This window comes from Candidatus Microthrix subdominans, from assembly GCA_016719385.1.
GTDB classification, from domain to species: Bacteria; Actinomycetota; Acidimicrobiia; order Acidimicrobiales; family Microtrichaceae; genus Microthrix; species Microthrix subdominans.
The window spans coordinates 1-112,161 of record JADJZA010000002.1 but is presented as its reverse complement, the minus strand read 5'-3'; the positions used below and the strand labels follow the sequence as shown (position 1 = coordinate 112,161).

Below are 112,161 nucleotides of genomic sequence, written 5' to 3'. Positions count from 1 at the left end.
GCCACAACAGCACCGCTCTCCGAGAGCAGCAAGCGTGACCGCTGCGGGTTACCCGGTGGTGAGCGCTCCGTCGGAGGACACGATCGCCCCGTGGAACGCCGAGGCATCCTCGGACGCAAGGAACAAAATGGCCGCTGCCTGCTCCTCGGGTCGGGCAGCCTTCCGATAACCCATGTAGGGCCGCATCAGGTCGATGTCGGCGTCCTCGGGAATGCGGATCGTGCCGGTCATCGGTGTGGAGGTCTGGCCGGGCGCCAGGCAGTTGATGCGGATGCCGTTGTCCTTGGCAAACTCCATGGCCAGGGCCCGGGTGAGGTTGACGACAGCGCCCTTCGATGCGCAGTAGCCGGAGAAATACGCCTGACCCATCAGGCCGGCGTTGGACGCAACGTTGACGATGGCGCCGCCCGACTCACCGAACGCCCCCAGCGCGGCCTGACACAGCCAGAACATGCCGGACACGTTGACCGAGAACATCAGGTTCCAGTCGTCCTCGGTCACGTCGGCCACCCGATCCGAGCGCAGCACGCCCGCCACGTTGGCCAAAACATCGAGCCCGCCAAAGCGCTCGACCGCGGCGTCGACCGCACCGTGGCCGGCCTCGCGTGAGCCGATCGTGGTCTGGTGGGTCATCAACTCGCCGGGGAGCCCCTCGGCCTCGGCGACCAGCGACGCCAGGCCGTCGGCATCGAGATCGACGGCGCACACGTTGGCACCCTCGCGAGCGAAGGCCAGCGCAGCCGCTCGACCCATCCCCGATGCGGCACCGGTGACCAGAGCGGTTTTGTGATCAAAGCGGCCCATCGGCCCTCCCCGAGTTGTGTGTTGTTGACGAGCGGCTCGTGGCCGAGCCGCTGGGCGGACCATTCCGCCGGTCGCCCCGGCACTGCGTTGTGACGCACTGCGTTTCTGATGGGGCGTCAGGTACCGTAACCCAGCGACCAACGCCGCAGCCCAGCGACGTACACCGCTTCCCAGCACCAACTGATCCGGGGGGACGACGTGGCCGACACCACCATCGATGGCACCAGCAGAGGGACCGAGGCGGCCGCACACGACCCGGACGCCGGCCCGGTCAGGGTCGGGGCGATGCTGTTCACGCTGGTCGATCCCCACCCCGGTTACGAGGCGGCCTACAACCGTTGGTACGAGCGGGACCACTTCTACGGCGGGGTCATGGTTGGACCCGGGACGCTGGCCGGGAAGCGCTGGGTGGCCACCCGCATCCTGAAGGACTTGCGCTTCCCCGTAACGCCCGCCGGCCCCTCGCCGGTGGCCGAGCCGCTCGACGCCGGCAGCTACCTGGCCACCTACTTCATCGATGCGGCCTCGGTCGCCGAGCACTTCGCCTGGGCCTCCGAGGAGGTGCACAAGCTGTACGCCGCCGACCGCGGGTTCGATGAGCGCCGCCACGCGCACACCGTCCTCTACACGATGCGGCGGGCACACCACCGCGATGCCGACCCGATCCCCGCCCACCTGGCGCTCGACCATCCCTACGCCGGGCTGGCGTCGATTCACCTCGACCGCGCGAAGGGAGTGAGCACCAAGGACCTTGACGCCTGGCTGGCCGGCGACGGCCGTTCCGCCCTGCTCGGCGAGGGTTCGCCGGTGGATCAGGTGCTGAGCTGGCGGCCGATCATCCCCGACCGGGAGGGTCCGATGGACCTGGGTTCGGGGCCCGGCGGACAGGAGCGCAGCCTGCTGACGTGCTTCCTCGACCGGCCGGCCGACGCCGCCTGGAGCCACCTGATCAACTTCAGCGACGCCCTCGAGTCGGCGGGCATCGGCCGCGTGGTCCTGGCCGCACCGTTCACGCCGGCGATCACCGGAACCGACACCTACGCCGACCAACTCTGGTAGGCCACGGCCCGCTCGGCCCTCACTCCGCCCCTTTTCACCGCCCCATCCGATGCGACTCCGCTACTCCACCTCGTCGGCTGTTGCGCCGACGTGGGCCCGCAGAAACTCCACCGTGCGCTCCCAGGCCAACTCGGCTGCCTCAGCGGCAACCTCCGAGGGCTCATCGTCTTCAGCGAAGAAGTGCCAGGTGCCGGGGTACTCGTGCACGTCGACCGCCTTCTCCAACAACAGCAGGTGGGCCTGCATCTCCACCCGATCATCGACGGTGCACAGGTCGTCGAACTCGGCGAAGTGCCCCAGCACCGGCGCCGCCAGCGATGAAAAGTCGATCTTCTGCTCGCCGTAATAGGTGACCACCGCCCCCACCGAGTCCGGGTTGCGGGTGGCCACCCACAATCCCCATGACCCGCCGGAGGAGAAGCCAACGACGCCAACCGGCGCGTCCGGGTTGGAGCTGTGAGCCCTCAGCGCCACCACACTGGACAACACGATGGCGGCCGCGGCGTTGGGGTCCTGTTCGGCCAGCAGCAGTTGACCCGCCGCGTCGTCAGCGGGCACGGCCCCGAACAGATCGGGGGCCAAGGCGGTGAACCCGGCGTCGGCGAGGGCGTCCGCCGTCGCCTTGGTCGAGGCGTTCAGGCCCCGCCATGACGACAGGACCAGGACGCCGGGGCCGGGGCCGGCGTCGGGATGAACCAGGTAGGCAGTGCCGGCAGCGGTGCCGACGACCGGTCTCCCCTCACCACCCGCACCAACAGCGTCGCTCCCGCCGGGGGCCAGGGGTCGGTCGTCGGGCGTCGAAGATGCGTCGTCGGCCATCGCTCCACCATGGCACCGGGAGGCACCCGTGCCGAGTCGAGACGCCCCGCAAACCCGATCTAACATCGCCTCGTGGCTTCCAAACGCGAGCAGACAACCCCCTCCGGACGCCCCGTCAACTCGTTGGCGGTCGTGAACCAGAAGGGCGGCGTGGGTAAGACCTCGGTGGTGCTCGGCCTGGCAATGGCCGCCCGCCGCGCCGGCAAAAAAGCGTTGGTCATCGACCTCGACCCACAGGGTTCGGCCACCTGGTGCCTGGGGGTCGACGCCGACGACGACTACTGGACGTCGGCCGATGTCCTCGAACACCCGTCGGTCGCCACCGCCCGCAACGCATTGGTCACCTCGGGCTGGGGCGAAGGCGTCGACGTCGTCGCCGCCAGCGCCGCACTGGTGCGCGAGGACGGCGGCGACCCGCTCGGTCGGGTGAAGTCCCTCGCACCGATCATCGCCGAGCTGGCCACCGAGTACGACTTCACCGTCGTCGACTGTGCACCGTCCTTGGGCGCCATCACCAACGCCGCTCTGGCCGCGGTGCACGGCGCGCTGGCCATCGCCGAACCCTCAGCGCTCAGCCGACGCGGCCTCAACCAGCTGCGCACGACGATCACCGCCGTCAACGAAGCCGCCAACCCGGACCTGGAGCTGATCGGGGTGCTGTTGAACCGGGTGCCAGCGCGGTCGGCCGAGGCCGCCCGCCAGCGCGAAGCGATCACCGAGGACGCCGGCAAGCGGGCGATGCTCACCCCCGAGCTGCCCCAGCGCGTGATCATGAACGAAGCGATGTCAAGCCGTCGACCTCTCGATGATGTCGGCGCGCGAGGCCGCGACCTGGTCGACCGCTTCGACCGGTTGTACGCCACGGTGGTGCGCCGCCTCGGCTGAGCCATCCGCTCGCCGGGAAGCCGACGCACGAGCTCACCCGGTAACTGGGCCCTTCGACACCGAACATGCGCCCGACGCTCCCGGTCGGCGAGCATGTCCCCATGCCCGCCGCCGACGTCCACCCGACCAGCCGACAACAACCCGGGGTACTCGGGTTGCTGCTGGCCGTGCAGGAGCGCTTTCGCGACATCCGCGGTCAGAACGCCGCAAGCGCACTGACGCTGTCGCTGTTCCTCTCGATCTTCCCGCTCATCCTGGTGGCGGTGTCGGTGCTGGGCTTTGTGTCGGCCGGTGATCCCAACTTCGTCAAGGACACGATCGACAGCCTCAACCTCACCGGCGAGGCCCAGAAGATCTTCACCAACGCGATGAACTCGGCCCAAGAGAACCGCGGCGCAGTGGGGATCGTCGGCCTGATCACCGGCGTCTGGGCGGGGCTTGGGGTGGCCACCGCCCTGCAGGTGGCCGCCAACGTGCCGTGGCAGGTGGCCGGGCGCGGCATCATGGATAAGGCGATCGGCTTGCTGTTCCTGCTGGGTGCCGTCGTGTTGTTCATCGGGACCGGCGTGGCCTCGTGGGCGATCGGCCTGCTGCCCAGTTGGCTCGCCATCGTCGGCGAGGTGGTTCCGTTCGCCGTGTCGGTGCTGTTGTTCGTGTGGATGTACTGGTTGTTGTGCCGATACAAGCTGACCGTGCGTCAGGTACTGCCGGGGGCGATCGTCGCCGCAGTAGGTGTCGAGGTGCTGAAGCTGCTGGCCATCTACTGGCTGCCCGGCGTGATCGCCAAGAGCCAAGGCATCTACGGCTCGATCGGCGTCGTGTTCGGCATCTTCGCCTGGCTACTGATCTTCGGGAAGGTGGTGCTGTACGCATCGGTGCTCAACGTCGTGCTCGAGGAGCGACGCAGCGGCACGATCGACATGCTGATCTGCGTGCCTCGAGTAGCCGACCATGCAGGGGAGCCGCGGACCAACCGCGGCGGCCTGGTCGACGAGGACCGCAAGGCACTCAAGCTGCCGTGGCAGAAGCCCCTGCCCGATCCCGGTGAGGGCATCACCGCCCGCGTCACCAAAGGTGACACCGCCGACGTGTGAGTTGGGCGCAGGAAGCGGCACTGCCAGACTCGGCCCATGACCGTTATCAAGATCAACGCCATCACCGTCCCCGCCGATTCCGGCGACACACTGGCCCAGCGATTCGCCGCGCGCGCCGGTGCCGTCGACGGACAGGCCGGCTTCGAGGGCTTCGAGCTGCTGAAGCCCACCGACGACCGCACCACCTGGCTGGTCATCACCCGCTGGACCGACGAAGCCAGCTTCGAGGCCTGGGTGAACAGCCCGGCATTCGGCAGCGGCCATCAGGGCGGCGCCAAGCCCGACGGCGGGGGCGCCAAGCCGGAGGGCGGCGGTCACCCCGGCGGCGCTCCCGGCGGGCATACGGGGGGTCACCCGGGTGGCGGCCCGACCGGCGAGGGCGACACCCCGGCCCCGGTGGCGATGAGCGCCGAGCTGTGGAGCTACGAGCCCGCCGGCGGTTCCTCGGGCTCCTGAGCCCCGGACGACCTCGCTCGCCATCGGCCATTCGGGCCGGTGGCAGCATCGTCATCGGTTTCGGACGCAGAGCCGACAGCGTCCTTCTACTTGGGCACGAGGTCTACTTGGGCACGAGGGCAAACACCCTGATGTCGCGATCCTGGGCTGTGTCCTTGTAAGTGTCGAAGGACGGCCACAGCTCGCTCATCTTGCCCCAGGCGTCCGCCCGCTCCTCGCCCTCCAAGCGATGCGCAACCGCCGGGAAGCGGCGGCCCTTCACCTCCACCTCGACGTTGGGATCGTCGGAGACGTTCAACGCCCAAGCGGGATGGCTCACACCACCCCAGTTGCTGCCGATGACGAGGTAGCGCCCGTCGTCGTACCTGTACGCCAACGGCGTTGCCCGGGCCTCACCGCTCTTTCGTCCGGTGTGGTGCAGCACCACGGTGGGCAGCACCGCATCGGTCAGACGAATCCGCCCTTTGGTGACCTTGTTGACGAACCGGTCGGCCGGCGGCATCGTCCGCTGCAGTATCGGCTGAAATCGCCTGCTGGTCGTTAGCTTGGCAACTGATGACTTCACTTTGCTGGCGAGGCTCACCAGCGCAGTTTGTCGCATCGAGGCCAAAGCGACACGTTCACTGACGAGCCCGAGGTCTGCTCGTAGGCTGAGGCTCCGCCAGCGAGCCCGACCAGTCGACGGAGGCCCCATGACCGAACGCCATGCTGCAAGCATGTGGTCGCCGGCCGATCCCGCCGAGGTTCGCGAAGCGCTGGCGGATGTCGGATACCTGGCCGACGACACGCTGGCCACCGCCATTCTGTTGGCCCTGCGGATGCAGCGGCCCCTCTTTCTCGAGGGCGAGCCCGGTACCGGCAAGACCGAGGTGGCCAAGGCGCTGATCGCGATCCGGGGTGGGGAGCTGATCCGGCTGCAGTGTTACGAGGGCATCGACGCCAGCCAGGCGCTGGCCGAGTGGGATCACCCCCGCCAGCTGCTGGCGTTGCGGGCGGCTGAAGCGGCCGGCGCAATCGCCGGCGACCACCGCGATGCGGCCGCTCTCGAGGCCGGCTTGTACGACGAGCGCTACCTCATCCGGCGCCCGCTGCTGGCCGCGTTGACACCGGCCCCGGTGCCGCCGGTGTTGCTGATCGACGAGATCGACAGGGCCGACGACGAGTTCGAGGCCTTTCTGTTGGAGGTGCTGTCCGAGTGGGCGGTGACCATTCCCGAGCTGGGCACGATCCGCGCCGAGGTTCCCCCGATCGTCATCGTGACCTCCAACCGCACGCGCGACGTCCACGACGCGCTCAAGCGGCGGTGCCTCTACCACTGGTTGGACCACCCCGACGTCGAGCGTGAGGTGGCAATCCTTCTGGTCCGGGTCCCGGGGGTGGGCGAGCACCTGGCCCGTCAGGTGGCCGAGGGCACCGCCGCACTGCGCAGCCTGCGCCTGACCAAGCCGCCCGGCGTCGCCGAGGCGATCGACTGGGCCACCGCCCTCGTCGCCCTCGGCGCGACACGCCTCGACACCTCCACGGTCGGATCAACGTTGGGGGCAGTGCTGAAGTATCACGAGGACCACCAACGGGTGCAGGGGCTGCCCCCCGATGCCCTGCTCACCTCACCACGAGACGACTGAGCCCGGCATGCCGGCGCAGCCCACCAGTTTCGAGGCTTGGGCGAGCGAGTTGGCCACCCTGCTGCGCGACCGGGAGGTTGCGGTGCCGGTCGACGCGCTGATCACGTTCGTCGCTGCGCTGGGCGAGGTGGGCGCGCTCGGGCGAGCGACCGTCCACGATGCCGGACTCGCCACCCTCCTGCGAAGCCCTGACGACAGGCCCGCCTTCGACCAGGCCTTCGCTCAGTGGTGGGACGGAACCCCAGGGGCACCACCCGCCGGGGACGACGCAACCCCCGAAGTCGAGCTGGCGTTCGACCAGGACGAGGGAAATGGGACGGCCGACGATGAGGCGGGTGACGATCCCTCCGAGGCACTGCGCTTCTCCGCCGCCGAGCGGTTGCGCCACGTCGACCTGGCCCAATGCAGCCCGGCCGAGCTGGACGAACTGCACCGGCTGATCTCCCTGATCGCGCTGCGACCCGTCGAGCGGCGCACGCGTCGGCGTCGACCGGCACAACGCTCCGGCGACAGAATCGACCTACGGCGCACCCTTCGAGCGACGGTGGCCAGCGACGGCGATGTGCTCGCCTGGCACCGCTCCCGGCCCCGCCAACGCCCGCGCAAGGTGGTGTTGCTCATCGACGTCTCGGGGTCGATGGAGCCCTATTCGCGAGGCCTGCTGCGCTTCGCCCATGCGGCGGTCTCCGGCAGCGGGCGCACCGGGGTGAAGGTGGAGGCCTTCGCCGTCGGCACCCGGCTGACCCGACTCACCCGGGAGCTGTCCGAACCCAACCCGGACGCTGCGCTCGGATTGGCCACCGACGCCACACGGGACTTCTCTGGCGGCACCCGCCTGGGCGACACCCTGGCCCAGTTCGTCTCCGACTGGGGCGCCCCCGGCATCGCCCGGGGCGCCGAGGTGGTGGTCCTCTCCGACGGGTGGGACCGGGGCGATGCGGCGCTGCTCGATGACACCATGGCCCGGCTCGCCCTGCTGGCACGGCGCGTCATCTGGGTCAACCCGCTGCGCGCCTCACCCGGGTACGCACCGCTCGCCCGGGGTATGGCAACAGCCCTGCCCCACGTCGACGAATTCGTCGACGGACACTCGTTTGGCTCGTTGGAGAACCTGGCCGAGCTGTTGGGACAACGCCGGTTCGGCGTCTACTAGGTTCCTGTGCGCACATCTCCACCGTGTCACCCTTCGGGACACACCCAGCGAGAGGGACCTTCATGAGCATGTCAGGCGGCTACCAGCCCCCACCTCCCGGCGGCGGGTTCCAACCTCCCCCACAGGGCATGGTGTCCACCACCTCGAACAACGACGCGACCATCGCCCTGGTCGCCGGCATCCTCAGCCTGGTGTGCTGTGGCTTCGTCGCCGCCATCCCGGCGATCATCTACGGCAACCGGGTGCGTCACGATCCCAGCAACCCTCAGCAGGGTTTCGGCACCGCCGGGTTCATCATGGGTTGGATCTCGGTCGCGCTGTCCCTCGTGGGCATCGTCGTCTGGGTCATCGTGCTCGTTTCCGGTGGATTCTCCGTAAGCACCTACTGACCGACACCCGCCGCAAAACCGGCCGGTCCACCCACCAACCATCGAAAGCGATCGCATGAGCATGCCCGGAGGCCCCGGAGGGTTTGCCCCTCCTCCCAACACAGGTGGCTTCGCCGCCTCCACCGAACAGGATGCGATCATCGCGCTGGCCACCGGCATCTTCGGGCTGCTGTGCTGCGACCCCGCCGGAATCGCAGCGATCATCTACGGCAACAAGGTACGCAACGACCCGATGAACCCGAAGCAGAACTTCGGGACCATCGGCTTTTTCCTCGGCATCGCAGCGCTCGTGCTGTGGGCTGCCGCGCTGCTGTACCGGGCCGTGGGCTAAGCGACGCCCTCACCCGGATGGGGCGACTTGTCGCCAGCACCGGGGCCGACGCCTGAGGTTTCATAACGGATCTGGTGAAATCTCACCCGCCCGCGTGTACGGTCGACTGAGCGTCGTCCGTTTGGGGGGACCCGATCACCGATCGGGACCGGACGGGGTGCTCCCGTCTCGACGGGTGCACCGGTTGCGACGCCACCGGGGGTTGCCGTGCAGATCTCAGTCACCGTCAACGGGGCGTCGTCCAGCCACGATGTTGAACCCCGGCAGCTACTCGTCTACTTCCTTCGGGATCAGCTGGGGCTGACCGGAACCAACGTCGGATGCGATACGTCCTCGTGCGGGGCGTGCACGATCCACGTCGACGGCGAGTCGGTGAAGAGCTGCACGATGCTCGCCGTTCAGGCCGACGGCGCCGAACTGACGACGATCGAGGGGATGGCCTCGGCCGATGGCACCCTGCACCCGATGCAGCAGGCCTTTCACGAGAACCACGGCCTGCAGTGCGGCTACTGCACGCCGGGCATGGTGATGGCCGCCACCTCGCTGATCGAGGAGCAACCCGGACTCGACGAGGCGGCGGTTCGCGAGGGGCTCGAGGGCAACCTCTGTCGCTGCACCGGCTACCACAACATCGTGGCCGCCGTGCTCGCCGCCGCCGGGTCGACCGACACGCAGGTGTCGCTCGCCGGGACCGACGCGGGGGCGGGCCGATGAGCACCGACACCCCCACCGATGTGGATACCTCGGCCACCGAGACCGACCAGCTGACCGTCGAGGAGGCCGCCGACACCGTCGACCAGGCCGACCTGGGCGAGGACGGCGGCGCCGGCACCAAGGAGCGCATGTTCGGCCAGCGTCGGCTGCGCAGCGAGGACCCGCCGCTGCTCACCGGCGAATCGAAGTTCACCGACGACCTCGACCTGCCCGGCGCCCTGTGGGCCGTGCTGGTGCGATCGCCGTTCGCCAACGCCACCATCACCTCGATCGACACCGCCGAGGCCGAGGCAGCCGATGGCGTCGTCGCCGTGCACACCGGCGCCGAGCTGGCCGACACGTGGGCCAACCCGATGCCGTGCGCCTGGCCGGTGACCGACGACATGGTGAACCCGCCGCACTACCCACTGGCCGCCGAATCGGTCCGCTACGTGGGCGACGCCGTCGCCGTCGTGTTGGCCACCACCCGCCAGGCGGCCGTCGACGCCGCCGAGCAGGTGATCGTCGACTACGACCCATTGCCGGCGGTGGTCGACCCCGAGGCGGCCGCCACCAACGAGGTGCTGGTGCACCCCGACCTGGGAAGCAACGTCTGTTACGACTACGACGTCACGCCCGACCCGGTCGCGCTCGAGGCCGAATTCGCCAACGCCGCCCACACCGTGTCCGAGCGCTACATCCAACAGCGCCTGTTGCCCTCGGCGATGGAACCGCGGGGCACCGCCGTCGTCCCCGAACCGTTCGGCGGCGGCATCGTGGTGTACTCCTCCACCCAGATCCCCCACATCCTCAAGCTGATGCTGGCGATCACCTGCGGCGTGCCCGAACACAAGGTGCGCGTGGTCACCCCTGCGGTTGGTGGCGGGTTTGGCGCCAAGCTGAACGTCTACGCCGAAGAGGTGCTGTGCGTGACGCTGGCGATCAAGCATGGCAAGCCCGTGCGCTGGACCGAGACCCGCAGCGAGGCCGCCCAGGCCACCACCCACGGCCGTGGGCAGGTGCAGTACATCGAGCTGGCCGCCGACGAGCGCGGCAAGGTGTCGGCGATGAAGGTACGCCTGGTCGGCGACATGGGCGCCTACCTCCAGCTGCTCACCCCCGGCATTCCGCTGCTGGGCGGGTTCATCTACCACGGCGTCTACGACATCGGTAACTACTCGTTCAAGTGTCAGTCGGTGTTCACCAACGCCGTGCCCACCGACGCCTACCGCGGCGCAGGCCGGCCCGAGGCCACCTACGCCATCGAACGGGCGATGGACGCACTCGCCCGCAAGATGGGGGTAACGCCGGAGGAGATCCGCCGACGCAACTACATCCAGCCCGAGCAGTTCCCCTACACCAACCCCACCGGCGCCATCATCATGGACTCGGGCAACTACGAGCCGACGATGGCGCGGGCGTTGGAAATGGCCGGCATCGACGAACTTCGGGCCGAACAGCAGCGTCGGCGGGACGCCGGCGACACCAAGGTGCTCGGCATCGGTATCTGCACCTACATGGAGATGTGTGGGCTGGCGCCCAGCCGCACGCTGGCCGCCCTCAACTATTCGGCCGGCGGCTGGGAAGCCGCCACCGTACGGATGCTGCCGACCGGGGGCGTGCAGGTGGTCACCGGCACCTCGCCGCACGGCCAGGGCCACGAGACCTCGTGGGCCATGCTGGTCGCCGACCAGATGGGCATCGATCCCGACCTGATCGAGGTGTTGCACTCGGACACTGCGATCAGCCCGCTGGGCCTCGACACCTACGGCAGCCGCTCGCTGTCGGTCGGAGGCACAGCCGTGCACCTGGCCACCGAAAAGGTGATCGAGAAGGCCAAGCGCATCGCCGCACACCTGATGGAGGCCAGTCCCGACGACCTTGAGGTCTCGGCGGGCACCCTGCAGGTAAAAGGCACGCCCACCAAGTCGATGACGCTGCAGGAGGTGGCCTTTGCCGCCTTTGCCGCCCACGACCTGCCCGAGGGAGAGGAGCCCAACCTGGAGGCCCAGGTCAGCTGGGACCCACCCAACTTCACCTTCCCGTTCGGCACCCACATCGCCATCGTCGAGATCGACACCGAGACCGGCGAGGTGCGTTTGCAGCGCTACATCGCGGTCGACGACTGCGGACCGCAGGTCAACCCGCTGATCGTCGAGGGCCAGCTGCACGGCGGCATCCTTCAAGGCGTCGCCCAGGCGCTGTGGGAGGAGGCGGTCTACGACGCCGACGGCCAGCTGCGCACGGTCACGCTTGGCGACTACCTGGTGCCATCGGCGATGGAGACGCCCAACTTCGAGCTGGACCACACCGTCACGCCCAGCCCATCCAACCCGCTGGGCGTCAAGGGCGTTGGCGAGGCCGGCACGATCGGCTCCGCCCCGACGGTGATGAACGCAGTCGTCGACGGCCTGTCGCACCTGGGGGTCACCGCCATGGACATGCCGGCCAGCCCACACAGGGTGTGGTCGGCCATCCAATCCACGGGTCAATCCGCCGACGCCGAGAAACCCACCGCCCAACCGGAGGGGAGCGCCAGATGATTCCCGCAGCGTTCGACTACGTCCAAGCCGACAGCGTCGAGGCCGCCCTCGCAGCGCTCACCGAACACGGTGATGAGGCCAAGCTGATGGCGGGCGGTCACAGCCTGCTGCCGATGATGAAGCTGCGCTTGGCGGTGCCCGAGGTGATCGTCGACATCGGCCGCATCGACGACCTGTCCTACATCCGAGAAGACGGTGACGAGCTGGCGATCGGTGCGCTCACCCGCCACCGGGTGCTGGAGACCAGCGACGTACTGGCACAGCAGTGCCCGATCCTCAAACACGTCGCCCACCTGGTCGGTGACCCGCAGGTACGCCATCGGGGCACGATCGGCGGCTCGCTGTCGCACTCCGACCCGGCGTCGGACCTACCCGCCGCATGCCTGGCGCTGGGCGCCACCCTGGTCGCCGCCAGGGCGGACGGCTCCAGCCGGCGGATCCCCATCGGCGACTTCTACACCGGCTTTCTCGAGACCACCCTCGACCCCACCGAGATGATCACCGAGGTGCGGGTACCGAAGCGTCCCGGCACGTCGTGGAACTACCAGAAGTTCAACCGTCGGGCGATCGACTGGGCAGTGGTCGGAGTGGCCGCTGTCATGGGAAACGGAAGCGGTGGCCAACCCGGTGTGGCGCTGGTCAACATGGGATCGACCAGCATTCGGGCCGGCGCCACCGAGGAGGCGCTCGCCCAGGGCGCAACGGCCGCCGACGCCGCTCAGCTGGCCGATGCCGACACCGAACCACCCGACGACCTCAACGGCTCCCCCGAGTACCGACGTCACCTGGTCAAGGTGCTCACCCGTCGGGCGCTCCTGGGTGCCGGGGTGGCGTAGGGAGGCTCAGCCGATGTGCCCCAACGTGAACGCCACACCCAATGCGGTCAACGAAAACCCGTCGGTGACGTGACCGTCCGCGATCAGTCCCCGCAGGTCGGCGACCGGCACCCACTCCACCCGGTCGGCCTCGTTGGTGTCGGTCGGTTCCCCGATGTACTCGGCCTCGGTGGCCATAAAGACATAAAACGTTTGGTCGCTCGACCCGTTCGACGGGTGGTAACTCGTCAGCGGGCTCAGAGGACCAGGCCGCCAGCCGGCCTCCTCCTCGGTTTCACGGGCCGCGGTCTCGATGGGCTGCTCCCCGGGGTCGATCCGCCCGGCGGGCAGCTCCCAACCCCAGCTGTCGGTGATGAACCGATGCCGCCACAGCATCAGCACCCCCCGTTCGGGGACGGCGACGAGGGCGGCCGCTGCCTTGTTGGGGTAATGGGCGACGTGATGCCAGAGGCGCTGCCCGTCGGGCAGCTCGACGTCCGCCTGGCGCACCGACACCCACTCGCTCTCGTAGATCGATCGCCATCCATGAACGGTCCATTCCATGACTCGCAGCGTAGGTTGAACTGATGCGAGAGCTCCTGGGGGACCTGGCGCAGTGGCGCGATCACGGCGTTCCCGCCGCCCTGGCCCGCGTCGTCGATGTTGAGGGTTCGGGCCCCCGCCAGCCGGGCGCGGCCATGGCGGTGGCCGCCGATGGCCGGGTGATCGGCTCCGTGTCGGGCGGCTGTGTCGAGAGCGCTGTCGTCGCCGAAGCGCTCGACATCATCGACACCGGCGAGCGGCGCATCGTCACCTTCGGGTACTCCGACAACGATGCGTTTGCGGTCGGCCTCACCTGCGGCGGCACGATCCACCTGTTCATCGAACCGCTCGACTGGTGAATCTTTTCGAGCGACTGACCGAGTGCGTCGAGTCGGGGCTGCCAGTGGCGCTGGCGACGATCATCGAGGGCGACGGCGTTGGGGCCAAGCTGCTCGTCACACCTGACGGACCGGCGCTCGGCACGCTTGGCAACGACGACCTCGACCGGGTGGTCACCCGTGACGCTCTCGGCGAGTTGGCCGCCGGCTCGACCGGCATGCGCCACTACGGGCCCGCCGGCGAGGCCCGGGAAGAGGACCTGTCGATCTTCATCGAGAGCTTCGCCCCACCGCCCCGGATGTACATCTTCGGGGCGGTCGACTTCACGGCGTCGCTGGTGCGGGTGGCCAAGCTGCTCGGCTACCACGTCACCGTCGGCGACGCCCGCGCCGTGTTCGCCACCAAGGCCCGCTTTCCGCAGGCCGACGAGATCATCGTCGACTGGCCCCAGCGGGTGCTCGCCGCCATCGAGGAGCCGCTCGGGCAGCGCGATGCGGTGTGCGTGCTCACCCACGATGCCCGCTTTGATGTGCCCGCCATCATTGCTGCGGCAGCGACCAATGTCGGCTACCTCGGGGCGATGGGCAGCCGCCGCACCAATGCCGAACGTGAGGCGCTGCTGGTCGAGGCCGGCATGTCCCCCGACCAGCTTGCCCGGCTGCACTCCCCCATCGGTCTGGACCTGGGCGCACGCACGCCGGAGGAGACCGCCGTGTCGATCTGTGCCGAGATCATCCAGATGCAGACCGGCCGTTCCGGCGGGCCGTTGCGCCACGGCAGCGGAGCGATTCACTGAATCCCGGCCACCCGAACGCGGACACGGCAACGACCGACACAGCGAGGGGCAACCCAGGAACTGGCGACCCTGCAACTCGCGACCCGGCAACTGGCTGCCCACCCGAGGACGGCGCAGCATGTGGTGATGCCTCACCAGCTGGCCGGGCAACAGTGGGCATCGTGCTGGCCGCCGGGGAGGGCTCGCGCTGGGACGGCCCGGGCCACAAGCTGCTCGCCCCGCTGAGCGACGGTCGACCGGTCATCGTCCATGCGGTCGAGGCGGCCGTCGAATCCGGGATCGGCCCCGTGGCGGTCGTCTGGGGCGCTGTCTCCGTCGCCGACGCGCTGGCGGGCCTCAACATCACCCTGGTCGAGCATCCCGGCTGGGCGGCCGGCCAGGCGACGACGTTGGCGGCGGCCATCAGCTGGGCGAGTGGTCGAGGTGCCGGATCGGTCGTCGTCGGTCTGGGCGATCAACCCGGGGCGACGGCCGCTGCGTGGCGCGCCGTCGCTCATGCAGAAGCCAGCCCGCCGATCGCTGCGGCCTCCTACGATGGGGTGCTCCGAACGCCGGTTCGGCTTCCCGAAAGCGTTTGGGCGGACCTGTCGGCGGTTGGGGACCAAGGGGCACGGGTACTGATGAGGTCGCAACCCGATCTCGTTCAAGGGGTGGCCGTTACCGGCGTTCCCGATGACATCGACACCATGGAGGAACTGCGGCGATGGAACTGAGCAACACGTTTGAGGTGAAGGCCCCGATCGAGGAGGCATGGACGAAGCTGACCGACCTCGAGCTGATTGCGCCGGCCATGCCGGGAGCCCAGCTGGAAGAGGTCGAGGGCGACGAGTATCGAGGCACGGTCAAGGTGAAGGTTGGCCCGATCACCGCTAAATATAAGGGCACGGCCAAGATCGTCGATAAGGACGACGACGCCAAGATGGTGATCATCGACGCCAAGGGGCGCGACACCCGGGGCCAGGGCAACGCCAACGCAACCATCACGGCCCAGCTCACCGAGGCCGGCGCCGACGTCACCAAGGTGGAGCTGGTGACCGACCTGACCCTGACCGGCAAGGTGGCGCAGTTCGCCCGCGGGGTGTTGTCCGACGTGTCCACCAAGCTGATCGGCCAGTTCGTCGACAACCTGGAGTCCGACGTGTTCGCCGGCGGCGACAAGGCTTCGACTGCCGCGGCGCAGCCACAGGACGAGGCCGACGAGGCCGGGCCGGCTGCGACCGACAAGACCGCTGAGGCGAAGGACACGACCGGCAAGGCGGCGTCGACTGCGGCCGACAAAACCACTGACACGAAGGACACGACCGGCAAGGCCGAGCCGCCCGCCACCGCCAAATCCACTGACACGAAGGACACGACAGGCAAGGCGGGATCGGCTGCGACCACCGGGCCCGGCGAGTCGGCAGCTGACGCTGGAGAAATGTTGTCCTCCGCATCCGGCGCCGAAGAGCCCGATTCAACGGTCGCCGCTTCCAACGACGACGCCTCGAGCGAGGCATCGCCCGGCAAGACCGCCGACACCGATGCGGTCGACTCCAGCAAACCCCTCGACGCTGACAGCGCTACCGGCGCCGGAGCGGCAAGCGGAACGCCGTCCGCTCGAGCGACCGACGCAACCGCTGCGGCTCCGGCAGGGGTCCGCAAGATCAACTCTCCCGAGGCCGAGGCGGTCGACCTGCTCGATTCGGCTGGCGCGCCGCTGGCCAAGCGGGTTCTGCCGGCGCTGGGCCTCCTCGCCTTGGTGCTGCTGATCATTCGAATCCTGCGGAACCGCTCCTCGCGCTGACCGGGGGCAGCCTCCCCTATCCTCTCCGGATGCCCCAGCACGCAGCTCCGAGCGCCGACACGATCCGAGCAAAGGTCACTGCTCATCCGACTTGGCGCCACCCCATCGACGTCGGCGCTGGCGTCGTCACCCCTGGGGGCGAAGACGTCAACACCGAGCTGGCGCGGATGGCACTGCCGGCACATCTCGACGGCCAGCGGGTGCTCGACGTCGGGTGTTCGGACGGCTTTTACAGCTTCACCGCCGAGGACCGAGGAGCCTCCGAGGTGATCGGCATCGACGACCTATCGTCGCTCATGGTTGCGGGCAGCAATGGGTTCGCCATCGCCAAGGAGCTCCGAGGGTCAGCCGCCCAGTTTCGTGACCGCTCCATCTACGACCTCGACCCCGACGTTGACGGCATGTTCGATTCGGTGTGGTTCCTCAACGTGCTCTATCACCTCGAGCACCCAATGCTCGGCTTCCGCAACCTGGCCAAGGTAATCAGGCCGGGCGGGCTTCTGGTCTTGAAGACCTACGTCCACCAGGACGTACGAGTGTGGCTGCCCGGCACACTGTCTCGACGGCTGAAGCGCGATGCCGTCGGCTTCGACCTCGGCCATCGACCCCGTCTGTGGTTCTACCCCCACAGCGAGCTGGCCGGTGACCCCACCAACTGGGTGGGTCCCAACGTCGCCTGCGTCGACGCCATGTTGGACGCTGCCGGGTTTGACGTCATCCGCAACCTGGGCGTGCACGGTGACCGGTATTACCTGCACGCTGTTCGTCGGGCCGACTGACCGGGCCGACCACGGTCCTGGGGCACATGGAGGTCACCGTTGAGGCACTGCGTCGGTAGGGGCGGCTCCCGCTACCGCTCACCGCCTGGCGGAACCGTCAAGCGTCGTCATTGGTGTCCAACGGCCAGCCGTGCATCGCCCGAAGTGCCTTGATGAGGTTGTTGAAACGATCCTCGGCCAACACGGCGCCCTCTCGGCGGACGTCGGCTGGCTTCACCCGGAGGATGCGGTCGATCTTGGCAAAGCTGGGTCGATGCTCGCGGTCCCAGTCGCCGGTGCCGATCGGCACGCAGTCGTTGCGGCGGTGGTCCTTGCTGGTCAGCTGCACCACACCCAGCACCGGCCCGTCCCAGCCGATGACTGCCACCGGCCGGTCCTTGCCCTGGCTGGGGTCGTCCTCGTAGCTGACGTAGGTCCACACAACTTCGCCCGGGTCGGGCTCGCCGTCCGCCTCCGGCGCATAGCTCACCTCGAGCGGCCCCGACGTGTCCTTCGGCCTCGTGGCAGGGGTCGCTGCTGGTCCCGTGGCCTTGGTGCTGGACGGGGCCGCGACGGCGCTGGGCTTGGCCGGGTTGCGCGTATCGGCGTTGATCCGACCGGATGGCTGAGCAGCCTTGGTCGTGCCGGATGACGTGCGGGTCTCGGCCGTGCCGACTGGACTGGAGGCGGACGGCTTCTTCGAACGCCGAGTGGCTCGACCCGGCCCGGCCGCCGACTTGGCGGACGGCTTGGCCATGAACTCCACGAACTCGGTGGCCAGCTTGGTGAACCGCTTGAGCCTGCTCATGGCTCCATGCTTTCAGCCCAGGGTTCCAGAACAGCCATCTCCCCTCCCCGATTTTCGCCGTCGATCCACGGCTCAGACCGAAGTCTGCCGCTTCCGCGTCGTAGAGCGCGCGATAGCGACAGATTTCGCAACGTGCCCCACCCACTGACGTTGTGACCGCGCCTTTGCGACGAGCGGCTGGCTAGATTCGGCACCCATGGCGACCATCGGCGATCCTGCTCCCGATTTCTCACTGATCGACCAGCACGGCGACACGGTTGCCCTGGCCGACCTGCGGGGCCATCGCACACTGGTCTTCTTCTACCCCAAGGCCAACACTCCCGGCTGCACTACCCAGGCCTGCGGCCTGCGTGACATCGCCGGCGAGATCGGCGACGTCACCATCCTGGGCATCAGCCCCGACACACCGAAGAAGCAACACAACTGGGACACCAAGCACTCGCTGGGGTTTCCGTTGCTCTCCGACCCTGATCACACAGTGGCCAAGGCCTTCGGTGCATGGGGCGAGAAGAAGCTGTACGGCAAGGTGTACGACGGCATCATCCGCTCGGCGTACCTCATCGATGCCGACGGCGTGATCGAGCAGGCATGGCCCAAGATCAGCCCCAAGGACACGCCGACCAAGCTGCTGGCCGCGCTCAAGGGCTGAGCCGCCGCCAACCTGCCGGCCGCGCTCAAGGGCTGAGCCGCCGCCAACCTGCCGGTCGCGCTCAAGGCCTGACCCGCCACCAAATCGCTGGCTGCGCAAGGCCTGAACTGCCACCAAGCTGCTGGCTTTGTCGAGGCGTAGCCCGCCCGGACAACCGTCCAGCCGCTCGACGAACCCTCCTCCAACGCCCACATACCCACCTCCGACTTGGGTGGACTTTGGGTCACCTGTAGTCCCAAATGCCACCCAAGTTCGTCACCGCACGGCCGATGATCAGCGCTGTAGTCGAGCGACCAACGATCAGGCGAACGGCAGGGGCGCCTGATCCGACTCGTGAGCGAGCAGCCAGCGCTTGGTTTCGAGGCCTGCGGCAAATCCGGTGAGGTCGCCGCTGGCGCCCACCACCCGGTGGCAGGGCAACACGATCGACAGCGGATTGCGGCCGTTGGCCGCGCCCACCGCCCGCACGGCCTTGGGCCGACCCAGACGCTCGGCCTGTTCGCCGTAGCTGATCGTCTGCCCGTAGGGGATGTCGGCCAGACCCCGCCAGGCCTCCTGTTGAAAGTCGGTACCGACCAGGTGCATCGGCAGGTCGAAGTCCTGTCGCTCACCGGCGAAGTACTCCCGCAGCTGGGCCTCGCTCGCCTCGAGGGTGGCGATCGCTGCGCTGGAGTGGACCGTCGTCGGCGATGGCGCAGACGAATCGGAGGCGCCGAGTTGCCCGCTCAGCCCCACTCGGGCCCCGTCCTCGTCGGGCCAGGTCACCGCGCGCAACCCGACGTCGTCGGCTACCAGGGTGAGCGGGCCGATCGGGGTGTCGATCACCCGGCTGACCGTCGGGTGGGTGCCCCGATCATTGCGGTCGCTGTCGGTCGTCGGATTCATCATCGTTGGCTCCTCGTGCCGGAGGTGGAAGGAATGGTGGGCATCACGCTCACGGTTGCACCCCGTTTCCCGCGTTGGCCCACAGATGCGCCGTCGCTATCGCTCGCCAGGGTCGCCATGCTTCGGCCCGGGTGAGCAGGGCCAATGGTGCCCGGTCGATACCCAGGTTGGCCGCCCCGCGCTGAAGCGCCACGTCGCCGATCGGGAAGGCATCCGGGTCGGCCAGCCCGCGAAGTGCGACGTAGTCGACGGTCCACGGGCCGATTCCGGGCACGGCCAGCAGCGCTTGCCTCACCGCTTGCCGGCTGGCGTGGGCATCGAAGCTGACCACGCCGGAGGCGACCGCTTCGGCGGCGGCGGTCAGCGCACGCCGACGGGCGCCCGGCATACCCAGCATCGACAGGTCGGCGGCGGCGACGTCGGCTGCGGAAAGGGGAAGATGGGTCAGGCCTGACGGCGCCCAGTCGGGGGCGGGCCGGGCGACGGCCGAGACCAACTGCCCGGCCAACCTCAACCCCCTGCCCAGGGTCACCTGTTGGCCGAGCACTGCCCGAACCAACGCTTCAAACCCGTCGGCACAGGCCGGCATGCGACGTCCCGGATGGGCGTGCACTGACGGCCCCAGGTGAGGGTCGGCCCCGAGTAGTTCGACCACCCCCGCCGGATCGCAGGTGGCATCGCAGAGCCGCTCGGCCACGCTTACCGCGGCGGAGAGATCGGTCAGGTCGGTGACCCGCAGCTCCACGTTCATCCCATCATCGACCGAAGCCGACTCGCCGCCTCGGCGATCGTCGAACTCCGGGCGCAGCGTGATGGTCGCCGGGCCGCCGGACAGGCTCAACAGCCTGGTAAAGGTCGAGCCGTCGCCGTGTTCCACGCCGGGCAGCGCGCGGGAGGTCAGAAACCGAATCACTTCGGCGGCATCGAACGGAGGACGGATCGCCAGGCGCAGCGTGGTCGGTACCGGGGCGGAGGCGTGCACGGCTGGCCCGTCGCTGCGATGTGGGAGGTCGCCGACCTTCGCCAGCGATCGGCGGCGCTTCCCCGGCGACAACGCTCCGCTTGCGACGCCCTTGGCCATCCGGGCCTGGCGCAGGTTTGACGGCGTTCGGTCGTACACCTCTCGGACGGTGTCGTTGAACTGCCGGACGCTGCCAAACCCCGCGGCAAAGGCCACCTCGGTCATCGACAGGTTGGAGTGTTCCAGCAGTTGCCTGGCCGCATGGGCCCGGCGCGCCCGTGCCAGCGACAACGGGGTCGCCCCCACCCGCGCGTGCAGCATCCGGGTGAGGTGCCTCGGGCTGACCGACAGCCCGTCGGCGAGCCCGTCCACGCCCAGGCGATCGATCTCGCCGGCGGAAATTGCCCGCATGGCCCGGTTGACCAGATCGTCGCCCATCGCCCACTCCGGTGATCCGGGGGCAGCGTCTGGACGGCAGCGTTTGCAGGCCCGAAACCCTGCGCCCTGAGCCGCCGCTGCGGTGGCATAGAACCGGGCATTGGCGCGCTTGGGGCGGATCCCCGTCGGGCAGCTGGGCCGGCAGTAGATCCCGGTGGAGGAGACTGCCAAGACAATGCGGCCGTCGAATCGCCGGTCACGGCTGATCACCGCCCGATAGCAGCGCTCCGGGTCGGCGAGCAGCGAGGCGACCGACCATTGGTCGGCGGGTGCGACCGGCGACTTGGGCGGCTTCGGGGAGGACATGGCCCCATTCTCCCAGAGGATTCGGACCGTGTCTGGCGGAAATCGGACATCTCGACGGCGAGCCTCGATCACTTCGCCAATAGGCTGCACTCGGTGCGAAAGAGCGGGTCCACTATGATCCAGGGGCCGTCGCGGGTGTAGTTCAATGGTAGAACATCAGCTTCCCAAGCTGAGAATGCGAGTTCGATTCTCGTCACCCGCTCTGCAGCGAAACCCCTGCTCCAGCAGGGGTTTCGCTCGTTACCGGGTGACCACCGGGTTCGCCGGTTGCTCAGGCGAGGTCTCGCCGGCGGAACCCGGCGAGACCGACCAGCAGAAGGGCCGCAGCGAGCCCCAGAAGAACCACGAGCGGGGCAACGGTGAGTGTCGTTCCGGGAAGTTTTGGGACGTGGGCGAACGGGGAGAGTTCGATGATCCACTCCGGCAGCTCGAGGAGGGGCCCGATCTCGCCGAGCAACAGAAACGCAACCAGTGCACCCCACCCGATGAGGGCAGCACGAGATCCGATGCCGTAGGCGGCCGCTACCACGGCGATGACGAGCCACACGGCCGGGAGTTGGACCAGCGCGCCCGCCAGGAGGTCAAAGAGGTCCGAGACCTGGCCCGTCTGGACGGCTCGGGCGGCTCCCGAGCTGAGTCCAACGGCGAGGGCCAGACAGACCGTGCCTGCGGCGGCCACGAGGATGAAGCTGCCGACCCACTGGACGCGGGTGACCCCGGTGGCGAGGACCTCCTCGGCACGTCGGGAATCCTCCTCGGTCCGGAGGCGCAGGGCGGCGTGGACACCGTACGCTGCGATGACGACGCCGAGGATGCCCAGTTCGGCGGCGAGGTACGCGTCGACGAGGCTTTTCTCGCCCCCAAGACGTCGCAGAACGTCCTGGCCGCTGGACGTGTTGAGGAAGGAGCCGACGTCACCGGCTACCCCGCCCACCACGAGGCCGAGAATCGCGAAGGCGATGACCCAGGCGATCAGAGCTCCCCGCTCCAGACGCCACGCGAGCCCAACGGTACTGCCGAGCCAGCCCTGGGCACGCGCCGGTCCCGGCCGATCTGCGAGCACGCCGGCTCCGAAATCGCGCCGCGCCGCGATGGCGTAGGCGACCAGCGCCATGACTCCAGCGAACCCGACGAGTAGCGCCAGCACCGGCCAACGGTTCCCTGCGAAGGCCCGGACCGAGTGGACCCAGCCGAGCGGAGACAGCCAGCTGAGCCACGACAGCTGAGCGCTGGTGTCGCCGATGCCCCGCATCACGTAAGCAAGTCCCAGCACGCCCACGGTAAGCCCCGTCGCGCCCCGCGACGTTCGGGCCAATTGGGCGGCGACGGCACCCACCCCGGCGAAGGCCAGACCGGCGCCCGCCCAGGCCGCGCCAAAGGCGAGTGAACCACTGGCGGGAAGACCCGAGGCCACCAGTCCGAGCGCGGTCACCGCCCCGATGAGCACGGACGTGATGGCGGCGATGCCAAGCGCGGCGACCGACGACCGCGCCACCGAGCAGCTCGAGGCGGCCGGTCTCCTCTTCGGTGCGGCTGTGACGCACCGTGATCATCCCGGCGATCATCGCGACCCCGGCTCCGCCGAACGCTGTCATCTTCACCATCGCGATGGCGCCGAGCGACGTCGGGTCATAGATCCGTCCGAACATGGCGACGAGTGCAGCCGACGCGTTGACCGCGTCGGCTGCCTCGACCCTCGAGTCGAGCGTCGAGTACAGACCATTCACGGCCTGTGCGGATGCCACGGCGGCAAGCGCGAGCACCGAGGTCCACGCCGGAACGAGGATCCGGTCGCGTCGGAGGGCGAGCCGGAGGAGGCTGCACGTCCCTTCCGTCCCACGCGGTGCAAGCCTCATGGTGCGGGCGAGTCGGCCGGCTGAGCGGCCGTGGTCGCATAGTGACGCAGAAAGAGGTCCTCGAGGGTCGGGGGCTGGCTGCTGAGGGCCGTGACCCCCGCGGCGGTGAGTCGTTCGAGGACTGCCCCGAGCGCAGGGTTGTCCACCTGGCATCCGACTCGGAACCCCGCGCCGTCGAGGTGGTTCAGCACGAGATCGTGAACGCCGGGCAACCCGCTGAGGTCAGGTCGTCGTGCGACATCGGACTTCACCGCCACCCGGGTCAGATGCCGTAGATCCGCCAGGGTCCCGGTCTCCACGGTGACGCCCTGGCGGATGATCGAGACCCGATCGCACAGCGCCTCGGCCTCCGACAGGATGTGGCTCGACAACAACACGGTGCGGCCGTCCGTGCGCTCGGCCTGGATGAGCGCGCGGAACTGCTCTTCCATCAACGGGTCGAGCCCGGCCGTTGGCTCGTCGAGCAGCAACAGCTCGACGTCGGAGGCGAGCGCGGCGATGAGCGCCACCTTCTGCCGGTTGCCTTTGGAGTAGGCGCGGCCCTTCTTGGTCGGGTCGAGCTCGAACCGTTCGAGCAGGTCATCTCGACGTCGGTGATCAAGCCCACCCCGCAGCCGGCCGAGGAGGTCGATGACCTGACCGCCGGTCAGCTCGGGCCACAACGTGACATCGCCCGGGACGTAGGCGAGACGACGGTGCAGCTCGGCGCCGTCTCGCCACGGATTCCCACCGAGCACCGACACCGAGCCGCCGTCGGCCCTCAACATGCCGAGAAGTACCCGGATGGTGGTCGACTTCCCAGATCCGTTCGGGCCCAGGAAGCCGTGCACCTCCCCGCCGCGGACCTCGAGGTCGAGCCCATCGAGCGCCACGGTTCGTCCGAAGTACTTCTTCAGGCCTCGAACTTCGATCGGAGATGTCATGGGGCCCTCTTCGCGGTGGACACGGACCACTCATCAACCGGGCTGGTCGAACCGAATTGGCCGGACATGTCGCCTGGTCAGGCTAGACAGCCTCGTCCCGCCATACCGGCTCACGAGGATCGGCCCAGCTGAGAACCGCACGATGTTGCGCATTTCTTACACAGGACGCAGCGGATCAGGACGGGCCGCCGCGGAACGTCTCCCGTCCCGCCATCTCCCGGCACCGACGAGTCGCTCGACTCAGCCCCCGCCCGGCCCGTTCCTCGCAGTGCGCCCCGGCAGGAGGTTGACGGCGATAGTTTCACGGCATGAGTTCACCTGCGTTGATCTGTCTCGATGGTTCCGAACTGGCGTTGCAAGCGGCCGTCGCTGGCCTTGAGGTGCTGCGTCCCGACGCTGCGCTGAAACTGGTGGCGGTCATCGCCGAACCCGACCCCACCCTGGTGACCGGCGGCGGGTTCACCGGCTCCACCATGTCGGCGGAGGCCTTCGATGCGCAGAACGCTGCCGCCAAGGCCGACGCCGAAGAGATGCTGGCCACCGCCCAGCAGGCCCTGGGACTCGAGTCGGTCGAACATCAGGTGCTGATCGGCTCGCCCGGGCCGACCGTGTGCGCGTATGCGGAAGAGATCGACGCCACCGTCATCGTCATCGGGTCGCGAGGCCACGGTGGGCTGCGCCGGGCATTCCTCGGGTCGGTCTCCGACCACATCATCCGCCACGCCCACTGCCCCGTGCTGGTCAGCGGCCACGACGCCGTCGAGGAGGACGACTAACGCGAGCGCCGTCCGCATCGAGCCTGCGTGTTTCGGGCATCATGGGGACATGAACGACGTCATACTCGGCATCCTGGCCATCGCCATCGGCGCCCTCTTTGCGCTGCGCGGCTACCTCACCATGCGGGTGGTCATCCCGATCTGGGGATCCCTCATCGGCTTCATGCTGGGGGCGGGGGCCGTCGGTGCCGCCACCGACGCCAACTTCTTGTCCACCGCTGCTGCGTGGATCGTCGGCATCGCGCTGGCGGTTGTGTTCGCCTTCCTCGCCTACCTGTATTACGAGGTGTCGGTCATCTTGGCGATGGGCGGCATCGGCTTCATGCTGGGTTCCAGCCTCATGGTGGCGCTCAACGTCACGTGGGGGTGGGTGATCGTGCTCGCCGGCGTGGTCGCTGCCATGGCGCTCGGCCTGCTGGCGATCGTCGGTGAACTCCCCATGCTGCTGTTGACCCTGCTGACAGCCGCCGCCGGATCGGCCGCCGTCGTCGGCGGCATCATGTTGCTGGTCGGCTCGATCGACACCACCGACGTTGCGCAGCTGGGCGTGGTCGGCGCAATCGACGACTCCCCGCTGTGGTGGGTGCTCTACGTCGTGATCCTGCTCATCGGCGTCTTCACCCAGTTCCAGGCCCTGGACGGCGTCCGAGGCACCCTGCGCGAGCAGTGGGACAGCGACGGCGGCAAGTACCTGCGACCAAGCTGAGCCCCGGTCCGGTGACGCTGCGCGACAGTGCCGCGGCCCGAGCGGCACGACCCGATGGCCCGTGCAAGGCTGGGGTCATGCGACGACTGCGACATCGGCGGGCGACGGCGCCGTCCTCAACCGAACGGGATGGAGCGGCCACCTCGCCGATCCATCCGCCCGCCGGCGGAACCCCGGCTGCCATCGACCCCAAGCAGGCGGCGATCATCCTGCCCGCCTTCGTCCTGTCGATGGCCGCCGAGGCCATCGTGTTGAAGGATCGACCCAAGCGCACCTTCGGGGACTTGAACGATGCGTCCTGCGAGGAGCTGTCCGACCCAGAGCTGCCGGCCGATCCGCTCGTTCCCGTCGGCTACGAGCGACGGGACACCGCAGCCAGCCTGGGGATGCTGGCGGGCAACCTGGTGGCCAATGCGGCGACCTTCGGCATCACCCATCGCATCGACCGGTGGGCCTATCGCCACCGCATCGCCAACCTGGGTTCGACCAGGTACGGCTTCGCCGCTGCGATGCTCACCTGGGACTTCCTGTACTACTGGGATCACCGTTGGATGCACGAGGTGCGGCTGTTGTGGGCCAACCACGTCAGCCACCACAGCTCCGAGCGCTACAACCTGTCGACGGCGCTGCGCCAGCCGTGGTCTGGCATCCTCACCCATTGGATCTTTCTGCCCATGCCGCTGCTGGGCTTCACCCCGGCGATGACCTCCCAGGCAGGGCTCTACAACCTCCTGTACCAGTACTGGGTGCACACCGAAGCGATCGACCGGCTGCCAGCACCGGTCGAGGCGGTGATGAACACTGCGTCCCACCACCGGGTACACCACGGGGCCAACCCTCAGTACCTCGACAAGAACTATGCCGGCATCTTCATCGTGTGGGACAAGCTGTTCGGTACGTTCGAGCCCGAGGTGCGACGGGTCAAGTACGGGCTGACCAAAAACATCGACACCTTCAACCCGGTGCGGATCGCCTACCACGAGTTCGCCGACATCGCCCGCGACGTGCGCTCGGCCAAGGGGCTCCGTAACAAGCTCGGCCACGTCTTCGGTCGCCCCGGCTGGACGCCGGGTCGGCCCGACGAGCGCCGCATGCCCGAGGCCGTCACCACCGCTGCGTGATCGGACGGCCACTTCCGACGGCGGCGAACGCTCTAAGTTGAGGGCTGCGTCACCCGGGTAGGGATCGGGTGACCGAGCGAAGGAGGGGAACGCGCTGTGGCTTTAACCGACGCCGAGTCCGAACGCCACGGGCCGGGACCCGCCGGCCCCCTCGACGGGCCGGCTCACCGTCACGACGAGAGCAGCAAATCTGCCCGGGCGAAGGCGCTGTGGGGCAGGCTCACCGATGCGCTGCCAGTGCTCGATCAGCTGACCGGCGGAGGCGGCGACCCGCTCGGCGAGGGAGCGTTCAGCACCCGCACCCGCGAGCTGTCGTCCCGAACCGCCGATGCCGACCAGGTGACCACGTCGGTGTGTCCGTACTGCGCAGTCGGGTGCAGCCAACGGGTGTACGTGCGCGAGGGCCGCATCACCAACATCGAGGGCAACCCGGACAGCCCGATCAACCGGGGACGGTTGTGCCCCAAAGGGTCGGCCACCTTTCAGCTGGTGACCGGCACCCACCGCCTCGACACCGTGCTGCACCGGCGACCGGGCGCCACCGAGTGGGAGCCGATCGCGCTCGACGATGCCATGGACCGGGTGGCTGCGCTGATCGCCGAGACCCGCGACCGCACCTGGGAGGAGTCCGACGCCGACGGGCGGCCGCTGCGCCGCAGCCAGGGCATCGCCTTCATGGGCGGCTCCACCCTCGACAACGAGGAGTGCTACCTGCTGGCCAAGTTCTGGGCCCAGCTCGGCGTGTTGCAGGTGGAGAACCAGGCCCGCATATGACACTCGGCCACCGTCCCCGGTCTGGGGACCACGTTTGGCCGGGGTGGTTGCACCACCTACCTCCAGGATCTGCCCAACGCCGATGCGGTGTTGATCATCGGCTCCAACTTCGCCGAGGCGCATCCGGTGGGCTTCCAGTGGGCGATGGAGGCCCGCACCGCCGGCACCAAGATCATCCACGTCGATCCGCGCTTCAGCCGCACATCGGCCTCGGCGGATCAGTTCGTGCCGATCCGGCCCGGCACCGACATCGCCTTCATCGGCGGGCTGATCAACTACGTCCTCACCGGTGAGCGGTACTTCGCCGAGTTTGTCGATGCGTACACCAACGCTGACCACATCGTCGCCGAGGGCATCGAGTTGCCCGACGAACTCGACGGGCTGTTCAGCGGCTGGATGAGCGACGAGGGCCGGTACGACACCGCCACCTGGCAGTTCGAACGGGATGAGTCCGGGGCGATCGCCTCCGACCCGACGCTCACTCACCCCCGCTGCGTCATGTCGCTGCTCCGGCGCCACTACGCCCGCTACACGCCCCAGATGGTGTCCGACATCTGCGGCATCTCACCGGAGGCGTTCGCCCGGGCGGCCGGGACGTTCACCTCCGCGTCGGGCCGGGACCGCACCGGCATGATCTGTTACGCCGTCGGGCTGACCATGCACACCAAGGGCGTGCAGAACATCCGCTCGCTCGGGGTGCTCCAACTGCTGCTGGGCAACATCGGCCGGCCGGGCGGGGGCATCCTGGCCTTGCGGGGCCACGCCAACGTGCAGGGGGCCACCGACCTGCCCGTGCTCTACGACCTGTTGCCCGGCTACCTGCCCAAGCCCAACGCCGACGACACCGACCTGGCCACCTACCTCGAGCGGGTGACCAAGGCGTCCGGCTGGTGGGCCAACACGCCCGCCTACATGGTCTCGCTGCTCAAAGCCTGGTTTGGCGATGCCGCCACCGCCGACAACGACTTCGGCTTCGACCGCCTGCCCCGGCTGACCGGCGACCACAGCTACATGGTGACCCAGGCGGCCATGGCTGACGGCGCGGTCGAGGGGATGATGGTCGCCGGCGAGAACGTCGGCGTGTCGTCGGTGCACGGTTCACTGCAGCGGTCGGGCTTCCGCAAGCTGCGCTGGATGGTGGTGCGCGACCTGACGATGATCGAAACCGCCGAGTTCTGGAAGCGCGGCGAGGAGTACGACTCGGGCAAGATCGATCCCGCCGATATCGACACCGAGGTGTTCCTGTTCCCGGCGGCCGCTCACGTGGAGAAGGAAGGGTCCTTCACCAACACTCAGCGCATCCTGCAATGGAAGGACCAGGCGGTGCAGCCCCCTGGGGACGCCCGCAGCGAGCTGTGGTTCGTCCATCACCTGATGGCCCGGCTGAAGAAGATCTACGCCGGCAGCGACGATCCCAAGGACGCCCCGATTCTCGACGGCACCTGGGACTACACCACCGAGGGGCCGATCGACGAGCCGGCGGCCGACGAGGTGCTCGCCGAGATCGGCGGTTTCGGACCGCACGGGCCGCTCGCCTCATTTGGCGAGCTGCGCGACGACGGCACGACGGCGGCCGGCGCGTGGACCCATGTCGGGGTCACGGCAGGCGGCGACAACCACGCCCGCAACCGCGACGGCACGCCGGGTGAGCGGGGCGCCGCCCTCGACTGGGGCTGGGCCTGGCCGGCCAACCGCCGCAACCTGTACAACCGGGCCTCGGCCGACCCCGAGGGCCGCCCCTGGTCGGAAGAAAAAGCCTTCATCTGGTGGGACGAGACGGCCGGGCCCAAGGGGGCCGGGGCATGGGTGGGCCACGACACGCCGGACTTTCCCATCGACCGGGCGCCGTCGTATCGACCCGGTCCCGACGCCACCGGCACCGACCTGATCGCCGGCGACCAGCCGTTCATCATGCAGACCGACGGGCTCGGAGCACTGTGGGTGGCCGAGGGGCTGCGCGACGGGCCGCTGCCCACCCACTACGAGCCGCTCGAAGGCGTGGCCCCCAACCGCCTGTACCGCCAGCAACACACACCGGAGCGCACCCAATGGGACCGCCCGGACAACCCGTACCACTGGGCCTACGACGACCCCCGCTTTCCGTTCGTGCTGACCACCTACCGGCTGACCGAGACGTTCGGGTCGGGCACGATGGCCAACCGCAACCTGTCGTGGCTGGGCGAGCTTCAGCCCGAGCTGTTCTGTGAGATCTCGCCCCAGTTGGCCGAGCTGCGCGGCATCGAGCACGGCGGGTGGGTGACGATGAAGTCGCTGCGGGCCGAGGTGGAGATGCGGGTGCTGGTCACACGACGCCTGGTGCCGTTGCAGGTGGCGGACCGCACCGTGCACACGGTTGGCCTGCCCTATCAGTGGGGCCGAACCGGGCAGATCGGTGGGGCGTCCCCCAACGAGCTGCAGAAGATCTGCGGCGAGCCCAACGTGACGATCGAGGAGTGCAAAGCGATCACGATCGACCTTGTTCCCGGTCGGGTGGCTCGCAACCTTCGCGCCGGCACCGACGGACCGTTGCAACCCGAACCCGACGGCGAGGCCCCGGCTCGGGACCTGCCCAGCGTCACCCGGCCCGCCGGGCCGCACGGCGTCACCATGGCCGCCGACAAGCTGGGCGGCGCACCCGGCGCCTCCACACCCGGCCCCTCTGCCCCCAACCAACCCTCGGAGGATCGCCGATGAGCTCCGCCCCGGCCAACACCAGCGAGCGCTCGCCGACGCCGACGCTGCGCACGACCACCGCCAACGATCCGGTCACCGGCGAGGCGCGCCGGGTGGGCTTCTTCACCGACACGTCGGTGTGCATCGGCTGCAAGGCGTGCGAGGTGGCGTGCAAGCAGTGGAACCAGCTGCCAGACGACGGCTTCAGCCTCACAGCCAAGAGCTTCGACAACACGATCGAGCTGGGGGCGACGACGTGGCGGCACGTCGGGTTCATCGAGCGGGACGAGCCGGTGTCGGGCCAGGAGACCAACCTGGGGGATCCGTTCTCGTGGCTGTTCATCGCCGACTCGTGCAAGCACTGCGAGGACGCCGGCTGCCTGGACAACTGCCCGACCGGCGCTCTGGTGCGCACCGAGTACGACACGGTGTACGTGCAGAGCGATATCTGCAACGGCTGCGGCACGTGCGTGGTCGCCTGCCCGTTTGGGGTGATCGACCGGCACCCCACCGATGGGCGGGCCTGGAAGTGCACCATGTGTTACGACCGGCTGAAAGACGACGAGACGCCCGCCTGCGCCCAGGCGTGCCCCACCGAGGCGATCGCGTTCGGCGAGTTGGACGAGCTGCGCCAGCGGGCCGACGTCCGCCTCGCCGAGCTGCACGATCGCGGGGTGACAGAGGCCCAGCTGTACGGCGCTGACGACGACAACCTGCCCGGCACCCGGGGGTTGCACGCCTTCTACCTGCTGTTGGATTCGCCGGACGTGTACTCGCTGCCCACCAACCCGGTGGCGCCCCAGAACACGGTCAACGAGAGCTGGAAGTCGATGGCCGGGGCCCTCGGTGCGATGGCCGCCGGCGTCGCCGTGGCGATGCTGTCCGGGGGGCGGACCCGATGAGTGAGGACGGGAGCGACAGTTCAGGTCGGAACAAGTCGACCAACTCGCCGGGCACGGGGACGCGTTCGAGTGTTGCCGGGACGGGTGGCGCCGCGACGCCGCCCGACATCGTGATGAAACACGCACCCGGCAGCTGGCAGGCCCTTGCTGCGGGTGAGTTCGTCAGCGACGGCCGCAACGTCGATACCCGGCGGGCCGAGCTGTCCGGCGAGGGCGCCGACCTGGACGCCGGCGACCGGGTTGGCGACCGGGGTCACCTCGGCGACCCGTCACAGACCACGGTGGCCGAGGAGGCCAGCAAGCGGGTGGTCAAAGCGTCGCGCTGGACCTGGGAGGTGCCCGCCTACTTCGCCATCGGGGGCATGGCCGGCGCGGCCGCCGCCCTGTCGGCCGGGGCGCAGCTGGCCAAGCTGGGTGGCACCGACCGTCGGATGGTGCAGTCCGGACGGGTGATCGCGCTGGGCGGCACTGCGGTCGGGTCGGTGCTGCTGGTCGCCGACCTTGGCCGCCCAGAACGGTTCTGGCACATGCTGCGGGTGTTTCGTCCCAGCTCGCCGATGAACGTCGGCTCGTGGGTGCTCGCCGGGTTTGGCACCGCGTCGGCGGGCGCCGCCGTGCTAGGACGCTCCCGCAGTCGTCAGCTTCGATTCCTCGGCGACACCGCCGGGATCGCCGCCGGGCTTCTCGGCCTGCCGATGGCCGGCTACACCGGCGTACTGCTGGGTGCCACCGCCCAGCCGGCCTGGTGGCACGCCCGAAGATGGCTGCCCAGGCTGTTCGTCGCCTCCGCCGCCTCGGCCGGAGCGGGCGCGCTGGAGTTGATCCCGATGTCGCCTGCCGAGGAGCGGGCGGTGCGCACGTTCGCCATCGGGGCCCGTGCCGCCGACCTAGTCGTGGTCAAGGCGATGACCCGGGATCTGGCCGACCACCCCGAGGTGGCCGATGCCTACGAGGCCGGCCGAGCGGGTCGGCGCATGAAGGCGGCCGAGGCGCTCACCGCCTGTGCGCTGGCCGCTTCGGTGGCCTCAATCAAGGTGCGTGCCCTGCGTCCCCTTGCTGGAACACTTGGCCTGGCTGGGTCGCTCGCCACCCGCCTGGCGGTGACCGACGCTGGAGCATCCTCAACCCAACCCGTCTGAGGCCGCTCACTACCTCGGTTCAGGCCCGGTTTGGCCCGCTCAAAGGCCGCTGCCCGCTACTCTCGCTACAGGCCAACCGGAAGGGATCAAGCATGAATGCGCGCCCACTCATCGCCGCAGGAGTGCTCATCGGTTCAACAGCCGGATGCAGCTTTTCTTTCTCAATCGGTAGCGACACCTGCGCCGACTTTGCCAACTACACGGCCGAGGAGAAGCAGAAGGCGGTGGAGGAGATCTACGAGCGAGGCGATCCGTCGGCTGACAATCCGACAGCTTCCGACCTTAACCTGCGCCTACCTTCGCTCGAGACCTACTGCGACAAGAATCCCGACGACAAGCTGTCTGACCTGACGCCTGACTGATCGGTCACCGGGTCGCTGGAAGCCGGATACCGTTGGACCGATGACCGATGCCTCCACGCCGTCCGCCAACCGCAGTCAGGTGAAAGTGGTGCTGTGCGACGACCACCCGATCTGGCGCTCAGGCGTGCGAGCTGACCTTGGGGCCAACTTCTGGGTGGTCGGCGAGGCCGGCGACGCCGACGAGGCGATCGCCGTCATCGGCGAGACCCAGCCCGACCTGGTGGTGTGCGACCTGCACATGCCCAAGGGCGGCGGCATCAAGGTGGCTCGTGAGTGCGGCGAGGACACCAAGGTGGTGATGCTCACCGTTTCGGAGCAGGAACGCGACCTGCTCGACGCAGTCGCCGCCGGCGCCGCCGGCTACCTGGTGAAGTCCACCCCGCCCGACGAGCTGCGCGACGGCCTGTGGCGCGCCGCCCAGGGCGAACCGGTGTTTAGCCCGGCCTTGGCCGCCTTGGTGCTGGGCGAGTTCCGCCGTCTGGCCAAAGGCACCGAGAGCCACTCGGCGCTGTCGGACCGCGAGCGCGAGGTACTCACCTACGTCGCCCGTGGCCACACCTATAAGGAGATCGGCGCCGAGCTGTTCATCGCCGACAAGACCGTCGAGAACCACGTGCGCAACATCCTGTCCAAGCTGCACCTCAACCGGCGCCAGGAGCTGATCCGCTATGCGGTCGAGCACGGTCTGGACTGAGCCGGCCGAGGCTCAACCCAGCGGCTCGAGCAGCTCCAAGCGGTTGCCGAACGGATCGTTCGCGTACACCCGGTCGTAGCCCTCCAGCGGCTCGTCGACGACAACGTCGACCCCGGCGCCGTGCAGCCGCTCCACGAGCGCCCCCAGCCCGTCGACAAGCAGCGCCGGGTGGGCCTTGCGGGCCGGGCGAAAGTCGGCCTCGACCCCGAGGTGAACCTTGAGCGGTCCATCCTCAAACCAGCATCCGCCCCGCTTGGCCAGGTGCATCGGTTTGGCCACCTGCGAGATGCCGAGCACCCCGGAGTAGAAGGCGACGGCCTTGTCCTCCCCGCCGGCGGGCATGGCGAGCTGCACGTGATCGATACCGACGATGCCCATCGTGAGATGATGGCCGACGGCCCAGAACATCGCACGCACTGTGCGGTGAACACCACGTGAGGATTCGATGCGACCGACCACCCCCGACTTCCAACCAAGCCGTCGACGATGAGCGGATCGAACCGGCTCGCCGTGCGGGTGGGCGGCTACGCGCTCGCCACCCGTGACCATGAGGGCTCACTGGAGATCCTGCTCACCCGCTGCGGGCCCGATGCGCGGTTCCCGGGCCAGTGGGCGCTTCCCGGTGGCGGCATCGAGTGGGGCGAACACCCGCGCGACACCGTCGTGCGGGAGGTTGCCGAGGAGACGTCGCTCGACAGCGTCCCCGGGCCGCTGCTGACGTCCTACGCCCGGCGCGTCGCCGCTAAAGGCAGCTTTCCCGAAGGCATGGCCATCGGGATGATCTTCGCCGCCCGCGTTGCGGACGGCACGCCCGTGCTGGTCGAGAACGACGGCACCAGCGATCTGGTTGCTTGGCACCCGATGGACGCTCTGCCCGAGCTGGCATGGAACGCCGAGGCGGCGGTCGACCTGGTTCGAGCCGGCGCTCGCTCCCAGCAACCCGCCGACGATCAGCCTGGCCCGGGCCTTGGCATCCCCCACCGGCCTCGCAGCTCACGGCGGCGCCTCGGCGCCTACGCCATCGCCACCAACCATGACGCCGACGTCCCCCGCATCCTGTTGGTCAAGCTGGCGATCGACGACCCCGAAGCCGGCTGTTGGAACCTGCCCGGTGGCGGCGTCGAACCGGGTGAGTCCCCGCTGGAGGCGCTGCACCGAGAGTGCTACGAGGAGACCGGTCTGGCGCTCACCAACGTCACGATCCACGACGTTGACTCACGGGTGTACGAGTCCTGGGGCACAATGCAGATCAAACACAACGTGGGGGTGATCTATCGGGGCACCGCTCGAGGCGCACCCGAGATCATGGAGACCGACGGAAGCAGCGCCGAGGTCGCTTGGTGGCCCTTCGACGAGGCCGCCGACCTCCCGCTGACCATGCTGACCCGCGGGGTGCTGGCCGGGGAGCTGCTCCGCTCGGCCGAGGGGTAGCCGACCGGACACCGGCACCTCACTGCGTCGGCGGGGCCAGGGCCAGGCGGCCTGCTCGGCGCAGCGACCCGGCGCTGCGCAGCGCACGGATCAGCTGCGGGAATCCCCCCAGCGCCACGCGGCGCACCCGCTGATCCTCGAGCGGCGTGGTCAGGCCGTAGCTGGGCACCTCCACCTCGGGCTCGTAGGTGCCGAACAGCCGGTCCCAGATCATGGTGTGCCCACCGAAGTTCTTGTCCAGGTACTGCGGGTTGGAGGCGTGGTGGACCCGGTGGTTGGACGGGGTGGTGAACCAGCGATCGAACCAGCCCAGCCGGGTGATCATCTCGGTGTGTTGAAGCTGGCCCACCATCAGGCTGAAGGCACCCATCACCGGGTACATGATCGGCGGAAACCCCAGCAGCGGGGCCCACAACCCGGTAAACGGCTTGTAGAACACCTCGGTCCAGGGCATGCGCACGGCGGTCACAAACGTCAGCGACTCGGCCGAATGGTGCACCTGATGTGAGGCCCACAGCACCGACACCCGATGCTCGGCCCGGTGAATCCAGTAGTAGGCGAAGTCGCCGATGATCCAGTACGCCAGCCAGGTGAGCGGGCTACGCCACGACCAGTCGAAGATGCCGACGTGACGGTACAGCCAGATGTAGCCGGCGACGGCGGCCGACCCTGCGGCGGCCACCTTGACCGCCAGGTAGCCGATCCCCACGCCGACCGACGTGGCGCTGTCCCGCCGATTCCACCGGCCGGCCCGGATGCTGACCACCAGCTCGATGACCACCAGCGTGAGCACCGACCCGAACAGCACGGCGTTGGCGTTGACCGGCAACAGGTTGCCGGTGGCCGGGTCGAGAGCGAGGGTTAAGGCGGGAATCGCTGGCATGACCCCATCGTGCGGTCACGACAGCCCCCAGACCATCGGGGCAATCCCCCAAACCCGCCTGGGGTCACCCACCGGCCAGCCGAAACCGAGGAGTCAGCCCGCTGATCACGTACGAACTAGATTGAATCTCACTTCATTGCTCCAACGGGAGGCCCCAAACGATGACCAACGAACCGCCAAACCCAGCAAGTGACGAACCCCAGCAGGAGGGCTCACCCCCCGGTCCAGGACAGGAGCCGCCTGCTCCCGGCCCGCAGCAGCCACCTCCGCCCGAGTATCCGGGGCAACAACCGCCACCCGGTGGCTACCCGCAGCAACCGCCTCAGCCCGGCTATCCGGGGCAACAACCTCCACCCGGTGGCTACCCGCAGCAACCGCCCCAGCCCGGGTACCCGATGCAGCAACCGCCACCCGGTGGCTACCCACCGCAACAGCCTCCCGCCAAGAACAACTCGGGATGCATCAAGATCGGCCTCATCGTTCTTGCGGTGCTCGCCATCCTGGGGTTGATCGGCGGCGGTTGTCTGGTGTTTGGCCTCAACCGGGCGGTCGACGAGATTGAAACCCAGACCGGCAAGGCCGACCCCTCGGACTACGAGCTGACGGGGCCCGAATGCAGCAATGATGAATTCGCCGGCCCGACGGCCAATGGCACGCTTAAGAACACCTCGGGCGAGTCCCAGGCGTTCGAGGTGTCGGTGCGGTTCACCGACGCCGACGGCAACCTCATCTCCGAGGACACGACGTTCACCGACTCAATCGACGCCGACCAGACCGCCAACTGGGAGGTGACCACCTTCGAAACGGCGGAGGGCGACATCAGCTGCGAAGTATCCGAGGTGAACTACTCCCTCTTCGACGGATAGCCGCCCACCAGCCGCCCTTAACAGCCATCCGCAAGCCCAAAACTTGGGCACCACCCCATACTGGGGAGCTGAAACGACCGTCAGGCGGTCATTTCAGCTCCCGAGTACCAGACCCACCCCGAACTGGGGAGTGGGCTCGACCGTCTGGCGGTCGTTTCCACTCCCGACTTCCGGAAGGTGGGCGTGGGGGGTGGGGCGTGGGCTCGCGGTGGGGTGAGCTGTGAGGGTGTCGCGCCGGATGGGCGCTACTCGGGGGGTGCCGGCGCCTCGGGGGTGTCGCGGCGGATGGTGAGGTCGATCGAGGGTTCCGGACGCAGGGTCGGAAACAGCACCACGTCGCGGATCGACAACGAGTTGGTCAGCAGCATGATCAGCCGATCGATGCCGATGCCGAGCCCCACCGTGGGCGGCAACCCGTACTGGAGCGCCCGCACGTAGTCCTCGTCCACCGTCATCGCCTCGGGGTCACCCGCAGCTCGGGCCTCGGCCTGCTCGGTGAAACGGGCCAGCTGCTCGTCCGGGTCGGTCAGCTCAGCGAAGCCGTTGCACAGCTCCCGCCCGGCGACGATGCACTCGAAGCGCTCGACGTAGCCCGGTCGGTCGCGGTGCGCCCGGCTGAGCGGCGACACCTCCACCGGGTAGTCGGTGACAAACGTCGGCTGGATCAGCGTGTGCTCGATCAGTTTCTCGTACAGCTCCAACAACAGCTTGCCCGGCCCATCGCCGTCGTCGTAGTGGACGTCGTGGGTGTCGCACAGCTGGCGCAGGCGTTCGATCGGTGTGTCGACGCCGATCGTCTCGCCGACCGCCTCCGACGTCAGCTCGTCCATCGGCGCCCGGCGCCACGGTGGGGCCAGGTTGAGCTCGTGCTCACCGCTCTGCACCGTCGTCGTGCCCAGCAGTTCGGCGGCCAGGTGGGCGACCAGCTGCTCGGTCAGCTCCATGTAGGTGTCGGAGTCGCCGTAGGCCTCGTAGCTCTCCAGCATGGTGAACTCGGGGTTGTGACGGGTGGAGATGCCCTCGTTGCGGAACACCCGGCCGATCTCGAACACCCGCTCCATGCCGCCGACGACCAGCCGCTTCAGGTACAGCTCGGGGGCGATGCGCAGGTACAGCGGCAGGTCGAGCGCCTCGTGGTGGGTCTCGAACGGGGTGGCCAGCGCGCCGCCGGGCTGGCTGTGCAGCATGGGGGTCTCGACCTCGAGGTAGTTGCGATCCTCGAAGAAGCGGCGGATCAGCGACACCGCCCGGCTGCGCAACACCAGCGCATCACGGGCCTCCTCGGTGGTCCACAGGTCGACGTAGCGCTGCCGGTAGCGGGTGTCGGTGTCAGCTAGGCCGTGCCACTTGTCGGGAAAGGGGCGGCGGGCCTCGGCCAGGCGCACCCAGTCGTCCACCTTCACCGACAGCTCGCCGCGGCGGGTGGTCATCACCTCGCCGGTCACGCCGATCCAGTCGCCCAGCGACAGGCCGGCGAACGCATCGAAGTCCGGCGTCGACGCCTTGGGGGCAAACAGCTGGACGCGACCCGTGCCGTCGGCCAGCGTGCCGAAGCCCAGCTTTCCCTGGATGCGGCGCAGCATCAGCCGGCCGGCCACGGTGATCGTCTCGCCGGTTTCGGTGCCGGGCTCCAAGTCGCCCCAGCGGGCCCGAACGTCCTCGGACGGGGTGACCCCCTCGAAGGAGTACGGCTGAGCCAGCCGCCCGCTCGCCTCGGCGTTCTCGGTCGCCTCGGTGACAGACGCCTCGGTGGCAGCTGGGTCGGACCCAGCTGCCTCGGCCGTGGGCGAGTCGGGCGTTGGAGGGTCGGAGTTTGGGTCGGTCACTGGTTCTTCTCCCAGATGAGGCGCAGCCCGTGGAGTGTGATCCACGGGTCGAGGTGGTCGAGGGTGTTGGCGTGCGGGGCGATGACGTCGGCCAGCCCGCCGGTGGCAACGATGGTGGCCGTTCCGCCCAGCTCCTGGACAATTCTTTGCGTCATGCCGTCGACCATGGCGGCGGTGCCGTACAAAACGCCGGACTGGATCGACTCGACCGTGGTGCGCCCCACCACCGATCGGGGCGGCACCAGCTCGACCCGTCGCAGCCCTGCCGCTCGGCCGAACAGGGCGTTCAGGCTGATCTCGACGCCGGGGATGATCGCCCCGCCCAGGTAAGCGCCGTCGGCCGAGATCACGTCGAAGGTGGTGGCGGTGCCGAAGTCGACCACCACGGTCGGCCCGCCGTAGCGGTCGAGCGCACCGACGGCGTTGGCCACCCGGTCGGCACCCACCTCGGTCGGGTTGTCGTAGCGGATCGGCAGGCCGGTCTTCACGCCGGGTCCGACCACCACCGGCTCGATGCCAAAGCGGTGCTCGCACATCTGGCGCAGCTCGGCGGTTACAAAGGGCACCCCAGAGCTGATGGCGATGCCATGCAGTTCGACGTCGGCGTCCAGGTGATCCTCGGCCGACTCGAGCAGTTGTCGCAGCACCATCGCCAGCTCGTCGCTGGTGCGATCCGCCTCGGTGGAGATACGCCAATGGTCGACCAGGTCGCTGTCGTCTGCGCCGCTGCTGGGCAAGCCGGGCGAGCCGTCCCCACCGACGGGCACGGCCTCCCGGTACAGGCCGACCATCGTCTGGGTGTTACCGACGTCGATGGTCAACAGCACGGCGACGCTCCGGTTCGGGCCGCAGGTCGCACCTGCGCAGCGCTCGCTCCCAGCGGCCGCACTAGGCCTGTGCTCACTAGGGCTGTGCTCACTAGGGCTGTGCTCACTTGGACTTCTTCTTGGATTTCTCCAGTTCCCTGCGCACGTTGGCCACCATGCGCGCCGCCGACATCGAGAACGACCCCTCGCGGTAGGCCGGATAAAAGATGGCGCCCGCCAGGATCACGTTGACCTGTAGCTCGACCTCGGTCCGGATCATCTCGTACTGGATGTCGCCGGACGGGCCGATCGGCACGTCGACCACCCGCTCGGTGCCCGACCACACCGCCCCGATCACCAGCGAGGCCACCGCCATGAGTTCGTCGGTGGTCAGGTCGCGAGCCTGGTGGAAGCGGGCCAGATCGGTGGCCAGCTCGCTGATCCACAGCTGGATCTCGCGCCCCAACGCCATGCGCAGAGCGCTGGAGCCGCCGAAGCGCTCCTTGGCGATGAAGCGGAAGTGTTTGGGGTGTTCGCGTGCGTATCCGAGGAAGGTGACCACCGAGTTCTCGACCAGCTCGGCGGTCGACACCGGTTGGGCGCGGATGGCCCGCATCACTTGGCGCAGCTCGGAGAAGCTCTCGTCGACGAGCACCAGCCCCACCTCGCCCATGTCGGCGAAGTGGCGGTAGAAGGTGGCGGGCACAACTCCGGCGTCGCCGGTGATCTCACGAATGCTGATGTCGGTGAACGACTGATCACCGGCCAGGCGCTCCAGGGCGGCGTCCAGGAGCGAGCGGCGGGTGCGCTCCTTCTGCTCGCTTCGGCTGCCGGTGGCCGCCTCGCCCGAGCGAGGCTTGGACGGCCGCTTGGCGGTAGATGCTGCCTTGGCCGATCGGCTGGGTGCCCGGGTGCCGCTCGGCGCCTTTGCCGGCGAGCGCCGCTTGGCAGGGGCACCGGACCCCGCACGCTTGGCGGGCGCCGACGCCTTCCGATCGGGCGTCTTCGCCGGATCCGCATCACCCGAAGGCTGACCGTCGGCAGAATCGGCACCGTCGACCTCGCCGGCGGCCGCCGACCCGCCCCGCCGGGAGCTCATCGTGCGGGTGAAGGGTTGGGAAGGGTCACGACGTGAACGGTAGCGGTCGCGGCCCAACGCAGGCGCCGATCGGAGCTGAGCAACTTTTCAGTGAACACCTGTTGACTGAAACCTCAAACACCGTTACAGTGCACACATGTTCACTCAAACCCGCCCCGTCCTCCGCCGGGTTGCCGACGCCCTGTCGAGCCCGCTGCCGGTTGATGCCTACCTGGGGCTGCTCGACCCGCTGTGGTCATCCACCTCGTTGAAGGGCCGGGTGGTGTCGGTCACCCCCGAGACCCACCGCAGCGCCACGATCACCATCTATCCCGGCCGCGGCTTCGGAGGCTACGAGGCCGGCCAGTGGGTGACGGTCGGCGTCGAGATCGACGGCGTGCGCCACCGGCGCTGCTATTCGCTCACCTCCAACCCGGAGCGTTCGGAAGGCCTCATCTCGATCACGGTGTCGGCGATGCCCGAGGGGCTGGTGTCCAACCACCTCGTCTACGGCACCGAGCCGGGCGACTACCTCACTCTGGAGCAGCCCTCCGGCGACTTTCACCTGCCCGCCGACCGCACCAACCCCATGCTGTTCATCACCGGCGGCTCGGGCATCACCCCCGCCATGGGGATGATCCGCACGCTGGTCGGCGCGGAGGAGTGCCACGACGTCGTGCTGTTGCACCACGCACCCGACGCCTCGGAGACCATCTTCGCCGCCGAACTGGCCGAGCTGGACAAGCGCACCCCGGGCCTCACCGTGAACGTCGCCCACACCGGCGCTGGTGCGCCGCCGCCCGAGCTGGCCCTCACCGTCGAACGCCTCGACCGGGAGTGCCCGGACTGGCGCAGCCGCACCGCATGGGCCTGTGGCCCCGCGCCGATGCTGGACGACGTCGAGACTGCGTTCGGCTCGGCCGGCGTCGCCGACCGCCTCAACATCGAACGCTTCGTTCCCAAGGCGCGCCCCGCTGCCGCCGGTGGCGAAGGCGGCCGGGTGAGCTTCACCAGCTCCGGCGGCGACACCGTGCTCGACGGCTCGACCACCCTGCTCGACGGCGCCGAGGCCGCCGGCCTCTCCCCCGCCTCCGGCTGCCGCATGGGCATCTGCCACACCTGCGTCGTGCCCCTCGAGTCCGGATGCGTGCGCGACGTGCGCACCGGTGAGCTCACCTCCGACCCCGGCACCCACGTGCAGGTATGTGTCTCAGTCGCCGCCGGCGACGTCGAGATCGCCCTGTAACCCCACCGGCTCCACCCCCACGCCAGACCCCCTCCACCGCACCTCACGATCGGAACCACATGACCGCAACCATCTCCCGCCCCCTCTCCACCCAAACCATCCCGGCTCGGCGCACCGATGCCGACAATACGGCCATCGAGCGCAGCACCGACGAACCCGACACCAAGCCCACCCCCCGGGCCGGCGGCCTCACGCTGGAGCAGTCCGAAGCCTTCGGCGCCGCCATGGACGAACTGCGCGAGCAGATCCGTGCCGACCTGGGCGCCGTCGATGCCAACTACATCCGCCGGGTGATCGCCGCCCAACGCAAGCTGGAGGTCGGTGGCCGTTTGGCGCTGTTCGGCTGGTTCCTGCCGCCGCTGTGGGTGGCGGGCGCCGTGTCGCTGGGCCTGGCCAAGATCCTCGACAACATGGAGATTGGCCACAACATCATGCACGGCCAGTACGACTGGATGCGTGACGATGAGATCAACTCCCGGGTGTGGGAGTGGGATCACCCGTCGGTGTCCGAGCATTGGAAGCACTCCCACAACGAGGAGCATCACACCTGGACCAACGTCATCGGCCGCGATCGCGATGTCGGCTACGGCACGTTGCGCATGTCCGAGGATCACCCGTGGAAGCCGGTGTTCCTGCTCAACCCTGTGCTCGCCACGCTGATGGCGATCAACTTCGATCACGGCATCGCCCTCCACGAGATCCACATCGAGGAAATCCAGCGGGGCCGACGCTCGTTTGATGACGTGAAGCCGCTCCTCGCAGAGATCGGCCGGAAGTCGGGTAAGCAGGCGCTGAAGGACTACGTGCTGTTCCCGGCGCTCACCGGCCCCGGGTTCCTGCCGGTGGCCGGCGCCAACCTCACCGCCAACCTGATGCGCAACCTGTGGACGTTCGTGATCATCTTCTGCGGACACTTCCCCGACGGGGTCGAGCAGTTTCCCGAGGACATCATCGAGGGCGAAACCCGGGGCGACTGGTATGCCCGGCAGATCCTCGGGTCGGCAAACATCGACGGCAACCAGTTGTTCCATCTGATGACCGGCAACCTCAGCCACCAGATCGAGCATCACGCGTTCCCAGACATCCCCGCCCGTCGCTACGCCGAGATGGCGCCCCGGGTGCAGGAACTGTGCGAGGAGTTTGGACTGGAGTACAACAGCGGCGGCCTGGTCCAACAGTTCGGCACGGTCGTCCGCAAGATCGGCGCCTTGGCCCTGCCCGAGAGTTTCGGCCCCAAGGCCTGGTACCGCAAGATCTTCAGCCGCTGACCTGTACGCCGCTACCAGCGGACGTCGAGCCCGACCAGCGCCACGAATGTTGAGTCTCGACTGAGCAGGATCGCGTGTTCGAGCATTGCCTGGGCTGCCAGCATGCGGTCGAACGGATCGCGGTGATCCCAACGCAAACCTCCGGCCCGCAGCGCGTGTTCCGGCGCCACGGAAAGGTTGACCGCGCCAAGCGTCTCGACCGCCGAGCGGTACTGGGCGACGATGGGCTCCGCCTCGGGAAACTTGCCGAGTCGGGTCTTGATTGCCAGCTCCCAAGCTGTGGCCGCCGATACCCAAATGTCGGTCGACGGCTCCTCGATCAAGGCCCTCGCCTCAGCGCCGAGGCGGGAGGGTGCACTCACCGCCCACACCAGCGCGTGGGTATCGAGTAGCACCTTGGTCATTCCCAGCCGGCCAGTTCCTCGTCGGACAGAGGTTCAAACAGCGCATCGGGGACGTCGAGCGGCAGAAACCCGAGCCGACGCGGTGGTGGTTCGTCGATTGGCACCAGCCGGGCGACCCGACGTCCGGACCGGGCGATGACCACATCATTTCCAGCAGCAGCCGCATCCAACAACTCGGACAGCTTGGCCTTCGCCTCGGCAACATTCATTTGGATGACCATAGTGACCAAGTCTAGTTGATCACATCGAGGTTTGAAGCCAAGTCGTACGGTGTTCTCCATGATGCACCTGTTTGCCAGCCTGCCTGCTGCTCGATCAGCCGAGCCGCTTCGATGATCTCCCACCTGCCGGTGGTGATCGATCATCCAGTGGGCGACGCTGCCTACGCCGGGATGTCGGCGGACCACCCGATGCGAAGGGTCACGCTGGCTGCCGCGTTCGATCCCGATAGTTGGACCGACGAACGCCGCCGACGGGTCACCGAGCTGTTCGATGGCTTGGCGGAGGACTGGTCGAGCCGCGATGTGCCCGGCCGGGAGGCGCCGATCCTCGACGCGCTCGACCGGGGGCTGGCGGCCGCTCCGACGGCCGAGCGCCGTATCGCCCTCGACGTCGGGGGCGCCGACGGGATCAACAGCCGCCATCTGACGCCGGTGTTTCCCGAGATGATCACGCTGGACCTTTCGCTGGAGATGCTGCAGCGTTCGGCTGGGCGGGCGCCCTCCCGCGTGCAGGCCGATGGTTCGTGCCTGCCGGTCTCCGACCGATCGGTCGATGCGATCTTCTTGATCAACGCCTTCCTGTTTCCTGGCGAAGTCGAGCGGGTGCTGGCGCCGAACGGGGTGCTGATCTGGGTGAACTCCCGGGGCGCCGCTACACCGATCGGCCTGCCGGCCCCAGACGTAGACCGAGCGCTGCCCGGTGCCTGGTCGGGCGTCGCCTCAACGGCCGGCTGGGGTACCTGGTCGGTGCACTGGCGAAGCTGAGGCTCAGCCGTCGCCGTTGCTCGCCGCCATCACGGTCCCACTGGACCCGGACCGTCCCGACACGCTCGTGTGGCGACGCTCGGTTGACCGGTCATTCGCTGGCTCACGACACTGCCTGGTCAGGCCTTGTCGGCTGCGACCCACGTGGCGTGAAACCCGTGGGGCACCCGTTGGGGCAGTTCGATCGTCGCCACCGGCTCGGCGGCGAAGTCCTGGGCGGCGAGGATCAACAGGTCGCTGCCGTCGCGCGCGGCGTTGTAGCTGTAGGTCAACACGTAACCGTCGTCCTCGGCGTCACCGGTGGGCACGAACAGCCCCTCGTCGCAGACCCGGTCGGCGCCCGGGTTGAAGTACTCCTGGGTGAAGGTGTCGAAGTCGTGCTTGTACAGCCCGCCCAGCTGCACGGTGTCGGGGTTGGCGACCGCCTCGATCATGTAGCCGTAGCGGTAGGGCCGCCCCACCCGCCGGGGATCCCTGCTGGGCAGGTCCATGTGCAGGTCGGCCTCGAGGGTCTCGTCAGAAAACGCCAGTTCTTTGCCGGCAGTGTTGATGCGCCAGCGATGCAGCTCGGGTGCCTGACCCAGCGGGCCGGCCTCGAACATCGTTTCGAACTGGCTGACGTCGACGACGATCTCGTCTCCGTCCCGAAAAGCGTTGATGCCGTGGAAGACGTAGGCCGGCGGCACCTCCACCCAGCGGATGTCGGCGTTGGTCCCGCCGAGGGGCATCACCCCGACTCGGGCGCCGTACTCCGGTTCCCACCGGAAGGGCAGGCTGGTCCCTTCGGCCGCCAGCGACAGATCGAGCACGACCGGAAACTCCCAGAACACGACGTCGCGATCGGTGATGGCGAAGTCGTGGATCATCGTCGATCTGCCCACCTCGATCTGCTCCGAGTGGATCAGCTGACCCTGGGCATCGGCGACGTGATAGGTGAGAAAGGGCTCGAAGAGCCCGTACCCGAAGAAGTGCAGCTCGCCCGTCTCAGGGTCAACCTTCGGGTGTGCGGTCATATTGGTGTCGAGCTTGCCGGCGAAGTCGTGAACGCCAATCGTCGAGAGGTCCCCGGGCGACAGCTCGTAGGGAAACCCGATCTCGCCCGAGGTGAACAGCCGACCATTGTGAGTGAAGGCCGACACGTTGCTGTAGCCGATGTCGGCGCCGGGTACCCCTGCGTCGGCGATCCCCCCGCCGCTCTCGAACAGGGTGGTGTGCACCCAGCGGTTGGCATAGGACCGGGCCTGTCCATCCTCAAGATGCACGCCGTGCACCATTCCGTCGCCGACGAACCAGTGCCCCGATGTACCTGCCCGGCTATTGGAACCGTTGCGCACGTACAGCCCGGCCAGCGCCTCAGGGATCGAGCCGGTGACCTTGAGCGAGGTCGACGCCACCTCCTCGACGACGGGAGCAAAGTTGCCCTGCAGCCACCACGGCGTATCGCCGGCGACTTCGATGAGCGCACGCGTGGTCGACGGTGCGGCAGCGGTCGACGATGCGCTGGCACCCACCTCGGTGCCGCTTCCGCCGCAGGCGGTCAGCAGGCTAGGGAATGCAGCGAGGCCAACGGCGCCGCCCCCGGCTCGGGTGAGAAACTGCCTTCGGTTCATGGGCCGCTGCTGCACAGCGAGACGATAACGACCCTTCCAGGCAAGCGCCTCGAACTTGCCTCATTCCTGAGGATCGTCGACGCCTCACCAAATCACTGCCACACTCCGGAGCCACCGGTAGCGTTCACCCATGGCTGAGTTTCCACCCAACATCGGCTCTCCCGCGACCCGGGCCATCACCCGGGCCGGCATCGTCTCGCTGACCGACCTCGCCGGCTGGAGCGAGGCCGAGCTCGGCGAGCTGCACGGCGTCGGGCCGAAGGCGGTCGCGATCCTCGGCGACGCGCTCGACGAGGCCGGCAAGGCCTTCGCAACCGACACCCGCGCCTCGGACACCGCCGAGGTGGACGCGTACCTCGACGCAGCGCCGTCGCCGCAACGCGAGACCCTGCGCACGGTCAGAGCCACGTTGCTGGAACTCCTCCCCCACGGGCGCGACGCGATGAGCTACTCGATGCCGGCGGTGCAGCTCGACGGCATCTCCGTGGCCGGTTACTCGGCCAACAAGAACCACTGCGGCTACTACGCCCACAGCGGCAGCACGACCCAGGCCGCCGGCGAGCGGCTCGACGCCTACGTCACGACCCGATCCGGCATCCACTTCGACGTCGACACCCCGCTGCCGAAATCGGTACTGCGGCTGATGGTCTCGCTGAAGCTGGCCGAGCTGGGTGCGGTCGACCGGGGCATCCGATCGGAGTACTACCCCGATGGCCAGCTGAAGGCCCAAGGCCGCATGAAGGACGGCAAGCCGAGCGGGCGATGGAAGTGGTTCGACAAGGACGGCAGCCTCAAGCAGGTCGGCACCTTCCGGGTCGGCGAGCGGACCGGCACCCGGACCAGCTACGACAGCGACGGCAACCTCACCGACACGACCACCTACTGATCGAAATGCTCGAGCTGACCGTCGACCGGCCAGTTCCTGGGGCTAGCTCCCGGTGAGGCGCCTCAGGCGGGTTCCCATCGGCGAATAACGCAAGATGCACTGCACGGCCTGCACACCATCGCGCCAGCCGATCTTCTTGCCCTCGTCGTAGGTGCGACCCGAGTAGCTGATGCCGGTCTCGTAGATGCGTAAATTGCGGGCCGACACCTTGGCGGTGATCTCCGGCTCGAAACCGAAGCGGTCCTCCTCGATCTCGATGCTCTGGATCACCTCACGGCGGAACATCTTGTAGCAGGTCTCCATGTCGGTCAGGTTCAGGTTGGTGAACATGTTCGACATGGTGGTGAGGAAGCGGTTACCCACCGAATGCCAGTAGTAGAGCACCCGGTGCGGGCCGCCGGCGAGGAACCGCGAGCCGTAGACCACGTCGGCCCGACCGTCGAGCAGCGGCTCGAGCAGCACGCCGAATTCGGCCGGGTCGTATTCGAGGTCGGCATCCTGGACGACGACATACTCGGCCGTCGCCTCGGTGAAGCCACGGCGCAGCGCCGCACCCTTGCCCTGGTTGTGGCCCTGGTCGTACACCTCGACGCGAGGGTCATTGAGCGAGCGTGCCAACGCAAGCGTGTTGTCGGTCGAGCCGTCGTTGACGATCACCAGCTCGGCGCACCACGGCGACTCGAGCACGCGTGTGGCCGAGGCCACCAACGTTTCCTCTTCGTTGTAAGCGGGCATCACGACCGAGAGCACCGGTCGAACATCGGAGGTCACGACTTCTCCTTGGGGCAGGGGACCCGACATTCTCCCACGGTGCGCCGACGGCAGGGAAGCTCAGGCGGCCAGGGGCGCCGCGATCCGGTGCGAGTGCCCGCAGTAATCGCACCCACGGTCGAACTGGGTGTCTTTACTGTCGGACGTCCAGCAGTAAAGACACCCAGATGGGGCATGGGTGTCTTTACTGTCGCTCTCAGGTGACGATGTCGAGGCCGATGTCGAGGGCCGGGGCCGAGTTGGTCAGCGTGCCCGAGGAGACCAAGTCGACGCCTGCCGCCGCGTAGGCGGCGACGGTGTCGACGTTGATACCGCCCGAGGCCTCAAGCAGGCACCGGCGGGGCGAGGCGCCCTGCAGCTCGGCCGCCCGGACGACGCACTCGCCGACCTGCTCGGGCGACATGTTGTCGAGCAGCACCGAGTCGGCTCCGGCATCGATGGCCACGATCATCTGATCAAGGTCCTCGCACTCGACGACGACGGTGCGGTTGGGCCAGCGGTCCTTGGCCAACGCCACCGCCTCGGCGGCGCCCAGTCCGGTGAGGTGGTTGTCCTTCACCATGATCGCATCGGACAGGTTGGCCCGGTGGTTGCGCCCTCCCCCGGCGCGCACCGCGGCCTTCTGCAGCGAGCGCAGGCCGGGCAGCGTCTTGCGGGTATCCCACACCCGGGTGGGCGACCCGACCGCCGCCACCCGATCGACGAACGTCGCCGTCAGGGTGGCGATGCCCGACAGATGTGACAAGAAGTTGAGGGAGGTGCGCTCGGCGGTCAACATCGTTCGCAGTCGGCCCTCGACCGTGGCGATCACCGATTCCGATTCCAGGCGGGCGCCGTCGGTCAACATCCAGGAGACCTCGAGCGCCGGATCGACCTGGGCAAACGTCTCGGCCGCGCACTCGACCCCGGCCAGCACGCCCGGTTGACGGGCCCGAAACTGCGCCACCGCAACAGCGTCATCAGGGACCAGCACGCTGGTGAGGTCGCCCAGCGGCGTGAGGTCCTCCGCCAGCGCGCGCTGCACGGCGGACCGCACCTCGAATCGCGGCGGGGACAGGTAGTCGTCGACGGGGCTGCTCATCGCACCATTGTTGCCGTCGCGAAGCGGGCGATACCCATGGGCACGGTCGCCTCCCGACTCGGGTCGGTCGCCACTTCGAGCGCAACACGACCCAGCCACCCAACTCGATGCCGGCCCGAGGCGCCGGGCGAGTTAGCCGCCGAGCAGCAGTCGCAGGCGGAACCGGTCGGAGGCGTCGGGAAAATCCTCCCGGGTATGACAGCCGCGGCTCTCCTCCCGGGCCATGGAGACGTCGATCATCGCTACCCCCAGGTCGACCAGGTTGCGCACCTCCTCGGCCGAGCGGGTGCGGGCCGTGCCGGCCAGCGCGGCGCCGACCGCCTCCAGCTCGATGCGGGCGGCGTTCAGGCTGTCCGCCGAACGCAGCACCCCGGCACCGATGGTCATCGCCCGCTGCACGCGTTCCCGCAGGTCGGCGATCGCCGTGTCGGCGTCCGCCTGTTCGAAGTCACCGACGTCGGCCGGGACCGCCCTGCCGGCCGACGCATCGTCGGACTGCGGCCACTTGGGCACCGGGCTGGCCGGCCGGGACACCGCACGGCCGCCGATGCCGCTGGCGGCGGTTTTGGACCCGGCGGTCGCACCGGACCCGGCATCGGAGCCGGACGGCGTGCTGGAGCCGGACCCGGGGGCGGGGGCGGGGCCGGCCGCGCCGTTGCCGAGCAGCGTACGCATCGCCCCGGTTCCTTGCGGACCCCGTCGGCCCGCCGCCACCGCTTCGGCCACCCGGGGCCCAAAGACCATGCCCTCGAGCAGCGAGTTGGAGGCCAGCCGGTTGGCCCCGTGCACCCCGGTGGAAGCGGTCTCGCCGGCGGCCCACAGGCCGGGCAACGAGGTGGCGCCGTCCAGGTCGGTGAGTATGCCGCCGCACTGATGATGGGCCGCCGGAGCGACCGGCAGCCAGTCCTTGGCCGGATCGAGACCTGCGGCGGTGAGGTCGGCGGCGATCGACGGAAACCGCGACGCGAAATCGTCGAGCACCGTCGCGTCCAGCCACAGATGGTCGACGTCCTGGTCGAGCATCGTGCGTGTCATCGCCCTGCTGACGACATCGCGGGGCTTCAGCTCGTCGACGAAGCGGTCGCCGTGGCGGTCGAGCAGCAGCGCGCCGTGCCCGCGCAGTGCCTCCGACAGGAGGGGGCGGGGCATCGACGGCAGGGCGAGCGCCGTCGGGTGGAACTGGAAGAACTCGAAGTCGGCGACGACGGCGCCGGCTCGCATCGCCATCGCCACGCCGTCTCCGGTGGCCACCCGGGGGTTGGTCGTGATCCAGAACAGTTGTCCGGCGCCGCCGGTGGCCAACAGCACATTGCGGGCAGCCACCTCGATCGATACGCCGTCGGCGTTCAGCGCCGTCACCCCGACCACCTGCGAACCATCGGGCGACAACACCAGGTCGGTTGCGAATGCCTGCTCGTGGATGGCGGCCGCGGTGGCCTTCACGGCGTGCACCAGCGCGCGCTCCACCTCGCGCCCGGTGGCCGCCCCGCCAGCGTGGAGAATGCGCGGAACGCTGTGCCCGCCCTCGCGTGCCAGCTGGAACTCGCCGGCCTCGTCCATGTCGAAGACCGCGCCGAGCGCGATCAGCTCCTGAACCCGGCGAGGCCCCTCATCGACCAACACCCGCACCGCCGCCGGGTCGCACAACCCCGCGCCTGCTGCCAAGGTGTCGGCCAAGTGCAGATCGAGCTCCTCCGGATCGAGCGACAGCGCTGCGGCCACCCCACCCTGAGCCCAGCGCGTGGTCGCCTGCTCGAGCTCACCCTTGGTCAGCACGCCGACCGACAGCCCCGCCTCGGCCGCCCGCACCGCCGCCGACAGCCCGGCCACACCGGAGCCCAACACCAACAGGTCGAGTTCGTTCATGTGTCGCGTCCTCCGCGTCTGGGTGCTCGGTCACCAGTCGAAACCTCGGGATCGCTTGTCGACAGAGCAATCGCAGGCGAGGTGCCGGCCGGATCGGTGGGGACGTTATCGAGCAGGCGGGGGATGCCGAACTGGGCCGCCGCGAGGATCCGCACCCCGGGCAGTGCCAGTTCGGCCGGTTGCATCGTGGTCGGATCGACCACCTCGGCGTAGTCGAAGTGCGCCAGCGGTTCGGCGGTGATGCGCGCCTCGATGTGGGCGCGCACCGCCTGGACGCTGCGCTCACCGGCGGCGATCAAGTCGGCCGCCTCGACGAGCGCCCGGTGTAGCACCGGCGCCGCCGTGCGCTCGTCGGGGGTGAGGTAGACGTTTCTGCTCGATAGGGCCAGCCCATCGGGCTCGCGCACGATGGGACACCCGACCACGTCGACCGGGAGGGACAGGTCGGCCGCCACGCGGGTGACGATCGCCAACTGTTGGAAATCCTTCTCACCAAAGTAGGCACGGCAAGCTCCGGTGATGGCGAACAGCTTGGTCACCACCGTCGCCACGCCGGCGAAGTGCGTGGGGCGCGAGGCGCCCTCCATCGCATCACCCAAGCCGGCGACGCTCACGGTCGTCAGCGGTTCCTGTGGGTACATCTCGCCATCCCCGGGCACGAACACCCATGTGGCACCAGCCGCTTGTGCGGCAGCCAGATCGGCCTCGATCGGGCGGGGGTACGCGTCGAGGTCCTCGCCGGCGGCGAACTGCAGCGGGTTGACGAAGACGGTGACCAGCGCGTCGCAGCCGTCGGCGACGGCGGCGCCGATCAAGCTGACGTGACCGGCGTGCAGGGCGCCCATCGTCGGCACCAGGCCCACCCTGCCTCCGGCGGCACGAGCCCGGGCCGTGCGGGCCCGGACCTGATCGATCGTGCTCAGGACCTCCACGGCGGAGCACTCCCCTCATCGGTTGCGGCCCGAATGGTAGGCCACGCCAGGCGCAGCGCCTGGCGGGCCAGCGCCTCGTAGGCCGGGCGCTCGTCGGGCGCGAGCGCTGCGAGGTGGGCGGCGACGGTGGGCCAGTCCCCGCGGGCGACCGGGCCGGTGAGCGCCTCGGCCGTGCCGACGCGGGCTGCGCCGGCCAGCGCCCCTTCGGCCAGCGACATGATCGCCTCGGTCGGGACGCCGGCGCCGCCGGCCACCCGCTCGGCCTGGCCGAGCAGGGCGACCAGGTGGTTGGCGGCGATCGCGGCCGAAGCGTGGTAGGCGACGCGGTGCTCGTCGGCCACCCGAAAGGTCTGTGCCCCCAACGCCGACGCCAGCGCCTCGACCAGCGGGTCGCCGGCCAGCGCCATCCAGGCGCCCCGAAGCGCAGCCGGCCCAGCGGACCCGCGGGGCACCGCCACCAACGGGTGGAGGCTGGCACGCCGTGCGTGGGGAGCGAGCACGTCCAGTGTCAGTGCACCGGCGCAGTGGGCGACGACCGCGCCACCAACCGGGTTCGGCTGGACCGCTGCTGCCACGTCGGCCACCGCCCCATCAGGCACGCACAACACGAGCAGCGCCACCCCGTCCGCGGACGCTGCGACGTGAGGGCCTCGACCCCCAACCAGATCGACCTCCCACCCGGAAGCGGCCAACGCGCCGGCCAGCGCCGAGCCCATTCGGCCGCGGCCGAGCACCCGCACCGGAAACGGCCCGGCTCCCCCGGCCGACGTGGTGTCGGCCCCGCTCAAGGTGATGTCATCGCTCGAAATAACCGGACCCAACTAGAGGGGATCGGTCTGGGTCACCCGGCCTTCGGCCTGCTCGACGTCAACCTCGGACACCAGGTCCGGGGCCAGATCGCGCATCGGCGCCAACACAAAGCGGCGTTCCTTCCAGCGGACGTGCGGGATGGTGAGGTCCGGATCGTCCAGCTCCACGCCATCCATCCAAACGATGTCGATGTCGAGGGTCCGCGGGCCCCAGCGCTCGCCGCGCACGCGGTCGGCGGCGCCCTCCAAGCGATGGCATAGGCCAAGTAGCTCGATAGGGCGCAGGTTGGTGTCGAGCTCGACGACCAGGTTGAGGAAGGAGTTTTGGGGCGGGCCACCCACCGGGTTGGTCTCGTACACCGGAGATACCGCCACCAGGTCGGGAAGCGAGTCGACCGCAAAGCGCAGCGTGGCCCGCCGGTCACCCAGGTTGGAGCCGAGGCTGAGGAAGGTGCGCATCAACCCACCGCCCCACGTCGGGTGATCCGCACTCCGGCGAACGCCAGGTCGTGGGGCACCGGTGGGCGCAGCTTGCGGACGCTGACCGTGACCTCGTCCACCCGGGCGCCGGCCTCACCGTCGCTGCGACCCTCGGACAGTGCAGCATCGGCGACCACTTGGGCCAGGCGCTCGAGCAGGTCGTAGTGCTGCTGGGCGCAGGCGGCGACGACCGCGTCGGTGACCGCGCCGTAGTCGATCGTGTCGGCCAACGCATCGCTGGCACCCGCCGGTGCGAGGTCGGCGGTGAGGACGAGGGCGAGCTCGAGGGGCTGGGGGCGCGAGCGCTCCTCGGGGAGCACCCCGACGCTGGCCATCACCCGCAGCCCCGCCAACTCGATCTGATCGGTTGTCACCACGCTGTGCTCAGTCCCCCGCCGGATCGGCGGACTCACCGGTCTCGTCGGACTCGTCGGCCCCGTCCGGGTCGGCGGTCTCGTCGACGACCGGCGCCGCTGGGGTCTGGGGGCGCGGCGGCAGCGGGGTGTCTCGGATCAAGACGGCGGTCGTCACCAGGTCGCGGCCGGCCGGGCCGAGACGACGGCCGACGATCTGTTCGGTCACCGCCGTTGCCTTGTGGGTTTCGGGCACCAGGTTGGACCACACGACGTAACCGGCCATCAGGCCGACCAGGGCGTCGGACACCTCTTCTTGGTGGAACAGCACTGCGTTGCCGGCGGCGATGTGACCGCTGAGGTCTTCGTAGATCGTCTGCAGGTAGCGGGGCAGGTCGTCGTTGCGCGGGAAGGGACGGTGCAGCCATGCCACCCCCAGCTCGTCGTAGTTGTGCAGGTTGTGGGGGCTGGTCGAGAGGCTGACCACGTGGTGGAAGCCCTGCTCGCGGATCCAGATGATCTCCTCTTGGCGGCGCACCTTGCGGTGGCTTTCGCCGTAGCCGCCCGGCCGTTCGCACACGGCGAGGCGGTCGGTGATGACCCAGTGGAAGTTCCGTGGGGTGATGCCCTGTGCCCATTTGCCTTTCGGCATCAGCGCTCCTTGGGGATGGGTTGGGAGGCGGGGGCGCCTCCGGTGGTTGAGACTCCGCTGGCGGCGGACGAGCGGGGGGGAACCCCGGCGGCCGCCAGCGCTGCCATGGTGGCGGCCACGTCGTGGACTCGTAGCAGATCGATCCCGGCGCATGCCGCCCACACCGCTGTCGCCAGCGATGCTTCCAGCCGATCGTCGGCAGGCGGGTTGGCCACCACAAGGTCGCCGGTCGAACGACCACCAACCACTGGGTTGTCCCCGTCGAGCCGCAGGGTGGCACTGCCGGCGACCGGGGGGGTCGCCCGCCGGTCGGCGCGCCCGCTGAGCACGCCGAGGCTGGACTTGCGGCTGGTGCCCAGCGCCACCGGCCAGCCGGTGGCGACCAGGTGATCGAGGTGGGCGAGCAGGTCGAGGTTTCCGCCCAGGTCCTTGCCAAAGCCGATGCCGGGATCGATCCACACCTTGGGCGCGCCCATCCGGGCCGCCTCGGCGGCCGCGCCGGCCAACGCCTCGGTCACTTCAGCAACCACATCCTCGTAGCCGCAGTGCTCGGCCATCACCGTCGGGGGTGCGGGGCTGTGCATGGCGATCCAGCCCACACCCAGGTCGGCGGCGACATGGCCCAGGCCGGCACCGACATCGTTGATGATGCCGGCGCCGACGGCGACGGCAGCCCGGGCCACCGTCTCGCTGCGCGTATCGATCGACACCATTGTCGTCTCGCTGAGCGCTTCAACCACGTCGATCACGCGGGCGAGTTCCTCGGCGGTGGATACGGCCTGGGCACCGGGCCGTGTCGACTCCCCACCGACGTCGATGATGGCGGCGCCCTCGGCGATCATCATCCGGCCGTGAGCGACCGCATCGTCGGTGGCCAGGAAGGTGCCGCCGTCGGAGAACGAGTCGGGCGTGGTGTTCAGGATGCCCATCACCAGCACGCCGTCGGTCGGCTCGGCCGACGCGTCACAGCCCCCGGGGGCGTGCGCTGAGGCAGCCTCGTCGACAGCGCTCGGGGCGCGTCGCTCTGAAGGGGCATGGGACGTCACCGGCACAGACTAGAACCAGTTGGGAGGATCCGGAAACGGGCCGCCCACCGGGTCCACGCGCCCCGGCCTCAGCCGATCAGCCCCATCGCCTCCGCCCGGGCAGCCACATCGGTGCGGAACAGCCCGCGAACCGCCGAGGTGACCGTGGTCGAACCGGAGGAACGCACCCCACGCATGGCCATGCACAGGTGTTCGGCCTCGACGACGACCAGCACCCCGCGCGGTGCGAGCACCTCCTCGATCGCCTCGGCGATCTGGGTGGTCAGCCGCTCCTGAACCTGGGGCCGGGCGGCGTAGCCCAGGGTGAGGCGGGCCAGCTTGGACAGCCCGGTGATGCGGCCCTCCTCGTTGGGGATGTAGGCGACGTGGGCCCGTCCGCTGAACGGCGCCAGGTGGTGCTCGCACAGCGAGTGAAAGGTGATGTCGCGCACCATGATCATCTCGTCGTGGTTGGCCTCAAAGGTGGTGCGCAGGTGACGGCGCGGGTCGTCGTGCAGCCCGGAGCACACCTCGGCGTACATGCGCGCCACCCGGGCCGGTGTGTCGAGGAGGCCGTCGCGCTCTGGGTCCTCGCCGATCGCGGCGAGCAGCTCGCGCACCGCCGCCTCGACGCGGGGAAGATCGACCGAGGTCCCTTGCGGTTCCGCCGTCGGGTCGGGTGTCTCGAGCCGGCCCGGGGACGGGGCGGGGCTGTTCATCGGGGCTCGGGGGGTGGGGTCGGTCATGGAATCGCACCTTTCTCGTCGAGGGCACCCGGCGCATCGATGGCGTCGGACGCACCACCAACAACCGGATCGGTGGGTGGGGCCGCAGCATCGGTCGTGTCGGTCCCGTCGGGCGGGTCGATCAGCAGTCCGTCGAGCTCGTCGCCGGTGACCGTCTCCTCGTCGACCAGGCGACGGGCCAGGCGGTCGAGCATCCCCCGGTGAGCCCGGAGCAGCTCGGTCGCCCGGGCGGAGGCTTCGTTGACCAGCCGGGCGATTTCGGCATCGACCTGGCCGGCGACGTCGTCGGACAGCTTCACTCCGTGCGGGTCGCGCCCGGCCACCTGGGGCTCATCGCTGCCGTAGTGCAGCGGCCCGAGGCGTTCGCTCATGCCGAACTCCGACACCATGCGGCGGGCGAGATCCGTCACCTTCTCGATGTCGTCGGCCGCGCCGGTGGTGATCTCACCGAACACCAGCTCCTCGGCCACCCGACCCCCGAGCATCATCACCATCCGGTCGAGCAGCTGGGCCCTTGAGGTGAGGTACTGGTCCTCCTCGGGCAGCGACAGCGTCCACCCCAGCGCCTGCCCGCGGGCCACGATCGACACCCGGTGCACCGGGTCGGTGTGCTCGAGCACCCGACCCAGCACGGCGTGGCCGGCCTCGTGGTAGGCGATCGTCAACTTGTCGGCCTCCGACATCATGCGGCTGCGTCGGGCGGGACCTGCCAGCACCCGGTCGATCGCTTCGGTCAGGTCGGCCTCGCTCACCTGATCACGTCCCTCGCGGGTGGTGAGGATGGCGGCCTCGTTCACCACGTTGGCCAAGTCCGCACCGGTGAAGCCCGGCGTGCGCCGGGCGAGCACCTCCAGGTTGGCCTGCTCGGAGAACGGCTTGCCCTTCGTGTGAACCTTGAGGATGGCCAGCCGTCCGGCCAGGTCGGGGCGATCGACGACCACCTGACGATCGAAGCGGCCCGGGCGCAACAGGGCGGGATCGAGGATGTCGGGACGGTTGGTGGCCGCCATCAAGATCACGCCGGTCGACGGGTCGAAGCCGTCCATCTCGACGAGCAACTGGTTGAGCGTCTGCTCCCGCTCGTCGTGGCCGCCGCCCAACCCGGCCCCTCGTTGCCGGCCGACCGCATCGATCTCGTCGACGAAGATGATCGCCGGCGCGTCCTCCTTGGCCTGCTTGAACAGGTCGCGCACCCGGCTGGCCCCGACGCCGACGAACATCTCGACGAAGTCCGACCCCGACAACGACATGAACGGCACCCCGGCCTCTCCGGCGACCGCCCGGGCCAGCAGCGTCTTGCCGGTGCCCGGCGGGCCGAACAACAGCACGCCCTTGGGAATGCGGGCCCCCATCGCAGCAAACCGGTCGGGGTCGGCGAGAAAGTCGCGAATCTCGGACAGTTCGGCCACCGCCTCGTCGGCACCGGCCACGTCGGCGAAGGTCACCTCGCTCTGATCGGGTCGGGTCTTGGTGCCGGAGCGTCCGATGCGCAGCCCGCCGATGCCGCCACCCTGCATGTTGATCATGAAGTACAGGAAGGCGCCAAGGATCAGAAGGGTGGGTCCGACGTTCAGAAACAGGTCCTCCCACCACGACGATGCAGCGGTGTCGACCTCAAGCTCGGCGCCGGAGCGGGTGAGCGATCGGGCCAGCCCGTCGGAACCTTCGGTTGGGACCGATGCGGTGAACTCCTCGCCGCCGCGCAACGTGCCGGTCACCCGCCCCTGGGAGGAGTAGAGCGTGGCTTTCTCAACCCGGTCGTCCTTCACCCGATCGATCAACTCGTCGTAGCGAAGCTCGGTGGGGTCGCTGCCCAGCGCGCGGACGGCCACGAAGGCGGCCACGGCGATCACGAACAACACCACGCCGCCCACGATCACCTGGCGACGACGCTTCTTCAGCTTCACTGCTGCGCTCAACTACTGGCCGTCTTCGACGTAGGTCGCGATGTAGCCCAGGTTGCGGTACCGCTGATTGAGGTCGAGGCCGTAGCCGATGACGAAGGCGTCATCGGGGATTTCGAAGCCGACGTAGCCGACGTTTTGGCCGGACACGTCGGCCGAGTGGCGGGCCAACAACGTGGCCACCTCGAGGCTGGCCGGGCCGCGGGCGCCCAGATTTTTGCGCAGGTAACGCAGCGTGAGGCCGGTGTCGACGATGTCCTCGACCAGGATGACGTGCCGGTCGGTCAGATCTTCGTCGAGGTCCTTGACCAAGCGCACCACGCCGGAGGTCTGTGTGGCCGACCCGTAACTGGACACGGCGATGAAATCCATCGACACCGGCAGGTCGATCGCCCGCACCAGGTCGGTCAGGAACACCGAGGCGCCGCGCAGCACGCCGACGAGGAGTGGCGCCCGCCCCTCGTAGTCCTCGGTGACCTGCGCCCCCAGCAGTGCGATCCGCTGCGCCAACTGCTCGGCGCTGAACAGGACCGGTCCGATGTGGCGATCGGTGCTCAAACGGTCGGAACTTGAGCTGGCAGGCGCTGCGGCGTCGGCTGGTCCGGTGGCACCATCGGGTTGTGTGGTCACACCGGGCAACTTACTGCCGGCCCCCCGGCGAGACCTACGCCGCGCTCAGCTGTCCGGCCCGCCACGAACCAGCCGAATCCGACCGGCGGTGCGGGCCACTCGCCATCCGGCGACGACGTCGGCCCCTGGGGGGCCGCCCGGATCGGCCACCGCCAGCATGCGCTCGAGCGCGCGGTGGTCGGGAGGATGCTCCAGGCCGGTCGCCTCCCGCCACCATCGACGCAGCGCCGCGACCGCCACCGGACGCGGGAGCCCCGCCAGCGCCGAGGGTGCGCTGATGTCGACCTGGCCGGCCTGCGCATCGAGCAGGTCGGCCAGCTCCCGCTGGTGGGCCGCCAGGCGACACAGCTGAGGCACCGGGTCCCGCTCGGCGACATCGCCGAGCAAACCGATCACTTCGTTGCGCACCCGGTTGCGGCGGTGCACCGCCGAGGCGTTGGTCGGGTCCTCCACCGTGATCAGCCCCAGCGACCGGCACAACCCCTCGGTGTCGGAGCGACGCAGCGCCAACAGGGGGTGGGTGGGCCCGTCGCGCATTCCCGCCAGCCCCCACGGGCCGGCACCGCGCAGCATCGCCAGCAGCACCCCCTCGGCCTGGTCGTCGGCGGTATGGCCGGTGGCGGCATCCGGGCCGAGAATGCCCCTGCGTGCTGTCCGGGCCCTGGCCTCCAGGTTGGGGCCGGGGGCAACCTCCACCGTTTCGGTGCGCACGGCGATTCCCAGGCGCTCGGCCATCGCGTCGAGCCGGGAGCGATCGTCGTTGCCCGACCGCAGCCCGTGCTCGACGTGGACCGCCTCCACCCGGCAACCGGCGGCTATCGCCAGCACGACCAGCGCCGTCGAGTCGGCGCCTCCCGACCATCCGCAACGCAGCGAGGCCCCGACCTCGGGAAAGGTGCACCTCGGGAGCAGGGCTTGAACCAGGTGGTGATCCCTCAGCTTCACGGCGCCCACGCACACGGGTCGGCGTTCACCTGCGGGCGATCGACCGCTTCCCCAACCCCACGCGGGCCATCCACGCCTCCGGGTCGCGGATGTCGCTCAGCGTCGGCACGGTGTCGGCCGACTGGAAGGCCCGGTCAAGCCCGGACCGGCCATGGGCGGCTTCGATGGTCTCGATGAAGCGCTCGCCCTCCTCATACTGGCGCATCTTGGCCTCCATGCCCATCAGCTTCTGGATCAGCGCCGCCGGACCCGCAGCGCTACGCCGCGCCGATAGCACCTCATGGAACCGTTCCGAGGATGGGATGCGATCGCCGGCCGCCCGGTTCATCACGATGTCGCCGTGGCCTTCGAGCAGGCTCATCAGCCCGGCCAGCCGGTCCATGGCCGCCCGCTGTTCGGGGCCGGCGAACAGCGCCGACAAGCCGCCCTCGTCCAGCGGGTTGACACCGGTGCGGATCGCTTCCGCCAGGCGACCCAGTGCGGCGAGAAATCGGGTGGGGTCGGGCTCGGCCGCCGACAGCAGCAGCTGAACCTGTTCGAGGAAGTAGGGCCGCAGCCAGGGCACACCGGTGAACTGGGCCCGGTGGGTCAGCTCGTGCACGCACACCCACAGGCGGAACTCGCGAGGGGGAAAGCCGAACTTGCGCTCCAGGGCCATCAGGTTGGGCCCAACCAGGTACACCACGTCCTGGTCGTCGGCTTCGCCCGCACCCTCACCGGTCGCACCGGAGCCGGGTTCGGTCACCAACAGGTCGTACTGGCCGAGCACGCGACGTGACATCCAACCCAGGATCAGCCCCATCTCGGCGGCGGCCACCTTAGGGGCCACGTAGGCAGACGCCCCGGTCATGGTCTCGCCCATCCGCTCGAGAAGCGGGGCGAGCAGGCGCTGGAACGAACCGATATTGGCCTGCACCCAACCGCCGCGGTCCACCACGCGCGCCCGGGCCGGCCCGGAAGCCGATGGCCAGCCGGTCTCCGCTTCGACGAGCTGCTGGGCCAGGGGCGTGAACTCGGCGACGTCGGCCGCCAACGTGCCCGACCGATAGGAATCTTCGAGGGGATCGTTGCCCGCCACGCGTTTCGCCAGCTTCGCAGCCAGGGTCCAGTCGACTGCCTCGGTCATGTGGGGACCACCGTAGGACATCCCCGACGGCGCCGGGTCAGTCCCGCGGGCCGGGGTAGCGGGGCTTGACCACCGAACGCATGTACCCAACCACGATGCTCACGGCGAGCAAGATGGCCGACAGCGCCAAAGTGATGGCCACCCAGTAGTGCCAGATGTGTTCCAAGGCGAGCATGGTCCCATCCTAGATCGGCCTGGCACTGCCGCAACACTCGGGGGCGCCCCGACCAACCGGGCGAGGGACGAACTGTGCCACGTCCCGAAGTGCTCACGCATCGGGTTGGGTCTCGATGGCGTAGGTCTGGATCACCGTCACCAGGCGGGCCCGTACCTCGTCCGGACAGCGGGTTCGACCGCGCGTTGCGATCAGACGCTTCACCTGAAACTCGAAACCGAAGACGTTCTCGCACCCGACACAGTCGCGCAGGTGCATCTCCAGCTGAAGGCGGCCCTCCTCGGACATCTCGCCGTCGACGTATTGGTACAGGCCGTCGAGCGCGCTCTGGCAGGGGTTGTCCGATCCCCCGTGCCGATGAGCTACAGGCTGGGACCCGACGGTTACCTCTTCGGCGCCGGATGCTTGTGCGTTGAACGGTTCAGCGTTGGGGCTGGTCATGGTGCACTCGGTGCGGTCGTCGGGGCGGATGCCTTGGTGTCGTCGGGGTCGGGGTCGGCCAAGCCGCGCTCGACTCCAAACGTGTGTAACGACTTCTGCAACGCCTTTCTTCCACGGTGCAGCCGACTCATCACCGTGCCGATGGGAATGTCGAGGATCTCGGCGATCTCCTTGTAGGAGAAACCCTCGACGTCGGCGAGCAACACCGGCACCCGAAAATGGTCCGGCAGCGCCTCCAACGCGTCGGTCACCTCACCCTCGGTGAACAGGTCCATCAGCTCGTCCTCGGCTGAGCGCCCCCGCCGAGCCATCTCCAGTCCACCGAGACGGCGATACAGGAACAGGTCTTCCACGTCGGCCAGGTCGGACTCGTCGGGGCGACGCTGCTTGGACCGGTAGGAGTTGATGAACGTGTTGGTCAGAATGCGGAAGAGCCATGCGCGCAGGTTGGTGCCGGCCTCGAAACGGCCGTAGGCCCGATAGCCCTTCAGGAGCGTCTCCTGCAGCAGATCCTCGGCGTCGGCAGGGTTGCGGGTCATCCGCATGGCCGCCGAGTACAGGCTGTCCGCGTACTCCATGGCGTCGTCGGCAAAGGTGGCTTGATCGGCGATGCCAGACCCTAACTTGTCGGGCGCGACACACCGACCCGTTCGCCTGGGGATTCCCAGACGGCCGGGTCGGTGCTCAGCGCTTGAGTTCCTCTAGACCAGTTGACCTTCGCGGCGCCGGGGGGCGGTGCGGTGATAGCTGTGACGCCGGAGCCATGTTCCGCAACGGGAGCACTTGCTCGCCGTCCCTGCGGACAGGCCCTGGCACCAACGACACGCCGTTGTGTCATCCATGCGAGACCTCCTGGGTCTATCTAGTCGACCACTACCTTACGGCGGCGACACCAGCCCAGGTGACGCGGGATCATCGCCGCGTCGCTGAATCACGGTCACATCGCCTGACGGCGCCGTCGGGAACAACATCACCAGGGTGCATAGGGCTGGCTCGCTACGCCCGCTAGACGACGAAGCGCAACAGGCCGGCCACCGGGCCGCCCTCGGGAATGTCCTCGGCGCGAACCGCCAGCACCGTGCCGCCGGCGAGCAGGACGCGTCGCGCGATCTCGTCGGTCACCCCGTAGTTCACCGCATCGTCGGCATCGGCCAGCGTGACCGCGCCGTCGTCGCCGATCGAGCCGGGGACGCTGGCATCGATGTCGACGAGCAGCGTGTCGACCGCGCCGTAGGTGGAGAGGCGGGCCAGGTCGGACACGTCGGTCGCAGTGCGCCCCTGCCCGCTGAGGTCACCAAAGCGGTCCGCCAACTCGGCGACCTGATCGGCGTAGACGTCGTCGAGGATCGCCCGTGCGGCGTCCGCCAGCTCGGCGTCGGTGCTCGTCTCGGGGTTGCCGTGCTCGCGCTCTTCGACCAGGTGGGGGTAGGTGTTGACCGACCGGTACAGCGCGGCCATCGGCTGGGACGCCGCCAGGATCAACGGCAGGTCCGAGCCGGTCAGCACCGTGCGCAACGCAGAGTCCACCTTGCGGGCGTAGGCGGCCTCGCGGGCACGGACGACCTTGTTGCCCGACGACTGCATGGCATCCTTGGGCATGTCCTCGACCCGGACCTCCTCGGGGTTCCCTGAGGGGCCCGCCTCCAACAGCCGGACCGACCCCTGGGACAGCGCCAGGATCCAGGCCGCGTGGGGGAAGGTGACCGCACGCAGCAGCGGGGTGATGTGGTAGCGGTCCGACACCTCGACCATTGCGGTGAGGTGGTTGGGCAGGCGGTGGGTCTCGAAACGACCCGGGCTGGCGAAGATGGCCAGGCTGTCGGCCTGGTTGACCCAGAACTCGTCGTCGTCCTCGGCCAGGTGGGCCAGGTCGGCCTCGATGTCGGCCACAGCGTCGGCATCGGCGCCGGCCGCCTCGAGCTGCTCGACCGCCTGACGGGTCAGGTCACGCAACACCAGTCGATCACGGTCGGTCTCCTGGGTGATCCGGTGGGTCGGAAGGTAGATCGAGACACAGTGGTCGGCGGTGGCCGTCAACAGCTTCTCGAGCTCTTTTCCGGTGGGAATATCAGTGTGCAGCGCCATGCGGAGTGCGGTCCCTTGTCAGATGGGGGGAATAAGTGCGGCCAAACCTAATGGGTCCAGGCCTGGCTGCCAGCTTCGCCGCCCCAGATCGTCGTTGGGTCAGGCGATCCGACCCTCAGGGCCATCCCGACCTATCAGCGCACCCGCCCGCTCACGGTCCGGTCCGCTCTCGGGCGACATGGCGGTGGACGATGAACGCTGCGCCGAGCACTGCGATGAGGAGGACGGCGACAAGCGCCGCGATCCACGGCGCTTTTCCCGTGCCGGTCCCCTCCTCCGCTCCGGTGCGACCTGTCGCGCCGGTCGCTGCACAGGCGGCCGGGCGAAGGTCACCCGGATCGACCGCCTCGGCCATGGCCCGATTGCCGGCCGGGCTCATGTGGAGGTGATCGCCGCCATCAAACCTGGGGTCCAGCCGGGTGGCATCCACCGGATCCCGCAGCGCCGCGTCGAAGTCCACGATGGCGTCTGCCGGGGAGTTCGACCGGATCCAGGCGTTCACCTTCTGCCGTTCGGCCTCAATCTCCGGCGTGCCGTACGAGGTTGAACCCCCAACGGGCGTCAGGGTGCCGTGCACGACGTTGAGGCCCGCCTGGTGAAGTGACTGGATCATCTCGACGTAGCCGGAGATCAGCTCATCGGCCGTGGCGTTGGGGGTCTTGCCCAGATCGTTAATTCCTACGAGAAGAATCACTGTCGTCACCCCGGCCCGACCAAGAACATCCTGCTCGACTCGGCTGGCTGTGGAGAGACCGTTCGTGGCGATGTTGCCTCCGTCGGCGCCGTCTCGGAGCAAGCGGTTGCCGCTGATTCCAGCGTTGATGACGCCCAAGGGTTTGCCGGCCGACCGAAGCCGCTCGGCGAGAAAGTCCGGGTAACGCACGTTCTGATCTATTCCCTCCACGGTTTCGGGTCGACCGTCGGGCGCCTGCCCTTGAAACCCGTCGGTGATGGAGTCGCCGAGCGCCACCACGGTTCCAAAATCCCCGGTCGTTCTGACGTCGATGCCGGTCAGAAATGGGCGGGAGGTCGTCTTTTCGCTGAGCTTTGATCCTTCGACGTCGGTCGTTTGATCCCCGCCATTCGGAGGTGTCAGGTAGGACGCCTGGCGCGCGGTGTAGTGGATGGTGGGCATTGCGGCATCGCCGGCGACGAAGACGCTCACGGCGATCGGCTGCCCGGACTCGAACGAGAACGCCACCGAATCGGAAACGGCGTCATCGCCGGCCGCCACCGTGACCGCCTTCTCGCCGTCGAACCGCACCTTTTCCAGTGACCCTGCGGCGACCGCAGGCCCCGTCGTCTGCACTCCGATCGTGACGCGATCGAACGTGACGGGCGCAGTCCCGAATCGGTTGGACAGGTGAACTCGGGTTTCCGACCCGCCGGTGCTGGGCGTGGCGATCGCACGAACGGTCGAATTGCGCACCCCGCCGAGCCGATTCGCAGACGGATCGACTATCGAGCTCACGTCCTCGGTGCGCGACGCGTCCGAGGGTGGACCGGCCCAGACCGCTGTCCACCGCATGTCATCACACGAGATCTCGTCGGCGCCCGCCGGGTGCGTCATCAATCCGAGCGACACGACAGCCAACACGGTTGCGATCGCTGCTGCGGAGGGAACGACGCGACGGGTCGCCGGTCCGATTCGAGGTGATCGAGCGCCTGACCTGCTCATGACGAGTCACTCCATCCAAGTGGTGTGCGCTGGGGGGAACCGGTTGCGAACTCGACCATAGCCACACCCGAGGCCACGTCATCCAAGCACTTCCTGCCATGGGTTTCCGATGGCTGGCCGGCGATGGCGTCGAAACCCCCTTCACCGCGAGTTGGCACGAAAAGGCGCCCAAGCGTAAGTTTTCCGCTCGGGCACAGGCCCTTCACCACCGATCAGGAGAATGAACATGAGAAAACTGTTGATGGCCACGTTCTGTGCCGCCCTCATGACCCTGGGATTCAGCACTACCGCTGGCGCTCAGAACGACCCGGGAACCATCGTTGACATCGCCGCGGCGGACCCAAACCTTTCCACTCTCGTCACGGCCGTCACCGAGGCGGACCTCGTCGATACCCTCTCCGGCGAAGGTCCCTTCACCGTCTTTGCTCCCACGAACGCTGCATTCGACGCTCTCCCCGCGGGAACCCTCGACACGCTTCTGGCCGATCCCTCCGGTGACCTCACCAAGATCCTGAAGCTCCACGTGATCTCAGGCGCTGTCGATTCCAAGGCTGCGATCGCAGCAGCGGGTGGAACCGTCGACACGCTCGGTGGCCCGGTCAGCGTTGAGCTCGACGGGGACAAGCTCGTCGTGGGCGGCGCAACCGTCATCACCGCTGACATCAAGGCCTCGAACGGCATCATCCACGTGATCGACGCGGTCATCACAGCCCCCGCAACGGATGCTCCGACCTCGGTTCCGAGCGGTAACTCCGGTCTCGCCGCTCAGGGTGGCCCGAACGCCCTCCTGATCGCTGCGCTGGTCGCTCTGGCCCTGTCCGGTGTCGGCGTCTCGTCCTTCGCCCTTGTCCGCTCAGGCCGCAACCGCTAGAAGACCTGAAATTCGCCAAGAACCGGTAGGGGTGGGCTGTCCTTCCCCTACCGGTTTTTCGCGTACCGTGCGCTCAACCAACACCCGACTGACAGCCACCCAGAAAGGGCGCCGATGACGCATCTGCCGGCTCGCCTGCTGCTGGGGACGTCCCTGTCGCTTCTGATCGTCGTCATCGGGTGGTCGTTCGCCAGCTCGGCGGAAACCCCGCGGTCGGACCTGGTGGGTGCCGAGTCGCCCCAACCGAAGGCCGCAGCGACCGTTCCGGCCTCCGAGGTCACCGCCGAGCCTGCCGCTCACTCCGCACTTCGCGTCGAGGGGGCGGACCCCGTGCGACTCGAGATTCCGGCTCTCGGAGTGGACGCTCAAGTGGTCGCTGTGGGCCGAAAGCCCAATGGATCGATGGAGTTGCCCGGCGCCACCCGGGCGGGCTGGTACCGGCCCGGAGCCAAGCCTGGAGAACTCTTCGGATCGGCGGTGATCGCCGCCCACGTCGACTTCAACGATGTTCGGGGCGTGTTCTTCGACCTCCGAAAGCTCGAAACGGGCAGCGAGATCGTCGTGACCGACGCCGATGATCAGCGCATCCGCTACATCGCAACCAATCGGTTCCAGGTGGATAAGGACGATCTGCAGATACCGGAGCTGTTCCGAACACATGGCGAACACGTCCTCACGCTGATCACCTGCGGAGGAGCCTTCAATACGGGCGAGAGCAAGTACCTCGACAACATCGTGATCCGTGCGGAGCCGGTCACCGCCTCCTGAACCGATCGCGGTGCGACCGGCGGGTCGACAACCTCTCCGAGGATGGTCCCCAGCTGGTGTCCGATCGCACCCAGACGAGGCACACCGTGCCACCTGGAGCGCTCAGCCGCCCGGCTGCATCTCCCAGTCGAAGTCGACGCTCAATGGGTCGTGGTCGCTCAGCGGTTCGCCGTCGGGATCAACAAAGCGATCGCGCTCGAAGCTGTGGGAGGTAGGCGTCAACGTGATGCGGTTCGATGAGCGGTACGCCACCTTGTCGATGACGTCGACATCGTCGCCACACTCGACGGTGGAGCAGACGTCTCGCAACCCGGTCTCGGCGAGAAACTCCGCGTACTGCGTGGCATCGGGCTCCTCATCGGTGTGCAGGTTCCAGTCACCTCCGATGATCACCGGCCGGTCCGTCGAATGTTCCTCCAGATAGCTCGCCAGCAGGTCGAGGTCCTCGGCGCGTAAGGCATCGTCCTCGCCGCCGGCCTCGAGGTGCAACGTATACAGGTCGACGGCGATGGACTCGCCGCCGCTTTGATCACCCCCGCCCCCGGCCTCGCCCTCGGCGCCCTCGCCACCGACGGCCTGCTCTGGATCGGATTCGAGCTCCATCGTTGTCTTGGCAAAACCTTTCAACGCCAGGCAGTCGGCCGCAGCTTCACCGCAGTTCGTCCAAGGCACCCGATCAAGATCCGGCGGGATGAGTCGGAAGTTGGACATCACGTTCAGCCCATCGCCGGTGATGGCGCTGCCCCGCTCGATCGGGTTGAGCGCTCCGGGCCCGGGGTGGGGCGTCGACATGTTCCTCTGAGGCGCATCGGCGCGCAACACATCGGTGTAGAAGCCGAAGTCCTCCTGGGTGACCACGACGTCGTAGTCGCCAAGCAGCTTGGAAATGGTGGGAGCGTTGGCCTCAGGGTTGCTCTGCGAGAGGCCCTCGGGCAGCCCGGCCACGTTGTAGCTCAGCAAGGAGAACGATCCCTGCCGATTGGCCGGGGAGTCCTCAGCGTCCCCATCGCCCGAGCATGCGCCCGTCGCGACCAGGCTGAGACAAATCACCATGGCAACCGTGCGGTTCATCGGCGCATACTTCCACATCAAAAGCCGTCCACAACGCCGATTGAGGAAGCCCTCTACTCCTTGGGCGGAGACGGCTTGGATGGTGCCCTCGGGCTGACCCAACCCTTCTACCCCTACCGGAGTCCTCCATGACCGATCACCCACCCGAAGTCCTCTTCGTCTGCGTCCACAACGCCGGCCGCTCGCAGATGGCAGCCGCTCTGCTCGCTCATCATGCCGGAGACACCGTAACCGTCCGATCCGCCGGCACCGCTCCGGCCGCATCGATCAACCCCGCAGTAGTCGAGGTCATGGCCGAGCTGGGGATCGACCTGCTCGCAGCAGGCGCTCGACCCAAGCGACTCGAGGACGCTGCGGTCGATGCGTCGAACGTCGTGATCACCATGGGGTGCGGCGACGAGTGTCCGTTCTACCCGGGCACCCGCTACCTCGACTGGCAACTCGATGATCCGGCCGGACAGGGCGTCGACGCGGTTCGTCCCATCCGCGACCAGATCGACCAGCGTGTCCGGGCCCTCCTGGCAGAACTCGTCCCCCAACCACCTGACCGGTCAACCTGACCGCTGGCAGGCCGCTTCACGACTCGGCATGGCCGGGAGCGAGGGCGGCCGTTGGGTCGGTCGACGGAACAGGGCCATCTACGATCTGGCGGTGCTGATCGATGCCCTGCTCATGGCCAAACCCAACGAGGTGGCGAGCCGGGCCGAAGCCCTCGCCGCCGCCGGTGTCGACGGCATCTTCACCTTTGAGGGGCCCCACGACGTCTTCCTGCCCTTGATCCTCGCTGCAGACACCGGCTGCCACCTCTACACCAACGTGGCCATCGCCTTTCCTCGCTCGCCCATGCACCTCGCTTACACGGCGTGGGACCTGGCAGAGCTCAGCGATGGCCGCTTCTCGCTCGGCCTCGGCACCCAGATCAAGGCGCACGTCGAGCGGCGCTACGGGTCGACGTGGTCCAGCCCGGTGGGTCGAATGCGCGAGTGGGTCGAGGCAATTCGCGCCATCGGCCGGACGTGGCAGAACGGTGAACCGTTGGGGTACGTCGGCGAGCACACCAGCCACACCCTCATGACCCCGGCCTTCGAACCCGGGCCGCTGCCATCGGGCCCGCCGCCGATCTGGCTCGGCGCTCTCGGCCCGGCCATGACCCGGCTGGCCACGGCCGTGGCCGACGGAATGCTGGTGCACCCCTTCACCTCGGACCGGCATTTGGCCAACGTCACCCTGCCCCGCATCCAGGCCGGGCTGGAGGCGGCCGGACGACCCCGGTCCGACCTCACCGTGGTGGGGCAGGCCATCGTGGCGTGCGCCACCGACCCCGTCGCCCAGGCCGATGCGGACACCGCAGCCCGTTGGATGATCGCCTTCTACGGCTCGACCCCCGCCTATGTCCCGGTGCTTGAGACCGAAGGCCGCGACCACCTCCACCCCGAGTTGCGGGCGTTGTCCCGCGAGGGACGATGGGACGAGATGGCCGCCCTGGTCGACGACGACCTGCTCGACGCCGTCGTGCTCCGCGGCGATCCCGCGCAGGTGGCCACCCGGCTGGTTGCCCGCTTCGGTGACGACGTTGACCGCGTGGCCCTCAGCACCCCGGGCGGCATCACCGACGACGCCCTCACCGCCCTCGTCGCCGAGGCGCGCACCACCTTCGACCACACACCCAGAGGAGCTCGCAATGCCCGTCCCACTTGACGAATACCCGCTGCACCAGGTGCCGCTGTCGCTGGCGCACGTCGCCAGCACCGACCGCAACGCCTACGACCGCAGCTACTTCAACGCCCACAATCGCACCGACGAGCTGTTTCTGATCACCGGGTTCGGCGTGTATCCGAACCTCGGGATCACCGACGCGTTCGCTTTGCTGCGACGCGGCGACCAGCAGAGCGCCGTCCACTTCTCCGACGCCCTCGGCGATGACCGCCTCGACCAACGCGTCGGCGCCTACCGCATCGAGGTCATCGAACCGCTGCGCAGCCTGAGGCTGATCTGCGACGACCCGTCGCTGGGCCTCTCGTTCGACCTGACGTGGGAGGGCTCGTTCGTACCGGTCGACGAGCCGGCCCACGTCATGCGCATTGGCCGCAAGGCCATCCTTGACGCCTGCCGCTTCGCCCAGGTGGGGACGTGGCAGGGAACGCTCGCCATCGACGGCGACGAGTACGCAGTCGACCCCGCCACCTGGGTCGGCACCCGCGACCGGTCGTGGGGCATCCGCCCGGTTGGCGAGGCCGAACCCGCCGGCAAACCGGCCGATCAGGATCCAAGCCTCCATTGGCTCTATGTGCCGTTGCGGTTCGACGACTTTGCGATCGTCGTGATCGTCCAGGAGCAGCCCGACGGCTTTCGCATCCTCAACGACGCCACCAGAATCTGGGCCGACGGCCGAATCGAACAGTTGGGCTGGCCGCGGGTCGACATCACCTACACGCCCGGCACGAGGCACCCCGAACACGCCGTGATCGAGCTGACGACCGCAGACGGCCCGCTCACCCTCGAAGTCGACACGCTGCTCGGCGCACACATCCACGTCGGTGGCGGCTACGGCGGCGATGCCGACTGGGTCCACGGCCAGTGGAACGGCCCGAGCTTCTCCGAACGTCTCACCTACGACCTCTCCGAACCCTCGGTCGCAGACCGGATTCCGTTCGGGGTGACCGACCACGTCGCACGCGCCACCTGCGACGGCGCCGTGGGATGGGGCATGTTGGAGCACGGCTCCATCGGTCGCCACGACCCCAGCGGGTTCGCCGACCTCGGTTCGGTCGCCACGTAGCGCCCTTCCCGTTCTCGAAATCGACGGCTCGAAGGTCTGCACGGCCGTCGACCGAGGACCTCCAGGCCCGTCTTCGGCAAATAAAGCAATGCTGCTTGTTTGTTTTTGGACTCCGCGCGAGGCTGCTGGGAGCCACGACGGCTGACCGGTGGGGTGCGAGGGGAACGACTGATGAGCACGGGGCCACTGAGGATCGCCAACGCATCGGGCTTCTACGGCGACCGGTTCGACGCGGTCCGTGAGATGGTGACCGGCGGGCACATCGACGTGCTGACCGGCGACTACCTGGCCGAGCTCACCATGTTGATCCTTGCGATGGGCCGACTGAAGGATCCCAGCCGCGGGTACGCAGGCACGTTCGTGCGGCAGATGGAGGACTGCCTGGGCCTGGCGATGGACGCCGGCGTGAAGATCGTCGTCAACGCCGGCGGCCTCAACCCGGCAGGACTGGCCGACCGGCTGCGCGAGCTCTCCGGCATCATCGGCGTGTCGGCCCACATCACTCACGTGGAGGGCGACGATCTGTTGCCCCGTGCGGACGAGCTTGGGTACGGCTCTCCGCTTGCCGCCAACGCCTACCTGGGTGCCTTTGGGACTCAACCACGGGGCCGACGTGGTCGTGACCGGCCGCGTCACCGACGCGTCGCTGGTGGTGGGCCCGGCGGTGGCCCACTTCGGTTGGTCGATCGATGACCTCGACCCCTTGGCCGGCGCGGTTGCGGCCGGACACGTCATCGAATGCGGTACCCAGGCGACCGGGGGCAACTTCGCGCGGTTCACCGAGATCGCCGATCTGTTGCATCCGGGATTCCCGATCGCCGAGGTCTTCGAGGACGGCTCCAGCGTGATCACCAAGCACGACGGCACCGGTGGTGCAGTCACCCGCGACACGGTCACTGCGCAGCTGCTCTACGAGATCGGCGGTGCCCGCTATGCGGGGCCCGATGTGACGACACGGTTCGACACGATCCAGCTCGGTGACGACGGACCGGACCGGGTGCGGCTCAGCGGCGCAGTCGGCGAACCGCCCCCGTCCACGCTCAAGGTGGGGCTCAATACCCTGGGTGGACACCGCAACGAGGTGGTCTTCGTATTGACCGGCCTCGACATCGAGGCCAAGGCAGCGCTCGTGAAAGCCCAGATGGCCGATGCGGTCGACGCTGACATGAAATGGACCCTCGCCCGCACCGATCACCCGAACGCGGCGACCGAGCAGGAGGCCAGCGCGCTGCTGCAGTGTGTGGTTCGCAGCGACGACCCCGAAGTTGTCGGGCGAGCCTTCTCCGGAGCGGCCATCGAGTTGGCGCTCGCCAGCTACCCCGGATTCAACGTGACGGCGCCCCCATCGAACGGGTCGCCCTATGGCGTCTTCACTGCGGCGTACCTCGATGCGAACGACGTCGACCACGTCGCAGTCACCGCAGACGGCATCCGCCACGCAGTTGCGGCGCCAACGACCGTGGCCGACCTTCAGCCCGTCGAGCACACCTTCGTCGCACCCAAACTCGACGAAGCGCTGCAGCCCGACGCGCCGTCGCGGGAGCTTCCCCTGGGCACGATCGCCCTCGCCCGCAGCGGGGACAAGGGCGGTTCGGCCAACATCGGCGTCTGGGTCCGCACCGATACCGAGTGGGCCTGGCTCGTCACGACGCTGACGGTCGACCGGCTGAAGGAACTGCTCCCGGAAACGGCCGGCCTGAACGTCACCCGCCACGTATTTGCCAACCTGCGGGCGGTGAACTTTTGGTCGACGACATCCTCGGCGAGGGCGTCTCCTCGAACGCAAGGTTCGACCCCCAGGCCAAAGCCCTAGGCGAATGGCTTCGTTCACGTCACGTTTCGATCCCAGAGGTACTGCTGTGAGCACACCCGACCCCAACGGCGCCAACCCGTTTGACACCCCTGAGCGCCACGAGCTGCGACGGACGGTTCGCCGCTTTGTCGAACGTGAGATCCTCGATCACCTCGGCGACTGGGAACGAGACGGGGAGCTACCTCGCTCGCTGCACCGCCTCGCCGGGGATCTCGGCCTGATCGGCCTCGGCTTCCCCGACCGGGTTGGCGGCGGCGGTGGGGACATCGTCGACGTGGTGACGATGGTGGAGGAGATGCACTACGCCGGCGTGTCCGGGGGCCTGATCGCTTCGCTCTTCACCGCCGGCATCTCGGCGCCCCACATCGCCAAGGCCGGGGACCCGTACCAGGTGGACCGTTGGGTTCGCCCGACGCTGGCCGGGACGGCAATCGGGTCGCTGGCGATCACCGAACCCGGCACCGGCTCCGACGTTGCCGGCATCCGAACCTCGGCGGTTCGCGACGGCGATCACTTCGTCCTCAACGGGGCGAAAACGTTCATCACCTCCGGTGTCCGGGCGGACTACATCACCACTGCGGTGCGCACGGGCGGCGACGGGGCTCACGGGATCTCGCTCGTCGTCGTCGACACCGACACCGAGGGGTTCGAGGTGACCCGCCAGCTCGACAAGATGGGGTGGCGATGCTCGGACACCGCCGAGCTGTCGTATGTGGACTGTCGGGTGCCGGTCGCCAACCTTGTCGGCGCCGAGGGCGGCGGGTTCGGCCAGATCGCCGACAACTTCGTCGACGAACGGATCTCCCTGGCGGTGCAGGCCTATGCGGCGGCGCAGCGGGCACTCGACATCACCGTCGAGTGGTGCCGAGCCCGGGAGACGTTCGGCCGACCACTGATCTCGCGTCAGACCGTGCAACACACCCTGACCAACATGGCCCGACGCATCGATGTGGCCAGGGTGTATACCCGTGACGTGGCCGCCCGGCATGCCCGGGGGGAAGCCGACCTGATCGCCGAGGTGTGCTTCGCCAAGAACACCGCCGTCGAGGCGGGCGAGTGGGTGGTCGATCAGGCGGTGCAACTTCATGGGGGAATGGGATACATGACCGAATCCGAAGTGGAGCGCCACTACCGCGACATGCGAATCCTTGGCATCGGCGGTGGCACCAACGAAATCATGACCGGCTTGGCCGGCAAGCTGCTGGGGTACACCTCATGACCAGGCTGACGTCCTCCCTCGACACCACCAGCGAGGACTTCGCTGCCAACCGGCAATCCCTGCTCGATCAGGTTGCCGACCTCGACGCCGAGCACGCCACCGCGGTCGGCGGGGGCGGCGCCAAATACACCGAGCGCCACCGGAACCGCGGCAAGTTGCCGGTTCGCGAACGCATCGAGCTGTTGTTGGACGAGGACTCGCCGTTCATGGAACTGTCGGGGCTCGCCGCATGGGGCAGCGACTTCGCCGTCGGGGCCAGCGTGGTGACGGGCATCGGTGTCGTCTCGGGCGTCGAATGCATGATCAGCGCCAGCGATCCCACCGTGCGGGGCGGGGCGAGCAACCCGTGGACCCTCAAGAAGGTGCTGCGGGCCAACGAGATCGCGCTGACCAACCGGTTGCCGATGATCAACCTGACCGAGTCCGGCGGCGCGGACCTTCCGACCCAGAAGGAGATCTTCATCCCCGGCGGGGCCATGTTCCGCGACCTCACCCGGCTCTCGGCGGCGGGCATCCCGGTCGTCTCCCTGGTGTTCGGCAACTCCACGGCCGGCGGGGCGTACGTCCCGGGCATGTCGGACTACGTCGTGATGATCAAGGAGCGCTCCAAGGTGTTCCTGGCCGGCCCGCCGCTGGTGAAGATGGCGACCGGCGAGGACTCCGACGACGAGTCGCTCGGGGGCGCCGACATGCACGCACGCACCTCGGGCCTCGCCGACTACTTCGCCGTCGACGAACACGACGCCATCCGGCTCGGCCGACGCATCGTCGCTCGCCTGAACTGGGACAAGCACGGTCCGGCCCCACGCCAGGCTGTCTCCCCACCACGCTACGACGAGGATGAACTGCTCGGCCTGGTGCCGACCGACCCCAAGATGCCGTTCGACCCCCGAGAGGTGATCGCCCGCGTCGTCGACGGGTCGGACTTCGACGAGTTCAAGCCGCTCTACGGTTCGTCGCTGGTCACCGGATGGGCGCAACTCCATGGCTATCCCATCGGCATTCTGGCCAACGCACGAGGGGTGCTCTTCAGCGAGGAGGCACAGAAGGCCGCCCAGTTCATCCAGCTGGCCAACCAGATCAACACGCCGCTGATCTTCCTTCAGAACACCACCGGATACATGGTCGGCGAGGAGTACGAGCGGGGCGGCATCATCAAGCACGGGGCGATGATGGTGAACGCCGTCGCCAACTCGAAGGTGCCCCACATCACCCTGGTGATGGCGTCGTCCTACGGCGCCGGCAACTACGGCATGTGCGGGCGGGCCTTCGAGCCCCGCTTCCTGTTCAGCTGGCCAAACGCAAAGTCGGCGGTGATGGGCCCCCAACAGCTCGCCGGGGTGATCTCGATCGTCGCCCGGCAGTCGGCCGAGTCCCGAGGCAACCCCTACGACGAGGACGCCGACGCCGCCATGAAGGAGATGATCGAGGCGCAGATCGAGGCCGAATCGACGGCCAAGTTTCTGTCCGGCCGGCTGCTCGACGACGGGATCATCGACCCGCGGGACACCCGCACCGTGCTGGGGTTGGCGCTCTCGGCCATCCACTCGGCGCCCGTTCAAGGGGCCGACGGCTTCGGCACGTTCAGGATGTGATCCGGTGACCTCCTCAGAACTCTTCACTTCGCACGCCCACTACTCCGCCGATTCGAGGGCCCAACGATGATCACCTCAGTGCTGGTCGCCAACCGCGGCGAGATCGCCCGTCGGGTGTTCCGCACCTGCCGAGACCTGGGCATCTTCACCGTTGCGGTGTTCTCCGATGCCGATGCCAACGAGCCCTTCGTCGCCGAGGCGGACGCTGCGGTGCGGCTGCCCGGCGACAGCGCAACCGACACCTACCTGCGGGCCGAGCTGATCATCGAGGCCGCCCGGCGCTGCGGCGCCGACGCCGTGCATCCGGGCTACGGCTTCCTCAGCGAGAACGCATCGTTTGCCCGCCAGGTGATCGATGCCGGCCTCACCTGGATCGGCCCACCGCCCGAGTCGATCGACACGATGGGATCCAAGATCGAGTCGAAGGCGCTAATGGCGGAGGCGGGCGTCCCCGTGCTCGACCGGATCGATCCCGACGCGATCACCGAAGCGCACCTTCCCGTGCTCATCAAGGCGTCGTCGGGGGGCGGCGGACGCGGGATGAGGATCGTGACCGACTTGGCGTCGCTGGCCGACGAGCTCGAGCTCGCCTCCGCCGAAGCCGCGTCTGCGTTCGGCGACCCGACGGTCTTCTGCGAGCCCTACCTCAAGACCGGGCGCCACATCGAGGTGCAGGTGATGGCCGACCAACACGGCACGATCTGGGCGGTCGGCGAACGGGAGTGCTCGATCCAACGGCGCCACCAGAAGATCGTGGAGGAAGCGCCGTCACCGCTGGTGGAGCGCGTCGATGGCATGCGCGACCGGCTCTTCGAGGCGTCGAGCGCCGCCACCGCTGCGATCGGTTACGTCGGCGCCGGCACCGTCGAGTTCCTCGCTGACGAGTCGGGAGCGTTCTACTTCCTGGAGATGAACACCCGGCTCCAGGTGGAGCACCCGGTCACCGAGGCGACCACGGGAACCGACCTCGTCGCACTTCAACTTCACCTGGCCGAAGGGGGCACCCTCGACGAGCATCCCCCGCCCACCGGCGGGCACGCCATCGAGGTGCGCCTGTACGCAGAGGACCCGGCGAACAGCTGGCAGCCCCAGAGCGGCACGCTGCATCGCTTCTCCGTGCCGGGCGTCGCCTCCGAGTTCGACCTGCCGCCCGGCTTCGAGGCCGGTGCCGGTTCGGGGATTCGGCTCGACAGCGGGGTGGCCGACGGCTCCGTCGTCGGTACCCACTACGACCCGATGCTGGCCAAGCTGATCGCCTGGGCGCCCACCCGAGCCGAGGCGACGCGCCGCTTGGCCACAGCGCTGCGCAACTCCAGGATTCACGGCGTCGGCACCAACCGGGCGTTGCTCGTTCGCATCCTCGAACACCCGTCCTTCCAGGCCGGCGACACCGACACGGCGTTTCTCGACCGTCACGGGCTCGAGGTGCTCAGCGGGCCGCTCGCCGACGAGGAGGCCACCTCGGTCGCTGCGCTCGCCGCAGCCCTCGCGCTGGCTGCGCGGAACAGGCGCGACGCGACGGTGCTTGGTGGGTTGCCGAGCGGCTGGCGCAACATCGTGTCGCAACCCCAGCAGAAGTCGTTCCGTCGAGTGGGCGGGCCGGACGCCGGGGGGACCGACACGATCGAGGTGTCCTACCGGATCTCCCGCGACGGCCTGCTGGCCGTCGGTCACGACGATGTGCAGCTGGTTTCGATGGAGCCGGATCGGGTGGTGCTCCGCACGAACGGCGTGCAACGCCGCTTCGAGGTCGCTACCTACGACCGCCTCGTGTCCATCGACTCGCCGCTCGGTCCGGTGGCGTTGGAACTGCTCAGCCGGTTTCCGAGCGCAGAGGACCACACGGCGCCCGGGTCGCTGCTGGCGCCCATGCCCGGCTCGATCGTGCGGATCGCCGTCGCCGAGGGCGACCAGGTCGGCGCCGGACAGCCGCTGTTGTGGCTGGAGGCAATGAAGATGCAACACCAGGTCACTGCGCCGGTCACCGGCACGGTCGCCGAACTGCACGTCACCGAAGGACAACAGGTTGAGGTGGGCGCCGTGCTCGCCGTCGTCACCGAGGAGGACACATGAGCTTTACCGAAACCCCCGAGCAACTCGCGCTTCGCGAGGCGGTGGCCCAGTTGGGCGCCGCCTATGGCTACGAGTACATGGTCGGCAAGGCCCGCTCCGGTGGCGACATGGCCGAGCTGTACGCCGAGGCGGGCAAGCTCGGCTACCTGGGGGTCAACCTGCCCACCGAGTACGGCGGCGGTGGCGGCGGCATGTACGAGCTGGCGATCGTCGAGGAGGAACTGGGTACCGCAGGTTGCGGCCTGCTGATGATGGTGGTCTCGCCGGCGATCTGCGGCACGGTCATTGCGAAATACGGGACCGATTCCCAGAAGGACCGTTGGCTTCCGGGCCTGGCCGACGGATCCGAGATCATGGCCTTCGCCATCACCGAGTCCGACGCCGGATCGAACTCGCATCGCATCACCACCACCGCACGGCGCGACGGCGACGACTGGGTTCTCAGCGGGCGCAAGACCTACATCTCCGGCGTCGACGTCGCCCAGAACGTGTTGGTCGTGGCCCGCACCGAAGACTCCGCCACCGGCGCTGAAGCCGGTGCTCTTCGTCGTCCCCACCGACAGCACCGGGCTGGAGTACACCAAGATCGAGATGGACATGATCAGCGCCGATCACCAGTTCACCGTGTTCATCGATGACGTCCGCCTGCCATCGGACGCGCTCGTCGGCTCCGAGGACGCTGCGATCGACCAGCTGTTTGCCGGGCTCAACCCCGAGCGCATCATGGCATCGTCGTTTGCGATCGGCATGGCGCGTTACGCGCTCAACATCGCTGTCAACTACGCGAAGGAACGCGTCGTGTGGAGGGACAAACCGATCGGGTCGCATCAGGGTGTTGCGCACCCGCTCGCCCAGGCCCACATCGAGGTCCAACTGGCAAAGCTCATGATGCAGAAGGCGGCCACCCTGTACGACCAGGGCGACCACATGGGTGCAGGCGAGGCGGCCAACATGGCCAAGTACGCCGCCGGTGAGGCCGGAACCCGCGCCGTCGACCAGGCGGTGCAAACCCTGGGGGCAACGGCCTGGCCAGCGAGTACGGCCTCGGAGCGCTCATCGCGGCGTCCAAGCTGTCGCGTATCGCCCCGGTGAGCCGTGAGATGATCCTCAACTTCATCGCACAGCACAGCCTCGACCTGCCGAAGTCGTACTGATGACCACCGCATCACCCACCACCCCACCCACCGCAGACTCGCCGGTCGTCCTCCGCTCCGATAACGACAGGATCGCAACGCTCACGTTGGATTCGCCGGAGAACCGCAACGCGCTGAGCTCGCGGTTGGTCGGGGAACTCGCCGCCCACCTCCGCGACGTCGAGGCCGACGATGCGGTGCGCGCCGTGGTGCTCACCCACACCGGCAACACGTTCTGCGCGGGGGCCGACCTGGCCGAAGGAGCCCGCGAGGGCGGCCCGGCAAAGGGCGTGGCACGTCTGGTTGCGCTGTTGCGCCAGATCATCGAGCTGGACAAACCGGTGGTGGCGAAAGTGGACGGCAACGTTCGTGCGGGCGGGCTAGGACTGTTTGCGGCGTGCGACCTCACCGTCGCCGGGCTCACCTCAAGCTTTGCGCTGACCGAGGCCCGCCTGGGGCTGTCCCCGGCGGTCATCTCGCTCACGGTGTTGCCGCGTCTGACCGACCGCGCGGCGTCGCGCTACTACCTCACCGGCGATCGCTTCGATGCAGCCGAGGCAGAACGAATCGGTCTGGTCACGATCACGGCGGAGGACCCCGATGCGGCCGTGGCCGAGCTTGCAGCCTCGTTCCGAAGGTGCTCGGCCCAGGGCTTGGCCGCCTCGAAACAGCTCACCACCCACGCGATGCTCACGACGTTCGACTCCGATGCCGAGCGCCTGATCGAGATGTCGGCAACGCTTTTCTCGTCCGAGGATGCACAAGAGGGCATCGCGTCGTTCATGGAACGCCGACCGCCGCGCTGGGCAGAGTGACCACCACCGAACCACCGGTGAAGGGCCCCCAGCAGGATCGAAGCCGGGCGACCCGCCTTGCGTTGCTGGAGGCGGCCGTCGGCTGCCTCGCCGAGGTGGGCTGGTCGGGAAGCACCGTCACGGTTGTTGCGGAGCGGGCCGGGGTGTCCCGCGGCGCGGCGCAGCACCATTTTCCCACCCGCGAGGATCTGTTCGTCGCTGCGGTCGAACACATGACCGAGGCCCGGGCCCTGGAGATCCACCGCTACATCGAGGCCCAGGGCGACGAGACCATCTCGACCCAGCGCGTGGTCGAGATGGTCGTAGACATGCACACCGGCGAGCTGTTTCATGCGGCGCTTGCGCTGTGGGTGGCGTCCGCGGCCGAGCCTCAGCTGCGCAAGCGGGTCGTCACCCTGGAGACCCGCGTCGGCCGACAGGTGTACGGGGCGACGGTGCAACTGCTCGGCGTCGACGATCAGAACCCGGGGGTGCGCCCACTGATCCAAGCGACGATCGACATGGCACGCGGCCTCGGGCTGGCAAACCTGCTCGGCGACGACCGGCGACGCCGCTCACCGATCATCGCCCAGTGGTCGGAGCTGCTCGATGGAGCGCTCCGCCGTGCAGCCGATCATGGTCGAAACCCACCCGACGCTTGACCGCACGTAGGTGTACAGCGGTCAACCTTGCTCTGCGCCACGTGGCAGGCGAGCCGCTCGGCATCGATCAGGCCCGGTCGATGCGGACCTGGCGATATGTGACGTCGTGTCGATGGAGGTCCTTGCCGGCGCTCGCAGCGAGCACCACCTGATCCAGCTACGCCGACTGCTGGCACGAGCGACGATGGTTCCCACAACTCCCGCTGACTACGAGACCGCTGCGTTCATGCACCGGACGTGCCGTGCCAGCGGTGAGACCGTCCGCAAGCTCATCGATTGCCTCATCGACGCAGTCGCCGCACGCGTCGATGCCGAGATCCTCCACGCCGACGCCGACTTCCTCGCGCTGGCACGACACACCGATCTGAAGCTGCACTCGGACTCCCCCAGCTGACTCGCACGTCCGCCGCGTCGTCCAAGGTCTCGGCATCGCTCGCCGTGTCGAGACCAACGTCGGTGACGTGCCTCCTACCGCGTCATACGCCGGAGTTTTTGTGGCCCGTAAGTGGCCCGCTCCCCCGCCTTCGCTGCGGATGAGAGCAGCCGAAGCCGCCATGGCCGAGACCAGTTCCTCGACGTGCTCGCCAGCCCGTATCGGTTCAGATACACTGAACGAATGAGTGCTGCCGACTTGATCGCTTCTCGTCGCCGGGAACTCGGCCTGTCGCAGGGGCAATTGGCCGAACTGGCAGCGACGTCCAGGGAGCGGATCAACACTTACGAGCGCGATCGCGTCAGCCCAAGGACCGACACTCTGTCCAGGGTCATGCGCGCTATGCACTTCGATCTTGCTGCCGTGCCGACCATGACGTTTGAAGAGCGTCGATCACTGGCGCTCAGCTCGGCGGTGGCCGAGCGGCTTCGACGCAACCCAGAGCGAGTGATCGCCAAAGCGCGGGAGAACCTTAAGGAAATGCGATTGATCGGCCAGCACGAACAGCCGTGGGTTGACGTTTGGGAGTCGCTACTGGAACTGGGACCCGGCCCGGTCTGCTCACTTCTCACTTCGGTCGATCAGTTCGCACGAGATCTCCGCCAGAGCTCACCGTTTGCCGGCGTTCTCACCGATGACGAACGTCGACGGGCGGTTCACGGGCTGCAGCGATGAACCTCGAACAATTTCACCACAGCATCCGGGCGGCCCGAGAAGTGCTCCGCTCCGAGGGTGCCAGCGGGGCCATTGTCATCATGGGCTCCCAGTCCATTCTCGCCTCGTATTCGGCAACGATTCTTGATCCCAGCCTCATGATGTCGGCTGAGGTAGACATCATGCCGGTGGCGGCCGACCGCGCCGAGGTCTAACGGCTATCAGACCACCTTGACGGTTCCCTTGCACAGGACTCCCGCTTCCAAGAGTCCTTCGGCTTTCACGTCGACGGGATCTCGATCGACACGTCGGCGCTGGAGAAGTGTTGGTTTGACCGGCTGATCCCAGAGGTCGATCCGAGTTCTGGAGCAACTGGCTGGTGCTTGGACCCGCACGACCTGGCCGCTGCAAAGCTAATCGCCGGCCGGAAAAGGACATCGAGTTCGTCGACACGCTTGTCTTCAGTCGCTTGATCGACCCAATGACCGTCCGAGAACTCCTCGGCGAGATCGAGGACGTCCGTTCCAGCAGGGCTGTCCAGCACCTCGACCGAATCGCCGCTCGCGGCCTCCCGGAGTCACAACGACACAGTTGGCACACCAAACGAGGTCAAGCAATCGCTGACCGTCGAGCTAGAACGACCGAACAGTCGCCCGCCGACGCACTCAAGCTCGCGGCCAAGCGGCATCGCTGACAGTGACTGGGTTCTCAGGCTGACCCGGAGTCGCACCCCAAAATAAGCGGGCCACCTTCAAAGTGGCCCGCAGGCTTTCTCCAGCGACGGCTAGAAATCTCAAAACCCTTGCAATTGCAACGGTTCTTGGAGCCCGGGAGGAGAATCGAACTCCTGCCCTGCTCATTACGAGTCAGGCCAGATGCTTCGTAGGAACTAGTAGGGCCTGGTACCAAGCGATATTTGGGTCGTCCTTAACACCAGGTACCACCTCCTACCGCGTCATACGCCGGAGAATGTGGACTGATTGTGGTCTGCGGCAGGTGGATCGATCCACGTCGATGACCTGGTGTTGACCGCCAGCTGAGGTGAGTATGGGGGCCTGGGTTTGGGACAGCCCGCCCACCCGGCGATCTGCGTGATGGTCGTCGTCTCGTTCCGATGGAACGCGCTGCTGTCCGCGCGCTGGTGTTATCGCTGACAGGCGATCCGGACACGCTCGACCCCGCCGGGGTCGTCTGTGGGACGGGCGGAACGGGATTGAACTGTCAGGTGGATGGAACAACGAGTAGTGCCTCATCGGCAGCGTCCGAAAAGGCAGCAATCGCATTTTGATGGCGGCGCAGTGTCTGGAGAATGTCCAGCGTGGACACGTTGCCGAGCCGCAACCAAACGACCTTCGGGGGCGGCCCGTTCAGAAACGCGAGCTGCCGGAAATCAGAGTCCTTCGACACGATGACAAACCCTTGGTCCGCCGCGTACTCCCAGATCTCGACATCGGTCGCCGTGTCGAGACCAACGCCGGTGACGTGCTCGCTACCAGGGAACTCGACAGCGAGCTGACGAACAAGGTGTCGGGACAGGTTCTGGTCGAGCAGCAGCCTCACGCCGGGGTGGCGAGCCGCCGCTCACGCATCGCAGCGAACTCGATCGCAGCCCGAACATGGTCTGCCGTCAACTCGGGAAAATCTGTGACGATCTCATCGACGGTCATGCCCGATGCCAGATAATCCAAGACGTCATAAACTGCTATCCGCGTCCCAACAAAACATGGCTTGCCGCTTCGCACCCCAGGACGGGTCTCGATCACCGACGTCAGCTCCATGACCGCCAGGCTACTCGCCGATGCAACCTGCCGAGTCGCTCGGCCCCACTAGACCCAGGGAGTTCCACCACGCCAACGACCAAGCCCAAACACAACCTGACACCGATCATGCAGCAGTCCGCCCGGGACTGCTGCATGATCTGGTGACATCTGATCCGAGGTGCCGTGGGGTGCGCTGGAAGCTGTCTGCCAAACAGCAGCCTTAGGGCCCGGGCGGCAGTTCTGGATCAATTGGTTGCCCAAGCCGGAGCCGGCCAGGAAGGTGGACACACCCGGAGATCGGTTCCCATCTCCACCTCGAGCTGTTCAAAATCGAGCCAGTTTGTGGCCCATAAGTGGCCCGGGCACCTCAGCGACCAGGCGCCAAGGCTCTCAGATCACTGCAATCTCAACGGCTTTTGGAGCCCGGGAGGAGAATCGAACTCCTGACCTGCGCATTACGAGTCAGTCCATACAGACAGTAGGAACTGGTAGGGCCTGGTATCTAATGGGTTTTTGGGTTGTCCGGGTCAGCGGATACCACCTCCTACCGCGCTATACGCCGGAGTTTGTGACCCATAAATGGCCCGCTCCCCGTCCGACATCAGCTCTGGGGCGCGTGCCGGTGGGGCACGACTTCTCGAACCTCGACGACGACGAGAGCGTCGGCGGCGACCATGCCCAGCATCGACTCCGGGGTGAACCCGCATCTCCCCTCCATTGCCCTGAACACGGCGGGCCATGCGTGCACCCCGCCGGGGGGCGCCGTTCAGGCTCTCAGTCGGGCAACCACCTGCGAGATTCTACCGGGCGTCTCACGGGGTTCGCACCAATATGACGAATCGACCGGCTTCTCCCCCGACATCGCTCGCAATAGCTGGTTCGCTACCTTATGGTGGAAAAGAACAGCTCAGCGCTGTCGAGCGGCTATAGAGCTCCCGCTTTTCCGCAAAACCTCCGTCAAGCTTCCCGCCGGCTCGGAGGAAGGCGGGAGTCCTACAGCCGCCACCACAATTGCCCCACTCCCACCCCCACCGCTCCAACTGATGTCAAGCCGTGCTGCGGAAGACGCAGCGTCGCAGTTATTGATCCGGATGGCGGCGTCCCGGTCGTGCTCGGCCAAGCCCGAAGCGACCGGGACGAGGCCTCCTCCCCGGAGGCGGTTATCGAGCCCATGTTGTCCGTAGCCGGGCTGGATGCCGCTCGCCGGGCGGGATCCACATCTGGTAGGTCCGATGCCAGCGCTTAAGCGGTGGGCCAGGTCGGGATAGATCACCTCGGAGTTGTCCTCGGAGTCCTGGTGCACCAGGGACCCGTGGAGCACCCAGGTCAAAATTTCCATGTCCCGGGGGCTGGGTCTCGAAATCGGCGGCCAGGCCACCCCGTGTCGTGCGTGGCCGGTTTACGACGTGTCAACCGATTCGCAGGGCGGTTCATCCTTCTCGGCAGGAGGGGAAGTAGCATCATGGGACTAGTTCGACGTCCTTAGGATCATGTGATGAGTTTCGAGCCGCCCCTACAAGCCGAATTGACCGTCTTGTCGACTGAGCCAGACCCTGGCGAGGAGGAATCCTGATGCGCATGGAGACCCTGTCGACGGCGATGAACCGGCTTCGTTCCCAGGGCTACATCGAGGACTTCATCGCGGCCCCTGACGGCGAGCTGCACTGCGGTGCGTGCGAGGGAGACTGCGCCACCACTGTCGAGGTCGATGAGATCGTGCGGTTCGAAGGGGCGTCGGACCCCGGTGATTCGGCCATCCTGGTCGCGCTGCACTGTGGGTGCGGTCACGCCGGTCTGTTCAGCGCCTCCTACGGCTTAGACACCGCGCCCAAAGATGCCTTGGCTCTTCGTCGCCTCGCAGAGCTCAGGACATCGTCCAACGATTGAGGGGACCCGCCATGAGTTCAGCCATCGAACTCCGCATCGATCCCAGGGTTCGACCGGTCGGCGGCGGCCAGGTGCGGCGTCTTCTCCCGTATCGCAAGCGTCGCATGGTTGGTCCGTTCATCTACGCCGACGTCATCGGCCCGGAGACGTTCGCAGCTGGATCGGGGATCGACGTCGACGCCCACCCCCACATCGGGCTGTCCACCGTGACGTATCTGTTCGAGGGCCGCATGGTGCATCGCGATTCGACCGGGGCGGTGGAGACCATCGAGCCGGGAGCCATCAACTGGATGACCGCTGGGTCCGGAGTCACACACACTGAACGATCTCACCCCGACGATCGGCCGACGACCCGAACGATGCACGGTCTCCAGACCTGGGTGGCCCTGCCGGCCGATGCCGAGAACGCGGCACCATCGTTCGAGCACACCGCTACAGCCGACATCCCGACCGACACGACCGGCCGATCCTCGGTGCGAGTCGCCGTCGGCTCCGGCTGGGGCCTGGACTCGCCGGTGACCGGTTCGTCACCCCTAGTGCTGGCGGAGATCGAGCTGGACGCCGGGTCGCCAGTTCCGATCGTGTCGGACCTTCGGGAGCTGGCGGTGTTGTCGCTCGTCGGCGAGGTACGGGTCAACGACGAACCGGTCGCGTTGGGTCAGCTAGCGGTGCTTCGCCCTGAGATCGCGGCAACGCTCAGCGGCTCTGGTACCGCCATCGTTCTCGGCGGCGATCCGGTCGGCAAACGCCACATCTGGTGGAATTTCGTCCACAGCGACCCAGAGCGGATCGAGGAGGCCAAGGCCGACTGGATCGCCCAACGATTCTCCCGCGTGCCAAACGACCATGAGCCGCACGTGCCGCTTCCCCGCTGAGCGGATCAGTCGCGAATGTTTCCCGTCACCACGACGGGCCGTGGACGCATCCAGACATCGATGATGCGATCAACCTGCAAGTCGACGCGCGGTTCGCTGTCAGCGGCCTGGCCGGTTATGCCGAACCGGCAAGAGGAGCGAGCTGCCGATCGACGCGGTTCACAGTGTGCCCTGGCCGCTGAGGCTGCCAATGCCGAGGCCGGAACCGGTTTCGGCGTTCAACTCAGCCGGAGTCCCCACGGTCGCATCGACCGTCCCGTGGGGATGCTCGGGCGGCCCGTAGATCGCGTACAGCTTAAGGGGCACGTCATCGATATCAGAGATGTTGTGCCACACCCCGGCGGCGACGAGGATCGCCCAGTCACCCCCGACCTCCTCGTCGAAAGGCAGGTCGTGCTCGGTCGGCCCCATCTGTACCCGCGCTCGTCCAGACTCGATGCGAAGGAACTGATCGCCCTCGGGTGGACCTCCAGTCCGACGTCACGACCGGGCTCGATACTCATCAGAGTCATTTGTAGGTGGGAGCCGGTCCACGCCACCTGCGGCCCGACGTCTGCCTTCTCGATACTCGGATGCCGAACCTCGACGGGGTGGAGGCAACAAGCCAGCTCGCCGGTCCAGGTGTGGACGACCCGTTGCGCGTCGTGGTGATCACCACGTTCGACGCCGACGAATACGTCCAAACATGGTGGTCGAAACCGGGTGGAGATCGCTATGTGGGACCGCGAAACCAACCCAGCTCCCACGTAGCTGACCAGCCTGAAAGCGGCACAAGAATCTCTGCCAGGCATCAAGGCGAGTCAGTTCACCTCGTGTCATAATCTTCTGCGGTCGAACCGCACGTCAGGCCTGGGTCGGCAAAGTCCCAGCGTCGTCGCATCTTTCGAGCAACTCAGCGGGGAGCATGATTTCGTGAGCGGAGACGTGTCGCTGCAAGTCCTCATCCTGATTCCCTTGATTACGGGCTTCATCGGAATGGCTACGAACTGGGCCGCAGTGAAGATGATTTTCTTGCCGCGTAGGTTCGTTGGAATCGGGCGCATCGGCTGGCAAGGTGTCGTACCCGCACGCAACGACCAGTTTGCCAGCGAGTCGGCGGACAGCGTCGGCAAGGTCATCTCCGCTCGGGAGCTCGCGGAGCGACTCGACCCACGAGAGATGCAGAGCGAGATCGCCGAGCGTCTCGACAAGGAGCTGCCGGAACTGCTCCACATGTCCTTTGACGTCATTCGGCCGGGCCGCTGGGACGAAATGGCGCCCGTCGCTCGCGACATGGTGGTCGGCCAGGTCCGGTCGGAGGTTCTCAAGCTGGCGACGGAGGTGTTTGAGGACGTCCGGGAGATCAGCGACGAGACGCTGGACTTGCATGCGCTGGTCTTCGAGTTGCTCGCCGGAGCAAACGCTGATCGGCTCAGCGATCTGTTCCAACGGATGGGCAGAAAGGAACTGAGGTTCATCGTCTACTACGGCGGCATCTTCGGCCTGTTGGTCGGTGTCGCCCAAGCGGCGCTGTACGGCGTGTTGGGTCAATGGTGGCTGATGCCGATCATTGGGGTTCTCGTCGGTCTGGGTACCAACTGGCTGGCATTGCAGATGATCTTCCGTCCCTTGGAGGAGCGCCGATTCTTGGGCATCATTCGCTACCAGGGCATGTTCTCAAAGCGGCAGCCCGAGATCGCCGCCGAGTACGCCGACGTGGTGGCGAACGAGATCTTCACTCCGTCGAACCTCATCCGTGTCTTGGCTGAGGGCCAAACCGGCGTTCGTATCGCGACCGTGCTGTTGCGACGGATCACGGCAGCGATCGACGAACAACGTCCGGTCGTCGCCATGCTGACCGAGACCGAGGTGACCGACCAGCAGGTGCGAGAGGTGCAGGTGCTCTTGGTTACTCACCTGGGAAGGCGTCTTCCAGAAATCCGCGAGGACATCGACGAGGTCGTGCACGCCAAGCTGGGTGTTGCAGAGTTGGTCAGAAACCGGATCGCGTCGATGTCGAAGCCTGAGTTCGAGCGCCTCTTGCGAGGAATCTTTGAAGAGGACGAGTTGACCCTCATCGTCATCGGTGGGGTGCTTGGAGGGCTCGTCGGCCTCATTCAGGCGGGCATCGTGCTGGCCCAAGCGGTCTGACCGATCAGGTCCACGCGGCGCAGATGCCCACGCTGCCCGGGCGTGTTCAGTATTCCCGCGACGACGAAGGGACCCGAGCGATGACGAAGAAGCAGTACCCAGGACGAGTGGTGGCACGGTTGGCCCTTGGAGGCGCTCTCTTGGCGGGCCGGGACCGGGCATTTCACCACGCAATGTGAAGAGTTCCAGGCGCAGGTTCCCGGTTGATTCCCGCTGGATGACGATCTCGTTGTTCGGGCTGGATGTTTGGCCCCGAAGGGGAGCGCTTCGAGGTGGAGGTCACCGGTGAGCTCAGCACCTCGCGTCACCGGTCGACCCGTCGCCACACCGGAGCGCGCCGGCAGAGGAGCGGAGGTCTGGCCCATAGGGTGCACTGATGGCCGCCAATCGAAGTACATCGGAACGAATCGAGCAGACGCTCGAACGACTGGGTACCGAGGACCACGTCTGGGTAGCGACCAGCTCGGCTGACGGCGTGCCGCACCTGGTGCCGCTGTCGTTGGCGTGGGACGGCACCCGAGCCCTCGTCGTGACGCGGGGCGACACCCCGACGGTGCGCAACGCGGCGTCTTCCGGTCGGGCACGTCTGGCGCTCGACAACACCAACGACGTCGTCATCCTTGACGTCGACGTCAAGGTGACACCGATGCCCGAGGTCGACGAGGCCGCACTCGGCAGCTACGTCGAACAGGCTGGCTGGGACCCGCGGGCCGAAACCGATACTTGGTCGATGCTGATCTGCGCGCCGACTCGGATCCAAGCCTGGAACGGCGTCAGCGAAACTCGGGACAGCACGATCATGGATGACGGACGGTGGCGATCGTCATCTTGAGCGGGGGCTGGGGTATCAGGCCTCTGTGGTCACGAACCTTCGGGGGAACCGACCTGGCGAATGAGCGCGGGGGCGGCTGCTTCTCCTCGTCGCCAATGTCGTGTCCGTTAATTTCGCACACTCGGCAGTCGACGTCGGCCCCAGGAGCGGAGAAGACGGCAGTCGTTTCGTTCACCCGAACGAGTGGGACCCGTTCGTCGACGTCGCTCGTACCGCAGCGTGCGTGGCCTCAGCGACGGCCGGGCCAGCGCGCCGGCCTCCTGGCGACCCTGGCCCGGGCGGGCGGACCCCACGCCAGCCACGGTCGCGCGTGGTCTCTCAGCCCGGGCTGCTCGGCGAACGACGCCGACGCCTCGATGAGTTCGGTCATGTCGGGCAGCGGTGGAACAGGTATGTCGGTGCTTTCCGCGTGGCTAGCGAAACGAGTAGGTGACTGGCAGGCTCTTCACCCCTGACACGAAGTGTGATTGTGCGTAGGAAACCTCACCGTCTAACTCGACGTGGTCAAGTTCCTGGCTGAGCCGCAACAGCATGGTGCGGAGCTCTCGCCGGGCGAACTGGGCACCGAGGCAAAAGTGGGCGCCGACCCCGAACGACAGCAGTTTATCGGCGTCGGGGCGGGTGATGTTGAAGCGGTCTGGGTCGTCGAACACCGCCTCGTCCCGGTTCGCTGACGGGTAGGACAACAACACCCGACCGCCGGTTGGGATCTCGACGCCGCCGATCCGGGTGTCGGACTGGGCGTAGCGCATGAAGTGCCGCACGGGCGAGGTGTAGCGGATGATCTCGTCGGCCGCGTTGTTGACCAGGTCCGGATCGGCTGCGAGGGCAGCCCATTGGGAAGGGTCGCGGGCGAGAAGCTCAAGGCCCCCAGAGAGCGCGAACGACGTGGTGTCATGGCCGGCGGTGGCGACGATGATGTAATACCAAAGCTGGTGTTCGCCATCCATCGGACAGCCATCGATCTTGCCGTTGGCGATGACCGAGGCCAGATCGTCGGTTGGGCAGGCCTGACGGTCCTGGGTCACTTCGGCGAAGAACTGGATGAACCTCATCACCGACTCCATGACCTTGGCATCGACGCTGGCGGCGTCGCCGAGGTACTCCGGGTCGGCGGCGCCGAAGATGCCTTGGGTGAGCTCGAGCATCAGGGGCTCGTCCTCTGGCGGCACACCGTAGATGTCCATGATCACCCGCAGGGTGAATGGCTGGGCGATGTCGCGGGCAAAGTCGCAGCGGCCGCCCAGACCGCGCAGCCGTTCGACGAACTCGTCGACGATGCTGTCGATACGGGGCTGGCGCTTGCTCACGGCCGCCGGCTTGAACCAGTCGTTGGTGACCTTGCGATGGTCGGTGTGGTCCTGACCGTCGAGGTGGACGAGCGTCTTCGGCATCGGCATGCCCGACGCGGTCAGCTTGTCGTAGTCGGCCTCCGGCCCCAGCACGGACCGTTCGGTGTTGTGCCATGTCTGGTTGTCGCGCGATGCCTCGAACACGTCCGCATGACGGGTGAGCACCCAGAACGGGTCGAAGCCCGGACGATCGGCATACACCACCGGCGTGGTGCGACGGATGTCGCCGACAGCGCGATGCCAGGCATCCATATCGGTCCATCTCTCGGCGACCACGAACCAGTCGGACGGATCCTCCGGCGGGGTTCCCACCTGCGCCGTCGAATCCGTTGACGTCCCTGCATTGACGGTCATGGTGTCGTTGCCTCCCGTTGGTGCCGACCCGTCGTCGGTCGCGACGCACTCAGCCGAGCATCCAAAGATGACAGTTGTCAACCCAGCGGTCGGTGAGCGGCACCTCACCGCTGCCAGTACCTAGAGTCGACCGGATGCGTCCCCGTCAGATCAGCGACGAGATCCTGCTCGACAGCGTTCTGGCCGCCTTTGCCGATGACGGCTACGACGGTGCGTCGATGCGCCAGGTGTGCCGCCGCCTGGATTTCAGCCACAACCTGTTGAACAAGCGGTACGGAACAAAGGAGTCCCTCTGGTACGCCGCCGTCGATCATGGCCTGCGAGCCATGCTGGACCAGTTGGCGGAAGGCATCCTCGACGCCGGCGATGACCCCCTCGACCAGCTCCGCGGCGCCATGCTTCGCTTCGTTGGGGTCACCCGGGCCAACCCGGCACTCGTCCGGATCCTCCACCAGGAATCGACCCACCGGGGGCCCCGCTACGACTATCTACTTCAGCGCTACGTCACGCCGATCAACGAGGTTGGCCTCCGCTCCATCAAGCAACTCCAGGCCGACGGCCTCGTTCGAACCGGTCCGGTGACGACGGTGTTTTTTCATCTGGTCACCTACGGCCTCGGCGTGATGAGCAGTCACCCCGAGGCTCTCTCAGCGTTTGGTGACGCCAACGCCGATCCCGACGAGGCAGCGAAGCTCGGCGTCGAGATGGTGCTCGACAGCATCCGAGTCCACGCCGCCCAGTAGCGACGCGGCAAGAGGCAGTCGCCGCAGCCTCCACCTCCGAGAGGCGGCAGCGAACTGGCGAGACTCACGAGGTGCGGATCGCAGAGACCTCGAACTCGAGGGTGACCTGCTCGCCCACCAAGACGCCACCAGCCTCCAGGGCGGCGTTCCAGTTGACGCCCCAGTCCTTGCGGTTGACCTTCGTGTTGCCTTCGAAACCGATCCGCTGGTTCTCGTACGGGTCGACAGCGCTGCCGGTGTACTCGAAGTCGATGGTCACCGGCTTGGTGACGTCCTTGATGGTGAGATCACCGGTGACCCGGAAGTTTTCAGTGTCGACCTGCTCGACCGAGGTAGAGGCAAAGGTGATCTCCGGGTATGTCTCCATGTCGAAGAAGTCGTTGCTCTTGAGGTGGCCGTCACGGTCAGCGTTGCGGGTATCGATGCTGGCGGCCTGGATGATCAGCGACAGCTTCGAGTTGGTGGGGTCCTCGGCATCGAAGTATCCAGAGCCCTCGAACTCATTGAACGAGCCGCGGACCTTGGAGACCATGGCGTGGCGGGCGGCAAACCCGATGCGGCTGTGGCTGGCGTCGAGAACGTAGGTGCCGGTCAGGGCGGTGGGGATGGTTGCGGTGCTCATGGCAGATCTCCTGATCGTTGGTGATGGGCTTCTAAATGGTGGACACATCATCTATCAACGCCGGATGACGTGTCAACTACTTCCTGGTATGGTCTCCACCATGGATGACGTGCGGTGGCTGACCGAACAAGAAGAGCGGGCGTGGCGGGGTCTGCAGTTCATGCAGATGCACCTCGAGCACGAACTCGCCCAGCAGCTCGCCGTCGAGTCAGGCCTGTCGTATCCCGACTATCACGTCCTCGTCACGCTCACCGACCAACCAACCGGCCAGATGCGCCTGTTCGAGCTCGGCGACACCCTCGGCTGGGAGAAGAGCCGGCTCTCACACCACGTCACCCGCATGGCGAAGCGTGGCCTGGTCGTCAAGGAAGCCTGTGGAGATGACCGCCGCGGTGCATTCGTCGTCATCACTCCGGCCGGACGGACCGAGATCGAAGCTGCCGCACCCGGTCACCTGGCTGCGGTCCGCCGATTGTTCGTCGACCGTCTCACCCCGGGGCAGATTGATTCCCTCGCCCAGATCGCCGACACGATTCTTCCCCTGCCCGACCGGGCACCTGCTGCGTGAGCCGACCCGCAGCCCCAGACTCAGGTAGACCTGAGAACTTCATCCACCTACTGAGGAGAAGCCGATGAGCAGCACCAAGCTGACCGAAGAGGGACCGAATCCCTTCGTCACGAACATCGAGGCCGACACGTTGGCCAACGAGAACTACCGCACCACCCGCTGGACCGGGTCCAACCTCCAGCTGACCCTCATGAGCATCGAACCAGGACGAGACATAGGCCTTGAGGTCCACGAGCACGGAGACCAGTTCCTTCGCGTCGAAGCTGGCCGGGCACGAGTGCAGATGGGCCCATCTGAAGACGACCTCCCCTTCGACCGCGAGGTCGGCGACGACTGGGCGATACTGGTCCCGGCTGGGGCCTGGCACAACGTCACCAACATTGGAGACGAGCCCCTCAAGGTCTACGCGATCTACGGACCACCAGAGCACCCTGCGGGCACCGTTCACGCAACCAAGGCCGAAGCTGACGCCGATGAGCACCATTATTGAGGCCCGGCTGAACCCGCCTCGCCCCGGTCCTTCCACTCGTCGATGGTCGAGACCATCGAGTCAAGCACGGTGAGGTTGCTCTCCCAGCAGCGCCGAGCCGCCCGTCGAGGAGGTAGGTCAGCGTCGACAGTCCGAGGTGGGGGTGGGCGTCGATGTCGACAGCGGCTCCCGGGCCAGGTCGTCGGGGCCGATGAGGTCGGTAAAGATGAATGGCCGGCTATCCGGCGGGTGCGGTGAGGCAGCAGGCGCCGGACTTAGCTGTTGCCGACGGCGCAAACTGGGCGGTCGATGCGCAGTCCGATGGAGGTCATCATGAGTCCTAGTGGGGCCGGCTTCGCCACCAGTCGGGCCCTTCGGGGTGATCACACTCGAGGTTCTCCCGGTCCCATTCGCCGAGTTCGGCGGCTGCCGCGTGGGTGGTGTCGAAGAACGACTCCAGTGTGGCGTCGGGATCCTCGGCGCCGGCCACCGCCGCGTAGGGAAGGACGAACTCACCGAGGTCCTCGAGCCACCGTGCCTCGGGCGGCTCCACCGTCGCCGTCGAGAAGCCCTTGGGGGTGGGGTAGGCGTAGGAATAAAAGACCGGTTCAGGTGAATCTCGGTTGCCGGGCCAGAAGCCAGCGCTGGTGAGCTCGTGTGAGTAGGCCTCGCGAGCGACGTCGTCGGGAAAGTTCGGCATGCCGCCGGGGTGCGGGGGCGCGGTTCGCCCGGAGAAGCGGGAGGCGGCCAGATCGAAGCTGCCCCAGAAGAAGTGCACGGGGCTGGCTTTGCCTTTGAAGCCGGCGCGGAACCTGGTGAGCACCCGGTCGGCTTGGACCAGCGCCTGCCACAGGGCGTGGTCGGGATTGTAGTGACGCACCGATGTGTCCTCGTCGAAGGCGATGGCGTCAGGATCTCGTTCGGCATCGGGTCGATCGACACCGGCATCCTGACTTGGTTCATCGCATCGAGCACGTGCTGGTAGACGTCGGCCACCGTGCCGGTCTCCAGAGCGATCGCTCGTTGCCGCCCGGTCGTGGTGTGGGCTCTCAACTCGTGGTCGAGGAAGTCGAATTCGAGCTCGGCGGCGTCGGTTCCGAAGGGGATCACCGAGGTTCGCAGTCCGCGGGTCGAAACGTAGAGCGGGACGCCCCAGGAGTGATTGAGCCACGGCGAGTAGCCGAGGCGGATCTTGCCGACGATCTGGGACCACAGGTGCACCGCCTCGATCGTGTCGATCCAGTCATCGGATGGCAAGACCGGCCAAGCGGTGCTGCGGTTCTCGTTCGCGTCGTCCCGTCAGTCGAGGGCGGAATCGGTGCCTCCGCGACCCGTCGCTGGGAGCGAGGGGATGGTTCAGGGCACGACGCCGAGCTTGCCGGCGTGGAAACTCCTCGTAGGGCCTGGCGCAGCCGGCTTCGGTGTTCATCACGAACGAGCCGTGCCAGGCGACGGGCTCACCAATGGGCTGGCCGCCGAGGAACAAGACCTCGAGTCCGCCGGTGGGTGTCCTGCTGGGGTCCGGCTTCAATGGTGAACGCGCCGCCGGGGCTGAACACGGTCAGCTCACCGGTGGTCACCGGGCGTGCTTCGGCACTGACGGTGGCGTCGCCGCCAAGGATGTAGACGAGGCAGTTGAACGACGCCGGCCAGGGTATGTCCGCTCGGGCACCTGGGTCGAAGGTGGCGTGGACCATCGTGATCGGCGAATGGGTGGAGCCCGGTCCGGTGAACTCGCTGAGCGGCCCGGCGATGATCCGCAGCAGCGTGTCGGCACCCGCAGTGGTGACCAGGACGACCTGATCGGATTCGAGGTCCTGGTAGCGCGGGTCGATCCACTTCTTGGCGCCGGGCAGGTTCACCCACAGTTGGAGCCTGTGGAACCAGCCACCGGCGGCCGACATCTTGGGGTGGGGTCTCGATGTGGAGGATCCCTTTGCCGGCGGTCATCCACTGCGCCGCCGTCGCGGATGACGCCGCCACCGCCGATGGAGCCGGCGTGCCCGAGCACGCCGTCCATCATGTAGGTGACCGTTTCAAAGCCTCGGTGCGGATGCCGGTGCCCCTTGGGTTCGCCAGGCGCGCGGTTGACCTCACCGATCTGGTCGAGGTGGATGAACGGGTCGAGGATGGCCAGGTCCACACCTTCAAAAGGCGCGCCGGACGGGGAACCCCTCGCCCTCGAAGCCCTTCGGCGCCACGGTGACCGAACGACCGGACGGCTGGGACCCCAGGTGGCGGGGCGGCCAGTCGGGCAGCTTCCCGGTGTCCTCAACAGTGATAGCGGCCATGGCCACTCCTCGGTTCGACGTCCGATTCACGATACCTGACGTGTCTCTGGAATGATTTTCGGTGCACGGTGGTTGATATGTCATGTACATTCCTTCGATCCCCTGACTGCGAGGCCGGCCATGTCCGACACCATCCACTCCTCACCCCCCAGGTCGATGTCCGGCGGACCGACGATCGGTTCAAGACCCGTATCGACTGGCTGGACTCGAAGCACTCGTTCCCGTTCGGCCACCACTGGACCCGGACAACACCCACCATGGCCTGCTCTTGGTCAGCAACGACGACGTCGTTCTGCCTGGCGCCGGTTTCGATACCCACCCCACCGGGACATGGAGATCGTGACCGGGTGCTCAAGGGCTCACTGGTGCACCAGGACTCCGAGGGGCACAGCGGGGTGATCCAGCCGGGTCTCGCCCAGCGCATGAGCGCCGGCACCGGGATCCTGCACTCGGAGAAGAACGACTCAGGCGCACGCAGGGCGGCCCGAGCCACGACGAACCAGTGCGGTTCATCCAGATGTGGATCCCGCCCGACGAGCGCAGCATCCAGCCCGGCTATGAGTAGCGCAACTCGGACGATGGGCTCCTGCGCGGCGGTCTCGTGCCGGTTGTTGGGGATGGACAAGCACGAGGGGGACGCCGCCATCCGGATTAAGAACCGCGACGCTGCGCTCTACGCAGCACGACCAACGTCGGCGGGAGCGCCACCGTCCCTGACGCCCCGTTCGTCCACCTCTTCGTGGCCTGAGGCAACGTCGACCTCGAAGGAGTTGACCCTCGCCGAAGGCGACGCCGTTCGCCTCACCGGCACGGGCGGCCAGAAGCTCACCGCCGCCAGCGAGTCCGAGGTGTTGATCTGGGGAGATGCACGCTACCATCAGCTGACCTAGATGAGCTCACGATCGCATTTAGTTGACAGATCAACTATATTGAAGGAATCACGACCAACGACGACGCCTCAACCACTACCCCCAGCAACGATCGATCGTCCGGTCCTCCAGGTGATCGTGGGCAGCACCCGGTCGGGCCGCATCGGGCGATCCTTCGCCGAGTGGATCGAACGGATCGCCACCGACCACGGTGACTTCCACTGTGGAGATGGTGGACCTGGCCGACGTCGCCCTACCGTTTTCGACGAGCCGAACCACCTGCGCTTCCGGCGCAATACACCCACCAACACACCCGAGACTGAGCGCCACCATCTCTCGCGCCTGATGCCTTCATTCTCGTCACGCCCGAGTACAACCACAGCTACAACGCGGTGCTGAAGAACGCCATCGACTTTCTGCACAACGAGTGGAAGCACAAGGCGGTCTGTTTCCTCAGCTACGGCGGCGTCTCCGCCGGCACCTGCGCCATGCAAGCACTGAGCCAGTAGTCCTCTGTGGGAATGGCGCCCGTCGCCCTCCGCTGTCACCGTTCCGTTCGCCGCCCAGTTCCTCGACGACGACGGCGTCGTCCAGCCCAACGAGATCATGACCGCCAGCGCCAAGACCATGCTCGACGACCTGGCCGCACAGACAGCTGCGCTCGCCACGCGCCGCGCCGCCATCTGAACCCGCTCGGTTCTGGAACAGGTCCGGATGGGACCTTCGACGTGTTCCGGCGGTGTTCTACCCGGCTAGCTTCGAGCTGCTGGTGAAGATGGTATCGGCCGCCTGGTCATCGACCTCGCCGACTCGCTCGGGAGTCGCCGGGCACGTGGGCATCGTTCTGCAACAATTTTGCTGTGGAGCGGCAGGCTTGCTCTCGGCGTCAAGGTGCCAACGTCAGGATGACCTGACCATTTCCTCCCGGTCCACCAAATTGGTTGTACGAGTTTTGGCTGGCGCCGCCCTTTGCTGCGATGGCCTGGCCCCGTGCCGACCGCATTGGTCCGCTGCCGTACGGGTCGCCAGCCTCGGTCGCCGTGCAGGTACCCGCCGTCGCCCTTGGCCGATCCATTCCCGCCGGCGCTGCCGCCCCGGCATTCGCCGCCACGTTGCCGGTACCGCCGCCGCCACCACCGCCGCCGTAGAGGCCGCCGCTCCCCCACCCCCAGCGCCGCCGACGTTGACGTTGTCCCAGGAAGCTGGCCCCGCTGCCGCCGGCCCTGATGGAGACTGCTGCGTGATCGGGAGACACCCGCCCTGTTTGGCGTGAGAGTGCCGTCGGAAGCACGTCTGCCAAACAGCAGCCCTCAGGGGCGCGAGAGCGCCAGTTCTGGACCCATTGATTACCCAAGCCCCGACCCGGTCAGTAAGGCAGACGCACCAGGAGATCGATCCCACCGCCCCACCGAACGCTGCCTCGAAATCGAGCCAGTTGTGGCCCACAAGTGGCCCGCCCATTTCTGAACAGGTGTCGGATTCCCTTGAAACCGTTGTATTGCAAAGGTTTTGAGCCCGGGAGAGGAGAATCGAACTCCTGACCTGCTCGTTTCTCACCGTCAGTCCATAGGTAGTAGGAACTGGTAAGGGTCCGCCATAGGATTAGACGCGCGGTGTAGTTTGGGTGTGTGGATATCACCGATGAGGCGCTGAGCGACTATTTCGAAGCGGTGCTGCCGCATCTCGATGAGCGGCAACGACGTTTGAACGTGGGTGCTGTGGCGGTGATGTTGGGTCGTGGCGGTCGGACGAAGGTGTCCGAGCTGACAGGCATGTAGCGGTCGACGGTGACCCGGGGCGCTACCGAGATCGAGGCCGGTGTGGAGGTGACCGACCGGGTGCGTGCTGAGGGTGCAGGCGACAAACCGGCGATCGAGAAGCAGCCCGGCTTGTGGGACGCGGATCGACAAACTGGTTTCGCCAACAACCCGTGGCCATCCGATGTCGACGTTGCGGTGGACATTGAAGTCGACCTACGAGCTTTCACGTGAGGTCACTGACCAGGGCTTCGAAGCGTCAGCCGAGCTGGTCCGACGATTGTTGGCCCAGAACGGCTACTCGTTGCAGGCCCCGGCCAAGAGCCCGAAGGCAGAACACATCCTGATCGTGACGGCCAGTTCCATTACGTCGCCGAGTTGTCGGAGGCGTTCATTACCGCTGGTGACCCGGTGATCCCGTTGATACCCAAGAAGAAGGAGACGCTGGGGAATAAGTCCAACGGCGGTGTCGAATACCAGCCTGGCAGCGGAGCCGGTCCGGCACCGATGTTCACGACTTCCCCGATCCTGTGTTGGGCAAAGGGATCCTGTATGGGCTCGGCGACGTGGCCAACAACGAAGGCCGGGTGCCGGTCGGTGACACCGCTGACACTTCCGAGTTCGCCGTTGCGGCGATCGTTAAGTGGTGGGACGCTTTGGCAAACACCGGTTCCTCCCTGACAGCGAAACGGCTGTTGATCACCGCCGATTGTGGCGGGTCGAACGGCTACCGGGTCAGGGCCTGGAAATGGCATCTCGCCCGCCCCAAGGGCAGAAGAGACTCGGCCTCCAGATCACCGCGGCGCACTACCCGCCCGGCATGTTGAAATGGAACGGATCGAGCACCGCCTGTTCAGCTTTATCACGACTAACTCGCGGGGCCGTCCCCTCACCAACATCCGGACCGTTGTCGAGCTGATCTCAGCGACGACCACCCAGAAAGGTGCTGACATCCAGCCGCCTACGACGCCTACGTCTACCCCGAAAGGCGTCAAGATCACGAAGGACTATAGTTCGGAAGCGATACCGCTTTCACTCCACGATTGGCACGGCGACTGGAATTACACCATCAGCCATACACCCCAACCGTTCAATTAATCCCGCGCGGGCCCCAACGCCCGGGTGGTAGATAGCGGTTCTTGAGGTGTCCGAGTCAGTAGATACCACCTCTTACCGCGACTATACGCCGGAGTCAGGCCCATTTGTGGCCCGCCCTCGGAACCCAATCCGCCCCAGCGAAGACCCATGGTAGCCTTCTGGTCACCTTGAGGTCCCGGCGAGCGAACTGGAAGGCCCCACGTAGCCCCCAGCGAAGTTTGCACGGTTGCGTTCGCAGCACCCGTCCCACCTGACTCCTGATCAACCGGCTCGACTCCCAGCCTGACGGCGAGCCTCAACACGTCCTCGAGCATGATGCGGCCTGTCCTGGTAGTGCGTCTTGTCCTGCCCGGGGCTGATGGAGGTGCGGGGTCCGTTACGTCCGACTTTGACCTTCAGGGTGCTGTAGTGGTAGGCGACCAGCTCCCTTTGGCGTCGCGCCGCTCCAGGCTGTACCACCAGCCGAGCGTCGGATACCTTCCACCGTGACCGCCCGTGTGGATGGTCATCGTTATTGCCTCTCACAACCCTGCAGACGATGCCGACGTCCAGGTCCAACGGGTCGCCGTTCCGGCAGTCGGCCGACCTTCCCGCCGTTCAAGGTCAGCCGCGAGGTAGACGCCCAGTTCGGTACTAATAAAGCCGATGAATACGGGTCCAAAGTGTGCCGAGCGCTTCAGCGATCGGATCGCGGAACGCCCTGACGGCTTTCTGTGGAGTCTTACCGGCCACGTGGACGCTTTCATTGCGACGCGGATCACCGGACGCGGCATCAAGGCTGTCGTACCCACCGGCGTCGAACTTTCCAATGAATCTCTTCGCCGGATACAACGGGTTTTATGGGGGTGACGGGGTCGAACACCGACTACATGCCTTCTTCATCGACGTCACTCCACCGCCACCACGGGCTCCACAGTTGTACTCATTGCGGCCTCCAAGACTGGCTAGAACAACCATGTTACACGGCAAAATGCTCTTCGCTCACCGCAGCCCTGTCGCCGCGATGGCGGAGAAGCTCACGAACATTCCGCTGGCGGCATGCTCCGAAACGCAAGCCGCCAGCTCGTCCCGAAGGCGTCAAGGTTCAGGCGGTCCCGGCAAACGTCATCAGCTGGCGGTGCTCGGTCGCCCAGTCGGCGCTGTCCACCGGGGCCGAGCATGGGGCCCATCCGCACCCAAATATAAAAAAAAAAGTCGGCTGCGATCGGAAGCGCTTCTGGCGGGTTATTACCGGATGCCATATCCAGCGTGCGTTCCGAACCCCAGTTGCGTTTTGATGGTCACGTCTCCGTCGCCGAGGCTGCTCCATGTGCCGTCGGCGAGCAGAAAGCCCTGCCAGGTCAGGGTGGACTTCTGAGTAGTCGTCGGCGACCGCCTCCCAATCCGGCGACAGGGAATCCGAGCCAGCTTCGGCTGGCGGTATCGCTGCTCCTGGCACCCGCTGCTCGAACCGGGCAAATCTCGGCCAGCTCTGCGGCGCTGCCACAACCCGGTCCCTGCGGGTGACGAGCCACCCAGCGCCATCACCAACGCCCCGCCCCGGCAACGACGGGCAAGCGGGAATCGGTGAACCGTGGAGCCGCCCCAATCGTCGGCGTCAGTCTACCCTGTCAGACCGGGCGTTGCGCGTTCGACCTCAAGGCTCCCCATCTCGCCGGATGGGCCGGGAAACACAGGTCCCACGATCCGGCGATGAGCTGTTGGAAGCCGATCCACCCTTCGGCGTCGGGCAGCACCGAGGTGAACAAGAGCGCCCGCTGCGGCAGGGTCCCCCCTACCCAGGCGCCCGGTTTCGTTCTTACCTTCGCCCAGCCGTCCATCCATCGGCCAACCGCCCTCGGTCCACCACCATCGCCCCCGGTTCCGGGAACGGTCATCTCGGCCAAAGCTGAAGGATCAACCAGCACTCGGCGATGCTGCCGCGTTGGTGTCGGTGCTCGAGACGCCTCCGGGCATCCAGCCTGAGATCCCAGAACGAACTGACCCCGCCTGGGATGCAACCAGCATCAGCTCCAACAGTCAGCCGAGCGGCGGTTCGGTCGCCAACCCGGCGGCGCGCCGAACCCGCTCAGGGTCGGCACGTGCACACGACGTCCTCCCACGGCTGCTCGGTGAACGGCTCGACCACATCCACCTGCCGCTCCAGAGCAGCTCCAGCAACTCCAACAGCGCCGCACCGTTGGTGCTGTCGACGAGCCGGTCAGGGGTGATGTGGCGCATGTCCATGGCAGATTCTCGGTCGGCGAGCTGAGGCGCTTCGAATGATCACCGCCATCACCGCAGCGTGATCAGCGCGCCGCGACGTGTCATGCGCCAGTTGATAGGGACCAGGGCTGCGCCAGCTGCATGGGACCACTTGTGAGGGGTCGTTGAGGTCGGCGGGGTGATGATGGTTGCCCCCGGCGGCCGTCGTCAAGGACTGCGTGTGGCGGGTGTGCTGCGAAGGGCGGCTGGGGTGTTCGATGGCCTCGCCGGGCGGGTCAGTTCCGGGTGAGCGGGAGGGGTGGTTCGGTCCAGACGGTTTGGGTGTCGGGGTCCCAGCGGTGGTGTCGGTAGCGGCGGTGCGCGACCTGGCGAGTGGTGCCGAGAGCAGCACCGATGTTGGCCCAGGAAGCGCCCCAGTGGAGCGCCCGTGCGACGGCGGCATCGAGAGCTTGTTGGGCGGCCTTCTTCGCGGCGACCGCGTCGGTGGTGGCAGTGCAGAGCGTCGGCGTGAGTCGTTCGGTTCGGTCCATCGACTGTCACCGTATGGTGACGCGATGATGCCTGCCAGCAGGTGCTGACAGGCATCATCGGTGGAAGCGGGGAGGGTGCCGGTCGTTAGTCGGCAGGCGGTGGTGTGAGCCGGGGTTTCTGTCGGTCCCGGTAGCTTTCCCCGTCGATGACGAGTTCGAACGGCCGGACGCGAACCGGTCGATCGCTGATTGGGCGAGGAGCTGGTCGGCGAGGAGAGCCAACCATTCAGACGGGTCCCGGTTTGAGGTGATGACCGTGGATGCTCGCCGGTGTCGTTCGACGACCAGGTCGTAAGAAGTCGTTGGTCGCTGATGCGTCGGAGGCGGTAGGGCGAGTCGTCGATGATCAGTAGATCGACGCGGAGGAGTTTGCGGAGCTCGACGTCGAGGGTGTTGTCGAGCCTGGGATCCGGAGCCGTTTGAACAGCCGGTCGGACCGTTCGGAATGGACCGATTTCCCCCGCCGGATGGCGGTGTGCCCTGAGGGCGACGGCGAGGAACGTTTGCCGACACCGACCGGTCCGATGATCAAAGCGTTCTGGCCGGCGTCAACAAACCGGAGGCTGGCGAGTTCGTCGAGGATCGCCTGGTTGTAGGTGACGTTCGCGGTGGCGTCCCAGTGCTCCAGGCGCATCCGCTGATCGAGCCCGGCGGCTTTGGCTTTCGGGCCGCCGAGGTGGTGTCACGGCGGGACACTTCGTCGGCCAACAACAGCTGAGGAACTCGGCATAAGACATCTTCGAGGACTTGGCCAACGCCAGCCGTTCGGGAGCGTGTCGATCAGTTGACCGAGTTTCAGCCGGCGCAGTGTTGCGGTCAGTTCGGGGGTGATCGACGGGGTCAGTGCTGGTGGGGCTCATCGTGACCTCCCGTCCGGTGGCGAAGTGGGAGGCGTCGCGGGCGAACCGGCCAACGATCACGTTGTCCGGTGGCGGCGGGCTCGGCTTTCGCCTGTTCGGCCTCCAACGCCCGCTCGACCATTCCAACGATCGTGGTCACCGACGTCGCGCCTGCGTCGACCGCTCGTTCACAGGCAGTGTTGACCCGGTCGTTGCCGTAGCGGTCACAGGTCCGGAACAGTTTGTAGACGTGGCGCATCCGGGTCCATGGCAGCGGGCCGTCCAAGATCACATCGGTGAATGCGCCGATCGACTCGCCACGCCGGTAGGCCTGACGGCGTTGCGATTCGATGTCACGCATTGCGTAGTCGGTGCGCTCAGATGGCAGGTCGGCCGGGTCCGTCACCCCTCGCCCCGGGTTTCTGGCGGGATGGCATTTCACCAACTGTCCGGCGGCGAAAATCTTCACCAACACCTTGTCAGCCCGAACATCGACGGTGGTGCCGATCAGGTCGCCGGGAACCGAGTAGAGCGACTTGCCGACCGAGATGTGGTGGTCCCGGGCGACTTTCGCGGTCCGGTAGATCGGCAGGTCGTAACGCTCCTCCGGCGCTGGAAGGAGTGCTGGTGCTTCGATGTCGGCGAACATCACCGCCGGCTGCGCCTGGGTGGTCCCATGGGTGCGCAGCCCCGCCCGAGAGGCACACCACAGCTCTGCTGCGGTCTGCGCCTCGGCCAAACAGCCGAAGTCCTCACCCGCCCAAAACGAGGTCTGCACGAACTGGACCGCCCGCTCAACACGCCCCTTGTCCTGGGGTGCGCGCACCCGGGCCGGGTCGATCAGGAACCCCCGCGACTGGGCGTATTCGACGAACGCCACGTTCAACACCGGGTCGAGCGCGTCGGCTTTCGTCACCACCGTCGCCATGTTGTCCGGCACCAGCACCTTGAACACCCCACCGAAGAACACCCATGCTGCCTCGCACCCGTCGATCACCGTGGCAAGGTTCTGGTTGAACGACAACCACACAAAGGTGTGACGCGACACACCGGCGGTGAACACCAGCGCCCACACCCGCCTCCTTTTGCCGGTCTCCTCGTCGAACATGCGGCCCAACTCACCGAAATCGACCTGCAACTCCACACCCGGCTCACCATCAACAACCGGGACCGTCGACCGCGCCGGTGACCCGAACTCGGCAGCCAGGAAACGGTTCAACGTCCGCTCCGGGACCACCACCCCCTGCCGGCCCAACAACTCGACCATCTTCTTCGCCGGCACCCGGCCGTCCCGCCAGCCCTTCAGCCTGTCTCGATGCTCGGCGAGCGCCGCCCACGACTCGCCGTGACGATCCGGCCGGGCCGGCGCCAACTCGACCATCACCGCACCCACAAAATCGTCGGTCAAACGCTCCGGGCTGTCGGTGCGGACCAGCCCCAGGGCCTCCGCGATCCTCACCATCTTGGTGACCGTTTTCCGGTCACACCGGACCATCTCTGCGATCCGGCGGAACCCGATTAGGGACAGCCACAACCTCAACACTTCACGAACCTCAAACACAGGAACCTCCCGGTATGCCATAGACGCGCCGCCTTTCGGGTCGTGGACGCAACGACGGCAGTTCAGCGTCTACGACACCGACCCCGGAAGACCCCACAAGTGGTCCCTTTCAGCTGGCGCAAGGTGGTCCCTACCAGGTGGCGCAACCCCCCAAAACTGGTCCCTACCAACTGGCGCACGACACGCGACGAAAGGATCTCAGCCGTGCATTTCTCTGACGGAATAGAACGGGTTGCCGGTCTCGACGGCATGCCGACGCTTTCGTTCGAGAACTTCTGCGAGCGAGATCCGGTTCTCCAGGATGGCGACTAGATCAGCCCCGTCCATGAGGATCAGCGGAGAGCGCTCCGTTCTCTTGAGGAGTGCGCCCTCCGTAAAACCCGATATTGAGATGCAGAGGCCGAGAGTGTTGGCTGCCTTCGATTCAACTTTGGCGCGGAAGTGATTGAGTTCCCTGGGGTCGACGGGTACCTTCCACCACTTTGCTTCCATCAGGTAGTCATCGGTGCGAAACGTGAATGCGCCATCAACCTGTTCGTGGTCGATGTTGTAGGCAGCCCTTGGATCGAGATCGTGCAGGGCAAATAGCCGCTCCAAGAGCCGCTCGAATTCAATGCCTCGACCTTGTGGGTCTGTCTTCTGGGAGTGCAAGACCATAAATTCAGCATTGAGTTCAGCCAGCACCGCCTCGTGCGTACGTCGCGTAGCTGATTGTTCGAGATCATCTTGAATCCGCCGAAGCGTCTCGTCTCGGGCATTGAGAAGATCGCGGTTCTGGCTCGTTACAGCCTGGACCGCCCTCAGGGCTGCTTGCGCAACCTTGACTTTGGAGGGCCCGTCTTCCGTTCGTGCGAGGCCGTCAAAAGCGTCGGGGTAGTCAGCCAGGCGTTCGAGCAGGTCGAGGGCGGTCTCTTGGTATCGAGATTCATTGGTCTGAAGTTGGGTGACGACTTCGACTGCGACCTGTCGCTTTGAGGATGCTTCGAAGCTAATACGGGAGAGAACCTCGGGGTGGTCGGCGAGGGCACTTCGTAGGAACCGCTCGAGGTCGCGCTTGTACCAGTAGAAAACAGCAAGTGCTTCAAGCATTGCGTCCCACGCACCGTCACTGATTCGAGCACTTCGTCGTCTGGTCATCCTGGTCAAGTGTGCCCCAAACGCCGGCCTCGTTGGTCAGCAAGGCGACCAGCGTCCGTCGATTTGGCGGGCAGAGAAGATTGCTGCGGGTGGACGGGCCGCTCGGTTTGGCTCAACTGAATGGCAGCGACCCGAGGAGCCGCACCAGTTCGTTGAGGTCGCGCACCTCATGGTCTGCGTCGGATCGGAACCCGGGGTTATCACCGGTTCGGTTGAGATAGATCGAGGTGGCACCGGCTGCGTTGGCGCCCTCGACGTGGTCCCAGTCGTCGCCGATGTGGGCGATCTCGGTGACGTCGACCCCCAGCTGGGATGCGACCATGGCGAACGCCCGGGGGTCCGGCTTTCGAACCCGTGGTCGGGGCCGAGCACCACAGCGTCAAAGGTGTCGTGGAGCCCGCACCGTTCCGGGTAGGTGTTGCCGTTGCTGAGCAGACCCAGTCGATAGCGGCCCTTCAGCAAGGCGATCGCCGGGGCGACGTCCGCAAACAGCTCGATCTGGTTGAACCTGATGTTCATGTAGTGCTCGACGAGGACGGCTGCCGCGGCATCGGGCGTTGGGTGGCCTTGCGCAGTCAGCACCTCGGCAAAGGACCGCTCCCGCACCTCCTCGAGCCGGTGGGTGGCGCCGCGGAACCGCTGAACCAGCACGTCCTGCGCCTGGTCCATCGCCTCGGGGTGACGGCGCCGGCCGGCACGTCGCCGCGCCGCTCCATCTCGGCGATGGTCGCCCGAAGTGCGCGACGTTTGACGTCGTCGAAGTCCCACAGCGTCTGGTCGGCATCGAAGCTCAGGGCTGTGATCATTGCGTTGCCTCCAGCTGGCACACCCGGCCCACGTACTCCTCGACCTTCGCTGCGCTCTTCCACGACATTCAGTTGACGCTATAGCGACGGCGCGATGGCGAGGAGCTGGCTGAGGGTTCGATCTGCGGTGATCAAAAGCAGCAACGTTGCTACATTGGGCAGGCAGGGAAGGGAGAGGTCATGTCGCCGACCAAATTCACCAGTAGGGAGTTCAACCACGACACGGGTGCAGCAAAGCGGGCATCGGCTCACGGTCCGGTGTACATCACCGATCGAGGGCGACCAGCGCACGTGTTGTTGACCATCGAGGACTACCGCCGTCTCGCCGACGGCGAAGCCAACATCGCCGAGCTGTTGTCCCTGCCCGAGGGTATCGGTGACATCGAGTTCGACCCGCCACGCTCCCGCGAGCACGGCACGCCCGCGATGTTTGACTGATGTTTGTCCTCGATACCTGCATCGTGTCGGAGCTTCGCAAATCCCGATCACAGGCCGATCCGGGTCTGATCGGTTGGGCGGACGGGGTGCCGGCGACGGAGATGTATCTGTCGACGATGTCGCTCTGTGAACTGGAGCTTGGCGTGCTCCTCGCGGAACGGCGTGACCGGGCAACCGGAAGTGTCCTGCGAACCTGGCTCTCGGAGGCGGTGATGCCGACGTTTGCGAGACGCATGCTCCCGATCGACGGTCAGGTCGCCGCTCTGGCGGCGTCGCTCCACGTGCCCGATCCTGCTCCGCTTGCCGGCTCCCTCATCGCAGCGACCGCGCTGGCGCACGACATGGCCTTGGTCACCCGAAACGTGGCCGACTTTGACCGGTTTGTCGGTCTGTTGGTGATCAACCCGTTTGAGACGTGAGCGGCTGCCCGGGATCGGCCGCACGGTCGCTGAACATGGGATCATTCGATGATGAGCAACGAAACCTCTACGAACGCAGGTGTCGCCCCAACGGCGAGCACGTCCGGCAGCGTCGCCCGGGTGGTTGAGGCCCTCGACGCGGCCGGGATCGACGCCGAGGTTCGGCACTTTGACGAGTCGACCCGCACTGCCGCCGATGCGGCGGCGGCCTTGGGCGTGTTGCAGGCCCAGATCGCCAAGACCCTGGTGTTTCTCGCCGACGGCGCACCCATCATTGTGGTGATGGGCGGCGACGACCGGGTGGACACCGAGGCGTTGGGGCCGCCCTCGACGGCGCCACGATCGGGCGGGCCGATGCGGATTCCGTGCGGTCCGGCACCGGCTTTGCCATCGGCGGTGTGAGCCCCGCCGGGCTACCCCGCGGCCTCACCGTGCTGGTCGATCGCTCGCTCAGCGAGGTCGGCGAGCTCTGGGCGGCGGCAGGCACCCCGAAGAGTGTGTACCGCACCAGCTATGGCGAGCTGCTGTCGGTCACCGGCGGGCGAGAGGTCTCGGTGGCCCAACGGTGAATACGGGGGCGGAAGACGCGGGGGTGGAGCGCCCGGGGGTGGAGCACACGGTGGCGGAGGGACAGTCCACGCCACTCTGGGTGATCGACGGTAACAACGTGATGGGATCTGCTGCCGACGGGTGGTGGAACGACCCGTCCGCAGCGGCCGCGCGGCTGGCCGAACGGGTAGGACGCTGGGCCCGGTCGATCGACGCTGCGCTGGCGCTCGTGTTCGACGGATCGCCCGATGACGCGATCTCGGCGGCGGCGGCGGCAACCTCGAAGTGCTCTATGCCCGACGGAAGGGCCGGGACGCCGGACGATCGCATCGTCGAGGAAGTGGAGGCCCGCTACGGCGACCATCCTGAAACAACGGTCGTCACCTCCGACCGTGGCCTGATCGGCCGCCTGCCCCGGGTGTGCTCGTGACGGGTGCCGGACGGTTTCTGCGCTCCCCTTCCGGAATCATCGTGACCCTCGACGATCTTGAGGAACCGGATGCCGCACCACATAGGGTGGCGTCGCTGTGGCGCCGTCAGTCGTGGAACTGAACCGACTGGCGGTGCGCGACCAGCGGTTCCACGTGATCGGTGACGACGGCCCTGTGCGCGGGATGGGCCAGGTAGGCGCGCCAAGCGGCCTCGTCGGCGTACTCGCCCACGATGGCCACGTCGGCGGTGTCGTCGCGGAGCCCCAGATCCCGGCCCGCTCGGTAGGAGACGATCTCGGGGATCTGGGCGGGAAGGGAACGCAGCGCGTCCACCAAGGCGTTGACCTGGGTGTCGTCGGCGTCATCCCGCATGGTCAGCAGCAGCACGTGGCGGAACATGGCCTCATTATCTCATGCGCCGTGGTGCGCTGATCAGGGCGAATCGGCCAGCCCGTCCAGCGCAGAGCCGATCGCCTCGAGGTCCTCGGGGTCTTGGCGATCGAGCCCAGAGTAGAGCGGGCAACGTTCGTCTCGAACTCGACGAGGCCGAGTGCGGTGAGGGCTGCGACCCAGTCGATCGACTCGGCCAGCCCTGGCGGGTAGTCCAGGTCGAGTGTCCGTACCTCGAAGACGAATGCGGTTGCTGCCTCGATCAGCGGCAGCCCGGCGTCACCCACTCGGCGGCGGACGATCTCGACCGCTCGTTCGACCGACGGGTGCTCCATCCGGTGGTAGTGGCAGCCCCGTTTGAGTGCGTTGCTGAGCGGACGGCTGCCGTTGCACGTAATGATGACGATCGGCGGAACCTTGGGGCCAACGTGCCGATTTCGGGCACGGTCACCGACATCTGCCCGAGAAACTCCACCAACAGGGCCTCAAAGCGAGCGTCGCTTCGATCGACGTCATCGATCAGGAGTACAGCTGGCACCTCGTCGTCGTGGCGAACCGCACGCAGCAGCGGGCCCGTCGATGAGGAAGTCCGCGGTGAAGAGGTCGTCCAGCGACGTCGCCGGCGTCGCTGCCGGGCTGACGTCCTGTGCCTGGTCGGGGGGAAGGTCGTTTGTGGCCTCGGCCCGCCGGAGCGCCAGCACCTGTCTGGGCCGGTTCCACCGATAGAGCGCGTCGTCGGCGGTGCTGCCCTCGTAGCAGTGCAATTGGATCAGCGGGGTGCGCAGCGCAGCGGCCAGCGCCGTGGCGGCGGAGGATTGCCCACGCCGGAAGGGCCTTCCAACAGGAGCGGTTGGCTCAGCCGCATGGCCAAGAACAGGGCCATTGCCAGGCCCTCGTCGGCCAGGTAGTCCAACCGGTCGAGTTCGGAGCGCAGCGGATCGAGCGTGGAGTTGATGGACACGCCGTCAGCTTGGCAGGCCACCGATCAGGGCGGCGCCGTTGCGACGCAACGTCATGATCGGGGCAGGCCCGTCGGTCAGGGCAGGGCGGCTGCGTGGGCGAGTGCCATGCGGATGAGGCGTCCCTGGCCGTTGGCCATCTCGCCGCCGGTCGCCACTGAGATTGCTTCCTCGGGGGTGATCCAGGCAAGGTCGAGGGCATCCTGGGCCGGCGAGCACGGGCCGCCAACCGGCACGACGTAGGCCAGGCTGATCGCATGCTGGCGAGGATCGTGGAAGCCGGTGACCTCCCGGTCCGGGAAGTACCCACAACGGTGAAGGGGGCAATCGAGGCCGGCAGCCGGGGCTCGGCGTCGGCCCCCAGGTCTTTGGCAAGGTGCCGCAGCAGGGCGTCGCGCACCCGCTCCCCGTACAGGACCCTCCCGGAGACGACCGCCCGGCTCATCGAGCCGTCGGGCAACATGCGCAACAGCAGGCCCACCTCAACCACCTCGCCGGCGGTGTTGACCCGAACCGGCACGGCGTTGACGTACACCATCGGCACCGAGTCACGGGCCGAACCCAGCCGCTCAGGGCTGAGCCAACCCGACTCGGCCAAGGGGTTGCCGTTGGCCGACGGGTGGACCACCTCCACCTCGCCGAACGAACCTTCGCCGCCCGCTCCCTGGTCGCTCACAGCTCTGGCGAGTCCTCGAACACCTGATCGCGATCGTCCTCAATCAGTTCGAGCGCTTCCTCGTCGGCCGGCAGCACTGCGGGGGCGGACCGCTTCTCGGGTTCGGCGGCATCGGCTGCCAAAAGGTCGGGTACCTCGGTAAGGCCCAGTTCGGCCCCGACCGAACGGACGACCTCGGCGTCGTCCTGCAGACCCGGTTCGAAATCGTCCTCGAGCACGAAGTACTCCACCGCTCCTCGCAGCAGCGCCCGCTGAGCGTCGTCCAATCCCTCCGCTTCGTCGAGCAGTTGTGAGATCTGCTCCGCCAGGCGGTGCGCCCGGCCCGATTCCGGGCTGGACTCCAGCTCGGCCAGCCGGGTTGCCACCCGCGAGCGCAGATCAGGAATTTCCGAGATCATCAGGTTGTCGGCCAGCATCCTGGCTCGTGCGAGTGCTACTTGGTAGGCATCGGTGCTCCTGGGTTCACGGCGGGACCGTGGTAGCGGTACCCGCTTCGCGCCCGCCGCATGCGGGGACCTCAGTGTGCCACGACCGAGGTGGCGTCGGCGGCTGGCGGCGGCATCCTGTGACGATGCCCGAGGGAGACACCCTGTACAAGACCGCCGCCCGGCTTCGACCGGCGCTCGAGGGCGGCGAGCTGGTGCGCTTCGAAGCGCCGCGCCTCAAGGGCTCCGCCCTCGACCCGGTGAACGGATCGACTGGGTTCGGGCTGTGGGCAAACACCTGCTGATCGGCTGTTCCGGTGGGTTGATCATCGACACCCATCTGCAGATGGCCGGCACCTGGAGGCTGGTCGAGACGGGTGGACGGTGGCCGAAACCGCAGCACCTCCTCCGTTGCCGAGTCGACGTCAGGGATTGGCAGGCCCTGTGTTTCGGCCCCCGATGGTGCGGACCTGGCCGGTCGCCGACCTCGGTACTTCCCGTTCACCGCTCCGCCCACCTGGGGCCTGACCTGTGCCTGGTCGACGCCGACCTCGACGCTGCGGTCGAGGCGATCGAGCGGCTCGCCGAACCGGACGCCGACGTGGGTGATGTTTGCTCGACCAGCGCTGTTGCTGCGGGGTCGGCAACGTCTATCGCAACGAAGTGTGTTGGGCCCTGAAGCTCCACCCCCGCCACCCCGTCGGTTCGCTCGGACCGTGCGGCGCGTCGTCGGCTGGTTACGACCGCTGCGCGTCAACTGCGTGCCAACCTGGTCGGCGGGCAGCGTCGCACGGTCCCCGGTGGTCTGGCCGTGTACGAGCGAGCCGGCGTCCGTGTCGACGCTGTGCCACGCCGATCGCCAGCGACGGATGGGCGCGGGCCAGCGAGTCACCTTTGGTGCCCCACGTGTCAGGAGGACCCGCTCGGTGAGCCGAAGCGGCGCAGGTGATGTTGAGGCCGATCCGACGAGGGATACCGTGAAGGTGTGACCCCGTCCCCGATCCTGTGACCCAGCGGTCCGGTGCATTGCGGCCAGGACGTGCGCTTTCAATCCGTTCCGTCGTCGGTGGGGTGGTCCTGACCGGCGCACTCTGGCCGTGGGCTGCGGCGGTGACGAGCCGAGCGCCGTTGCGGATGGCGATGCTGCACCAAGCGCGTCGCGCTCCGGCGGCGAGGCTCCGCTCGATGCAGAGGCGGCAGACGCCATCAACCTCAGGGTCGTCGCCGACGGTTCTCAGGTGGCCCTCGCCGATGTGGCCGCCACAGACCGGCCAACCCTGCTGTGGTTCTGGGCCCCCTTTGGACCCGTCTGTCGGGTAGAGGCTCCCGACATCGAGCAGTTGGCTCGAGAGCATTCAGATGACCTGACCGTGGTGGGCCTGGGCACCCAGGACACCTTCGCCGACGCAGAAACATTCGGTTCCGAATTCGACATGTCCGCCACCCGGTTGCTCTGGGAAGATGGTTTCGACTCGTGGCAGATGCTCGGGATTCGGGCCCAACCGGCCGGGCATCCTGTTGGACGCCGACGGCAAGGTCGTCGACTCATGGCAGGGTCCCGTGTCCCCCGACGATGTCCTGGACGCACTTCCGTAAACCCGGGAATTGTCGTCTGAATCTCATCCGGGAGGGTGGGTGAACCCGACATAGCTCTTGAATCACCCTGATTCCACCCCGCTATAGTGGACCCGGATTGGATACACTCAAGGTCGCGTCCTCGGTGGAAGTACACCGGTTGAAGGGCGCTTGCGAGAGCACCTTGGCGGGAGCGGCGCACATGGCGACAGAAGCGGTTGGGATGCGGCAATCCCACTTTGCGGGACAGCTGGTCGACTTCGACTTTCGGTCGCCCTCCCTCGGCCACCCGGGGCTTGCCGCCAAGGTGGTGTTGGCGACCGTCGATACGGTCGTGATGTTGGCCAGCTCGCTGGTCGTGATGCTCGTCGTAGCTCGGTTGGGTGGGTGGGGCCCGGGGACTGGCGCCGGCACCTGGCGTTGTTGGTGCTGTCGGTCCCCGTGTGGCCCACGGTGTTCGTGCAGCACAAGCTCTACACCACCCGGTTTGTCGCCAGACTGATCGACGAGGTTCGACGCGGCGCCCACGCCATCTTCATCGGCATCGTGGCGCTGGTCGTGATCGCCTCGCTGTTCGACCTGGCGATCTCGCGCGTATTTCGCCGGGCTGCTGGTGGTCGGCAACCTGGCGCTGGGGGGCCGAGCGCTACGCGGCCCGGCGGATCTTTGCCCGTCGTCGTTGCCGGGGCATCGACCAAGCGCGTGCTCCTGGTCGGCACGAGCGCTGAGGCCCAGGCGCTGGCGGCCATGTTCGTCATCGAGAAACACCTCGGCTACGAGGTGGTCGCCTTCGTTGACGACGACCCCGATGCCCCTGAGACGATCGATGGCATCCCGGTGTATCACCAGAGCGAGGATCTGGTGGAGTTGGCCGACGCCAAAGAGGCTCAGGGCGTGATCATCGCCACCACGGCGATGAGCCTGGAACGCTCCAACCGCTTGGTTCGGGAGTTGTCCGAGGCGCGGTTGCACGTCGAGATCACCTGGCCGCTGCGCGGCATCGCCTCCCATCGACTCACCGTGCGGCCGCTCGGTCGATTTCCCGTCGCCTACGTCGAGCCGGTGGCGCTACGGCTGGCGGACCGCAGCGAAGCGAAGCTTCGACCTGCTGCTCGCCGGCTTGGGGCTTGTTCTCGCATCGCCGTTTCTGCTGTGTGCTGCTGGGCGATCGCTGACCTCGCCTGGGCCGGTGCTGTTTCGCCAGACCCGGGTGGGGCAGCATGCCCGGCCATTCGAGGTGCTGAAGCTACGGACGATGGTCATCGATGCCGAAGCCCGACTGGCCGAACTCGACAAGCTGAACGAGGCCGACGGTCCAATGTTCAAGATGAGCGGCGACCCACGCATCACGCGGGTCGGTCGCTGGTTGCGTCGGGCCTCGTTTGATGAGTTGCCTCAGCTCTGGAACGTCATGCGGGGGAGATGAGCCTGGTGGGCCCCCGCCCGGCCCTGGCCTCGGAGATGGCCGAGTGGGACCCGAGCTGTACAACCGACTGCGGGTCAAGCCCGGCATCACGGGGATGTGGCAGGTCAACGGTCGCAGCAACACGTCCTTTGCCGACTACCAGCGTCTCGACCTGTATTACGTCGATAACTGGTCGATCCTGGTCGACGTTGGCATCCTGGCCAAGACCCTGCCAGTGGTGTTGTCGTCGCGAGGAGCGATGTAGCGACCCGTGTGGCTGGGCGATGTAGCGACCCGTGTGGCTGGGCGATGTAGCGACCCGTGTGGCTGGGCGATGTAGCGACCCGTGTGGTCGGGTTTCGCTGCGACGTCAGATGTACCTGGCGCTGAGCCAGCGAAACCAGATCCAGCCGGGAAGGTTGGGCAGCCAAAAGGTGATTAGGCGAAACAGGATGACCGCTGGCACCGTTGCGGCGTTGGTCAGAGCCGGCAGCGAC

The 112,161-nt window shown here is 67.4% G+C and carries 115 protein-coding genes, 1 tRNA gene and 13 pseudogenes; 73 read left to right on the top strand and 56 right to left on the bottom strand.

Annotation, left to right across the window (positions count from 1 at the left end):
• Window positions 1–48: 48 nt before the first annotated feature.
• Complete coding sequence (locus IPN02_06485; protein MBK9296494.1) at window positions 49–867, bottom strand: SDR family oxidoreductase; 819 nt, start codon at window positions 865–867, stop codon at window positions 49–51.
• 135 nt (window positions 868–1,002) lie between these two features.
• Between IPN02_06485 and IPN02_06480 the strand changes: the two genes are divergently transcribed.
• On the top strand, window positions 1,003–1,863 hold the full coding sequence (locus IPN02_06480) for a hypothetical protein (GenBank protein MBK9296493.1): 861 nt from the start codon (window positions 1,003–1,005) through the stop codon (window positions 1,861–1,863).
• 60 nt (window positions 1,864–1,923) lie between these two features.
• Here IPN02_06480 and IPN02_06475 read toward each other — a convergent pair whose 3' ends face one another.
• Entirely contained in the window at window positions 1,924–2,682 is a 759-nt protein-coding gene (locus tag IPN02_06475; protein MBK9296492.1) for a dienelactone hydrolase family protein, read from the bottom strand.
• Window positions 2,683–2,754: 72 nt separating this feature from the next.
• Between IPN02_06475 and IPN02_06470 the strand changes: the two genes are divergently transcribed.
• The 3 genes from IPN02_06470 (at window position 2,755) to IPN02_06460 (ending at window position 5,117) form a co-directional block, all read left to right on the top strand.
• Window positions 2,755–3,567: a ParA family protein gene (locus IPN02_06470; GenBank protein MBK9296491.1), complete on the top strand. Its 813-nt coding sequence runs from the start codon at window positions 2,755–2,757 to the stop codon at window positions 3,565–3,567.
• Window positions 3,568–3,668: 101 nt separating this feature from the next.
• Entirely contained in the window at window positions 3,669–4,661 is a 993-nt protein-coding gene (locus tag IPN02_06465) for a YihY/virulence factor BrkB family protein (protein MBK9296490.1), read from the top strand.
• Between the two features lie 36 nt (window positions 4,662–4,697).
• Window positions 4,698–5,117 carry an antibiotic biosynthesis monooxygenase gene (locus IPN02_06460; protein ID MBK9296489.1) on the top strand — a complete coding sequence of 140 codons (420 nt, stop codon included), beginning with the start codon at window positions 4,698–4,700 and terminating at the stop codon, window positions 5,115–5,117.
• A gap of 103 nt (window positions 5,118–5,220) precedes the next feature.
• Here IPN02_06460 and IPN02_06455 read toward each other — a convergent pair whose 3' ends face one another.
• Window positions 5,221–5,619, bottom strand: a complete 399-nt coding sequence (locus IPN02_06455; GenBank protein ID MBK9296488.1) for a nitroreductase family deazaflavin-dependent oxidoreductase — start codon at window positions 5,617–5,619, stop codon at window positions 5,221–5,223.
• 190 nt (window positions 5,620–5,809) lie between these two features.
• Here IPN02_06455 and IPN02_06450 point away from each other — a divergent pair, with 190 nt between their 5' ends.
• From IPN02_06450 to IPN02_06420, 7 genes are all read left to right on the top strand, one after another.
• Complete coding sequence (locus IPN02_06450; protein MBK9296487.1) at window positions 5,810–6,742, top strand: MoxR family ATPase; 933 nt, start codon at window positions 5,810–5,812, stop codon at window positions 6,740–6,742.
• Between the two features lie 7 nt (window positions 6,743–6,749).
• The gene (locus tag IPN02_06445) at window positions 6,750–7,895 is read left to right on the top strand and encodes a VWA domain-containing protein (GenBank protein MBK9296486.1); all 1,146 of its coding nucleotides are present in this window, start codon (window positions 6,750–6,752) and stop codon (window positions 7,893–7,895) included.
• A 62-nt stretch (window positions 7,896–7,957) separates the two neighbouring features.
• Entirely contained in the window at window positions 7,958–8,284 is a 327-nt protein-coding gene (locus tag IPN02_06440; GenBank protein ID MBK9296485.1) for a DUF4190 domain-containing protein, read from the top strand.
• Window positions 8,285–8,339: 55 nt separating this feature from the next.
• Complete coding sequence (locus tag IPN02_06435; GenBank protein ID MBK9296484.1) at window positions 8,340–8,615, top strand: hypothetical protein; 276 nt, start codon at window positions 8,340–8,342, stop codon at window positions 8,613–8,615.
• Between the two features lie 207 nt (window positions 8,616–8,822).
• Window positions 8,823–9,329 carry a (2Fe-2S)-binding protein gene (locus tag IPN02_06430; protein ID MBK9296483.1) on the top strand — a complete coding sequence of 169 codons (507 nt, stop codon included), beginning with the start codon at window positions 8,823–8,825 and terminating at the stop codon, window positions 9,327–9,329.
• A gap of 128 nt (window positions 9,330–9,457) precedes the next feature.
• The gene (locus tag IPN02_06425; GenBank protein ID MBK9296482.1) at window positions 9,458–11,851 is read left to right on the top strand and encodes a molybdopterin-dependent oxidoreductase; all 2,394 of its coding nucleotides are present in this window, start codon (window positions 9,458–9,460) and stop codon (window positions 11,849–11,851) included.
• Window positions 11,848–12,687 (top strand): xanthine dehydrogenase family protein subunit M, encoded by an 840-nt coding sequence (locus IPN02_06420; GenBank protein ID MBK9296481.1) that lies wholly within the window; start codon window positions 11,848–11,850, stop codon window positions 12,685–12,687. The genes IPN02_06425 and IPN02_06420 overlap by 4 nt, the downstream gene beginning before the upstream one ends.
• A gap of 6 nt (window positions 12,688–12,693) precedes the next feature.
• On the opposite strand, the gene IPN02_06415 is transcribed toward IPN02_06420, so the two are convergent.
• On the bottom strand, window positions 12,694–13,230 hold the full coding sequence (locus tag IPN02_06415; protein MBK9296480.1) for an NUDIX hydrolase: 537 nt from the start codon (window positions 13,228–13,230) through the stop codon (window positions 12,694–12,696).
• 23 nt (window positions 13,231–13,253) lie between these two features.
• On the opposite strand from IPN02_06415, the pseudogene IPN02_06410 reads away from it, so the two are divergent.
• The 4 genes and pseudogenes from IPN02_06410 (at window position 13,254) to IPN02_06395 (ending at window position 16,906) form a co-directional block, all read left to right on the top strand.
• Window positions 13,254–14,344: pseudogene (locus tag IPN02_06410) on the top strand (XdhC family protein).
• A 161-nt stretch (window positions 14,345–14,505) separates the two neighbouring features.
• The gene (locus IPN02_06405) at window positions 14,506–15,057 is read left to right on the top strand and encodes an NTP transferase domain-containing protein (protein MBK9296479.1); all 552 of its coding nucleotides are present in this window, start codon (window positions 14,506–14,508) and stop codon (window positions 15,055–15,057) included.
• Window positions 15,048–16,127, top strand: a complete 1,080-nt coding sequence (locus tag IPN02_06400; protein ID MBK9296478.1) for a carbon monoxide dehydrogenase — start codon at window positions 15,048–15,050, stop codon at window positions 16,125–16,127. The genes IPN02_06405 and IPN02_06400 overlap by 10 nt, the downstream gene beginning before the upstream one ends.
• 29 nt (window positions 16,128–16,156) lie before the next feature.
• Window positions 16,157–16,906, top strand: a complete 750-nt coding sequence (locus tag IPN02_06395; GenBank protein ID MBK9296477.1) for a DUF1698 domain-containing protein — start codon at window positions 16,157–16,159, stop codon at window positions 16,904–16,906.
• 97 nt (window positions 16,907–17,003) lie between these two features.
• Here the strand turns inward: IPN02_06395 and IPN02_06390 are convergent, their stop codons facing one another.
• Window positions 17,004–17,642 carry a type II toxin-antitoxin system PemK/MazF family toxin gene (locus IPN02_06390; GenBank protein MBK9296476.1) on the bottom strand — a complete coding sequence of 213 codons (639 nt, stop codon included), beginning with the start codon at window positions 17,640–17,642 and terminating at the stop codon, window positions 17,004–17,006.
• A gap of 247 nt (window positions 17,643–17,889) precedes the next feature.
• On the opposite strand from IPN02_06390, the gene bcp reads away from it, so the two are divergent.
• Entirely contained in the window at window positions 17,890–18,342 is a 453-nt protein-coding gene (gene bcp, locus IPN02_06385; GenBank protein ID MBK9296475.1) for a thioredoxin-dependent thiol peroxidase, read from the top strand.
• A gap of 300 nt (window positions 18,343–18,642) precedes the next feature.
• Here the strand turns inward: bcp and IPN02_06380 are convergent, their stop codons facing one another.
• Together IPN02_06380 and IPN02_06375 are read right to left on the bottom strand one after the other, a co-directional pair.
• The gene (locus IPN02_06380) at window positions 18,643–19,227 is read right to left on the bottom strand and encodes a methylated-DNA--[protein]-cysteine S-methyltransferase (protein MBK9296474.1); all 585 of its coding nucleotides are present in this window, start codon (window positions 19,225–19,227) and stop codon (window positions 18,643–18,645) included.
• Between the two features lie 49 nt (window positions 19,228–19,276).
• Window positions 19,277–20,869, bottom strand: a complete 1,593-nt coding sequence (locus IPN02_06375; protein MBK9296473.1) for a DNA-3-methyladenine glycosylase 2 family protein — start codon at window positions 20,867–20,869, stop codon at window positions 19,277–19,279.
• A 194-nt stretch (window positions 20,870–21,063) separates the two neighbouring features.
• Between IPN02_06375 and IPN02_06370 the strand changes: the two genes are divergently transcribed.
• Window positions 21,064–21,134: transfer RNA gene (locus IPN02_06370), tRNA-Gly, on the top strand.
• 69 nt (window positions 21,135–21,203) lie between these two features.
• Here the strand turns inward: IPN02_06370 and IPN02_06365 are convergent.
• Together IPN02_06365 and IPN02_06360 are read right to left on the bottom strand one after the other, a co-directional pair.
• Window positions 21,204–22,788: pseudogene (locus IPN02_06365) on the bottom strand (ABC transporter permease).
• Window positions 22,785–23,711, bottom strand: coding sequence for an ABC transporter ATP-binding protein (locus tag IPN02_06360; protein MBK9296472.1), 927 nt, complete (start codon window positions 23,709–23,711; stop codon window positions 22,785–22,787). Before IPN02_06360 ends, IPN02_06365 begins: the two are co-directional and overlap by 4 nt.
• Before the next feature lie 308 nt (window positions 23,712–24,019).
• Between IPN02_06360 and IPN02_06355 the strand changes: the two genes are divergently transcribed.
• From IPN02_06355 to IPN02_06315, 9 genes are all read left to right on the top strand, one after another.
• Window positions 24,020–24,487 carry a universal stress protein gene (locus tag IPN02_06355; GenBank protein ID MBK9296471.1) on the top strand — a complete coding sequence of 156 codons (468 nt, stop codon included), beginning with the start codon at window positions 24,020–24,022 and terminating at the stop codon, window positions 24,485–24,487.
• A gap of 49 nt (window positions 24,488–24,536) precedes the next feature.
• Complete coding sequence (locus IPN02_06350; GenBank protein MBK9296470.1) at window positions 24,537–25,193, top strand: DUF4203 domain-containing protein; 657 nt, start codon at window positions 24,537–24,539, stop codon at window positions 25,191–25,193.
• A gap of 230 nt (window positions 25,194–25,423) precedes the next feature.
• Window positions 25,424–26,314, top strand: coding sequence for a sterol desaturase family protein (locus IPN02_06345; GenBank protein MBK9296469.1), 891 nt, complete (start codon window positions 25,424–25,426; stop codon window positions 26,312–26,314).
• A gap of 207 nt (window positions 26,315–26,521) precedes the next feature.
• Window positions 26,522–27,088 carry a dehydrogenase gene (locus IPN02_06340; GenBank protein MBK9296468.1) on the top strand — a complete coding sequence of 189 codons (567 nt, stop codon included), beginning with the start codon at window positions 26,522–26,524 and terminating at the stop codon, window positions 27,086–27,088.
• Between the two features lie 87 nt (window positions 27,089–27,175).
• Complete coding sequence (locus IPN02_06335; GenBank protein ID MBK9296467.1) at window positions 27,176–29,782, top strand: molybdopterin-dependent oxidoreductase; 2,607 nt, start codon at window positions 27,176–27,178, stop codon at window positions 29,780–29,782.
• A 44-nt stretch (window positions 29,783–29,826) separates the two neighbouring features.
• Window positions 29,827–30,663, top strand: a complete 837-nt coding sequence (locus tag IPN02_06330; GenBank protein ID MBK9296466.1) for a 4Fe-4S dicluster domain-containing protein — start codon at window positions 29,827–29,829, stop codon at window positions 30,661–30,663.
• Complete coding sequence (gene nrfD, locus IPN02_06325) at window positions 30,660–31,802, top strand: polysulfide reductase NrfD (protein ID MBK9296465.1); 1,143 nt, start codon at window positions 30,660–30,662, stop codon at window positions 31,800–31,802. The genes IPN02_06330 and nrfD overlap by 4 nt, the downstream gene beginning before the upstream one ends.
• Window positions 31,803–31,894: 92 nt before the next feature.
• Window positions 31,895–32,164, top strand: a complete 270-nt coding sequence (locus IPN02_06320; GenBank protein ID MBK9296464.1) for a hypothetical protein — start codon at window positions 31,895–31,897, stop codon at window positions 32,162–32,164.
• Between the two features lie 40 nt (window positions 32,165–32,204).
• Window positions 32,205–32,858 carry a response regulator transcription factor gene (locus IPN02_06315; GenBank protein ID MBK9296463.1) on the top strand — a complete coding sequence of 218 codons (654 nt, stop codon included), beginning with the start codon at window positions 32,205–32,207 and terminating at the stop codon, window positions 32,856–32,858.
• A 12-nt stretch (window positions 32,859–32,870) separates the two neighbouring features.
• Here the strand turns inward: IPN02_06315 and IPN02_06310 are convergent, their stop codons facing one another.
• Window positions 32,871–33,236 carry a VOC family protein gene (locus IPN02_06310; GenBank protein MBK9296462.1) on the bottom strand — a complete coding sequence of 122 codons (366 nt, stop codon included), beginning with the start codon at window positions 33,234–33,236 and terminating at the stop codon, window positions 32,871–32,873.
• 108 nt (window positions 33,237–33,344) lie between these two features.
• Here IPN02_06310 and IPN02_06305 point away from each other — a divergent pair, with 108 nt between their 5' ends.
• Entirely contained in the window at window positions 33,345–34,289 is a 945-nt protein-coding gene (locus tag IPN02_06305; protein MBK9296461.1) for an NUDIX domain-containing protein, read from the top strand.
• Between the two features lie 19 nt (window positions 34,290–34,308).
• On the opposite strand, the gene IPN02_06300 is transcribed toward IPN02_06305, so the two are convergent.
• Window positions 34,309–35,172 carry a sterol desaturase family protein gene (locus IPN02_06300; protein MBK9296460.1) on the bottom strand — a complete coding sequence of 288 codons (864 nt, stop codon included), beginning with the start codon at window positions 35,170–35,172 and terminating at the stop codon, window positions 34,309–34,311.
• A gap of 395 nt (window positions 35,173–35,567) precedes the next feature.
• Between IPN02_06300 and IPN02_06295 the strand changes: the two genes are divergently transcribed.
• A complete protein-coding gene (locus tag IPN02_06295) occupies window positions 35,568–36,038 on the top strand; it encodes a hypothetical protein (GenBank protein ID MBK9296459.1) in 471 nt (156 codons plus the stop codon).
• Between the two features lie 245 nt (window positions 36,039–36,283).
• Here IPN02_06295 and lysS read toward each other — a convergent pair whose 3' ends face one another.
• From lysS to fabR, 3 genes are all read right to left on the bottom strand, one after another.
• Window positions 36,284–37,864 (bottom strand): lysine--tRNA ligase, encoded by a 1,581-nt coding sequence (lysS, locus tag IPN02_06290; GenBank protein ID MBK9296458.1) that lies wholly within the window; start codon window positions 37,862–37,864, stop codon window positions 36,284–36,286.
• Window positions 37,861–38,691: a type III pantothenate kinase gene (locus IPN02_06285; protein ID MBK9296457.1), complete on the bottom strand. Its 831-nt coding sequence runs from the start codon at window positions 38,689–38,691 to the stop codon at window positions 37,861–37,863. The genes lysS and IPN02_06285 overlap by 4 nt, the downstream gene beginning before the upstream one ends.
• A gap of 103 nt (window positions 38,692–38,794) precedes the next feature.
• A complete protein-coding gene (fabR, locus tag IPN02_06280; protein ID MBK9296456.1) occupies window positions 38,795–39,769 on the bottom strand; it encodes an HTH-type transcriptional repressor FabR in 975 nt (324 codons plus the stop codon).
• Window positions 39,770–39,905: 136 nt separating this feature from the next.
• Here fabR and IPN02_06275 point away from each other — a divergent pair, with 136 nt between their 5' ends.
• Both IPN02_06275 and IPN02_06270 read left to right on the top strand, forming a co-directional pair.
• Window positions 39,906–40,994 (top strand): ferredoxin reductase, encoded by a 1,089-nt coding sequence (locus IPN02_06275; GenBank protein ID MBK9296455.1) that lies wholly within the window; start codon window positions 39,906–39,908, stop codon window positions 40,992–40,994.
• A gap of 59 nt (window positions 40,995–41,053) precedes the next feature.
• A complete protein-coding gene (locus IPN02_06270) occupies window positions 41,054–42,262 on the top strand; it encodes an acyl-CoA desaturase (GenBank protein ID MBK9296454.1) in 1,209 nt (402 codons plus the stop codon).
• A gap of 11 nt (window positions 42,263–42,273) precedes the next feature.
• Here the strand turns inward: IPN02_06270 and IPN02_06265 are convergent, their stop codons facing one another.
• Both IPN02_06265 and IPN02_06260 read right to left on the bottom strand, forming a co-directional pair.
• Window positions 42,274–42,666, bottom strand: a complete 393-nt coding sequence (locus IPN02_06265; protein MBK9296453.1) for a type II toxin-antitoxin system VapC family toxin — start codon at window positions 42,664–42,666, stop codon at window positions 42,274–42,276.
• Window positions 42,663–42,887, bottom strand: coding sequence for a type II toxin-antitoxin system prevent-host-death family antitoxin (locus IPN02_06260; GenBank protein ID MBK9296452.1), 225 nt, complete (start codon window positions 42,885–42,887; stop codon window positions 42,663–42,665). Before IPN02_06260 ends, IPN02_06265 begins: the two co-directional genes overlap by 4 nt.
• 111 nt (window positions 42,888–42,998) lie before the next feature.
• Between IPN02_06260 and IPN02_06255 the strand changes: the two genes are divergently transcribed.
• A complete protein-coding gene (locus IPN02_06255; GenBank protein MBK9296451.1) occupies window positions 42,999–43,652 on the top strand; it encodes a methyltransferase domain-containing protein in 654 nt (217 codons plus the stop codon).
• A gap of 119 nt (window positions 43,653–43,771) precedes the next feature.
• Here IPN02_06255 and IPN02_06250 read toward each other — a convergent pair whose 3' ends face one another.
• Entirely contained in the window at window positions 43,772–45,277 is a 1,506-nt protein-coding gene (locus IPN02_06250; GenBank protein ID MBK9296450.1) for a carotenoid oxygenase family protein, read from the bottom strand.
• A gap of 115 nt (window positions 45,278–45,392) precedes the next feature.
• Here IPN02_06250 and IPN02_06245 point away from each other — a divergent pair, with 115 nt between their 5' ends.
• Window positions 45,393–46,148: a hypothetical protein gene (locus IPN02_06245; protein MBK9296449.1), complete on the top strand. Its 756-nt coding sequence runs from the start codon at window positions 45,393–45,395 to the stop codon at window positions 46,146–46,148.
• Between the two features lie 42 nt (window positions 46,149–46,190).
• Here IPN02_06245 and IPN02_06240 read toward each other — a convergent pair whose 3' ends face one another.
• The 19 genes from IPN02_06240 to IPN02_06150 all read right to left on the bottom strand — a co-directional run bounded on the left by IPN02_06240 (window position 46,191) and on the right by IPN02_06150 (window position 63,847).
• Window positions 46,191–46,949, bottom strand: coding sequence for a glycosyltransferase family 2 protein (locus IPN02_06240; GenBank protein MBK9296448.1), 759 nt, complete (start codon window positions 46,947–46,949; stop codon window positions 46,191–46,193).
• A gap of 166 nt (window positions 46,950–47,115) precedes the next feature.
• Window positions 47,116–48,000, bottom strand: coding sequence for a carboxylating nicotinate-nucleotide diphosphorylase (nadC, locus tag IPN02_06235; protein ID MBK9296447.1), 885 nt, complete (start codon window positions 47,998–48,000; stop codon window positions 47,116–47,118).
• 132 nt (window positions 48,001–48,132) lie between these two features.
• A complete protein-coding gene (locus tag IPN02_06230) occupies window positions 48,133–49,866 on the bottom strand; it encodes an FAD-binding protein (GenBank protein ID MBK9296446.1) in 1,734 nt (577 codons plus the stop codon).
• On the bottom strand, window positions 49,863–50,798 hold the full coding sequence (locus IPN02_06225; protein ID MBK9296445.1) for a pantoate--beta-alanine ligase: 936 nt from the start codon (window positions 50,796–50,798) through the stop codon (window positions 49,863–49,865). Before IPN02_06225 ends, IPN02_06230 begins: the two co-directional genes overlap by 4 nt.
• Complete coding sequence (locus IPN02_06220) at window positions 50,786–51,586, bottom strand: DUF2520 domain-containing protein (protein ID MBK9296444.1); 801 nt, start codon at window positions 51,584–51,586, stop codon at window positions 50,786–50,788. Before IPN02_06220 ends, IPN02_06225 begins: the two co-directional genes overlap by 13 nt.
• A 33-nt stretch (window positions 51,587–51,619) precedes the next feature.
• Window positions 51,620–52,066 carry a 2-amino-4-hydroxy-6-hydroxymethyldihydropteridine diphosphokinase gene (gene folK / locus IPN02_06215; protein MBK9296443.1) on the bottom strand — a complete coding sequence of 149 codons (447 nt, stop codon included), beginning with the start codon at window positions 52,064–52,066 and terminating at the stop codon, window positions 51,620–51,622.
• Window positions 52,066–52,464 (bottom strand): dihydroneopterin aldolase, encoded by a 399-nt coding sequence (folB, locus tag IPN02_06210; GenBank protein ID MBK9296442.1) that lies wholly within the window; start codon window positions 52,462–52,464, stop codon window positions 52,066–52,068. Before folB ends, folK begins: the two co-directional genes overlap by 1 nt.
• Before the next feature lie 7 nt (window positions 52,465–52,471).
• Window positions 52,472–53,092, bottom strand: coding sequence for a hypothetical protein (locus IPN02_06205; protein MBK9296441.1), 621 nt, complete (start codon window positions 53,090–53,092; stop codon window positions 52,472–52,474).
• Window positions 53,092–54,021 (bottom strand): dihydropteroate synthase, encoded by a 930-nt coding sequence (gene folP / locus IPN02_06200; protein ID MBK9296440.1) that lies wholly within the window; start codon window positions 54,019–54,021, stop codon window positions 53,092–53,094. Before folP ends, IPN02_06205 begins: the two co-directional genes overlap by 1 nt.
• A gap of 185 nt (window positions 54,022–54,206) precedes the next feature.
• Window positions 54,207–54,836 carry a GTP cyclohydrolase I FolE gene (folE, locus tag IPN02_06195; GenBank protein ID MBK9296439.1) on the bottom strand — a complete coding sequence of 210 codons (630 nt, stop codon included), beginning with the start codon at window positions 54,834–54,836 and terminating at the stop codon, window positions 54,207–54,209.
• Window positions 54,837–54,859: 23 nt separating this feature from the next.
• Window positions 54,860–56,770, bottom strand: coding sequence for an ATP-dependent zinc metalloprotease FtsH (ftsH, locus tag IPN02_06190; GenBank protein ID MBK9296438.1), 1,911 nt, complete (start codon window positions 56,768–56,770; stop codon window positions 54,860–54,862).
• A 12-nt stretch (window positions 56,771–56,782) separates the two neighbouring features.
• Complete coding sequence (gene hpt / locus IPN02_06185; GenBank protein MBK9296437.1) at window positions 56,783–57,325, bottom strand: hypoxanthine phosphoribosyltransferase; 543 nt, start codon at window positions 57,323–57,325, stop codon at window positions 56,783–56,785.
• Between the two features lie 117 nt (window positions 57,326–57,442).
• Window positions 57,443–58,357, bottom strand: a complete 915-nt coding sequence (locus tag IPN02_06180) for a tRNA lysidine(34) synthetase TilS (GenBank protein ID MBK9296436.1) — start codon at window positions 58,355–58,357, stop codon at window positions 57,443–57,445.
• Window positions 58,358–58,367: 10 nt separating this feature from the next.
• Entirely contained in the window at window positions 58,368–59,468 is a 1,101-nt protein-coding gene (locus IPN02_06175; GenBank protein ID MBK9296435.1) for a zinc-dependent metalloprotease, read from the bottom strand.
• Between the two features lie 37 nt (window positions 59,469–59,505).
• Window positions 59,506–59,643, bottom strand: coding sequence for a hypothetical protein (locus IPN02_06170; GenBank protein ID MBK9296434.1), 138 nt, complete (start codon window positions 59,641–59,643; stop codon window positions 59,506–59,508).
• Between the two features lie 93 nt (window positions 59,644–59,736).
• On the bottom strand, window positions 59,737–60,084 hold the full coding sequence (locus tag IPN02_06165) for a zf-HC2 domain-containing protein (GenBank protein ID MBK9296433.1): 348 nt from the start codon (window positions 60,082–60,084) through the stop codon (window positions 59,737–59,739).
• Window positions 60,081–60,662: a sigma-70 family RNA polymerase sigma factor gene (locus IPN02_06160; GenBank protein MBK9296432.1), complete on the bottom strand. Its 582-nt coding sequence runs from the start codon at window positions 60,660–60,662 to the stop codon at window positions 60,081–60,083. Before IPN02_06160 ends, IPN02_06165 begins: the two co-directional genes overlap by 4 nt.
• 427 nt (window positions 60,663–61,089) lie before the next feature.
• Window positions 61,090–62,169 carry a hypothetical protein gene (locus IPN02_06155; GenBank protein ID MBK9296431.1) on the bottom strand — a complete coding sequence of 360 codons (1,080 nt, stop codon included), beginning with the start codon at window positions 62,167–62,169 and terminating at the stop codon, window positions 61,090–61,092.
• A 151-nt stretch (window positions 62,170–62,320) separates the two neighbouring features.
• Window positions 62,321–63,847 carry a GDSL family lipase gene (locus tag IPN02_06150; GenBank protein ID MBK9296430.1) on the bottom strand — a complete coding sequence of 509 codons (1,527 nt, stop codon included), beginning with the start codon at window positions 63,845–63,847 and terminating at the stop codon, window positions 62,321–62,323.
• Window positions 63,848–64,073: 226 nt separating this feature from the next.
• On the opposite strand from IPN02_06150, the gene IPN02_06145 reads away from it, so the two are divergent.
• On the top strand, window positions 64,074–64,718 hold the full coding sequence (locus IPN02_06145; protein ID MBK9296429.1) for a fasciclin domain-containing protein: 645 nt from the start codon (window positions 64,074–64,076) through the stop codon (window positions 64,716–64,718).
• Window positions 64,719–64,832: 114 nt separating this feature from the next.
• A complete protein-coding gene (locus IPN02_06140; protein MBK9296428.1) occupies window positions 64,833–65,486 on the top strand; it encodes a class F sortase in 654 nt (217 codons plus the stop codon).
• Window positions 65,487–65,588: 102 nt separating this feature from the next.
• On the opposite strand, the gene IPN02_06135 is transcribed toward IPN02_06140, so the two are convergent.
• Window positions 65,589–66,557: a hypothetical protein gene (locus tag IPN02_06135; GenBank protein ID MBK9296427.1), complete on the bottom strand. Its 969-nt coding sequence runs from the start codon at window positions 66,555–66,557 to the stop codon at window positions 65,589–65,591.
• A gap of 128 nt (window positions 66,558–66,685) precedes the next feature.
• On the opposite strand from IPN02_06135, the gene IPN02_06130 reads away from it, so the two are divergent.
• The 13 genes and pseudogenes from IPN02_06130 (at window position 66,686) to IPN02_06070 (ending at window position 79,927) form a co-directional block, all read left to right on the top strand.
• A complete protein-coding gene (locus tag IPN02_06130) occupies window positions 66,686–67,117 on the top strand; it encodes an arsenate reductase ArsC (GenBank protein MBK9296426.1) in 432 nt (143 codons plus the stop codon).
• A gap of 112 nt (window positions 67,118–67,229) precedes the next feature.
• Entirely contained in the window at window positions 67,230–68,255 is a 1,026-nt protein-coding gene (locus IPN02_06125) for a TIGR03617 family F420-dependent LLM class oxidoreductase (GenBank protein MBK9296425.1), read from the top strand.
• The gene (locus IPN02_06120; protein MBK9296424.1) at window positions 68,239–69,336 is read left to right on the top strand and encodes a hypothetical protein; all 1,098 of its coding nucleotides are present in this window, start codon (window positions 68,239–68,241) and stop codon (window positions 69,334–69,336) included. The genes IPN02_06125 and IPN02_06120 overlap by 17 nt, the downstream gene beginning before the upstream one ends.
• A 171-nt stretch (window positions 69,337–69,507) precedes the next feature.
• Window positions 69,508–71,199 (top strand): annotated as a pseudogene (locus IPN02_06115) (DUF1446 domain-containing protein).
• Window positions 71,154–72,368, top strand: coding sequence for an acyl-CoA dehydrogenase family protein (locus tag IPN02_06110; protein ID MBK9296423.1), 1,215 nt, complete (start codon window positions 71,154–71,156; stop codon window positions 72,366–72,368). The pseudogene IPN02_06115 and the gene IPN02_06110 overlap by 46 nt, the downstream one beginning before the upstream one ends.
• A complete protein-coding gene (locus IPN02_06105; protein MBK9296422.1) occupies window positions 72,365–73,963 on the top strand; it encodes an acyl-CoA carboxylase subunit beta in 1,599 nt (532 codons plus the stop codon). Before IPN02_06110 ends, IPN02_06105 begins: the two co-directional genes overlap by 4 nt.
• Before the next feature lie 66 nt (window positions 73,964–74,029).
• Window positions 74,030–76,036 (top strand): biotin/lipoyl-binding protein, encoded by a 2,007-nt coding sequence (locus IPN02_06100; GenBank protein ID MBK9296421.1) that lies wholly within the window; start codon window positions 74,030–74,032, stop codon window positions 76,034–76,036.
• A pseudogene (locus tag IPN02_06095) lies at window positions 76,033–77,190 on the top strand (acyl-CoA dehydrogenase family protein). Before IPN02_06100 ends, IPN02_06095 begins: the two are co-directional and overlap by 4 nt.
• Window positions 77,190–77,984 carry an enoyl-CoA hydratase family protein gene (locus IPN02_06090; GenBank protein MBK9296420.1) on the top strand — a complete coding sequence of 265 codons (795 nt, stop codon included), beginning with the start codon at window positions 77,190–77,192 and terminating at the stop codon, window positions 77,982–77,984. The pseudogene IPN02_06095 and the gene IPN02_06090 overlap by 1 nt, the downstream one beginning before the upstream one ends.
• Entirely contained in the window at window positions 77,972–78,625 is a 654-nt protein-coding gene (locus IPN02_06085) for a TetR/AcrR family transcriptional regulator (protein ID MBK9296419.1), read from the top strand. Before IPN02_06090 ends, IPN02_06085 begins: the two co-directional genes overlap by 13 nt.
• A 106-nt stretch (window positions 78,626–78,731) precedes the next feature.
• Window positions 78,732–79,019 (top strand): hypothetical protein, encoded by a 288-nt coding sequence (locus IPN02_06080; protein ID MBK9296418.1) that lies wholly within the window; start codon window positions 78,732–78,734, stop codon window positions 79,017–79,019.
• A 183-nt stretch (window positions 79,020–79,202) separates the two neighbouring features.
• Window positions 79,203–79,733: a helix-turn-helix transcriptional regulator gene (locus IPN02_06075; GenBank protein MBK9296417.1), complete on the top strand. Its 531-nt coding sequence runs from the start codon at window positions 79,203–79,205 to the stop codon at window positions 79,731–79,733.
• Complete coding sequence (locus tag IPN02_06070) at window positions 79,730–79,927, top strand: hypothetical protein (GenBank protein ID MBK9296416.1); 198 nt, start codon at window positions 79,730–79,732, stop codon at window positions 79,925–79,927. Before IPN02_06075 ends, IPN02_06070 begins: the two co-directional genes overlap by 4 nt.
• Before the next feature lie 65 nt (window positions 79,928–79,992).
• Here the strand turns inward: IPN02_06070 and IPN02_06065 are convergent, their stop codons facing one another.
• The 4 genes from IPN02_06065 to IPN02_06050 all read right to left on the bottom strand — a co-directional run bounded on the left by IPN02_06065 (window position 79,993) and on the right by IPN02_06050 (window position 82,811).
• Window positions 79,993–80,256: a hypothetical protein gene (locus IPN02_06065; GenBank protein MBK9296415.1), complete on the bottom strand. Its 264-nt coding sequence runs from the start codon at window positions 80,254–80,256 to the stop codon at window positions 79,993–79,995.
• A 677-nt stretch (window positions 80,257–80,933) separates the two neighbouring features.
• Window positions 80,934–81,272: a DUF5615 family PIN-like protein gene (locus IPN02_06060; GenBank protein MBK9296414.1), complete on the bottom strand. Its 339-nt coding sequence runs from the start codon at window positions 81,270–81,272 to the stop codon at window positions 80,934–80,936.
• Complete coding sequence (locus IPN02_06055) at window positions 81,269–81,490, bottom strand: DUF433 domain-containing protein (protein ID MBK9296413.1); 222 nt, start codon at window positions 81,488–81,490, stop codon at window positions 81,269–81,271. Before IPN02_06055 ends, IPN02_06060 begins: the two co-directional genes overlap by 4 nt.
• Before the next feature lie 889 nt (window positions 81,491–82,379).
• Window positions 82,380–82,811, bottom strand: a complete 432-nt coding sequence (locus IPN02_06050; protein ID MBK9296412.1) for a pirin family protein — start codon at window positions 82,809–82,811, stop codon at window positions 82,380–82,382.
• A gap of 233 nt (window positions 82,812–83,044) precedes the next feature.
• Between IPN02_06050 and IPN02_06045 the strand changes: the two genes are divergently transcribed.
• Both IPN02_06045 and IPN02_06040 read left to right on the top strand, forming a co-directional pair.
• Window positions 83,045–83,359 carry a hypothetical protein gene (locus IPN02_06045; GenBank protein ID MBK9296411.1) on the top strand — a complete coding sequence of 105 codons (315 nt, stop codon included), beginning with the start codon at window positions 83,045–83,047 and terminating at the stop codon, window positions 83,357–83,359.
• An 11-nt stretch (window positions 83,360–83,370) separates the two neighbouring features.
• Window positions 83,371–84,234, top strand: a complete 864-nt coding sequence (locus tag IPN02_06040; GenBank protein ID MBK9296410.1) for a pirin family protein — start codon at window positions 83,371–83,373, stop codon at window positions 84,232–84,234.
• 159 nt (window positions 84,235–84,393) lie between these two features.
• Here IPN02_06040 and IPN02_06035 read toward each other — a convergent pair whose 3' ends face one another.
• Window positions 84,394–84,645 carry a hypothetical protein gene (locus IPN02_06035; GenBank protein ID MBK9296409.1) on the bottom strand — a complete coding sequence of 84 codons (252 nt, stop codon included), beginning with the start codon at window positions 84,643–84,645 and terminating at the stop codon, window positions 84,394–84,396.
• A 107-nt stretch (window positions 84,646–84,752) separates the two neighbouring features.
• Between IPN02_06035 and IPN02_06030 the strand changes: the two are divergent.
• The 3 genes and pseudogenes from IPN02_06030 to IPN02_06020 all read left to right on the top strand — a co-directional run bounded on the left by IPN02_06030 (window position 84,753) and on the right by IPN02_06020 (window position 87,196).
• A pseudogene (locus tag IPN02_06030) lies at window positions 84,753–84,914 on the top strand (response regulator).
• 232 nt (window positions 84,915–85,146) lie between these two features.
• Window positions 85,147–86,364, top strand: coding sequence for a DUF445 family protein (locus IPN02_06025; GenBank protein ID MBK9296408.1), 1,218 nt, complete (start codon window positions 85,147–85,149; stop codon window positions 86,362–86,364).
• A gap of 376 nt (window positions 86,365–86,740) precedes the next feature.
• Complete coding sequence (locus IPN02_06020; GenBank protein MBK9296407.1) at window positions 86,741–87,196, top strand: pyridoxamine 5'-phosphate oxidase family protein; 456 nt, start codon at window positions 86,741–86,743, stop codon at window positions 87,194–87,196.
• Window positions 87,197–87,609: 413 nt separating this feature from the next.
• Here the strand turns inward: IPN02_06020 and IPN02_06015 are convergent, their stop codons facing one another.
• Entirely contained in the window at window positions 87,610–88,902 is a 1,293-nt protein-coding gene (locus IPN02_06015; GenBank protein MBK9296406.1) for a cytochrome P450, read from the bottom strand.
• A gap of 134 nt (window positions 88,903–89,036) precedes the next feature.
• Here IPN02_06015 and IPN02_06010 point away from each other — a divergent pair, with 134 nt between their 5' ends.
• Window positions 89,037–89,645 (top strand): TetR/AcrR family transcriptional regulator, encoded by a 609-nt coding sequence (locus IPN02_06010; GenBank protein ID MBK9296405.1) that lies wholly within the window; start codon window positions 89,037–89,039, stop codon window positions 89,643–89,645.
• 64 nt (window positions 89,646–89,709) lie between these two features.
• On the opposite strand, the gene IPN02_06005 is transcribed toward IPN02_06010, so the two are convergent.
• Window positions 89,710–90,267, bottom strand: coding sequence for a YceI family protein (locus IPN02_06005; protein ID MBK9296404.1), 558 nt, complete (start codon window positions 90,265–90,267; stop codon window positions 89,710–89,712).
• 100 nt (window positions 90,268–90,367) lie between these two features.
• Between IPN02_06005 and IPN02_06000 the strand changes: the two genes are divergently transcribed.
• A complete protein-coding gene (locus IPN02_06000) occupies window positions 90,368–90,835 on the top strand; it encodes a winged helix-turn-helix transcriptional regulator (GenBank protein MBK9296403.1) in 468 nt (155 codons plus the stop codon).
• Between the two features lie 64 nt (window positions 90,836–90,899).
• Complete coding sequence (locus IPN02_05995; GenBank protein MBK9296402.1) at window positions 90,900–91,325, top strand: cupin domain-containing protein; 426 nt, start codon at window positions 90,900–90,902, stop codon at window positions 91,323–91,325.
• Between the two features lie 319 nt (window positions 91,326–91,644).
• Here IPN02_05995 and IPN02_05990 read toward each other — a convergent pair.
• Window positions 91,645–92,561 (bottom strand): annotated as a pseudogene (locus IPN02_05990) (hypothetical protein).
• Between the two features lie 99 nt (window positions 92,562–92,660).
• Window positions 92,661–93,595 (bottom strand): annotated as a pseudogene (locus IPN02_05985) (pirin family protein).
• Between the two features lie 77 nt (window positions 93,596–93,672).
• On the opposite strand from IPN02_05985, the pseudogene IPN02_05980 reads away from it, so the two are divergent.
• The 8 genes and pseudogenes from IPN02_05980 (at window position 93,673) to IPN02_05945 (ending at window position 97,319) form a co-directional block, all read left to right on the top strand.
• Window positions 93,673–94,485, top strand: a pseudogene (locus IPN02_05980) (pirin family protein).
• Window positions 94,486–95,151: pseudogene (locus IPN02_05975) on the top strand (NAD(P)H-dependent oxidoreductase).
• A gap of 254 nt (window positions 95,152–95,405) precedes the next feature.
• The gene (locus tag IPN02_05970) at window positions 95,406–95,612 is read left to right on the top strand and encodes a hypothetical protein (GenBank protein MBK9296401.1); all 207 of its coding nucleotides are present in this window, start codon (window positions 95,406–95,408) and stop codon (window positions 95,610–95,612) included.
• A gap of 480 nt (window positions 95,613–96,092) precedes the next feature.
• Window positions 96,093–96,242 carry a hypothetical protein gene (locus IPN02_05965; protein ID MBK9296400.1) on the top strand — a complete coding sequence of 50 codons (150 nt, stop codon included), beginning with the start codon at window positions 96,093–96,095 and terminating at the stop codon, window positions 96,240–96,242.
• A 42-nt stretch (window positions 96,243–96,284) separates the two neighbouring features.
• Window positions 96,285–96,455, top strand: a complete 171-nt coding sequence (locus tag IPN02_05960) for a hypothetical protein (protein MBK9296399.1) — start codon at window positions 96,285–96,287, stop codon at window positions 96,453–96,455.
• Window positions 96,406–96,636 (top strand): hypothetical protein, encoded by a 231-nt coding sequence (locus IPN02_05955; GenBank protein MBK9296398.1) that lies wholly within the window; start codon window positions 96,406–96,408, stop codon window positions 96,634–96,636. The genes IPN02_05960 and IPN02_05955 overlap by 50 nt, the downstream gene beginning before the upstream one ends.
• A 58-nt stretch (window positions 96,637–96,694) precedes the next feature.
• A complete protein-coding gene (locus IPN02_05950; protein MBK9296397.1) occupies window positions 96,695–97,048 on the top strand; it encodes a hypothetical protein in 354 nt (117 codons plus the stop codon).
• 1 nt (window position 97,049) lies between these two features.
• Window positions 97,050–97,319 (top strand): hypothetical protein, encoded by a 270-nt coding sequence (locus tag IPN02_05945; protein MBK9296396.1) that lies wholly within the window; start codon window positions 97,050–97,052, stop codon window positions 97,317–97,319.
• Window positions 97,320–99,338: 2,019 nt separating this feature from the next.
• On the opposite strand, the gene IPN02_05940 is transcribed toward IPN02_05945, so the two are convergent.
• From IPN02_05940 to IPN02_05915, 6 genes and pseudogenes are all read right to left on the bottom strand, one after another.
• Entirely contained in the window at window positions 99,339–99,545 is a 207-nt protein-coding gene (locus IPN02_05940) for a hypothetical protein (GenBank protein ID MBK9296395.1), read from the bottom strand.
• Window positions 99,546–99,799: 254 nt separating this feature from the next.
• Window positions 99,800–100,054: a hypothetical protein gene (locus IPN02_05935; protein ID MBK9296394.1), complete on the bottom strand. Its 255-nt coding sequence runs from the start codon at window positions 100,052–100,054 to the stop codon at window positions 99,800–99,802.
• An 85-nt stretch (window positions 100,055–100,139) separates the two neighbouring features.
• A pseudogene (locus tag IPN02_05930) lies at window positions 100,140–100,886 on the bottom strand (ATP-binding protein).
• Between the two features lie 8 nt (window positions 100,887–100,894).
• Window positions 100,895–102,388, bottom strand: coding sequence for an IS21 family transposase (locus tag IPN02_05925; protein MBK9296393.1), 1,494 nt, complete (start codon window positions 102,386–102,388; stop codon window positions 100,895–100,897).
• Between the two features lie 264 nt (window positions 102,389–102,652).
• Window positions 102,653–103,543, bottom strand: coding sequence for a restriction endonuclease (locus IPN02_05920; GenBank protein ID MBK9296392.1), 891 nt, complete (start codon window positions 103,541–103,543; stop codon window positions 102,653–102,655).
• Window positions 103,544–103,703: 160 nt separating this feature from the next.
• The gene (locus IPN02_05915) at window positions 103,704–103,913 is read right to left on the bottom strand and encodes a hypothetical protein (protein ID MBK9296391.1); all 210 of its coding nucleotides are present in this window, start codon (window positions 103,911–103,913) and stop codon (window positions 103,704–103,706) included.
• 68 nt (window positions 103,914–103,981) lie between these two features.
• On the opposite strand from IPN02_05915, the gene IPN02_05910 reads away from it, so the two are divergent.
• The 5 genes and pseudogenes from IPN02_05910 to IPN02_05890 all read left to right on the top strand — a co-directional run bounded on the left by IPN02_05910 (window position 103,982) and on the right by IPN02_05890 (window position 106,233).
• Window positions 103,982–104,473 carry a hypothetical protein gene (locus tag IPN02_05910; GenBank protein MBK9296390.1) on the top strand — a complete coding sequence of 164 codons (492 nt, stop codon included), beginning with the start codon at window positions 103,982–103,984 and terminating at the stop codon, window positions 104,471–104,473.
• Between the two features lie 104 nt (window positions 104,474–104,577).
• The gene (locus IPN02_05905) at window positions 104,578–104,835 is read left to right on the top strand and encodes a type II toxin-antitoxin system Phd/YefM family antitoxin (protein MBK9296389.1); all 258 of its coding nucleotides are present in this window, start codon (window positions 104,578–104,580) and stop codon (window positions 104,833–104,835) included.
• Window positions 104,835–105,254, top strand: a complete 420-nt coding sequence (locus IPN02_05900) for a type II toxin-antitoxin system VapC family toxin (protein MBK9296388.1) — start codon at window positions 104,835–104,837, stop codon at window positions 105,252–105,254. The genes IPN02_05905 and IPN02_05900 overlap by 1 nt, the downstream gene beginning before the upstream one ends.
• Window positions 105,255–105,305: 51 nt before the next feature.
• Window positions 105,306–105,823 (top strand): annotated as a pseudogene (locus IPN02_05895) (YbaK/EbsC family protein).
• A 50-nt stretch (window positions 105,824–105,873) separates the two neighbouring features.
• Window positions 105,874–106,233 (top strand): RNA-binding protein, encoded by a 360-nt coding sequence (locus IPN02_05890; protein ID MBK9296387.1) that lies wholly within the window; start codon window positions 105,874–105,876, stop codon window positions 106,231–106,233.
• A 106-nt stretch (window positions 106,234–106,339) separates the two neighbouring features.
• On the opposite strand, the gene IPN02_05885 is transcribed toward IPN02_05890, so the two are convergent.
• From IPN02_05885 to IPN02_05870, 4 genes and pseudogenes are all read right to left on the bottom strand, one after another.
• Complete coding sequence (locus IPN02_05885) at window positions 106,340–106,633, bottom strand: Dabb family protein (GenBank protein MBK9296386.1); 294 nt, start codon at window positions 106,631–106,633, stop codon at window positions 106,340–106,342.
• A gap of 62 nt (window positions 106,634–106,695) precedes the next feature.
• Window positions 106,696–107,579, bottom strand: a pseudogene (locus tag IPN02_05880) (MoxR family ATPase).
• Between the two features lie 81 nt (window positions 107,580–107,660).
• A pseudogene (locus tag IPN02_05875) lies at window positions 107,661–108,121 on the bottom strand (DUF4916 domain-containing protein).
• 134 nt (window positions 108,122–108,255) lie between these two features.
• Window positions 108,256–108,675 carry a hypothetical protein gene (locus tag IPN02_05870; protein ID MBK9296385.1) on the bottom strand — a complete coding sequence of 140 codons (420 nt, stop codon included), beginning with the start codon at window positions 108,673–108,675 and terminating at the stop codon, window positions 108,256–108,258.
• A gap of 155 nt (window positions 108,676–108,830) precedes the next feature.
• Here IPN02_05870 and IPN02_05865 point away from each other — a divergent pair, with 155 nt between their 5' ends.
• The 5 genes from IPN02_05865 (at window position 108,831) to IPN02_05845 (ending at window position 111,929) form a co-directional block, all read left to right on the top strand.
• Window positions 108,831–108,989 (top strand): hypothetical protein, encoded by a 159-nt coding sequence (locus IPN02_05865; protein MBK9296384.1) that lies wholly within the window; start codon window positions 108,831–108,833, stop codon window positions 108,987–108,989.
• Window positions 108,971–109,363, top strand: coding sequence for a hypothetical protein (locus IPN02_05860; GenBank protein ID MBK9296383.1), 393 nt, complete (start codon window positions 108,971–108,973; stop codon window positions 109,361–109,363). Before IPN02_05865 ends, IPN02_05860 begins: the two co-directional genes overlap by 19 nt.
• 418 nt (window positions 109,364–109,781) lie before the next feature.
• Window positions 109,782–110,300 (top strand): redoxin family protein, encoded by a 519-nt coding sequence (locus IPN02_05855; GenBank protein MBK9296382.1) that lies wholly within the window; start codon window positions 109,782–109,784, stop codon window positions 110,298–110,300.
• 1,079 nt (window positions 110,301–111,379) lie between these two features.
• Window positions 111,380–111,685, top strand: a complete 306-nt coding sequence (locus IPN02_05850) for a sugar transferase (GenBank protein ID MBK9296381.1) — start codon at window positions 111,380–111,382, stop codon at window positions 111,683–111,685.
• Between the two features lie 43 nt (window positions 111,686–111,728).
• Window positions 111,729–111,929: a sugar transferase gene (locus tag IPN02_05845; GenBank protein MBK9296380.1), complete on the top strand. Its 201-nt coding sequence runs from the start codon at window positions 111,729–111,731 to the stop codon at window positions 111,927–111,929.
• Window positions 111,930–112,161 lie beyond the last annotated feature (232 nt).

Coding starts and splice junctions, on each gene's coding strand:
- IPN02_06485 (MBK9296494.1), bottom strand. CDS start 867: ATGGTCCGCCCAGCGGCTCGGCCACGAGCCGCTCGTCAACAACACACA.
- IPN02_06475 (MBK9296492.1), bottom strand. CDS start 2,682: ATGGCCGACGACGCATCTTCGACGCCCGACGACCGACCCCTGGCCCCC.
- IPN02_06465 (MBK9296490.1), top strand. CDS start 3,669: ATGCCCGCCGCCGACGTCCACCCGACCAGCCGACAACAACCCGGGGTA.
- IPN02_06460 (MBK9296489.1), top strand. CDS start 4,698: ATGACCGTTATCAAGATCAACGCCATCACCGTCCCCGCCGATTCCGGC.
- IPN02_06455 (MBK9296488.1), bottom strand. CDS start 5,619: ATGCCGCCGGCCGACCGGTTCGTCAACAAGGTCACCAAAGGGCGGATT.
- IPN02_06450 (MBK9296487.1), top strand. CDS start 5,810: ATGACCGAACGCCATGCTGCAAGCATGTGGTCGCCGGCCGATCCCGCC.
- IPN02_06445 (MBK9296486.1), top strand. CDS start 6,750: ATGCCGGCGCAGCCCACCAGTTTCGAGGCTTGGGCGAGCGAGTTGGCC.
- IPN02_06440 (MBK9296485.1), top strand. CDS start 7,958: ATGAGCATGTCAGGCGGCTACCAGCCCCCACCTCCCGGCGGCGGGTTC.
- IPN02_06435 (MBK9296484.1), top strand. CDS start 8,340: ATGAGCATGCCCGGAGGCCCCGGAGGGTTTGCCCCTCCTCCCAACACA.
- IPN02_06425 (MBK9296482.1), top strand. CDS start 9,458: ATGTTCGGCCAGCGTCGGCTGCGCAGCGAGGACCCGCCGCTGCTCACC.
- IPN02_06420 (MBK9296481.1), top strand. CDS start 11,848: ATGATTCCCGCAGCGTTCGACTACGTCCAAGCCGACAGCGTCGAGGCC.
- IPN02_06415 (MBK9296480.1), bottom strand. CDS start 13,230: ATGGAATGGACCGTTCATGGATGGCGATCGATCTACGAGAGCGAGTGG.
- IPN02_06400 (MBK9296478.1), top strand. CDS start 15,048: ATGGAACTGAGCAACACGTTTGAGGTGAAGGCCCCGATCGAGGAGGCA.
- IPN02_06395 (MBK9296477.1), top strand. CDS start 16,157: ATGCCCCAGCACGCAGCTCCGAGCGCCGACACGATCCGAGCAAAGGTC.
- IPN02_06390 (MBK9296476.1), bottom strand. CDS start 17,642: ATGGCCAAGCCGTCCGCCAAGTCGGCGGCCGGGCCGGGTCGAGCCACT.
- bcp (MBK9296475.1), top strand. CDS start 17,890: ATGGCGACCATCGGCGATCCTGCTCCCGATTTCTCACTGATCGACCAG.
- IPN02_06380 (MBK9296474.1), bottom strand. CDS start 19,227: ATGAATCCGACGACCGACAGCGACCGCAATGATCGGGGCACCCACCCG.
- IPN02_06360 (MBK9296472.1), bottom strand. CDS start 23,711: ATGACATCTCCGATCGAAGTTCGAGGCCTGAAGAAGTACTTCGGACGA.
- IPN02_06355 (MBK9296471.1), top strand. CDS start 24,020: ATGAGTTCACCTGCGTTGATCTGTCTCGATGGTTCCGAACTGGCGTTG.
- IPN02_06350 (MBK9296470.1), top strand. CDS start 24,537: ATGAACGACGTCATACTCGGCATCCTGGCCATCGCCATCGGCGCCCTC.
- IPN02_06345 (MBK9296469.1), top strand. CDS start 25,424: ATGGCCGCCGAGGCCATCGTGTTGAAGGATCGACCCAAGCGCACCTTC.
- nrfD (MBK9296465.1), top strand. CDS start 30,660: ATGAGTGAGGACGGGAGCGACAGTTCAGGTCGGAACAAGTCGACCAAC.
- IPN02_06320 (MBK9296464.1), top strand. CDS start 31,895: ATGAATGCGCGCCCACTCATCGCCGCAGGAGTGCTCATCGGTTCAACA.
- IPN02_06315 (MBK9296463.1), top strand. CDS start 32,205: ATGACCGATGCCTCCACGCCGTCCGCCAACCGCAGTCAGGTGAAAGTG.
- IPN02_06310 (MBK9296462.1), bottom strand. CDS start 33,236: ATGGGCATCGTCGGTATCGATCACGTGCAGCTCGCCATGCCCGCCGGC.
- IPN02_06305 (MBK9296461.1), top strand. CDS start 33,345: ATGAGCGGATCGAACCGGCTCGCCGTGCGGGTGGGCGGCTACGCGCTC.
- IPN02_06300 (MBK9296460.1), bottom strand. CDS start 35,172: ATGCCAGCGATTCCCGCCTTAACCCTCGCTCTCGACCCGGCCACCGGC.
- IPN02_06295 (MBK9296459.1), top strand. CDS start 35,568: ATGCAGCAACCGCCACCCGGTGGCTACCCACCGCAACAGCCTCCCGCC.
- fabR (MBK9296456.1), bottom strand. CDS start 39,769: ATGAGCTCCCGGCGGGGCGGGTCGGCGGCCGCCGGCGAGGTCGACGGT.
- IPN02_06275 (MBK9296455.1), top strand. CDS start 39,906: ATGTTCACTCAAACCCGCCCCGTCCTCCGCCGGGTTGCCGACGCCCTG.
- IPN02_06270 (MBK9296454.1), top strand. CDS start 41,054: ATGACCGCAACCATCTCCCGCCCCCTCTCCACCCAAACCATCCCGGCT.
- IPN02_06265 (MBK9296453.1), bottom strand. CDS start 42,666: ATGACCAAGGTGCTACTCGATACCCACGCGCTGGTGTGGGCGGTGAGT.
- IPN02_06260 (MBK9296452.1), bottom strand. CDS start 42,887: ATGGTCATCCAAATGAATGTTGCCGAGGCGAAGGCCAAGCTGTCCGAG.
- IPN02_06255 (MBK9296451.1), top strand. CDS start 42,999: ATGATCTCCCACCTGCCGGTGGTGATCGATCATCCAGTGGGCGACGCT.
- IPN02_06245 (MBK9296449.1), top strand. CDS start 45,393: ATGGCTGAGTTTCCACCCAACATCGGCTCTCCCGCGACCCGGGCCATC.
- IPN02_06240 (MBK9296448.1), bottom strand. CDS start 46,949: ATGTCGGGTCCCCTGCCCCAAGGAGAAGTCGTGACCTCCGATGTTCGA.
- nadC (MBK9296447.1), bottom strand. CDS start 48,000: ATGAGCAGCCCCGTCGACGACTACCTGTCCCCGCCGCGATTCGAGGTG.
- IPN02_06230 (MBK9296446.1), bottom strand. CDS start 49,866: ATGAACGAACTCGACCTGTTGGTGTTGGGCTCCGGTGTGGCCGGGCTG.
- folK (MBK9296443.1), bottom strand. CDS start 52,066: ATGCGCACCTTCCTCAGCCTCGGCTCCAACCTGGGTGACCGGCGGGCC.
- IPN02_06205 (MBK9296441.1), bottom strand. CDS start 53,092: ATGCCGAAAGGCAAATGGGCACAGGGCATCACCCCACGGAACTTCCAC.
- folP (MBK9296440.1), bottom strand. CDS start 54,021: ATGGGCATCCTGAACACCACGCCCGACTCGTTCTCCGACGGCGGCACC.
- folE (MBK9296439.1), bottom strand. CDS start 54,836: ATGAACAGCCCCGCCCCGTCCCCGGGCCGGCTCGAGACACCCGACCCG.
- IPN02_06175 (MBK9296435.1), bottom strand. CDS start 59,468: ATGACCGAGGCAGTCGACTGGACCCTGGCTGCGAAGCTGGCGAAACGC.
- IPN02_06170 (MBK9296434.1), bottom strand. CDS start 59,643: ATGCTCGCCTTGGAACACATCTGGCACTACTGGGTGGCCATCACTTTG.
- IPN02_06165 (MBK9296433.1), bottom strand. CDS start 60,084: ATGACCAGCCCCAACGCTGAACCGTTCAACGCACAAGCATCCGGCGCC.
- IPN02_06160 (MBK9296432.1), bottom strand. CDS start 60,662: ATGGAGTACGCGGACAGCCTGTACTCGGCGGCCATGCGGATGACCCGC.
- IPN02_06155 (MBK9296431.1), bottom strand. CDS start 62,169: ATGGCGCTGCACACTGATATTCCCACCGGAAAAGAGCTCGAGAAGCTG.
- IPN02_06150 (MBK9296430.1), bottom strand. CDS start 63,847: ATGAGCAGGTCAGGCGCTCGATCACCTCGAATCGGACCGGCGACCCGT.
- IPN02_06145 (MBK9296429.1), top strand. CDS start 64,074: ATGAGAAAACTGTTGATGGCCACGTTCTGTGCCGCCCTCATGACCCTG.
- IPN02_06140 (MBK9296428.1), top strand. CDS start 64,833: ATGACGCATCTGCCGGCTCGCCTGCTGCTGGGGACGTCCCTGTCGCTT.
- IPN02_06135 (MBK9296427.1), bottom strand. CDS start 66,557: ATGAACCGCACGGTTGCCATGGTGATTTGTCTCAGCCTGGTCGCGACG.
- IPN02_06130 (MBK9296426.1), top strand. CDS start 66,686: ATGACCGATCACCCACCCGAAGTCCTCTTCGTCTGCGTCCACAACGCC.
- IPN02_06125 (MBK9296425.1), top strand. CDS start 67,230: ATGGCCAAACCCAACGAGGTGGCGAGCCGGGCCGAAGCCCTCGCCGCC.
- IPN02_06120 (MBK9296424.1), top strand. CDS start 68,239: ATGCCCGTCCCACTTGACGAATACCCGCTGCACCAGGTGCCGCTGTCG.
- IPN02_06110 (MBK9296423.1), top strand. CDS start 71,154: ATGGCTTCGTTCACGTCACGTTTCGATCCCAGAGGTACTGCTGTGAGC.
- IPN02_06105 (MBK9296422.1), top strand. CDS start 72,365: ATGACCAGGCTGACGTCCTCCCTCGACACCACCAGCGAGGACTTCGCT.
- IPN02_06100 (MBK9296421.1), top strand. CDS start 74,030: ATGATCACCTCAGTGCTGGTCGCCAACCGCGGCGAGATCGCCCGTCGG.
- IPN02_06090 (MBK9296420.1), top strand. CDS start 77,190: ATGACCACCGCATCACCCACCACCCCACCCACCGCAGACTCGCCGGTC.
- IPN02_06070 (MBK9296416.1), top strand. CDS start 79,730: ATGAACCTCGAACAATTTCACCACAGCATCCGGGCGGCCCGAGAAGTG.
- IPN02_06055 (MBK9296413.1), bottom strand. CDS start 81,490: ATGGAGCTGACGTCGGTGATCGAGACCCGTCCTGGGGTGCGAAGCGGC.
- IPN02_06050 (MBK9296412.1), bottom strand. CDS start 82,811: ATGGAAATTTTGACCTGGGTGCTCCACGGGTCCCTGGTGCACCAGGAC.
- IPN02_06045 (MBK9296411.1), top strand. CDS start 83,045: ATGCGCATGGAGACCCTGTCGACGGCGATGAACCGGCTTCGTTCCCAG.
- IPN02_06040 (MBK9296410.1), top strand. CDS start 83,371: ATGAGTTCAGCCATCGAACTCCGCATCGATCCCAGGGTTCGACCGGTC.
- IPN02_06035 (MBK9296409.1), bottom strand. CDS start 84,645: ATGGGGCCGACCGAGCACGACCTGCCTTTCGACGAGGAGGTCGGGGGT.
- IPN02_06020 (MBK9296407.1), top strand. CDS start 86,741: ATGGCCGCCAATCGAAGTACATCGGAACGAATCGAGCAGACGCTCGAA.
- IPN02_06015 (MBK9296406.1), bottom strand. CDS start 88,902: ATGACCGTCAATGCAGGGACGTCAACGGATTCGACGGCGCAGGTGGGA.
- IPN02_06010 (MBK9296405.1), top strand. CDS start 89,037: ATGCGTCCCCGTCAGATCAGCGACGAGATCCTGCTCGACAGCGTTCTG.
- IPN02_06005 (MBK9296404.1), bottom strand. CDS start 90,267: ATGAGCACCGCAACCATCCCCACCGCCCTGACCGGCACCTACGTTCTC.
- IPN02_06000 (MBK9296403.1), top strand. CDS start 90,368: ATGGATGACGTGCGGTGGCTGACCGAACAAGAAGAGCGGGCGTGGCGG.
- IPN02_05995 (MBK9296402.1), top strand. CDS start 90,900: ATGAGCAGCACCAAGCTGACCGAAGAGGGACCGAATCCCTTCGTCACG.
- IPN02_05955 (MBK9296398.1), top strand. CDS start 96,406: ATGTCGACGTTGCGGTGGACATTGAAGTCGACCTACGAGCTTTCACGT.
- IPN02_05945 (MBK9296396.1), top strand. CDS start 97,050: ATGGAACGGATCGAGCACCGCCTGTTCAGCTTTATCACGACTAACTCG.
- IPN02_05940 (MBK9296395.1), bottom strand. CDS start 99,545: ATGGACATGCGCCACATCACCCCTGACCGGCTCGTCGACAGCACCAAC.
- IPN02_05935 (MBK9296394.1), bottom strand. CDS start 100,054: ATGGACCGAACCGAACGACTCACGCCGACGCTCTGCACTGCCACCACC.
- IPN02_05925 (MBK9296393.1), bottom strand. CDS start 102,388: ATGGTCCGGTGTGACCGGAAAACGGTCACCAAGATGGTGAGGATCGCG.
- IPN02_05920 (MBK9296392.1), bottom strand. CDS start 103,543: ATGCTTGAAGCACTTGCTGTTTTCTACTGGTACAAGCGCGACCTCGAG.
- IPN02_05915 (MBK9296391.1), bottom strand. CDS start 103,913: ATGGTCGCATCCCAGCTGGGGGTCGACGTCACCGAGATCGCCCACATC.
- IPN02_05905 (MBK9296389.1), top strand. CDS start 104,578: ATGTCGCCGACCAAATTCACCAGTAGGGAGTTCAACCACGACACGGGT.
- IPN02_05900 (MBK9296388.1), top strand. CDS start 104,835: ATGTTTGTCCTCGATACCTGCATCGTGTCGGAGCTTCGCAAATCCCGA.
- IPN02_05885 (MBK9296386.1), bottom strand. CDS start 106,633: ATGTTCCGCCACGTGCTGCTGCTGACCATGCGGGATGACGCCGACGAC.
- IPN02_05870 (MBK9296385.1), bottom strand. CDS start 108,675: ATGCTGGCCGACAACCTGATGATCTCGGAAATTCCTGATCTGCGCTCG.
- IPN02_05865 (MBK9296384.1), top strand. CDS start 108,831: ATGCCCGAGGGAGACACCCTGTACAAGACCGCCGCCCGGCTTCGACCG.